A 115,343-nucleotide genomic window follows, 5' to 3' on the forward strand; every position below is an offset into this window, starting at 1 on the left:
ATTTCGGAATGGTGATGGTGTATGATTCGTTGTCCTCGTCAACCTCCGTCGTGAATACGCTGAGTAACTCGTCTGGAATATGCATAGAATTACTTCTCTGTTCACACTCACACGAACAGAATATTGAGTCCACCGATACTGGCGTCACTTGTTCCCACTACTTTCACGCTCGTCGAGTTATTCCGTACCCGCATCCATTATCTCCGGTATCGGTTCGACACGGAATACGTAGTCTGCATAGACGCCATCGAGATTTGCTGGGCTCTCCTCGCGCGTGTGTTCTCGGCAAAGAAACACCTCTGCCTCCACGGCACCGTGACCTGTTTCCTCTTGATATCGTTCGAGAACGACGAATGATGCTGTTTCGTTGCAACCGCGACGATGACACTCACGAGTTGGGTTCGGATATCGGTCTCCTTCGGCAGGGGTTTCGTCCCGGTCGTCACGTCGTGGCTCGGATTCCTCGCTTCGCTCACGCGCCTGTTGCATTTCCCACTCCCGTTGGCGATTGTCGGCGTTTCGCGCTTGCTTGTTTCGCCCCTTTTTCGTGTCTGCCATACTGGACTAGAGGGGACAGATAGGCATATCGCTGTGGTTGTTATTTACTAACATTTCACGACAGATATAGCTCAGATAAACAGCGGATGTTATCCAGTTGCTGCGTCGGAACGCACGGGTCACTGGTGGTGGAAATCGATACCGTCGTATATGCCTTCTACCGGTGCCAAAAGCGTGATTAATTGCACCTTCGAGAAAATCATTCAGGTCTATCCGCGTAGTAATACAGTTTTACTATTATCACGGGTGGCGTACCAGTGTTCGGTGATTCTCCGTTCAACTCCTTAACTTCGGATTAGCATTCGGGTTAGCGCTCACCGTTCTCGCATGGGTTGGCCTCCTCCTCGTTGTCCTCCACGGACGATATGTTGTCGGACGAATCGCCGCGGGAACGTATCGGAACGATCCTCGCTCCAATTCCGAAACGACGGAGGAGGCTCCTCGTGAGCGATAGCGATCCTCCATTCGGCGAAGTAGATATCTCGTCGGAGGGCGCTGATTTCGCTCGAGAACTATCGCTCTTCGATATCATGGTCATCGGCATCGGTGCGATGATTGGAGGGAGCATCTTCGTTCTCACGGGGCTAGCGGCGGGCGAATCCGGCCCTGCACTGGTTTTGGCGTTCGCCCTCAACGGATTCATAACCATCTTTACCGGGATGGTGTACGCCGAGCTCGGGAGTGCGTTTCCGGAACCTGGTGGTGGCTATCTCTGGGTCAGAGAAGCGCTCGGTCGTTCGCAGGCGTTTATTTCCGGGTGGATGAGTTGGTTTGCCCATGCCGTGGCCGGGTCGCTATACATCCTTAGCTTCGGGTCGTTCGTCACACTGATTCTCACGGAGTACTTCGCTGTCCCAACCTTCGGTCTCTCGCCAGTGGATTTACAAAAACTGTTCGCCGTCGTTGCCGCCGCCGTCTTCACATACGTCAACTATCGTGGTGCGAAGGAGACGAGTCGAGCCGAGAACGTCGTCACGATACTTCAGTTGTTCATCCTCGCAGTGCTCATCGTTACGGGGCTCTGGACGATAGCTGGACAATCGAATACGGCCGTTCGGTTCGAACCGTTCTTCCCCAACGGATTCGGCGGCGTGTTTCTCGCGATGGGTTTGACGTTCATCGCGTTCGAAGGATACGAAATCATCGTCCAGTCCGGGCGTGAAGTCGTCAACCCTCGCGAAAATATCCCGAAGGCGGTTTTTTATTCGATGTTCGTCGTCGTCACGATTTACATTCTCGTCGGCGTCGTGCTCCTCGGTGCCGTCAATCTAAGTCCAGCACTGCTCGAAACAGCCCGGCAGACGGACAGTATCGGCGGGAGTACGGTGACAGACCTCCCCGCGAATCCGGCACTGTGGCAGGTGTTGGGCCATCTCGGCGAGTTTGGACTCGCACAAGCCGCGGGACAGCTCCTTCCGTACGGAACCCTCGTCGTCCTATTGACCGGAATTCTCTCGGCGTTGGCCGCGCTCAACGCAACCACGTTTTCGAGTTCGCGGGTCGGCTATGCGCTCGGCAACGACCGCGTCTTTCCGGACCCATTCAGTCGCATCCATCCGGATCACCAGACGCCCCATATTTCGGTTCTCCTCAGTGGAACCCTCATCGCCGTAATGGCCGTTTCGTTGCCCCTTTCACAGGTCGCCGCAGCGACCGATCTCATGTTCCTCCTTTTATTTCTGCAGGTGAACTATTCGATGATTCGCCTCAGGCGAGAACACGGCGATAGCCTCGAATATGGGTATATCTCGCCGTTTTTCCCGTACGTTCCTATCGTTGGCATCCTGACGAAACTGTTTCTCGCGGTTTACTTTTTCAACTATAGCCCGCTCGCATGGTACATCGCATTGGGCTGGATTTTCACCGGGTTCGGTGTATTCTTCGTTTACTCTCGGGGGCGCATTCGTCGGACCGAAATTCGCCGTGAAACGAGAATCGTTTCCGAAGAACGTCGTCCGACTGAGCGGCCATACCAAATCCTCGTGCCGATCGCGAACCCCTCGAGTGCAAAACCGTTGATCGAACTCGCGAGTGCTATCGCTCGCCGAAATGACGGAGAGGTTCTCCTGACGAACATCGTAACGATTCCCGTCCAGACGCCGTTGGAGGATGGTCTCCGATTCGTCGAAAACGAGCCACAGATGCTTGAGGACGCGATGCAGTACGCGCCGGAGGATGTACCGATACATCGAACAGTGACTCTCGGGCGTGGAGTGGGCCGAAGTATTACGAACATCGCCTACCAGCGCGACAGCGACCTCGTTCTCCTCGGTTGGCGTGGTCGTCGAAGACGGTCGTCGGAGTTCGTTCTCGGTTCGACGATAGACTCCGTGGTAGAGAACCCACCATGCGACATCGCGGTTGCAAAACTTGCACCCACGACGAAACCACGGCGAATCCTCGTCCCGGTCACACGAAGTACGCATGCACAGTTTGCTATCGACACTGCTCTTTCACTCGCTCAATTTTGGGATGCGAGTATACGGCTCATCCACGTTTCAGAGCCGAATGGGAACGATTTCGAGGAAGAACTGGCGAATCGACAGGAGGCGGTAACGGCCGAGGGAGTCACTGTTTCCACGGTTTCTGTCTCTGGGACTGACGTCGCTGCATCGATTCTGGCCGACGCTGCCGAAACGGACGTGGATACGGTCGTTATGGGGGCCGCGAGGGAGGGGATACTGAGACGGGTTCTCTTCGGCGACATCCCGGAGCGAGTCGGTGAGACGTTCGGCGGTCGTGTCGTGATGGTAAAAAAGCATTCGCCGGTTCGATCGCTTTTTCGCGGATGGATACAGAAATGGCTAGGCAGGCGGTATCCTGACGAGTAACACGTCATAGATTCCATACACCTGTCCCTCCGTTCGAAAGTCCGCCAGTCAGGTCGACAGTAAACACCGACCGAACCGAGCGGAACGGATCGCTGTTCGTAACCGGAAAACGTGTAAACAGAGTAATGCGAACGCACGTCCTACATTCATATGGGATGGCCTTCGAGCATTGAAGGTACGCCACAGAAACCGGCGAACGACAATATTTCATTTTCTCCCGGTTCATGCTTGTTGACAGACGCGTACCGACTGCAGAGGGTATCCCGGGGGAACAATGACCGAATCAAACACCAACAGGAAAACAGTCACTCGAACGATCGGTGGGATAGAGGCGTTAGTCAACACGGAAGTCGGTGAGATATTCCTTGATATGCCTGCGACGAGTCCGCGCTACATCCGCGTACGAGAGGGAGAACACATCCAAGAAGGGGATGTTCGAACGAAATCGGACCGGGAAATGGCGTCAGCGGGACTTTCGAGGTGGCGTGTCGATTCGATCTTACCGAGGAAAGTGATCGGTACCGCGCTGAAAACCGACGAAACGGAAGAGTGGGACAGAGAATGGATCGAACAGCGTCTCGGAACCGGCGAATTTAGCGTCGATCTAACGGGCTTCGAGCGAGTAAACGTAAGCGTGATGGACAAGTTGGACCAGTTTGTCGACCGGGATGAATCCATATCACGCGTTGTCGTAACGGCCTACGGAAACAACGGTGAGAGGTTTACACAGGTCTACCGGGGAAATATCTCCGACGACTGGAGTTCACTCATGCTCGTTCGAGAGGACAAAGCAATCGATCGGTTCGACGATCGATTGCGTGCGGAGTTCGACACCGCTATTCAGAAGGCATTCGAAGTAGAATCCCAATATCGTTAGCGATAGAGGCAGTACGAGCGACGACTACTCAAGCGGTGTTCGCCTTACTGGTACCGTTCGAGCGTCTCCAACGCGTGTTCTATCGAAACTCGTCTCCCGAGTTCGTAAACGACCAGTGAGGCGGTGGCGATAGCGATTCCGGTGAATACCAACGCGAATCGACGAGTTCGTGGTGGGACATGTGGGGCTGGATTGGCATCATTATTTGTCTCTACGGGCATCTGATTAGGAATACCGGCAGAAAGGTTCGTTCCGAATGTGATCGACTGGAGTGATTGATCGAGTCGGGATGAAGACTCAATGATAGCCGTAGTGCTCTCAGTGAAGAACTGATCGGGTCAATTTCGAAACCGTACTCGTCAGCTGGGGATTAGCTCTGCTGTTCGATGTCCCCCCGCATCGACTCCGGGTGGAAGCGACATCGGTATTGGCTCATCTCCCGTGTGGCAGTGAACGTGACTGAGAGATTCACACCCCGTTCGCTGGCACTCTCGGTTTGTTCGAGAACGTTCTCGTCGTTATCGAGAATTTCTAGCTGATGTTGTGCCCCATCACGGTTGATCCACGCTACTTTGTATCTCGTACCGGGTTGTAGCTCTAACGTTGGGTTTTGTTCGTTCTCGATCGAACTGGGAAGACGGCCTTCCCACCCGGGCACCTCTGCCCCGAGAAGTATCGTCCGTTGATTTGTTTGTGCTCCTGTCCGCCCATTTCCGTTTCCATCTTGCCCGGCCACGAGACCGCACATCCCAAGCGCGACGCTTGCACCTCCAAGCTTACCTAAGAACGTGCGTCGTCCGCTTCGTTCGTACTGCCGACCGTTCGAGTCGTAGTCATTCATGGTTTTCCCAAAACAAAGTCACCGGTCCATCGATTAACACACGACGATCGTTCAGCATCATTTCGCTATGAAACGCTGAGTTCGATGACCATAATCGATCGTAATCACAGGGGATACAGGGATCGAATACAAGCGATAGGTAGTTTCATCGCTCGTGACAGGTGACAACGGATGCGAGAATGAGACTTGGAACGGAGGCACTGATGAACGTGCCTCCGTAAACTATTGAAATTGTAGCAGTATCGGAGGATACTGCAGTGTACCCATCAAAACCATCATACGAAGTGGGCTAACGTACCATTTAGTCAGGTTGTGGAAGTCAGTCGTCGGATGAACGGTGAGCACAGGACCGGCAGCGAACAGTCTCACGCGGCTTGTACTGCTTCCGAGAAGATATCGCTCGACACCACGCCGACCGCGGGTTCCCATCACGAGTTCGTCGATACGATCGTCTGTAGAGTACTTGAAGATTCCCTGTGATGGGTGTCCATCCGTGATCGTTACGTCCATTGTTGCTTTCGATTCCGCACCCTTCAGCGGCAGCGATCACCGCCCACTCATTTATACACACAATCTGTTTGCATTGTACACAAAAACTTAAACGATATCGGATCGTCAATCCGTCTATCGTTATCATGCCACAATCGGTCTTCGATCAAAACGAATACGAACGGCGGATAGAACGGACGAAAGAACGGATGCGTGATGCGGAACTGGATGCACTCATCGTCTCCGACCCGGCAAACATGAACTATCTCACCGGCTACGATGGGTGGTCGTTCTATGTGCATCAAGCCGTCATCGTCACCCTGGAGCGCGACGAACCGGTCTGGGTCGGGCGGGAGATGGATGCGAACGGCGCACGGGCAACGACAACGCTCTCCGAGGAAAACATCCGCTCGTACAGCGACGACCACGTCCATTCGCCGTACGACCTCCATCCGATGGACTTCGTCGCCGAAGTAGTGGGGGAAATCGGCGCTGAGGACGCTCGAATCGGCGTGGAGATGGACGCATACTATTTCACCGCGAAGTCGTTTCTGCGACTCCAGAAAAACCTCCCCGACGCGGAGTTGGACGACGCAACGCTCCTCGTCAACTGGGTTCGCATTATCAAATCCGATCAGGAGCTAACGTATATGCGACAGGCAGCACGCGTCTCGGAGAACGCGATGCAGGCTGGACTCGATGCTGTCGGAGCAGGCGTCCCCGAATACGAAGTGGCGGCGGAGATATACGATTGCCTCACAAGGGGAACTGACGAGTTCGGGGGCGATTATCCTTCCATCGTTCCGTTGATGCCCTCCGGCGACCACACCGGAACGCCACACCTCACGTGGACCGACCGCCCCTTCGAGCGTGGTGATCCCGTCATCATCGAACTCTCCGGTTGTCGGAATCGATATCACTCACCACTGGCGCGAACGACTTTCGTGGGTGACCCACCTGAGGAGGTAATACACACTGCGGAGGTGGTCGTCGAAGGATTGGAAGCGGCGCTCGACCACGTCGAACCCGGCGTTACTGCCGAGTCGGTCGAACGAGCGTGGCGTGACGTTATCGAAAAATACGACATCGAGAAAAAAGATCGGATCGGCTACTCCATGGGTCTCGGTTATCCACCGGACTGGGGCGAGCATACCGCCAGTCTTCGCCCCGGTGACGAAACGGTGCTCGAAGAGAACATGACGTTCCACATGATTCCGGGCCTCTGGTTCGACGACTTTGGCGTCGAACTCAGCGAGACGTTCCACGTCACCTCGAACGGTGCCGAAGTATTGGCTGAGTTCCCCCGAGAACTTTTCACCACCTGAGTCGTCGAAATCAGCATCGACTTTCTCTGTGTCATTCCGGTGTGAGTACCTGATTTTCCAGCGGGCATGATCCGCGGGACGAGGTTCGCGGTCGGGTACATCCAGCGCTGCCCCTCGAACCGAATTCGACCGCAGTGCGGAGACAAGGGCGCGATATCTGCGGATCCCGACCTCCTCGTCGAAATAGCGGAGAATACACGGGTGTCGTGGCTGTGTATCGTGGTAGTAATAAAGTTGATGTCGTTTCCGTGACGGTCAGTCGTCGTCCTGACCGGTTATCTTCGAACGCCCCGTGGGTTCCTCGTTTTTCTTGGGAGACCCGAACAGTTGCGTGCGATCCTGCAGGAGGACGCTTCCGTATTCGTCCTGGAACGTCCTGATGAGGCCGATAACCGCCACTGAACAGACGATAAGGAACGGACCCCCCGTCGTAATCGCGGCGGCCTGGAGCGCGTCGGCACCGCCGATAACCATCAGGATGGACGCAACCGCACCCTGCAGTACTGCCCAGAAGATGCGGTTAATGGACGAAGGGTGTTCTTCGCCGCCAGTCGTCATCATCGATACCGCGAGGGTCGAAGAATCAGCCGAAGTCACAAAAAACGTTGTGACGAGGATGAGGAATCCCAAGAGGAACAACTGTCCGAACGGGAGTGCACCGTAAAGGATGTACCCAGAGACGGCAGATCCGAGGTCTGGATTGCTGATCGGGCCGAGAGCGTTCACGACACCGGTGTGTTGCATCCAGACGCCGGTACCGCCGAGAATGACGAACCATGGGATGGTCGCTATCGCGGTCGCACCGATGCCGGTGAAGGCGACCTCTCGAACCGAGCGACCTCGGGAGATTCGGGCGATGAACAGGCCTGCGAACGGCGACCACGCCAGCGGCCACGCCCAATAGAACACTGTCCAATTGTTCGTCCATTTATCCGCGTTTCGTTGGACCACCTGGGTAAACAGGCTCATCTCGAAGAAATCGCCGATGAAACCGCCGATGGCCTGCGTTCCCATTTCAAGAATAAAGAACGTTGGGCCGATGATGAGCGTGCCGACCATCAACACGAAAAAGAGTACCATATTGAAATTCGACAACCGTCGGATTCCCCGGTCTACGCCGAACAGCAGTGACGTGGTGAAAATGACAGTCATCCCGGTGATAATGGCGATAGTACCGGCATCACCCAGTTGGATGCCCCATTTGTACTGGAGTCCCGTGAGGAACTGGGTCCCGATGAATCCCAGCGAGGTTGCGACGCCACCGAGCGTGGCGAACACGGCAAGGATATCGATGAGAGTACCCCAAAACCCATCCACGTTGTCAGCACCGAGGAACGGAGTCAGTACGGCAGACACTCGAAGCGGTGCGTCGTAGTTGTAAACGAAGTACCCGATTCCCAGCCCCATCACGGTGAAACACGACCACTGGGTGAGACTCCAGTGGAACAACGAGTACTGCACTGCGACGGGCATTGCCGCTGCGGACTGGTCAGGAACGTTGTACAGGGGCGGCACGCTCGCATAGTGTGTGAGTGCCTCGGCAGGCCCCCAGAAGACGATCCCTGCTGCGAGTCCGGCGGAGTACATCATCGCGAAGTAGGCGAAGTAACTGTACTCGGGCTGTTCATCGCCCAGTTTGAGCTTTCCCCACGGTCCGAAGATGAGGTATCCAAGAAAGAGAACGAAGCCGAGCATGCCGATGAGGAACGCCCAACTGAAATGAGCGAGCATGAAGTCCTGTATCGAGTAGACGATATTCGCTGCTGTATTAGGATCGTACGCGAAAATCGCTACGAACAGGAGTGTAATTCCTGCACCGAACCCGAAAATCGTCGGTTCGATTTCGTCGAAAAATTTCGTGAATGCATCCGTTTCGTCGGATTGACTCATCGACTCCACCCCCCCTTACAAGAGTTCGACAACGGATCGTCAGTCGGTGCGACAGTCAAATACCGACCCTCCCACGATCGAAATACAGTTCGCTTGGAGTGTATGCTTGGAAGACGGTTCACTAGCCCATACTGGCCGTGCGGTTCGTAGTTCATGGGTAATCCGTGTCTTTAATTACCGTGTTTTACGCTGACACACGACATATATCGTGAATGACTTTGATAAGTATTACGGGTATTGTTGCCACTGGTTACAGTATGTGTTTACAATTTATTACGGGAACGTTATTCGTGTACGGCTGCAGTAGAGGCTTTTTCTGTTACTTCATCTAGTTGTATTAGATAAATAATAAATTAGTCAAAAATCCCCACTCTCAGCACAGATCACCTTCCGAGTTCGCCGCAGTCATGACCGTTCTTCAATCTCTCCTCGTCATATCCGCCTCGTCTTGCGATATGTTTTGAACGAGGTAAGGACGGCTCGCTCCGCAACGCTTAATTCCACTCTTACACAAAATCTGTGTATGACTGACGGTTCTGACGAACCCGAGTCTCTCGACAGCCTCGCCTACTCGGCAGAGCGGGACCGAGGTATCCTCACACCGAGCGACAGGGAGTTCCTGATCGGGCGGAAATCCGACTACACGGATCATTCGAAAAAACAGAAACGAAATCGGATTCGTCGTCGGCTCCGCAACGCATTGCTCGATTTTACGCTTCTGTTCGAACATCTGGAAGACCGGGACCGAGAAACGGTCTTCAACCCCGACGATGACGCAAGAGACGACTACACGCGGGGGATCACCGATATGCTCGCGTTCCTCCATCTCGGAACGATGGGGTATTACACGCCATTCAAGGATATGCTTGCCCAAGGGGTCAACAAAGCCGAACAAGAGCTAGCGGGGTCCGACTATCGGATGGTGACCGTCGATTTTAACGTTGATCCAGTCGGGCAAATCGATGTAGACGAGGTCATCGACAAACTCGAAGTCGGTGATTTCGAAGAGATCACCGACGAGGAACTCCGCGCGTTCGTCCGTCTTCTCGCCGAATCCGAAGACTTCACCGCGACATCCATGCGTTCTGGGATGAAAGAACAAATGAGCGAATTTATGGCGAAAGTCAACGCCGCGACAAAGCAGCGAAATCACCGTGTCGAGGAACTGAACGACTGATTTTGTTGTCATATGACTTCATATCAATTACCCCCAATACATCGAATATTTATTTGATGGGTGTATAATAACAAAAACAGATGATTGGGAATCGGCGGGCATTCCTCTCTACTATGGGGATTATAGGAATTGGAGGGTGCGTCGGAAGTTTGAGCGGTTCCATCCCATCTGATGAAACTGATTCGGCCGACACTCGAACCACGTCCGATGGTGACGACCCTAGCAATCGTAAGCACCACAAGACGACGATTGGGTTCGCCGGAGACGCGATGGTCGGACGGGGACTCAACCATATTTACGGCGAGAAGGATGTCGAGCCAGCAACCATCTGGGGCGACTTCCAGCCCCGTCTTCAGTCCCTCGACGGCGTCTTTTGCAACCTCGAGTGTAGCTTGTCAAACCGTGGCGATCGGTTCCCCGACCGAGTGTACTACTTCCAGGGCGACCCCGAGTGGGCAGTCCCCGCACTTACCGCTGGGAATGTTCAATTCACAGCGCTGTCGAACAACCACTCGATGGATTTCGGAGCGGTAGCCCTTACTGATACGATAGACGTGCTCAGCGAGGCCGGTATCGAAAACGCAGGGACTGGTAAGACTCCGGCGGCAGCATGGGAACCAGCCACGTTTTCTGTTGGTGGTCTTGATGTCGCCGTTGTTTCGTTCTCAGATGAGTACGAATTCTACGCTGCGACCGACGACCGGCCTGGAATCGCCTGGGCTGAGACCGACCCAGAAAATCCAGAAACCCAACGCTTGGTCGGGAACGCAATCGAGCGCGCTCAATCAGGAAACCCGGATTTGCTCATTGTATCGGTCCATTGGGGGAAAAATTGGATCGAACGCCCCAGCGACCAACTTGTTTCGTTTGGCCACTGGCTCGTCGATCAGGGTGTAGACCTCGTTCACGGCCACAGCGCACATGTTGTCCAGGCGGTCGAACAGTATAGTGACGGCGTTATCCTCCACGACACTGGCAACCTCGTCGACGATTTCGGAATCAAAGACGACCTGGGCAACGACAAGAGCTATCTCTTCGAAGTTACGCTCACAGACGGTGAGTTCGACAAGATACGGCTTGTTCCGTTCCACATCGATGACGGTGTCCGTCCCGCCAACAAGAGCGAGGCAGCTTGGCTCCGGAAGACGATGCGGGATCGCTCCGAACCGTTCGAGACGACGTACGAACGGGATGGAGACGGACTCGTGGTTCGGCTATGAGGTGAGTACACCGCTGCAGGAGTCTTTTCTACTGCCGCTTCCAGAACGGTTGAGTCGCCTGACTTAGTACGGGGATGTAGTGAGGAAACGCCTGTTCGGAACACTTTGTGGATTGGTCTTCCTGATGAATTTTGGACGGACCATCTTTGCACCCCTATTCGAACCATTAATGGTTGCCTTCGGGACCGACCGCGCGACTATCGGCGTGTTGATCTCGCTGGTGTGGCTCGGAACAGCGATTCCACGTATTCCGATGGGATACGTTCTCACCCGAATCCCTCGACACCAAGCCGTGTTGGCGACGGGCGTCGTACTTGCCGGTGCATCGGGACTCATCGCGCTCGCGAATTCGTTTCCAACGCTCCAAATCGGAACGTTTCTGCTCGGTATCGCTAGCGGCGCCTATTTCGTTGCTGCTGTTCCGCTGATTGCGGAGTTGTACCCCGATTCGGTCGGACGTACCGTCGGCATTCACGGTGCGGCCGCGCAACTCGCCGCGGTTCTCGCGCCGACCATCGTAGTCGGCATTCTACTGGTCGCCTCGTGGCGTACCGTCTTCCTCGTTCTTGGGGTGTCTGCCATCATGTTCAGCATCGTGATGGCAAGAGTCGTTCGAGGATCTCGTATCGCGGACGAGGCCGTCCCCGACCGCGCGTTTCTCCCTGCCGTCCGTTCACACTGGCGAATCATCGCGACCGGACTGCTGATGGTCGGCGTTGCCGGATTCATGTGGCAAGGGCTGTTCAATTTCTATGTGGTCTATCTACAATCGTCGAAGGGGCTATCGACGACGACGGCAAACCTGCTTCTTACAGTCGTGTTCGCGGCCGGATTACCTGCATTTTGGTACGGCGGACGCCTTGCCGATCGTCTGCCAGTTGTCCCGTATATCTTGGCGATACTGACGGGGTTCGTCGGGTCGGTCGTTGCGCTTACCTATGCAGGCAATCTGGCTACGGTCTTTCTTCTCTCCATCTCCATCGGATACTTCATTCATAGCCTCTTCCCTGCACTGGATACCTACTTCCTCAATTCGCTCCCCGACGAGAACCGCGGCGTCGTTTATGCGGCGTTCACCGGTCTTTCACTGCTTGTCGAAGCAAACGGCACCGCCGCCGTCGGGCTACTCACCGATGCCGGATATGCATTCAACGCCGTCTTTCTCGCACTCGCATCGCTCGTCGGCTGTGTTATTCTCGTCCTCGCAGGACTCTATGTGACGGATCGACTTCCTGGTAACTAAAGCGGAACGGTAGACACTCGATTCACACTGTAATCTATAGCTCTCTAGCAACACGCTCGCCTTCGTGGATCGCTTCTTTGATCGTTCGTGCGGCGACCGCATCGCCGACGACGTGAACCTCCGGGACGACTCCAGAGAGTTCGTTCTCAAGTACGTCTTCAGATCGATGGAATCCAGCAAGAACGATACTCTCGAGATCCGGGATTTCAGCTGGCTTCCCGCGTTTCTTTAGCATCACGGTTGGCCAGTTAACACGGTCAACAGTCGTAAACGTATGTATCTCGACCGGAGTATCCATACTGAAAAGGTCGCGATGCAGCTTTGCCTTCGTCGGGCCAGTCAGGTCACCACCTGGGTCTCCACCGGGCTGTGCAAAGTGTACCGTCCGCCCTTCTTCAGCGAGGAATTTCGCAGTCCCGATACCTTTCCAGTGGTGTTCGCCATCGTCGATGACCAGCACGTGGTTGCCGGGGTCTACATACGAAGGCCCGTTCTCGGACCGAAGTGCTTCGGAAAGCACCTGCGTGCTCGTCAGCACCCGTGCATCCTCCCAGCCGGGGATGTCTTCCTCACGAATTCCGATCCCATGATACCCTCGTGGAAACGTCGGCTGCGAGGACCCAGTCGCAACTATCACCGCGTCCGGCGATTCACGTTCGACGTACTCCGCCGTTACCTCGACACCCGTTCGGACGGTCACATCCTCTCGGTCGAGTGCTTCGCGAAGCCAAAGCACGGGTTTCTCGAACTCTGCCTTGTTCGGAATTTCCTTGGCGAATCGCACTTGTCCACCGAGCGTCCCGTCCCGTTCACAGAGAGTAACTCGGTGTCCGATACGAGCCGCTACTTCGGCGGCCTTCATTCCAGCCGGGCCGCCACCAACAACGAGTACGTCCTTCGATTCGGTAGTTTTCGTGAGGCTTCCGACGCCGAGGTCGGCTTCGAATCCGGTCGCCGGGTTCAGCACACATCGGCAGGACGCACCCTCGTAGATGCGCTGAATACAGCCTTGGTTGCATCCCATGCACTCGATAAGTTCGTCGAGTCTCCCCTCCTGAGCTTTTCGAGCGACGTATGGGTCAGCGATGTGCCCCCGCGTCATAGAAACGATATCTGCAGCACCTTCCTGGAGGATCCGATCCGCGTGACGTGGGTCGGTGATCCGTCCCGTCGTGGCAACGGTCATCGTCGGGTTTTCCTCGTGAACGACAGTCCGGATGCGCTTGGCGAGTGGTGCAAGCAGGGCATGATCGCGCTGCATGTCGGGAACGATGTAATCCTGTTTCTGGTACGTTCCTGCCTTTACGACGAGATAATCGACTTGTTCCGTCGCTGCGAGCCGACGTGCCACCTCTTCGTAGCCCTCGATACCCATACCGTGTGGCGCGTCGTCGGTCGCGTTTACCTGAAGACCGACGACGAAGTCCTCACCGACCTCGTCGCGTACTGCATCGAGCGTCTCGTAGACAATACGCAGTCGATTTTCCACGGAACCACCGTACTCGTCCGTTCGTTCGTTCGAGTACGGAGAGAGGAATTGTGAGAGCAGGTATCCCCCATACCCCGAGTGAATCTCGACACCGTCGAATCCCCCTCGTTGGATTACGTTAGCGGTCGTCGCGTAGCTTTCGACCAGTTCACCGATTTCCGCCTGGTCCATTTGACGTGGCATCTCGCGGTTCACCGGGCCAGGAATATCCGAGGATGATAACACGGGCTGCTCGCTGAGGAGGCTCGTCATCTGCCGGCCATAGTGGAGGTTCTGGCAGATTATCCGTGCACCAGTTTCGTGGACGGCATCAGTTAGGCGCCGGAGTTGGGGAACGATGTCATCGTCCCAGCCACGAATCGCACTGCTGGACATCGAACTCGGATGATTCGCGAGATACGCCATGACGATGAGTCCGATACCGCCCTCACCGCGTTCGACGTAGTAATCGATGAGGGAGTCCGTGATTTCGGATCCTCGGGCATAGTTCGTCGTGTGCCCGGTCATCATCAGGCGATTGCGTAGCTCTACGGTGCCGATGCTCGTCGGTTCGAACAACCGTTCGTACCGGTAGTTGTTCGGGTCGTCGTCACGGAGTATTGCGGCGTCTGTTGGGTCGTTTGTCATTGAAATCGTCTGTTTGATTGATCACTGGTCTATCCGTTCTTCTCCACCATCCGCGGCAACGCTCGATGGGAGGCTGCCACCTTTGAGCCGTCCAGTATCGAGGACGGCCTTCACCTCGGGCTTCAGCTGCTCGTACGTGGCTGTCGATGTGACCAACGAGACGAGGATGAACACCGCGATACCGGCGAGTTGGGCGACTTGACCGCCGAGAAATCCCAACGGGATGGCCCAACCGAAGTACTGACCTCCATAGGCGAGTACCAACGTCAGAAAGAGACCAACGCAGCCTCCCCAAAGGATTCCCTCGGTGGTCGCTCCCTTCCAGTTGTATGCGAGGGCGACACCGGGAAAGATGACTGTCGCGAAGATGGCCCATCCAGCAGCACCGAGAACGAAGATGAGGCCGGGGAATGTTGCAGCGATTACACCGGCGATGACGAGAATCGCTGCAGTTGCGATCCGCCCATAGAGCACCTCTTGACCGTCGGTCATCCGGGTATTTCTGTACTCTTTCATGAAATCGTGTGTGACGGACGACGCTCCGACGTTGAGAAACGCGTTGCTCGTCGACATGATCGCCGCAACGATGGCCGTGAGCACGAATGCCGTCACGACATTCGGGGCGAAGTTGATCAGTGCGAGTGGAAGCACCAGATCCGGATTGTCGAAGTTCTGGATATCACCACGTGCGACGGCAGCACGGACATACGGACCGGCCCACCAGAACAGCGTCGTCATGAGGTACGCTGCGCCCGAAATGAGTGCGCCCCACTTCAATAGCGAAACGCGGCGAATCATGTAGAACTTCGTGATCGCTTGGGGCTGGCCAGCATGGGTGAGGTTGATGATGAGAATGGAGAGCAAAAGACCGATCGGAGCCAGGCCGTTCCCACCGAGGGTCGTGAACTCGAAGTATTGGGGGAAATCACCCTGAACAGTGCTAATCATCGCTCCGATACCACCGGGGTTGGAAGTGACGATGAAAAAGAACGTCAACACTCCGGATAGCGCCATGATCACTCCCTGAATTGCGTCGGACCAGATTGCTGCCAAGACACCGCCGATGACCGTGTAAATGCCAACGACAAGGAGGCCGATGATGAGACCTGTTATGAAATCGACGGGGAAGATGATGGACATGATAATTCCCAGCGCAGCGTACTGTGCCGCGAGATATCCCATCGACCCGAGGAAGACGGCAGCGATCCCGAGTAATCGAACGCGTTCGTCCTCAAACCGGTGATACATCGCATCGGGGACGGTGATAGCATCGACCGTCGTTCCGAGCACGCGCATTTTCCGCCCCACGAGCCAGTACGAGAGGACGAACGAGAAAATGATGACTGTCGTCGCCCACATCATAAACTCGGTGCCGAGAGCATACACTGTACCGGAAAGCCCGACGATTCCCCAACCACTCTGAGTCGATGCAAAGATGGAAAGGGCAATGACGAAGATGCCAGCACTGCGTCCTGCGACGTAGTAATCCTCTTCGTTGTTCATGTGCTTACTCGCTACAAAGCCAATACCGAGCATGAGAAGAGAAAAGAGGACGAAAAAGACCATTGCAGTGGATGATTGGTACTCGACACCAAGGCTTTCACCCCACGACTGAAGCACGATCCATCTCATATGTTAGTCCTCCGAGGGAGTAGTGTCGCGTTCGCGCTGGCGTTGCTGCAGGCTTTTTGCTTCGATACCAGTCACGTCTTCGATGTTCCTTCCGAGCGTTACTGCACCGACTAAAAAGAGACAGACTCCGAGAACGAAAAATTCGAGAACGGGTGACGGGAATCCCATGAGCCAAAGTGTCGGTATCACGGTATCGTCCTCCTTCCATTCATCAGTCGGTCACTCCCGACTTGCCATCGTAGTGATTTGGTATGTGGTCCCATATCACTACAATGATCATCATGGTTTGTCTTAAAGTTTAGTTGCACCTCAACAGATCCCAGTAGTATACGCGTGAAACCGGGTTTGTCAGCATATGATGTCGTACTATCGAAGACTGCGGCGTGCTGAGCCTTTCACCTCCGTCCGAGCTACTCACTCCTTTCGCTTCAACCACGACGAGTTAAACCGTGATACCGCACCCATGACCCTTGTTCGGAGTGAATCCTCGTCTTCGTCGGAGGGTCGCACCACTGATTCGTGGCGCGTCGAGTTCACGGACTTCTCACCGAAATTAGGTCGGAGGAACGATATCACGGACGCCACGCCGAACGTGAACCCTAACATCGCCGCGATAAACGCTGACACCAGCAGGGACTCACTAGTTTGCCATATGTCGAGTTGGATGAATGTTACGAATGCCCCCGAAATCAACAGAACAACTCCGACGCCCTTCAACATAAAATCAAGGTTCGAATTATAGGAAGAGACGTAGAGTGCATAGATCAGGCCTGCACCTGCAACGAATTCGATGGCGAACATCATAAGAAGGAGTATGACGGGTTCAAGCATCGGTATTACCGACGTGACTGACCCCTGCAGCATATTCCAGGTGCCATCCACGATCAGTACCACGACCCGTAGTTCCGTAGCGATCGCCACATCGAGAAACCGGAACAGAGCATCGATGATCGCCGATTCGATGTCGAGAACGTGATTGGATAACGCCCGAAAGAGTTGGTTTTCGGTGAACTCCGCGAGAAACGTGAACAGGAGAACAGGGGCGAGCATGATGGTCGTGGCGGCGGCGAAACCGGTGAGCACTTTCGTCCGATATCGTTGTACCAGCTTGTAGACGATCCAAGCCGTAAACAACAACGGCAGGAGCGTTACTGGATGATCGACGACGATTTGGAGGGTTGCATTCGACATATCTCTCGGACGGTTCGTATCGGTGGTTGCAATCGAAGAGGGATAGTGTTTTTTCACGATTCGGGTACGATTCTACATCGAGATTAGCCGTTTGGAGCCGCACCAGTGACCTCGTACAGGGCCTCGGCTGAGCATCCTTGTCCATATGGGTGGGTACTCGGAACGAGCATGGTGGCACCACAGGTGACGGCCGCCGCCGCGCTCGTCAAGAGCGCGAACCCGGCTGCTGGCCCAAATGGGATTCGTACGATACTCGAACGGACCGCTCGCGACGTCGGGGACAAAGCGTACTACGGCTCCGGCTATTTGGACACGAACAACGCTGTCAGATACTGAACAGGGGCAGTATTCTACCTCACTGGACGAGATACGGGCTATCGAGTGGCGGTCCAGTCAGCTCTTCTAGGGTTATTGGTCCGCTTAGGACGCGTCCAACGCGCAGTAGATAGTACTGCGAATCGAAGGCGGGTCGTTGGTTTCCGGTCCACGACATGACCACCCGGCCGGTGAGCGTGAACCCCTGTTGTAGTTGGACGTTCGATATTCGTAACGCCCGACGTGCGTTCGAGACGGACAGGCTCTGCGTGATGGATTGTCCGTTGAGCGTCAACTGGTCGATCGTCAGGGTTCCATTCTGTGCACCGACCGCGTAGATAAGGAGGTCGGTAAGGGAGATGGACACGGTCGGCGAGTGAGTGAGATTGACGTTCCCCGGCTCGACGGTGTAATTGGTTCGATTCGGACCGGGGTCATACGAGAACGTGAACGAATAGGCCTGCCCGTTCACCCAATCACTGTTCGAACGGGAGGCTGGTATCGTCGCGGTATCACCAATCCAGTGTTCCCTCGTTCCGGAACCGATTGGTCCACCGGCCCCTTGTCTTCCAATCCGTCCTTGTGCCCCGAACTGCTCGTTCATCACGATCGTCAAATATTGCGTGTCGGACAGCGATGTGACTTCGAACTCGGTAGCTTGCCCGACACCTGCCTGCAGCGCCACCGTTGTCGGATCGACATCCCGCCAACCCCTCGCACCCGTCTCAGAACCGAGTGCAAGGTTCATCGTAAATACCAAGCGGTCACCCAGCGCGGCCGAAGAACCGCTTGGATAGCGATATTGAACGACGAGATCGAGGGAATCGCTTCCACCGATCGACGACGGAAGCGATATTGTCTTCGTTCCCTGACCGACGGCGGTGAGATACGGTGTATACGCGGTCGTGCTTCCATAAAAATAGCCAATGACGGTGCCGTTGTTCTCGAGGAAGACGCGTATTTGGAGTTCGTCGTCTAGTTCGCCCCCATCCGCGGTACTCGTGTTCGTTTCCCCGGTCCCGGTTTGTCCCTCCTCGCTCGTTTGTGTAGCGAGTGAGAGGCTCAACGAGCGCCCCTCCGTGCTTCCGGCGTTCGTCAGCGTGATCCGCCGTTCGTCAGCACCGCCGGGGGCGAGAACGAAATCGCCCGTCGTAGGGATGCGATACTGGTCCGTATTGAGAAGCTTCATGTCCAACGACCCGGCTTCGACCACTCCCTGTTCGGGCTCGGAATCACGAAACGCGGCCCACGAACCGATGGACCATTGGCTGCTAACGCCGACCGTCGAGAGTGCAGCTAACATATGGCGTCGTGAAACGTCCCTCATCTCTTCGCTTCTTTGCATCTATTTTGACCCTTTATACATATACTTAGTTTATAATCAGTGAAATTATATTGAATATTGGAAGAACGTCGATGAACGGGGAGAAATCACGGTCATGGCGGCTATTCATGAGGCTGACCGGAAAGAAAGCAACGAAACGGGGATAGGCACCGAGATACTGCAGAAAGGGGCCATTACTAATGAGCTGTCCGAATAAATTAACTGACCAAGTCGGTTTGGTGATCCGTTCCGAAAACCGATGGACCGGTTCTTGACCAAAGTGAAGGAGGGACCATCCGCCGAGGAGGCGGTCTTCATCTCGCTAATGTGTTCATCGGGGGCGATTTTGACCGATCCGATAGCAGTTTATTATTTCATGATATAAATATATAATATTATTCAGAGTAAGTTTTAATAACATAGTGGTGGAAATGTATATTGGAATGAATTTGAATCTGAGTGGCCGACAAATGAAGGTGATACTCGCTGCGACGATCGTCGTCGGAGGTGTCATCGCGGGAATCGGAACATGGGCATTCTGGCAGGACACGGATACAAGCACGGACAACACCGTCGAAGCAGGGACGATGGATCTCGCGATAAACGGTAGCGCGAACGGAACGACGGACGATTTCAACCTCGTCAATGCACAACCGAGCGACACGGTTGCACAGAGCTACAGCCTTCAAAATATTGGAACGACCGAAGCCGAGGAGCTAACGGTTTCGTTCGCGGTCGCCGAGAACGACCTTCGCTCCGAACCGGCCGACTCGGGACTTGCCAACGAGCTGAATGCAAACGAAACGGCGAGTCTGATTCGCGTCCAATCACTCACCTACACGAACCCTGACGGAACGTCGGTCGATCTGGTCGCCGCTGCGTCGGACACAAACGGAAACGGCTACGTGGACCTCGAGGACATCCAGGCCGGTTCGAACCCGATCGAAGGATTACAACCACCTGCCGCAAATGCGAGCGACACTGCGACCCTCTCGATGACCCTAGAGGTCGCAAACGATGACGCTGCGTACTTTACCCGGAACGGAAACACGGCGGGGAACCTCACCGGCCTCGATGAGGACATCATGGCCGACGGCGTCGATATCGCCGTCACGTTCACCCTCAACCAAGACGCCAGCCAGTAATCCCGCTTCGACCTCCCAAATTTTTATTTTACTAGTTCAACAATAGAAATATATATGACAGCCCACGTTCGTCACCGTTTGCCCTGGCTACTGTTCGGACTACTCCTGCTGCCGATAGTCGTTCAGATCGTCTTCGTTGTCCTCCCCGGTATGGGGAGCTTCGCCATTCTGAGCGGCAGTATGCAACCTACCATCCAACAGGGAGACATCGTGTATACGTACGACAGCGGTCGGTACACGGAAGGGGACATCGTTACGTTTGCGCAGGGCAACGAGTTGATAACCCACCGAATCGTCGAGAAAACGCCTACGGGGTATCGAACGAAGGGTGACGCACGGATGAATCGAGATTCGTTCGTTGTCGAACGGCATCAGATCCGTGGTGAACTACTGGTGTCGGTTCCCCTCTATGGATATCTCATTCACCCTTCATTCGAACGAAGTTGGGCGCTCTATTCGATTTTCGTCGGCGTCCTCATCGTCGGAATCGCCGGGCAACGACTACTCGCCATCGACTGATTCGCCGCTCGCCCGAAACATCTCCTGTGATAGTGCTATGCGGTCGAACGGTCCCCAAATCGGTGCAATCTATACCTCCAGATGACGTGGGGAGTTACCCACGGACCGTGCACACTACCGATGGTCCGGATGAATGAGTCGTCGTATCGAACCACGTGACCGCGGCGAGGAGGTGATTCACGTGGGAGGTATTAATAAGTCGATATGGGGAGAGCGACTACTCAACACATGACCTTCACGCCCATTCGAACTACTCGGATGGGAAGTTCCTTTCTCCGATGGTTCGGGCGGCCGAACGAACCGGGTTGGACGGTATCGGTTTCACCGACCACTGTAACGTATCGTCGCGTGCTCATGCGAAGGACACACGTGCTATCCTCGGATTCAATCTCGACCGGCCGTACGAGCGGCAGCGACGTGCTAACCGGTAGCCGACGACAACGGTTCATTTTCGCGATTCCGACCCACGACGGACCATCAGTATGGCGCTGTCCGAATACACCCAAAAACCGTCCACAATGACGCTCACAAGGGGTGTATACCGCGCGAACCCCTCATCCTACGGAGCGAAGACTCGAGGACGGCCACGTGTCTGAGTCGTCAGCTACCGAGCGGTCAAACCAGCGTTTCGGTCCCGCTTATTGGCCGTGATTTCCGTCTTCTTCACCGGTCTATGCGGTAACTTGGTCGGCGAGACTGTCGATATCCTCCAGATCGTCCGGTACCAAGACCAACCGAAGTCGAGGACGACCAACATCGATCGGTACCTTCTCGGTCTCAATCAAACCACGATCCTCGAGCCGCGTCTTCGTTCGAGAGAACGTGGCTTTGCTCGCGACACCGGTATCCTCACCCCATTTGCTGATATCATAGAGGAGCACTTCGTTGTTCGCCCCAACCAATAAGGAGATCGCGACCTCGTCGAGTTCGTCGTCCTCTCCCGGAATCCTGTCGACCGATTCGAAAACCATCATGAAGTCCTCCTCGACCTCGTTCCCGAGTTCCTCGCGGAGCGTCTCCTGTACCCGTGTGAGTGGTGGCGTTCGCAAGTTGAACTCCTCACCGCTCTCCCAGTCGTCGTCGAACGTCGATCGAACGTTTTCGACCAAGTCGTCGTCTGTCGAGCGAAGGCCCGTCAGTTTGTCGTCCAGTGTTATGACCGAGATGATCTGATCGTCACTGATGAGGAGGGAGCTTCGTGCGATATCGGTAGTCGTCCGAAGTTCCAGTCGCCCCCGGTCTACCAGATCCGAAATCCGACTTGCGAGGATGAAATCATCGACGGACGATTTTAGCACATCGGGGGTCGCGAGTACGCGAAGGGTGGGTAGTTCGTTATCGAACGCCGCCGCGGACGTCATTACCGTCCGAAAGACGTCCGGTGCTGGATTCACGAAGAGCACCGAGTCCGCGTCTTCGAAAAGTGAATTGATCGTATCGCCGAATTCTTCGTCGAGAGCATTCGTTTCTGCCGACATACAATCGTAGACGGGAAACCATTTCTTTGTTCTACTTGCATTACTAATCGGTGTGTGGGCCCGAAAATAACGGATTGAACCCCTTAACTTGGAACTCGTCTACTGAGAAGGTAACTGTATTGATGCCTTTCGGTATTGAATTTGTGCGGTTATTTCTACGACCAGAATTGAGTGGTTACCGGGCCGATCGTGCCAATACCATCCTTCCCTTTGGTGATGGACGAAACGTATCCCGACCCAAATGTGGAATTCAGGACGGACATAACGGTAGTCGGAGAAGGAGTAGCAGTCGCATACCGCTATAATGCCGGACGTACGTGTCGAATATACACCGGATAGGGCGGATGAGTACGCAACCGGGATGACGTGGGTGTCGTCTGCTGGAATTTCCCTTTTTCCTCCGGAAATTCCACGGTAGAATAGGAATTCTTGTTTCTCTCCGTCTGCGAAATTCTGTCAAATTGTTGTATTCTTACTGCCACTTTAAATGAATCACTTGCATCTGAAACCAACGTCCGTAACTCGGTACCGACTGAGATTTCAATCAGATGTCCGACGATACTGCTTCACTCGAAAATGAATACGAGACGAAGTGCCCGATGTGTAAGCAACCGGTCCATGCCCGACACAACATCTGTCCACACTGTGAGCATCTCCTCGAATAGCGGGGTGAAACGAATCAGAGCCGACCGATATGAGTCACTTCACGCCACAAGCCGAAAAATCACACAGTAGGGCTCTCCGCCCGAATCGTAGACACCGCATTCTCCTTCCTCGCTCGTTTCGCTCAGTGTTTGTCGAGAGAGTTCAACGTTCATATGAATTCAGGTCCTCGACGACTGCTGATTAGAAGATATTTGCTGGTTGCAACTCGCCATTATACATCTCCACAAGGAGCGTAGAGGTACCGTTCCACACTTGTGGTCGTATCCAGTTGACAATGGTAACCTTTCCTCGAAGATTGGTTCTCCATCACGATCCACGACTGTGATACTATCAGCGCAAAATCGAATGACGGGCACCTGCTGATCGTACGCTCGAAGAAGTTGACTGTGATACCGTCGTAGAGCTGGTTTTTCACTTCGATAGTTCGCCTTCGAGCTCCTCGTCGGATTTTTTCGTCATTGCTTCGACCTGCCGGAGTAATTCATCGTTCGTCATCGTGGATCACACTTGCCTGTTCGTCATGAGATTCCAGCAACCCCATTAGACAGTCGTATCGTCGAATGGATGAGCAAGAGTCTACTCCGTCGGATAGAAGGTGGTTTAAACTAGTCCGGATGTTTTCCCCGTTTCCTCTGAGGGGAGTCATCGGTCGCAGACGCAGGTGAGCGAAGAACGCCACGACGTACATCGATGGCTATACTTTTCGGTGTCTCCGGCCGACCGTGATTGTGAATGACAATCACTTATACACCTTAATCGATGTCAACTCGTAATAGCGCATTAATGAATATTATCATTATAAATCATAACATTTATTTATCCATCTCCGGTTGTCTCGGATGCAATGACCCGAAAACTCGTACATGCAGCACGCGGACCGCAGCGCTATCGAACTACCAACCGACCATCACCGCCCCGGATACGACTCATATGACAAACCGACGCCGATACGACCCGATCGAAGAGGAAGCGCCCATCGTTCCGATAGTCACCCACCCATCCGACCGTCGGCCGAACGAACAGGACTCACGCGACAGTAGCCGCGAAGCCGTTTCGCTTCGGACGCGACTCGGCCGTATCGAAATCACACTCTTCACCCGCCGAAGTACTCAACAATGATTCCGAACCAGGACGTCACGACGACAGACATCGAGAACCGCGCCGCGAAAGAGTTTCGGGATAAGCTCGAAACGCAGGATTACGTGTTCGCACCCGGCCTGTACCATGCACTGGACGCCCGTCTCGCCGAGATGGCTGGCCTCGATGCCGCCTACATGAGTGGTTACTCGACGGTGCTCGGCCAGTTCGGGTTCCCTGATCTCGAGATGGTGACGATGACCGAAATGGTCGAAAACGCGAAACGTATCGTCGAAGCCACCAACCTACCAGTCGTCGCGGACTGTGATACAGGATACGGCGGAATCCACAACGTGCGGCGTGCCGTTCGTGAATACGAGAAGAGCGGCGTCGCCGCCATTCACATCGAGGATCAGACGACGCCGAAGCGTTGTGGCCATATAGCCGGTAAACAGATCGTGTCGCGCGAGAAGGCTCGCGCGCGATTCGAAGCTGCGGTCGATGCCAAACAGTCCGAGGACACCGTCATTATCGCCCGTACCGACGCGTACGGGTCGTCCAATGGGGACTGGGAGGAGCACTTAGAACGGGGGCGTATCTACGCTGATGCGGGTGTCGATATCGTCTGGCCTGAGATGCCCGACCCGAGTCGGGAGGACGCTATCGAGTACGCAGAGACGATCCATGAGACGCATCCCGACCTGAAACTCGCGTTCAACTACTCCTCGTCGTTCGCCTGGTCCGAGGAGGAAGACCCGCTCACGTTCCAGGAACTGGGCGACCTCGGTTACAAGTACATATTCATCACGCTGTTCGCCCTGCACTCCGGCGCTCACAGCGTCTACGAGGACTTCGAGAAATTGGCTCAGAGCGACGAAGAAGGGCAGTTCGACCTTGAGGAGCGGTACCTCGAGCACCCGACCGAGTCACACCACGAACTCTCCTTCGTGAGCCGATATCAGGACATCGAGACGCAGTTCGACCCGGAAGCCCGAGAACGCATCGCCGAGTCCGAGGGCTACTCGGAAGACGAGGCCAACCCCATCACGTCCGAACAGGGGGACGATTGAGATGAGCACGCAGCGGGAGCACGACCGTTCATTCGTGCGAACGTTTTTCACATCACCGACGGCAGTGAAAGGGGAAAACGATTCCGCCAAAATGATCCGGAGTGCAGCCCAGTTACGCGGAATGCGAGCTCCGGACGTTTGGGTACCGGACAACGAGGATGCGACGGCCCCGTCGATGCGCGACGAAGGAGCGGAGAACATCGTCGAAGTGGTCGCCGAACACGGAGCGGCATTCCCCGGTGAGATTCATCCTCGAATCGTCTGGCACCGGGACTCCCCTGGCACTCGATATCGTGGATTCCAACACATCCTGGAAATCTCGGACCCCGAGAAGGGGGCCATCGAGCACATCGACGGATTCGTCGTTCCGGAAGTCGGCGGCATCGACGATTGGAAGAAGGCCGACGAGTTCATCACCATCGTCGAAAACGAGCATGGTCTCGAGGAAGGAAGTATCGCCATGTCGGTGATCATCGAGAGTGCGGCCGCGGAGCTGGCGATGGGTGACCTCCGTGAGGAGATGGGGAAACCCGACAACAACCTCGAACGCCTGTTCCTGCTTGTCGATGGTGAGGTCGATTACACCAAGGATATGCGCGCGATCACACCTACGGGCGGGTTGCCGCCGTGGGAGGAACTACGTCACAACACCTCTCGCGGTGCGAGCGCCGCTGGCCTCATCGCAATCGATGGCCCGTACGACGATATTCGGGATACGGAGGGATACAACGAACGCATGACTGACAACCGAGCCAAAGGAATGATTGGCATTTGGTCGTTGACCCCGGGTCAGGTCGTCGAGGCGAACACTGCACCGCTCCCACCAGTGACCGGTAGTTGGCTCATCAATGCTGCCGGGGAAGACGTCGAACTCGACTCGGAGGGCAGCACCCAGTTCTACGAGGGCGACCGAATCGAACTGGAATCGACCGACAATGGATACGTCCTCCATATCGGTAGCGACAAGCGCGAACTCGACGAAGACGAACTTCGCGAGGAACTGCTGAACATGACGGAGTACGTCCCGAGCATGGACGACATCGTCGATTCGATGGAGGAGTTCGAAGCGGCCAAGGAGTCGGGCAAAGGCGCAATCTCGATGACGCAGACGGCGACTATCGTTATCGACAGTCTCGAGATCGAAATCGAGAAGGATAGGATGTGGGACGAAGCCACCTACCAAGCGGCGATGACGCCGATCAGCCTGTTCCAGGACGTGTACGAGAATCGTCCGGACCAGCACGACGATTTGGCCGAGCTGTACGGCGAGGAAGTCGTCGAACGTGCGATGAAGGTCGGAGAATGACGTAGGGACGCATCGGCGACTGAGTGCGTCGCCAAGCCGCGATGTCCACTCGACCGAATCGTCACCGTATGGCTCGACCACTGCTCATGAACGGACGTCCTCGACGATATCATATTAACGCATGAGGGGGCGTCGGTCGAGCCCTTCTCGTCGGCGTGACGGCTGTCTTTCTTTCGCACATGGGGGCTAACCATGAGAGTACTTTGAGAGATATTTCTACGGAGGGATCGAAGCGCAGATGATGCCGTGATGGAAATGATTAATAGTGATAGTAACGTTGCTGAGATCGAACTCCATGTACAAGATCGAGTGCGATAATTGCGGGCGAATCGGTTTCCATCCGTCACGAGTCGGTGCTGAATCACGTGCGGAATCGCACATCAACGAAACGAGGCACGCGTGTACGGTCGAAGCGATGTAGCGTACAGAGGACAGTTCGTTACGTTTCCGTGGTAATCCGACACGCCGCTTATTTCGACGGTGTTGACGTTTCCTGGCTTGTACCCCGTACAAGCGTCGCCTCAGTCCATGATCGGTATCGCTCCGCTTCAGAAGTCGCCAAGCGACGTTTGATTACGTTTGAGTGATCGGGCGTCGTACCCGAGTTCAGCTGTGAGATACGATGCGAACTCGTCCGTCGATCCATGCGTGGTATAAACCTTCCCCGGATCGACCGCGGTAACGAGGTCAACGAGTTCGGTGAAGTCACAGTGATCGGACAGAACGAATGTCTCGTCGTACTCTCCTCGGTATTTGAAGCCCGAATCGGTCGCCCATCCCGAAAACCCCGCTTTGACAGCGTTCCGGTTCTCGACGAGATGGTCTACGAACGAGAGCTTCGTGGTTTGTGTCGGTAGCACAAGGGTGTCGTCCGCTCCGAGTTCGACATCGTTCCCGTAGAGTCGTGCCCCAAAACTCGTTCCAAGCGAATCCTCGATGGGTGCGTTTATCCTTTCGATCGCCTCGGTGACGAACAATCGGTCTCGATTTGATTTCCCAACGAGATGCTGGAGCTCCTGTGCACGCCCGAGCGTGTATCCGAACAACAGAGCGGGACGAGTCGTGTCGTTCAGCCAGTCGATTATCGACCGTTCGAGAACATCCTGGGGTGGGAACCTGTATTCGGGTTCTCCGTACGTCGTTTCGACGATGAGCACGTCGATATCGGCGTCGAGACTCGATGGATCGAACCCGGAGAGATAGAACCGGCTACGCGTCGAAATATCGCCGGTATAGAGGTATGTCACATCGTTCCCATAAACAAGCGTCGCCCGAGAACCCGGGATATGTCCGGCGGGAACTTGTGTGATTCGAGGGGATGACGTACGCGGGACCGTTCCTTTGTCGGGGCGACGGAGTTCGGCTAACTGTGCCGTGAGTTCCGAGCATATCACCTCGTCCGGAAGCGACTGATAGAGGTGGTCTCCGTGGGCGTGGCTGAGAACGTTGATATCGCCGTCGGGGGATCGAGCGTCAGCGACGACAGTTTCGCCGCTTGATAGTTCTATTTCGATCCCGTCTCGAAGTCGAACCGACCCAGGAAGCTTCACGGTACTGCAGTGGTGCCGATAGCAGGTCAACCCTCCGGCACGATTTCGTTCCGTGTCTCAGATACCCTCCCGATATCGTCAATATGGAGGTTTCTGTCCATCACCGTGAAAATCACGACGGCGAGGAGTGTCGTCACCGGACCCGATTCAGCGCTGGTCGTCAAATAGCGAGTGAACCCGTTCGAGGGAATCGGCTTCCTCGGGGCTTAAGTCGTCCCGGAATCGAACGAACCTCGGGAAACGGAGGGCCATGTTCGAGTCGTAGGTCGGCGACCGCTGAATCTCTTCGTACTCGACTTCGATGACAACCTCCGGTACCAACTCGACTGCACGACCGTCGGTGGCCGTGATATTGGGTTCGAGCCGCTCCGTGAGTTCTGCCAGCTCTGCATCTGTATACCCGGTAGCCAACCGTCCGACTTCCCGAAACGACTCCGTGTCTTCGTCCCGACAGGCGAGAAACAACCGCCCGAGTTCGTTACTCCGGCGACCCTCGCTGTATTTGGCCCGTGTGACGACGAGGTCCAGAGGCTCCATCGTCGGTTTGAGTTTCATCATGTGGCCGACACGTGAACCGGGTTGATATGGTACTGCAAGGTTCTTTAGCATGAGTCCCTCGTGTCCAGCGTCCAATGCTTCCCGATAGAACGACCGAATGCCGTTTTCGTCGAGATTGCTGCGGCCTTCCGCACGTTCGAGCGTCCATTTTTTCGGTGCGATTCGTTGTTCGAGTTCTCGAAGTCGATATCGAAGCGGTTCTTCGAGCAACGATTCTCCCTCCAAGAAAAGGAGGTCGAAGAGGTAGACGACGACCGGAATCTCTCGCGAGATTTGCTCAATGTCGTTTTTTCGTTTGATACGTTGAGAGAGCTGCTGAAAAGGGACCAAATCATGTGTTTTCGGCTCGTAGGCGACGATTTCGCCTTCGACGAGCCCGTGATCGATATCGACGTGCTCGGAGACGGCCGAAACGACGTCGGGAAACTGAGTAGTTACATCTTCAAGACGGCGGGTGAACACCCCTACGTCGTCGCCTCGAACGTGTATCTGGACGCGCATTCCGTCATATTTGTACTCCGCGTACACGTCGTTCGGATCGGATGCCACGTCCGCGAGTCCGTCTGCTATCGTCTCTGCCTTCGTTGCGAGCATCACTCGAATCGGGCGGAACAGTTCGATATCGATATCCGAAAGCCCGGCCAGTCCCGAATCCCGAGCCGTATCGGCGACGATCCGGTAATCGTTCGTTAGTTGGTAGGCACGCTCGACGGCATCGCGTCCGGTATCCGTGTCATTGAGAAATGCGTCGACAATAGCATCTCGGATCGTTCCATCCCCGACGCCGATACGCATTGCCCCGACAACTGTCCGGACGAGGTACCGTGCTTCGTCAGGACTGGCGTTCGAGACGAGTCGTGCGACGGTATCGACCTTCCGCTGTCGGCTTCCCGTTCCCTCGTACGCGGCAATTTCCCGCAGGTCGTCGTGGACCGTCCGAACGTCGAGGGTCGTCGAAAAGAGCGTCCGTTGTCGCTGGTTTTCGACCGCGATGGCGGCAGCATCGCCGAGGTCACCGGATTCTCGCCACCAGTCTTCAATTTCGGTTTCGGAGACGCCTGTCGCCTTCGATATCGCTTCTCGCGTGAGTTGTGACGACATCCCTAGCTCGTCGGGGCGCCACTCGGCAAACACGTGGCCACGAACCAACTTCACAAGGATTGCTAGCAAATCATCGTCAGCATCGGCAAAAAGGCGGGCGATGATCCCCGTCTTTTCGAGCGTTGACGACGTCTCCTCGATATGTTGGTACGTGTCCACGAGCAGCGCGTAGTCCATCCGTCTATCGTACGTCTCAAAGCTGAATAAGACTGATGCCTCCGTCGTTGTGTCCCTCAATGGGGCATATTATCGTCGAGTAGACTTACATCCTCAACTACTGACGAAACAGAGCTCAATCAACCAGACTCCACTGTACGTTGCAGTCGTCGTTCTTCACCAGGGAGACTTGACACCGAAAAGCGGGTTGCAGCGCGTCGATCTCTACGAGTACGGAGGAAACTGAACAGTCCTGGTTCGTTGTGTGAGCAAATGAGCGGTGGGTGGTGTGGAGAGCTACGATTCGGGTACCCACACCGCTGCTGCTGTTAACGACGACACAGTCCCTCTCGGGACGTAAAATACTACTCGAAACAACGTTCTAAATCTATTGATCTGACAGCTGGAACTGTCTCGCTGCTGTAAGCGAAATCCCCTGAATACGTATAGAGGTACGAGCAAAGGATGGAACCGGTCGTCCTTCGGTTGCGTCCGCAACTGGGCGACTACCGCCGACCGTTCTTCCACGAACCGCCCCGGTCACGCTGACCGGTCGGTGCACCATCCGGGAGGTCGTGTCCTGGTGGATGAATAATATACGCGATTCCGCCCGTTCCTGACGTGCGCTGCCAGACGTTTTCGAACGCGTCTCGCGGATAGACGAGTCGAACGTCCTCGTTCGTCGGTGCGACCGGATCGTTCGCGACGACATCCCCGTTTTCAGTGAAGCCAACGATCACCATGAGATGCCCATTTGTTCCATACCCTGCACCAGGCAGTTCTTCCTCCTCGAACGACTGCGAGGTAATTACGGGAATACCGGCTTTGATATACTGCTCTAACTCGTTCAGGGAGTGGAGCCGAGTCACATAGCCTTCGAGTCCAAACCGTCCGGCATATGCGATGTTGAACGGCCAATTTCCGGCACCGTCGTATCCGTAGTCGAAGGTACCACGGGCGGCAAAATCGACCTGTGGGTCCTGATACGCAGGATCGACCCAACTCATCTGCTCTTCGGTCGGCCCGCGTCCCCAATAGGAGATGACCATGGCAGTGGACGTGGGGCTACACCAAGCCTCGCCGCCGCCGTCCCACTGTGGGTATTCCCCGAGATGGATCGATTGTGAATATTCGGGTACATCGAGCGTAATTCCCGCCGCACCACCGAGAGGGCTCGCACTAACTTGGTCCTGGTCGGGCAGACGGGACGTCATCGCACTTAACGAGCGCAATACTGGTGCGTGGTCCCTCTCAGGTAGTCGATACAACGTCGTCCGAAGTTGATATGAGCGCAGTGCAGTGCCGTCTGCGGCTTTGAACGTATCGACGGCAATTCTGCCGTATTCGTCTCCCTGGTTGAACACGGACGTTCGGTGGATGTCTTCGTCAGTCGTCGCCCAGCGCCCCATAACATACCAGCCAGTACGCTCGCCGCTGGTGGTCGTGCCCCGCATCTCCACTTCCATCCACGTCCCTTGTGGAATGTCCGCAGTCCACGACGCAATCAACTGTTTTGCCCCGAAATTCACCGAACGTGTTGGTGATGTCCAGCGGCTGTATTCCCATCTTTTGGTACCATGACCGTATGGATCAGTATACTCCCGATGTCCGATTGGATATGCGATCGTAAGGGATCTAGCCCGGTCTGCAGGACGCGTACCCTCAAATCGACCCATGCCAAAATCGCGCGGCGAAGTCCACCGATCGACGTGGATAAACTCCTCTTTTTCAGCCTCATTGCTAGCACTAGCGACAGGTATGCTACCGATGGTTCCGGCGACACCCAGTGTCTTCAGTACGCCTCGTCGGGAAACCAGCCGAGTAGCTTCGTTGTGACAATCTTTACCGTACTCCATAGGCAACTATCAATCCTATTTCTATTATAATTAACTATATTTTGAATATATTAGACACTTAGCATAGAGAACGATAGGGGGTGGCATGCATCGTCAACGTTTCCGAGGCTGGCTCTGTTCGCCGAGGAATCCCGGCTCTGGAAGTCTGCGTGTGGCGGCAAAAAACGCTGAATTCACATACTACATCCACAGCACCAACACGATACGATAGGGTGATAAACTCTTTACTGGATTATAAGGCATCGCAGACGACGTCTGTGTAGCGGCGAACGTCTAACAGATCGGTTCGATAGGCCAGATCTACATGACCGACCGCGACATTCACTCCTATCGGGATACATGGCACGCGAACGAAGACTAGTTCGTCGATTGGTGGCTTGAGGCCGCCGGTCGCGGCGTCGTCTTCGGAACATCCAGGGTGAGCGGTTCTCCACCACTGATTCGTACACGGATGAATAGATTGACCACGCACTCAAAGCCGCTGAAGGGGCCTTCGAGCGGAGAATCATCCGTATGAAGAGTGAACACCATTTCGGATTTTGCAACTTTCATGGATCTGTTATCCCCGTGAATGATCGTTCATATTCTCGATAACTGATTGCCAACATCATTTAGCACTCAGCGGTCGTAGGATGGCCAGGGGGAATAACAATGCAACAGACACGACGGAGCGTTCTCAAAGCCCTCGGGCTTGGCGGGGGTTCAGTTCTCAGCGGCGTCGCTGTCGCCCAAACAGGGAATACAGCCCGCGTCCGGGGTATCTATGCGATTCCGGGAGGGCCGAACGTGGACGTCTTCGTCGATGAGACGCAGGTCATCGAAAACATCGCGTATAAACAGGTAAGCCCATACTTCGACTTTGCTGCGGGGCGACACACTGTTCGAGTGGTGCCAGTCGGGCAAGATCAAGATTCGGGCGGATTTCAACGACGAACTGCTCTCAAACCGAATACGGACTATACCGTTGCAGTTGCCGGGACTCTACAGAACCCAACAGCTGAGGTTTTCACTGATGACAATACGACTCCATCAAACGACCGGGTTCGGCTTCGCGTCGTGCATCTTTCACCGGATGCCCCACCAGTAAACATCACGACTGGCGAACAGTCGCTCGTCAGGGATCTTACGTTCGGTGAAGCTAGTGAGTATCGGAGCGTTCAGGCGGGATCATATCAATTCACAGTAACTCCCACCGGACAGTCGAATCCCGTCGGAACGTTTTCGGTCTCGCTCACCGGCGGAACAGTCGTGACGGTATTCGCCGTGGGTTTACTCCAGTCCACCAACCAAACGGAAGCATTCGATCTCGTCAGCACCGTCGATGCCCGCCGCTGACGCTTTAAGTGAATCATCCGAAGCTACGATTCGCCGAATCCATCGGGCAACAAGAGACAAGAGCAAACAGCGCTTCAGGAATCCCATGAGTGAGGAAAGCGAATCGGTTAAACTCAAACGAGTTTCTGAAGCGAAAACGGAGTCCGCGACGTTCATCGAAGGACTGCCAGGCAACGGCTTAGTTGCTGCAATTACAGTCGATCAAATGGTCCGACAGCTGAATCTCACTCACTTCGGGTCGCTTCAATCAGACCAATTCCCTCGAGTGACATCGTTCAAAGACGGTCGCATTCACGATCCTATTCGACTACATAGTGGTTCCGAGCCACCAGTGATCACACTACAAAGTGACATGATTCTGCCACCGTCAAACTTTCTCGAACTCGGGAACTGCTTGCAAACGGAGTTGGCCACTGAAGTGGACCGTGGGCTCTTCATCGTTGGAGCACCAGCAGAATCAGAGGACGAAATCGGGCAAATACAGGGAATGGCGTCGACAGATGGTCTTCAAGCGGAACTGCGTGGTGCGAATATCCCGCTTGCTGATGGGTCGGGGCTTGTTGGTGGAGTGACCGGAGCGCTCGCAAAAGGATTTTACGAGGGAGGGATCCCAACAGCGGTTCTCATTGTGAAAACGAATCCCTTTTTCCCAGATCCGACGGCTGCACAATCCCTGATTGAAAACGCTATCGAGCCGATGGTTGACTTCGATATCGAAACGACCGAACTGGAACAGCAGGCAGACGCTATCGAGGATGAGCTAGAGCAAATCGCAGATCATTATCAACAGATCGTACAGGAGCAACAGGATACAGCACAGTCACCGATGCCAAACATGTACCAGTAGCGTGGCTGATGAAGCGTTGCGACCAGCTATCTCAAATCAGCGAACAGCTATGCCAGTTGCCCTCGTCAAACTCCATACGATGTCCCCCTCTTCCCCCAACCATGTCGATGATACACCGCCAGGGTGGACGACCGAAGCGAAAAGCGATGACATTCATTCGTGGGTCGGTCCCGCAGAGCGGCTTCTCTGTTCCCGCGAAGGAAACGATACGTGGGTGACGTACTCGCAGCCACGCAGCGAACTTGGAGCACCGACACAAGTGCAATTAACGGACGGGCCCGTGGAACTCGATCAAGCACTCTCGGTGGCGTTCGAGTATATGGAACGAAACAGTGACACGGAGTAGTGCGATGCTATTCCCGTCGCTTCAGTCATTCTGAGAGCGCACGTTCGATACCACTCCGAATCCGGGTCGCGTCCGGTAGATAGTCATCTTCGCGAGCGAACAGCGGATACGGTACATCGTAGCCAGTAACTCGCTGAACGGGTGCTTCAAGGTAATAGAGGGCTTGTTCGTTGATACGAGCGACGATTTCAGCAGCCATTCCTGCGGTCTGAGGGGCCTCATGGACGACAACACAGCGACCGGTCTTCCGGACGGAGTTCAGAACCGCCGCAGTGTCGAACGGGACGATACTCCGTGGGTCGATTATCTCCATACTCGCGTCAATCTCATCGGCAACATCGACCACTTGATGACGCATTGCCCCCCACGCCACGACAGTTACGTCAGTGCCCTCCCTGACTATATCTGCTTCACCAAGTGGAACAATATACTCGCCTTCAGGAACATCCCTTCGAATTGCTCGGTACAGGCGGGTCGGTTCGAAGAAAACAACCGGGTCGGAGTCACGGAGGGATGCTGTGAGTAACCCTTTCGCATCGGCGGGAGTCGAGGGTACAACGATCTTCAGGCCGGGTATTTGTGCATAGCCTGCCTCGAAGCTCTCGGAGTGATGTTCGAGTGCTCGGATGCCGCCACCATACGGCGCACGGATCGTCATCGGACAGTTATATTCCCCACGGGTTCGACTGCGGAGTCGGGAGACGTGCTGTTGGATTTGATGAAACGCCTGCGCCATGAATCCTGAGAACTCGATTTCCGGAACGGGCGTAAATCCGTACGCACCGAGACCGACACCGAGTCCAATGATGCCTGCTTCGGCAACAGGAGTGTCGTATACACGATTCGGATACTCGTCGATCAACCCGTCCGTTGCACGGAACACACCACCATCGACACCGACGTCCTCCCCATAAACCACGATGGAATCGTCTCGTGCCATCTCGTCGAAGAGCGTGGTTCGGATGGCTTCCACCAGTCGTTGTTTAGTGGTCATCGGCTTCACCTCGAAATGCAGCACGCTGTCGTTCGAGTTCGGGTGTCAGTGTCGCAAAAGTGTACTCGAACATGTCTTCTGGGTCGATCGTTTCGAGTCCTTCATTCGCCTGCTCTATCTCCCCGGCGAGGTCGGTTTCGATAGTTTCCTCAATTTCGACAATGCGGTCGTCGTCCAGTATCTCACGCTCGCGGAGGTACGTCTCGAATCGGGCAATCGGGTCCCGTGTTGCCCACTCTTCTTCTTCCGTCTCTTTTCGGTAGACAGACGGGTCGTCGGCGGTGGTGTGAACGGATCGCCGGTAGGTTATCGCTTCGATGAAGACGGGGTTTCCATCACGAGCGCTCTTTAGTGCGTCTTGAACGACGGAGTATGTTCCAAGGACATCGTTTCCGTCCACTTGTACGCCCTCGATACCGGCCGCAATCGCCTTTTGCGCCAATGTTTGGGCCCGCGTTTGGTTCGCTCGAGGCACGGAGATTGCGTACTGGTTGTTCTGGCACAGAAAGACGGTATGCGACCGAAATACGCCGCCGAGATTGCACGCTTCGTAGACATCGCCTTCGGACGTTGCTCCGTCACCGAAGTAAGCGAGTGTCGCGGCATCCTCTCCCGCTATTTCCTGTGCCCACCCGAGTCCCGCTGCATGCAGTGCCTGTGAGCCGACAGGAACAGACGGGGCCATTGTATGGTTCGCTCGCGGAACCGCTGCACCCTCTTCCATCCCCATCGCATACCAGAGCAACATGTGTGGTGGTGTGTCCCGTGTGAGATATGCAGGCTGCTCCCGAAACGATGGCACCATCCAATCCGCTTCGGTTAGTGCTGCCGCGCTTCCAACCTGTGCGGCCTCTTGTCCGATCGCTGGAGCATAGGTGCCAAGTTCACCCCTACGTTGTAATGCGATAGCGCGCTCGTCGAGACGCCGAGAGAATTTCATTGCACGGTACATCTCGAGGAGGCGTTCCGTTGGGATATCGGGCTCGAGGTCAGCGTCCACTACGCCATCCGGGGCTACTACCTGGACGTAATCGATCGTGAATTCGATGGCTTGCTCACGAGGCATAGGAATTGAACTGTATGCTAGCCAACTACTTAGATGGGAGTTTGATGACGATACTAGTGTTGCTAGTGGTTTTTCTGGATGGTATTTGGCTTGGGTCACTTGTTGCTGATTCACCGATTGACCCTACAGAACCGAAGGAGCTGGTGACATCGCTCTTGTCCAAGGTGATACAGTCGTGACGGTTGGGGGGACAGGCATAGCGAACGTGCCGGTTCCGGGAAATGGTAGAGTAACGGTGTACCGCAAACCGACTTCGATCCTTCTTCCGACGAATGGAGATATATCGCACCCACCCACTCGAATCGGTGGTGTCACCGTCCAAGTACGTAATCGATAGACAAATAATAGGTAATAGATATGGCTAAATGATCGTAGCCAGTGCCGATACAGTCATATATAGAATTAATAAATCAATACAATTTATTGTACTAATTCAAATAGAAAAGCATTTATCAGGGCGAAGATACGATCTTTATAACGGATAACATACAGAGAATAAAAATGCCAGTTAGCCACGAATTGATCCCCGTTAGCACTCTTGTAGCCCGCCCTACCCCGCTTTTCGAACTTGTGAACACTATCGGAACACAGGTCTTCGAATACAAATGGTCCTTTCCAGTTATTGGATTGATTGTTGGGACGGTGTTACTCGCGCGGAATAGAACGGAAGACATCGGTTTGATGTCGATTTTCTCTCCTACACTAGACGAGAACGGAGGGAAAGAGGATTCTACACTGGAACAAGAGGACCTTCAACAAGACTATGATGACCGACAACAGATTTCTGAACTCATCACCGATGACGTCCGAATCCTCCAACTTCTCGTCGCAAATGACAAAAAATGGGTCAGGGAGAGATCATCGACGCGACCGGTTGGTCGAAGTCAAAAGTGAGCCGTGTACTTTCGATGATGGAAGAAGAAGGGTTGATCGAAAAGACCCAAATCGGACGGAAGAACACCGTCACCATCGGAGGAAGGGAGCTTCAACAGACGATACAAACGGATAGTCAGCTCATCGAAAACCGGATTCGATAGGCAACATTCACCAGCATATCGAGCTTGACGTCCGACTCGTCCGAAAGACCGCTATGTTCATCAGCCCCCATATAATATCAACAATAATTATATATTAAAACACAATTATTCATATTTCTATAAAAAACTAAAAGAAGTAAAAGCGTGAAAATTGCTCGATGTCATTGCGCAGACAACGCCAATATTATAGATATCTTCCGGACGGTTCATTTACGTATATAATCCCCGGGATATTCGCCGTCATCGGATTTTGGTTGTACTGGGCTATCGTACGAGGGATCGTATTTGCGTTCGGGTATCTGTTTGCAATCGGTCTTATGGCATCTCTACTCCTGTTACTTCGAGAGTAGGCCGAATGACCTTCAGCATCTCCGTCCGAAGATAGAACGCTAAAGCTGCCTGCTACATCGGACAAACGGCCGTCTCGGAATGATGTCGAACTCCTGCGTGTGCCTTCGTTGCGTTCGGCGATCGTTTTCACCCGTCGCTGCCCACCCGATTTTTCTCGCCTCGGTACGTGGGATTGCCCATGCCAACCGACCTGCTGTTACCACACGTTACAAATCTCGACCATACTGATCTCGGTATCCGCGCTGAGGTACTCGGCTACGATGGCCTTTGGCTCGGGGAACTGTGGGGCACGAGTTCCGTCGTTCAGCTCACGGATATTGCAGTACACACCGACTCCATCGAACTTGGTACTGCAATCGTCAATGTCTTCTCACGGACTCCCGCCGTATTGGCGATGACAGCTGCTACGCTCAATCAAGTCTCCGATGGCAGATTCCGACTTGGCGTCGGGACATCGACGAAGAAGGCTATCGAGGATCTCCACGGTATGGACTGGGACGACCCCAATCCAGTTCGACGGGCTCACGAGACTATCGAGCTTATTTCGGCATTCCTCAGCGATGAGAGCCCCGTCAATTACGATGGGGATATCTTCACTGTCCACGATTTTCCTTCGTTGGACACCGATGTTCCCATCTACCATGCTGCGCTTGGAAAGGCAAATAGGCGTGTCGTCGCCCGGCTCTGTGATGGCTGGATTCCCCACAACATCCCATTCCCGAAACTCGAGGAAAACTTCGCGTACATCGTTGATCAAGCGGAACGCAACACCACTATTGATGTCGCACCCTACGTCCCTGCGGCTGTTAGCGACGATGTCGAAACAGCCAAAGATGCGATCCGAGGCCATATTGCCTACTACGTCGGCAACGGTCGGGGGTACGAACGAGCGGTAGCCCAGCAGTTTCCGCATATTGCTCCAGCAGTCGCCACGGCGTGGCGGGATGGTGACCGTAGGACGGCCGCTGAGACCGTCACCGACGAAATGGTCGAAGCGCTTGGGGTTGCGGGCACACCGGAAGAAGCCCGCAAACAGTTCCAGGCTATCGCCGACATCGACTGTGTCACCCGGCCGATGGTGACTATTCCGAGCACCGCTGATGAGGAGATGACCAAGCGAACCATCGAAGAGCTAGCGCCGTCCAGCTACTGAGTATCACGTTCGTAGTCGTTCAAACCACTGACGGACGAGTCGTGATTTCGCAAACTCTATGTCCGTCATCTTACGTGATAGTGGTAGAAATTCGACTCACGGTACGCTGCCGTCGGGCGTTCGACTCGTATCTCATACTGGGTCGAAATCATTCGTCATCCACAGGTTGGTTATACTGCAGTCGAATGGTTTCGACCTTTTTGACTGCAAACAGATTACCGGTCTCTCGTTCAGCAGCGAGAATCCCCTTCAGATGAAACCAGGGACGAAACGTACCCTTTATGTATTCGATGGAGGCTACACCGTCTTGGATTTCAAAGGCCACAACGATATCGTCGATCGAGTAGCGGACTAGGAAGACGTCGGTGGCCACTTCTTCGATACCTATTTTGACCGGCTTTAGACTAGGATCCATGGCTTAGATAAGATAATAAAAAGCATTTATTTTACGACTTTGAAATTGTATTCCGATATTTATTTCTCTCCGTTACTGTGAAATGAACCATCTTCCCTTTATCAGATTCCTCAACACGGTATGGCACATACTTGCGTCATGACACCAACGGTTGGCTAGTTCCACTTCCCGCAAACACTCGTGTGCTCTTTGTGATTTACTTTTTCATCATTCTTTTGAACTATATAGAATACGACGCCTGGTTGGCCAACGTACCTGCTTCATGTAATGAACGGCGAGAACACAGAGCCATTGTCCGAGAAACAACAACAGTAGGAGGTCGAGCGGCACTCCGAATTGAGTTATCAAGTGGACTGTTGCCATGCTCGACAGTATAATACCGATTACGAACCATGCAAACGTCTTTATTATTTTACCGGAGATGAATTCAGCGATGCGATCCGTTCTTGAACGGACGAGTGAGTCCTCCCACTCCTCCTGGTTGGATTGTTGTATCAACATCCCCTACTTGGCATTTGGTAGCATGCCATATGAAACCTGCTAAAGTATCAACGATCAAGGCTCGGCTTATAGTTCTCGAACACTTATATTGTCCGCTTAGAAGCGATTCAGACTGTACCATACTGATAATTTCATCCGTTCTGTTTCCGTATATGCCTAAACATCACGATATCAGTGTTGAGGGCAGTATCCAGCACGAAAAAAACGGACAGTTCTGTCGGTAGCCATCGGGAAAACGCGTGGATTGGACACACTGAATAGTTTTACCGAATAGTATTATTCTCTAGTATTATTATTGTTATTTGGTGCGTAGAGGGTGTATCAGTCACCCATGGCTTGTCCACTCATTCATCGGATCGTCTAACGACGGCGAGCCATGCTTCGACGCTATCGTCGTTCGAAGGGGAGATCCCCTCCTGGTCGGCGTTGACTTCGAACTGAGTCGGTTCGATCGTCTCTACCATCCATCCGTCGGCAAACGCCGCTCGGAGTTCGTGTTCGCTGATTCGCCGTGGTCCCCAGTCCCCCGGCTCTCGGTCGCTGAAACAGAGGACGACGACATGCCCGTTTGGCGCCACAGCGGTGCTCAACGATGCGACGTAGCTACGTCGGTCCTCGTCATCGAAAACGTGAAACAAGCCACAGTCGAGGGCAGTACCGAACTGCTCGTTGAGGTCGTCGAGCGACAACGCGTCTTGGACCTCGAAACGCACGTGTTCCGCCCCATCGTGCGCTTTCGACTTCGCCCGTGCTTTTTCGATTGCTCGGGAGGACGCATCAACTCCGAGCACTGAGTATCCCCGGTCGGCGAGGTAGAGCGCGTTCTCACCCGTTCCGCAACCGATGTCGAGAAACGGCCCCTCGAACGACTGTGATTCGAATACCGAGCGAACTGCTGACTGCGGCCGACCGATATCCCACGGTGGCGTGCCGGTGTATGCCTCGTCGAATCCATCCTCGGGAGAACTCATGGAAAAACCCATGGGACGGCACAACTATAGTCTTCTAGGCCGGTAATTCTCCTCACTGGCTACGATTGCGATTGGTCTCCATCTTGAACGGTCGGCAGAGCGCGAGAATCGGAAAAATTGGAAATCGCCCACTTCCGTTTATTATGTCGGACGGAATAGTGGCATTTACCAGCATGATACACGATGCTCGCGTCTTACAACCCCAATTCATCCCCGACGAAGTCGAGCATCGCAACCCGGAAGTCAACGCACTTTCGAACACGCTCAAACCCATCATGGACGGCCAGACCGGAGAAACATCGCTCTTACTGGGACCATCCGGCGTGGGAAAGACGTGTATCGCGAACTACACCGTCGAACGTCTCCGCGAGAACGTTCTTGACATCAACACTCAGTACGTCAACTGCTGGCAGGACCACACGCGCTTTCAGGTGCTCTACCGAATCCTCGAAGGTATCGGAAAAACGGTTGATATTCATCGTCGGTCGACGCCGAAGGACGAACTCCTTGACCGACTTCAGGGGTACAACGGCCCGCAATTCGTCGTCATCCTCGACGAGGCTGATCAACTCGAAGACAAGAGCGTTCTCTATGACCTTTATCGGATGCGCAACATCTCGATGATCCTCATCGCAAATCGCGAAGAAGAGCTGTTCAGCCAGCTCGATGGGCGCTTGACCAGTCGATTGCAGACATGTGTTCGCATTCCATTCGAGAAGTATCACCTCGACGAACTCGTCGCTATTCTCGACGCTCGCACTCGATGGGGACTTTCGGAAAACGCAATCGGAAACGAACAGTTGGAGCTGATTGCCGATGCTGCCGCCGGGGATGCGCGGATCGCGATCGGTATTCTCAGAAACGCGGCACGTCGTGCCGACCAATCGGGTAGTGAAACGATTACGACGGATATCGTCCACGAAGCTGTTCCGGATGGTCACCAGGAGGTGCGCCAGAAAACGCTCGATCAACTTAACGCACATCAGCGCGCCCTCTACGATATTTTGGAAGAACAAGGTGAACTCAATCCCGGCGAACTGTACGAGTTGTACCGGGAGCAGGTCGACGAGCCAAAGACGAATCGAACCGTCAGAAATCATCTCTCGAAAATGGAACATTATCGACTCGTTGTCGCGGAGGGGAAGAACCGAGCACGTACCTACCGGCTCCGCTAATTTCTGCTTTCGGAAACTCCGGAAACGACCCGGTCTTGCCTATGTGCCTGTCGGGGGATATGTTTACTCGTGATGATGGATCAGCAGACACCAACACTCCCGACACTCGACGATGGCGTCACCATCCTCAACACGGACAAACGAGCGACCGGCGCACTTCACTCGCTCGTCCTCGACCATCTCCTACTGGAAGATGGTTCCGCCATCTGGATTGATGCTCACGGGCACGGAACAACACAACCACTGATGCGAATCGCACCATCAATGCACCTTCTGGAGCGTATTCGTATCGCTCGGGCATTCACACCGTGGCAGCACCAAAGCCTCCTGTGTGCCCTCCCTGCGGAGATAACGGACGAAACGACGCTCGTTGTACTCCCGTCTTTCGACTGGTTCTACCGATCGGACGATCTCTCGGACAAAGATGGCGAACGGATGCTATCAGCAGGTGTTGATTTTCTCACTGAAATCGCGGATACGCTTGACGCGCCGATTCTAGTGACACAACAACAAACTGACTCACTAACTGCCCCAATTCGAGAAATCACAACCGAGGTCGTTCGCTGTGAACAAACGAAGTTCGGACCACGATTTGCAGGCGACGACTATGAGACGTTGGTCTACCCGCTTGGTGATGGCACGGTACAGACAACATTTGCGTTCTGGAAACGTGTGCTGACGACACGCCATCCGGCCATTACTGGTGTCGATACTCGAACGGAGGTGAGCGTCAATGGGGCGTACTAACGCGACGTTTCGTGACCTGCTTCGGGCGATAGAAGACCGATGGAGCGACTACCGGCGTGGACTCCGTCGGGCAGACCAAGCAGTCTTCGACCGCCTGTTCGAGTATGCACGCGCGCACGCCGACGCTGGTGGGCTTCAAAACCACCAATACGTGGAGATTCCCGCGCTCATTTCGATGATCCTCGAACAACAGAAACAGATTGACGATCTCGAAGATCGCCTCGATCATCTCGAACAGGATTTGAACGACGCGGAGTAAGTCGATGATCTTCAAGATCGACTATTTCGATTATGGTGTGCATCTGTGGTCGCAGACCGACTCGGGTGTCGAGTACCGGATTGGCAAATCCTACACCCCGACCGTTTACATCTCGGCACACGGAAACGGGTCGCTTGCGGATGCCCACGGTGCACTAAGCCGCTGAAGCGTCCTTTCACCTCTCGGCTGGCGACGTGCACGTATCGAACAGTATCTCGGACTACGATGATTTCTCGCTTCAGTCGTTCGCATAGCGACCGAGCCTCTTCGTTTCCTCTTGATTATTCGTATCTGGCGATAGCGTAGCTGTGACGACCGTGTCAGGAAAATTCATTTCATGTGGTTCTACCTGAGGTAGTTAGCTGGAAATCGAGCGTCGATACATACGTTCTACAATGATTGTAAAAATTCGCTATTTTTGTATGATTTCACTATAATTTTGAAGTCAACATAGTATCCCCGAAGGCCCTGCAGGACTTTTCAATATTTCCCTCATGGTTGCTGAACACGAAACGAGCTATTTGGCGCAGTCGCCCCTGACGTGTCACCTATCGGTTTCGGTGATGAGTGGCTTTACTAAGGATATCCGGTTCCGATGTCTGGGTGTGCCGGCGGAAGAACGCTGGACTCACGTACTGCATCCACAGCATCAACAGGATGCCGAGAAGCAGCGACGCAATGGCGATTACCAACGGTGCCCCGATGCCAAAGAGTGACCCCGTGTAGGCCTCCGCGGGATTCGAGAGGGTGATGACTTGTTGAATGAGAGCCCACGTGAGGATGAGTCCCCCCACAACCGGGGTGACTCCGACTAGTACGAAGTTTTTGACGCTCTTCGTGAGTTCGTTACGGTAGTAAATCGCACAAGCGAACCCCGTCAAACCGTAGTAGAACGCTATCATGAGCCCGAGGGCCGAGAGGGAGTCAAAGAGGATGTTTTGGCTGATGAGCGTGAGACCGACATACCACACAATGGAGAGCACACCCATCCATATCGTCGAGACATGGGGCGTGAGAAATCGGGGATGAACCTTCCCAAAGCCGTCGGGAATAGCCTCGTAGCGGGCCATCGAAAGCGTCGTTCGCGCCGTCGGGAGAATAGTGGTTTGCGTCGAGGCGGCTGCGGACGTGAGGACCGAAAGGATGAGGATTTTGTCGAACGGCGACCCTAAAACCTGCGTTCCCAGCGAACTCAGCACGTCTTCCTGATTGGCAATGAGGAACGGAACGCCGCCGTAGGCTTGAGCCGCGATAGCGACGACAACGTAGATGGCGAGCAACACGACCGTGCTAACCAGTGCGGCCACTCCCGGCGTTCGGTCGCTGTTCTCGCTCTCTTCGTTGACCGTGACGGTGGTGTCCCAGCCCCAGTAAATGAAAATAGCGAGGATCAATCCTGAGTTCAGCGCGCTCCAATCCTGGATAGCGAACGGATTGATCCACGATAACGACGGCGTGATTGCACCAGAGCCACCAAAACCGGTATACACCTCGAAAAGTGCGACGACTGCGAACACGGCAAGCGTGACGATCTCCATACCTAGCAGGAGGAACTGCGTCCGCGCTGAGAGTTCGATTCCGATGACGCAGATGGTGGTGAGAACTGCGATCCAGATAACTCCGACGAGCGTCACTGCGAATACCGAATTCGCCGCACTCTGCCACCCGAGAAGCAGGAAGGTATAGAGTCCTGCGATCTGTGCCAGATTCGCCATCACGATAACGTCGGCGACAACGATGGCCCACCCACCGAGCCAACCGAGTCGCGGTCCCATCGCTTTCGTAACCCACGTAAACGTCGTCCCACAGTCAGGGTCAGCTTTGTTCATGTAGTAGTAGGACGCCGCGATAAATAACATCGGAAGAAACGCAAGCCAGAGAATCGCGGGCGACTGCACGCCGACGACCGCGGCGACGAAACCCAGTGTCGCTGCAAGACTGTACCCCGGTGCAGTCGATGCAACTCCGATTACTACGTTGGAAAGGAACCCCAATGCTCCTCCCTTGAGACCCTTGCTTCCGATTTCCGGTGTCCGAAGCCCGGTCTGTTCGATGGAAACATCACCTCGTTCGTTCATGCGTCTTCCTCCACTTGCTCACCGCGCCACCATCGACCAGTAAGACAGTTGCCCACCCACCGTAGGTTCAGTGTCCGTCGCCTCGAACCGTTTTCATTGCTCGAAAAGTACAGCTCCCACAACTGATCGTTTCCCCCATGTAAAATCATACTTCTCAGCTGTTACCATACGTCACGGTGGAATATGCCGATTTCGGGGGTCAAATCATCGACACATGCAGCCGTCAGCTGTCTCCGAAACGTTACTTTTCATCCGTTCGACGCTCCCATGCCTCACGCTATCCGCATCTCATCGATTCGAATACCTGCTCCTCCAACAAATTCATGCATGTCGCCGGATCGAACGCTTTTTCGGGTGGTTTCACGCCCGTCACCAGTGCATCTCCCTTTACGACGATTGCCGCGGCGACACGTATCGAGACTTTCGAGCAAGGCGAGTTCGTCGAGGTGGTTACGCAACGTTGCCGTCCATTTGTAAATTATCGCCGCGCGATCCTGCGGCGTGGTGGTTCGCCATTCCCGTTCAAAGGCTGCACGTGCGGACGTCACTGCTCCGTCAATATCAGGTTCTTTACATCGCGCGATAGAGGTTATCGGTTCTTTGAGTGCCGGGTCGGATGTTTCGAAACGTTCGCCGCTCTGTGCCGAAACGGATTGGCCATCTAACTTCGCATCGATGGTCAGTCCGTCTGTGGCTTGTTCAATTGCCTGCACGTGATTTTGTTCGAGTGTTCCCGTAAATGTCGTGTCTGCCATTCGTATCCCCGTTCTGTCGTCGCTCGGTTACCCTCCCATTCGGTGAGCAGGCATTCGGCGAATCGGTCAAAGGGTGTTTCCAACGCGATTCGACACCCCTCTGATTACCGAACTGCCATCGCGTATTTCGTTTGGTTCGGTAGTGTGTATGCTTGACATGGGGGAAGAACTTACTTTCTAACTTGTTTTCTGGCAGTCTTGTTCCAGCCATCATCACTTACTCATCAGAAATCTGTCTCTCAGCTGCGCCTCGCCGATTGTTAGTATTACGCATGGACCACATCGGTATCACTGCGTTCGTAATGTCGACTACGGTTGGTTGTTGCGATTCCCTCACCGACAGAAGTCTTATTGCCGGAATCGGTCTAGGTAGTACAATGAGCATCGGTAACAAGACACACGAAAATCCCCACGAAACGCTGTTTCGCGAGCGGACACAGAACAGTCGGGAATTTAACAAGCACGCTGCCTCCATTACACCCTTGGGGGTCGAATCGAATGTCCGTTCGTTCGCTCCGTATCCGTTTTACGTCGAACGAGCCAACGGGTCGTATGTCTATGATATCGATGGCAACGAGTATCTCGATTTGCTGCTCGCACTTGGACCGATCATCCTCGGTCACGGTCACCCCGAAATTCGGGCGGCAGTCAAAGAACAAGTCGATACCGCCGACGTAACGGCAACGCCACAGCCCATCTCCATCGTGTTCATGGAGAAAGTCGCAGAGATGACGCCGAGCATCGAAACCGTCCGGCTTGCCAACAGCGGTACTGAGGCGACAATGCATGCGATTCGCGTCGCCCGCTCATACACAGGAAAAAACATCATCGCCAAGCCGGAGGGTGGATACGCCGGTGCGCATGACTACGCCCTCCAGAGTGTATTCGCGAGTGAAGAAGCACTCGGCCCAGCAAACCATCCCAACACAGTATCATACGGAACGGGTATTCCGGACGCCGTGAGCGACACCGTCGTCGCATTCCCGTTCAATGATGAGGAAGCAACCGAGGAGATCCTTCGTGAGCAGGCCGACGATCTTGCGGCAGTACTACTCGAACCCGTGATGTTCTCCTGTGGCTGTCTGATGCCACAACAGGGATATCACGAGTTTCTACGTGAGTTGACCGACGAACTGGGAGTCGTTCTTATTTGGGACGAAGTGATGACCGGATTCCGTCTCGGACCAGGGAGTGCACAGGGTCGGTTCGGTGTAATTCCGGACATGACTACCTTCGCCAAAGTTGCGGGCGGCGGTTATCAGATGGCTGGCTTTGGTGGCCGCCGCGAAATTATGGACGAAATCATTCCACCAGAAAGCGACGAAGAACGAACATGGGACTCCTCGGTGTTCCACGGCGGGACGTACAACGGACATCCGGTATCCGCTGCAGCAGGTCTCAAAGCCCTCGAAATCCTTGAATCAGGCAATGTATATACTCATATCGAACGACTCGGCGATCGACTCTTCACCGGTTTACAGGAGGTTGCAGACGATGTTGGCGTGGCAGCCAACGTCCAGCACATCGGCTCGATGGGACAGATCTACATGACCGACCACGACATCCGCTACTACCGTGATACCTGGCATTCGAACGAAACACAGTTCGCGGACTGGTGGCTCGAAGCCGCCGGTCGTGGGGTCGTTTTCGGCACCCCGAGCCAAGGTGAACGGTTCTTTACGACGGACTCGCATACCGATGAGGAGATCGACCACGCACTCGAAGTCGCCGAAGAAGCGCTTCGAGCAGTCGATCATCCATACGAGGACTAACCAGAATCCTCCGTCCTCAGTAGGTTAGTTGTCCACTTCGATCTCGACTAACTCCTGACCTGCTGTGACTTCCGCCTCGTTCTCGACGAAAAATTCGGTGATGGTACCCGGCCGTTCGACCGTAACATCGTGAAAGTTCTTCATCACTCCGACGAGACCGACGACGTCACCGGTCTCGACAGTGTCTCCTACGTCCGCGAACAGGTCTTCACCGGGGTCCGGCCGACGATAGAAAACGCCGGGCATCGGGGATTTGATAGTTGTTTTTTCAGTCATGATCTGTTTTCCGTTGGAGCGTCAGTATCGATACTCCGGAATCGCTTGTATATGCTTCGTCCGTTCGGGAGGTTGCGTCGATTCATTTTCAGACAATCTACTCATTGATCGAGGAACGTATCGCTTCCAGCCGTTCGGTGAGGTGTCTACGGGCGTCGAGCGCCTCGTCGACTGTCACTGACTCGAAGGAGAACGACTGATGGGTTTGATGCTGTGCGAGGCGATTTCGGTCCGGACTGATGACCGTACCGATCGTCGCATATCCGCCGCCCGTCACCGCATCGCGCATCAAGACAATGGGCTGTTCCGGGACCTGAATCGACCCGACGGGATATCCGAGATCAACGACGTTTGACGGATCCGTCCCCGCGCCGAATGGCTGTTCTCGCTCGATGAACTCGAGGTCGATCCCATCGAGACGGTAGCCGACGCGGTCGGCCTCGGGGGTCACGGTCCATTCTGTTTCCAGGAACTCCGCCTTGCTCTCGTCGGTGAGACGGTAGTCACACAGTCCCATTACCACGCGAATCGGCCCCATATCGCCGTACGTCGGTCGGTGTTCGTCCGATACCTGGCTGTCAATGTGCGCCGAGTGATCGCCGTCGTCCTCGACCGAGAGCGAGTCTCCCTCTTGGAGTTGTCTCCCATCGTATCCACCGATTCCGATAAGTGTGTACGTCGATCGGCTATCCATCGTGAGCGGTACGTCTATTCCCCCGGCGATGGCGAGATAGCTCCGAGCACCCTCGGTCGCGAAATCGAACGAAAGGATGTCGCCTGCGTCTACTCGATGGGATGTCCAGTTGGATATCGGTTCGTCGTCGATGGTCGCGTTCATGTCCGCCCCGGCGATCGCCACAACAGCGTCCTCCTCGAATTTGAGGTCCGGTCCCTGATACGTGATTTCTAACGTCGCGCGGTCTTCATCGTTGCCCACGAGATAGTTCGCGACCTTGTGAGAGAACTGGTCCATTGCACCCGACGGCGGCATCCCGATATGATAGTGGCCGTATCGTCCGAGATCTTGTACCGTCGTCGAAATTCCGGGTTCTAACACTTTGATCATTCGTCCAGCACCTCCATGAGCTTCCGGTTGTACGATTCCGGATCTTCGAAGAACTCCTCCGGTGAGAACGTTATCTCTTCGTACTGATACTGGAACGTTCCGTCCTCGATATCCGCACGGATATCGTCATATTCGCCGCGGTCGATCTTCCTGAAGTTCATGATATCTCCGGGCTGTGGGAAAACCATCGAATCCTCGAAATCGGGGAGGTTCTGTTCCACGTCGAGCACTTCGACCGGCGTTCGGCCGAACAGTTGGTATCCTCCCGCCCCTTGTACCGGATAGATCGCGGTAAACGCTCCACCGTAGCCGACGGCCCGACTCGGCGTATCGGTCCTTGGTTGGACGTATTTCGGCACTTCGATCTGCTCGTCCCGTGGAACCATCTGGAACGTCCACGGGAGTCCGGGAACGAATCCGATCATCGTCACCATATGCGGTGCACCCGCGTGAGCGTCGATGAATGCGTCTACGTTCTCGAAGTCGTTAATCCGTGCTGAGTACTCCAAATCCGTCGAATTAGGATCTTGGTGGTTATCACGAAAGCGCATCAGCGTTTCGTGTGTCCAGGGGTCGTCGTAGAGGACGGGAAAGTCGATAATGCGTGTGTCCCATTCGTATTCTGAGAGGTGAATCTCCCGGTCGAGTTCTTTCAACTCGTTGATGAGCGTGTCGGGTTCTATCTCCTCCGGACTGAAATGGATGAGGTACGATGCGTTCGCCGGGCAGACTTCGATCAGCCCCGGCAAATCCATGTCCTGAATTCGTTGGGTGATCGCCATCGCCTTGAAATTGGCATCGAAACTCATCTCCTGGTCTAACTCGACGAAGACGTAATCATCGCCACCGTGTTCGTATCGTGGCGACGGCAACTCCGTCCGTTGAATCCGTTTGGCAGGCATGCTACGACAGAACACACCACATATTCCGACCTATACTTATCGACGAGTCGCGAGTCGTCCATGATTTCGTGGGGCAATCCACATCTTCAGCGTGGTAACACCCTGCTTGGCTTCGACCGGAAAGGAGGTGGACCGAACGAAACGCGGTCAACACGAAGCGGAGGTATGCACTTCGGTATTATATGCCATGAACACCATTCGATTACATACGATGTTTGACCGTGTACTGGTCGCAAATCGGGGCGAAATCGCCGTTCGCATCATCCAGGCCTGCGACGAACTTGGCGTTGAATCAGTGGCAGTCTACAGCGATGCGGACGAACACGCTCGGCATGTTCGGCTCGCCGATGAGGCGCGCCACATCGGGCCGTCGGTCGCTCGCGAGAGTTATCTGAATCAGGAGCCCCTCCTCGACGCTGCGCGGGACGCGGCCGTCGATGCGGTCCATCCGGGATATGGGTTCCTCGCCGAGAGTACGTCGTTCGCCGCGGCGGTCGAAGCCAGCGACTTCGCCTGGGTCGGCCCGCCGAGTGACGTGATGAAACGATTCGGCGAAAAGACAGAGGCTCGGAAGATATTGCAACGAGCGGGCGTTCCCATCGTCCCTGGCACCACGGAACCGGTCTCCGATACCGACGAGATACGACAATTCGCCGACGAACACGGTTATCCGATAGCGATAAAAGCCGACGGCGGCGGTGGCGGTCGTGGGTTACGGGTCGTCAGCGAAGCCGAAGAGATCGAATCGCAGTTCACGAACGCCCAGCGGGAGGGGGAAGCGTACTTCGGCAACTCAAACGTGTACGTAGAGCGTTTTCTGGAACAACCGCGCCACATCGAAGTACAAATTCTGTGTGACGAACATGGTACTGTTCGTGACCTCGGGGAACGTGATTGCAGCATCCAACGTCGGCAGCAGAAACTCATCGAAGAAACGCCGAGTCCGGCACTGACCGAAGCTGAACGGGAGGAGATTCGACGCGCTGCGCGCCTCGGTGCTGAGGAGGCAGACTACGTGAACGCCGGGACAGTGGAGTTCCTCTACGAGGACGGAGAGTTCTACTTCCTGGAGGTGAACGCACGAATCCAAGTCGAGCACCCGATTTCGGAGATCGTCACCGGTCTTGACCTCGTCCAGTGGCAGCTCAAAATAGCCGCGGGGGAACCGATTACCTTCGACCAAAGCGATGTTCAAATGCACGGCACCGCGATGGAGTTCCGAATCAACGCCGAGGACCCGACCGACGATTTCGCTCCGATGCCGGGGACCATCGAGCGCTACTGTCCCCCTCGCGGAATCGGTACTCGGGTGGACGACGGCATCGACCAGGGCGACAAAATCAGTCCGTACTACGATTCCCTCATCGCCAAATTCATCGTTTCCGCGGAGGACCGAACCAAACTGCTCCGACGAGGAAAGCGAGTGCTTCGGGAAGCGGAAATTGACGGCGTCCCCTCGACAATCCCGTTCCATCTGGCGATGCTGGACGACGATAGCTTTCGCAGTGGTGATTACTCGACGAAGTACGTGGATACCGAGTTCGAAATGCCCTCTGAAACCGAAAAGTAGCGCGACGGGACGGTAATCGGGTAGTCGAATCGTCGAATTGCGCTACGCGATTTCGTCCAATTGCGCTACGCGATTTCGTCCAATGGTGCGAGTCGAATGTCGTGCTCGTCTACCTGCTCGTGAATGGTTTCGAGCAGTTCGACGGCGTTCGGGCCATCCCCGTGGATACAGATGCTCCGTGCCGGAACGTCGATCACGTCCCCGTTTTCGGCTTCTACTTCACCGTCGAGTGCGATATCGATGAACCGCTGTGCGACGAGATCCGTCGCTTTCGGTTCCATCTGTTGCTCGACGATGAGGCTTCTATCCGGTCGGTACGTCAAATCAACGTACCCCTCGAAGACGGCGCGAAGGTCGTCGAACTCCTGAGTAACCTCGTAAATGTTCATATCCGTCGCGAGATAGATGAGGTCGTCGTCAACGTCGAGAATCCCCTCCATCACCGCCCGAGCGTGGTCAGCGCTCTCCGAAAGCATCGAGTACATTGCACCATGCGGTTTGACGTGTCGAACCGTCATTCCGTATCGGTCGGCAAACGCTTGGAGTGCTCCCAACTGATAGGTGACGTAGTCACGAACCTCCTCGGGACTCGCGTCTATCTTCCGTCGCCCGAACCCCATTTTATCAGGCAGCCCGGGGTGAACACCGATTCCAACGCCGTGCTCGGCGGCCAGCGAAACCGTATCGTCCATCACGTGGGGGTCTCCAGCGTGATACCCTCCTGCAATGTTGGCCGAGGTAATGTACGGCATCACTTCGGCGTCTCGTCCCATTTTCCAGTTCCCGAAGCTCTCCCCCATGTCGCAGTTGATGTCGATTGTTACCATGGTGAATACAGTGGTTCGAGAAAGAGAAATAGCTTCGGCTAGCCGTGGATGTCGATCGGAACGAAGGCGGTTTGCAGGCAACGTATTTGCCCGTGTCTCCCCACCGTATGAGTATGGGTAGCAGTCCACCGATTCAGGATCTCCATTTTGCCGATGCGCCCGACGTCGATCGCGTCCCGGGACCGCGCTCGCAGGAACTCCTCGAAAAACAACGACAAATCGACAGCAGTGCTGTCGCATATCCGAAAAGCGTCCCGATCGCGATCGATGCAGCGAAAGGGGCAACGATACGGGACGTGGATGGAAACACGTATCTCGATTTTTTCGCCGGTATCGGCGTTCTGAACGTTGGACACTCGAATCCGTACGTCCTCGAAGCAGTACAGGAGCAGACCGAGCGGGTAATCCACACGATAGATTTCCCAACTGAGGCGAGACTCGACCTTATAGAAGCGCTGAACGAAATCGCACCCGGGGCGCTTCCGGACCACAATCGGGTCGTGTTCGGCGGGCCGACCGGAAGCGACGCTATCGAAGCAACGCTCAAGATAGCGAAGTATAACACGGGAAACACGGGCCTCATCGCCTTCCGTGGCGCGTACCACGGTGCGACGTCCGGTGCGCTCAGTCTCGGCGGGGGGCGAAAGTACAAGCGGCCGTATGAACCATTGCTTCCGGACGTGTCTCACGTTCCATATCCGTATTCGTTCCGACAGGGAATTTCAGATGACGAAGCACGTGAACGGGTGTTATCGGACGTTCGTGAACTCATCGAGGACCCCTACAGCGGTATCGCCGACCCTGCCGGGATTTGGGTAGAGCCGATTCAGGGAGAAGGGGGCGTCGTGACGCCCCCGAAAGGATTCCTTCGCGGGTTGAAAGAAATTACGACGGAGAACGATATTCCACTCATCGTCGACGAAATTCAGACTGGATTTGGACGAACTGGCCAGTGGTTTGCGAGCGATTGGGAAGACGTGACTCCCGACATCATGCCGATGGCGAAGGCTATCGGCGGTATCGGTCTCCCGCTTTCCGCGACCATGTACCATGAGGACCTCGACACGTGGGAGGCTGGCGGACACGTCGGAACCTACCGCGGCAACGTACCAGCGATGCGGGCGGGAGTCCGAGCAATCGAGTACATCCGTGACCATGATCTGCTTGCTCACGCCCGCGAAATGGGGACGTCCATCCGGAAGCGATTCCACGATATCGCGGATGAAACGCCCAGTATCGGGGACGTTCGCGGGAGAGGACTATTCGTCGGAGTCGAATTCATCGACGGAAACGGGATGCCAAACGAACCCATCGTGAAATCGATACAGCAACATTGCTACGAACGAGGCGTCTTGGTCTGGACTGCTGGACGGGATGGAAACGTTCTCCGGATAATCCCACCGCTCGTCATCACGGAAGAACAGGTCGAAACCGGGATGGACATCGTTATGGACGCCATCGAAACGCACGCGTAGCAGGACGTCCGGTCCGTTCTTATTAAAAGAGAACTGAATCCAGTCGGAAAGGGGTTCTTCGTAAGCGACGTAAGATACAGTATGGGGGAAGGGTCACACACGGCAACACGGGAAACACTCGCACGGTTGCCATCGGGTACGAAAATAGAGACGATGGTTCACACCTACACCGGTTCGACGGACGGGGCGACCGTTTATTTACAAGCCGCACAACACGGTCGGGAAGTGAACGGGGCGGAAGTCCTTCGCCGACTTCACAATCAAATCGCCGATACCGACATCACCGGACGTGTGATCGCAGTTCCCGTCGCAAACCCGCTAACGTTCGACCATGTGTCGTATGTCACGCCCGAACAACTGGATCCGGTTCATCCGAACATGAACCGGGTTTGGCCGGGTGATAAAAACGGAAGCATTCACGAGCGGATGGCCGCGCGGTTGTGGGAGTACGCCCATCAAGCGGATGCGATCATCGACCTCCACACGGGAAGTCCGGACATGTTTCCCCACGTGGTCGCACTGGAAGGGCACGCAGACTCCATCACGCTCGGCCGTGTCTTCGGTACGCGACTCCTATTGACGGAGCAAGCACACGCCGCAGCGGGTGAAGAGTGGCATCGGCGTAGTTTCGGCGGAAAACTTCGGGTAGCGGCGGTCGAAGAAGGGATTCCAAGCATTACCCCGGAGTTAGCCTACAGCAAGCAGATCATCGAAGACGCCGTCGAAATCGGTGTCACGGGCATTTTGAACGTGCTCCGCCACCTCGATATACTGGAAGGAACGCCGGTCGATACGGGACCACAAACGGTTGCTCGCAATCACTTGGGTCGAATCGTTGCATCCGAGTCCGGTCTCTTTCACTCGGACCCGAACATAACGGTCGGCTCGTTCGTCGAAAGCGGAACGTTGCTCGGAACGTTGTACGATCCGACAACGTACGAACCGCTCCAAACGATTCGAGCGGATCGGGATGGCCTCCTGTACGCACTCACACAGGAAGCAACGATAATAACCGGAGAAGCGCTCGCCAACATCGCGGAGCCGTACGAATCATATGAGTAAGATCGTTGTGACAATGATAGTCATACTGACTGAAATTACTGCTTAGTAATTCTGCCCAGTATTACCCGATTCAATTCGACCAGCCGACCTCGAGCGGAGGATACTACAGTGCAGGACCATGAGGAGCCACCATCGTTTCCCCTCAGGTACCCGTTGCGATGCGAGCCCCTTCGACAGCTACAACAGCGGTGCCTCCGAACTATCCATATTCGATGCCCTCCAACGGATCCGATCAGCGTGAGACCGCTCAGTTGCTTGGAATCGCCGTCGTCGGCTGTCTCTCCACCCTCACACTTATCGATATCGCAGTTGCAAGCAATGCGGCAGTGGGGCTTTCGGACGCTTCTAGCGAGACGCTCGTGGTTCCACAATGGCTGTATTTAGCGACGGGCGGCGCAGTAATCGGCGCTTCGGCCCTCCTTGCCAGTGTCGTCACCGACAGAAATTTCATCCGTTCAGTTCACGAGTGGCGGAAACCGTTCTCGATGGAGTTGCCGCTCCGGCAGGGAGCCATCTATCTCGCTCGATTTATCGGCGTTGCCGGACTCGCTATCGTCATCTATCGAGGGTTCGTCGGTCCGCAGGTTCCGACCGCGAACGCCGCCGTTATTCTCGTCTTCGCGGGCGTCCGCGCAGGGTTGACGATGGTCGTTTACCTGGTCGGGAACGTTTGGCCTGCCCTGAACCCATGGCGGACGATAGCCGAGGTGCTCCCAAACCTTGGTCGACCGTATCCCACCCGCCTCGGACGCTGGCCCGCGGTGGCCGGATTGCTTGCGCTCGTGTGGCTCGAAACCGTCACCCCTGTCAACAAGGAGCCGGCTCTGCTTGCGACTGCGATCTGTGCGTATTCAGTACTAACACTCATCGGCGCGCTCATCTACACACCGGAGTCGTGGTTTTCGAACGCCGACCCGTTGTCGGTCACGTTTCGATTTTACGGGGCCGTTGGACCGTTTCGGTGGATCGACGGCGGTATCACCCTTCGACCGCACGGGTTCGACCTTCCGAAATCGGGGTTAGTGTCCAGGGCAGCCGATATCGCGTTCATCGTCGCGCTGATTTGGGAACTCACGTTCAGTGGGTTCGTCACGACGACAACCGGCGTCGAATTCGTCAAGGCGGCCGTCGGGACGGGGGTCCCACCACTCGTCGTATACGGTCTGCTGTTCGTCGGTGGATACGCCCTCTTCCTCGGCGCGTTCTGGCTAGCGGCGCGGTTCGCCCGAAAAACCGGCGAAACCTACCTCACGCCGCGGACGCTCGCCGTTCGTTTCGCACCACCGTTGCTCGCGATCGCCGCGGGATACCACCTCGCGCACTACTTTGGGTTCTTCGTCTCCCTGCTTCCATCGTTCGTTACGTCGGTCGTCACGCCATTCTCGCCGCCGGCGAACCCGCTCGTATTGACTCTTCCGGGGTGGTTCGGCGGACTCACTATCGCGTTCATTTTGGTGGGACACATACTCGCCGTCTGGCTCGCGCATGCAGAAGCGTATGCGGCGTTCCCGAGCCGATTGCAGGCGATTCGAAGCCAGTATCCGTTCGTTCTCGTGATGATTGCATACACCATCATCAGTTTATGGCTCATCTCGCTACAGACAGCCACCCCAGCATTCGTGTCGTAATCGAAGCGATCGCAAGATCGTGACCGTCAGATGGTGAACTCCATCGGTGGCATCCGCATGAACGCCGTCTCGTAGCCATCGTGTCGAGCGAGTTGTGGTGGCGAATCGACTGTGAGCCGAAGGGTATCGCCCGACCGTACATCCTCGACCGCAGTTCCGTAGTGATTATCGAGTTTTGGATCGAGAGCGGGAGCGAGCGACCCCTTCGAAACCGTCGTTCCGTTTCGAACGAGTTCCATGGAGAGAGACATCCGCGGGAGCACGATCCGATTGTACGGCGTACGCGGTGACACTGCGAGATATGACTGCTCTTCGTCGGTAAACCGATTCGATTCTTTGACAACGGTGATAACGAAATCGGCGTCGCCGGACGATTTCGTTCCGACGACCATACCGGGCAGCGAGCGTGGATCCGGTGCCCGACCCGCAGGTATCTTTTTCATCATCGGTTCGATCGCGTCGCGGCTTCCCCGTTTCTCACCCACCTCCCGATACTTGACGTCGTAAATCTGTTCGGTATCGAATTCAAAGTCGATAGCCACAGATGCGCCATTCGGCAATCGAGATGCAAGCTCCCCCGTTCTGTCCGCGCCGATCGAACCGACCTCGACCTCTGCAGTGTACGAACCGTTACCGTCGAGCGTAATGTTATCTCCGTAGTGAAAACCCATGGTCTGCGAAAGCATCGGCCACGGTGCTCGGTCATCGACCGTTGTGTCGCCTTTCGTAATTGTCACTTGCATGTCGGCTGGAATGACGGCGTTCGTCTTCGCATCCCAGAGCGATATCATGAGGTGGAGGGAATCATCCGACTGGACGACGACTTTGTTACTCGATTGGCCGGTAACGTTCCAGAATCGATGCGGGTACGAGTACATCATCGCAAAGTGAAGGTCCCCGTCGTTTCCCATCCCATACATCTCCATCCCTTCGATGTAGGCGGGGTAGTAGACGGCATTCGGGCGGTTTTCGACGATCGGTGGGTCGCGCCATGCGGATTCCGTTCGGAATCCAAGCGATTCGAGACAACCAGTCGAAATAACTCCCCCTGTGAGCGCCGTGCCGGACTGGAGGAACGTTCGTCGATGCATCGATTGAGGGTTGTGCAGGCATTTGAATGAGGATATTGGTTCACTAATCGAATCGGCTGCACACGAAGGAACGGTCCGATACCTCATCGCGATTACTACGTCCGCTGCCTTGTCACTAGTATCATCACAGAGACGCTGACTTCGTAAAAAATGACGAACGAAAAGTGAGCCGTCTGTAGTAGCTTACCGTTCGTCCTCGACTCCGCCTTCGATATCGTTATTCCTCATAGTGAGGTTTTCTGTGGATTCGAGGATTTGTAGACCCGGTTTTCCGCTCCGTGAACGGGCAGTGATACCTTCGATTAGCGTCCCGTTGCCACCCTCCACGACTGCGTGACTCTCGGAGACATACGTACCGCCCTGAATCGTGCACCCCGCAGCAGTGTTGGTCAGCGCATGGCGCCCCGAGTCACCACCGTGGTCGACGGTCAGGCCGGCGAAAAGGCTGTCATCTCGGTCGTTGTAGATTGCACTGTACGTTCCGTTCGCCGCAGCTTCACCCGTGATGCTGGTGTCCAGAAGCTTGACTCGGCCGCCGCCTTCTTTGATCTTCACTGCCGAACCGCCGCCCGTCTCATGTGTAATATCACATCGCTGGAGGACAGTCGTACCTGTCCCTGAGCGGACGGTCACGGCAGGGGTTGTCCCATCGGTTCGAACCGTGACGGTGCTATCCTCGAGGCGACTCTGGCTGGCACTGTCATCAATCCAAACGGGGGGACTGTCGGAAACATTCGATTGGATATCAACGTTCGTTGCAACAACTTTTTCACCGTTTTCGAACCGAAGTCCCTGCTGCGAACGGCCGAATCCGTCCTGTTGGTCGACGACAATGGTGGTGTCCTCGATGTAACTGTCAATGCCACCGATCCGAACGTTTGCGCCGAGGCTGTTTTGATATCGACCGCCTTCGATGTGAACAGATCCGGCACCGTTTGATGCGTACAGACCGTGGTCTGGGAACGACCCGAGGACGCAGTCCCGGAACGTAATCGTTCCTTCGTTAGTATTACATAGGATTCCGGTCGGTCCCCATTCCAGTTTGTCACCCGGCGCATTCTCCGTGGCGGCTGCGCCGTCAGGTGCCGAGAATCGCTCGACGAGACCGGTGCCCTCTGCGGAAGTGATAACGAACCGGCCGGGACCCCACGCGCCGGTGTCGTGGCGTCCGACAACCTCGATGTCGCGAACGATCATCCCATCGTCCGCGGCCGCATCGATAACCCGTACACCGGTGTTGTCACGACTCATATCGACCGTGAAGTTCTCAACGCGAAGATCCGTAACGGGGTCGTAATCAACACCGAGTCTGAACAATTTGTAGTTCCAATCGCCGCTATCGTCGAACTCGTCGAATGGTGCAGGAATGAGCGTCGCGTCATTCCCTACCATTCCGAAGTTGTTACAGCCGGTAACGCGAATCCGTTTGTCGATGTAATAATCGCCGCTCGGGAATTTCAGCAGCGTATCGCTTCCCGCTAATTCCTCGATAATTGGTGTGATCGATTCATTGCCGGTCGGGTCCGCACCTTCGTCGGTGACATCGATTACCGTTTCGTACTTGTCTTCGAGGTCCGACGGCGCAGCAACGCTCTTGCCGACCATTGCTGTAGAGCCCGCGGCAATGCCGGCGAGCTTGAGGTATGAACGACGATTCGTTTTGGTTTCGATTTGTCGATCTGGAGCCATCAAAATAACCCCCTCAGCGAACAATTTTAGTACTTATGGCCATGATATTCGTTTTTCAACTAGTTCCGTCTCGAAATTGATTGCACAATGGTTCAACGATGACAGATTCAGGGGACGATTAGTTTTTACCACATACAAATGCGACAAGTTCGATGTGTATCTGCATCGTGAGAGGAGGATAGAGGTAGATTATCAGTGGTGGACACTTGTCAGTGGGGGGTGAGTCCGACACCGTCGGCCAATAATTCGTGCGAGCGCAACGCATCATCGTGGTCGCCGACAACATGTTGAATCATAACTTCGTCGACGTTTACGCGGTCAGCAAGTTGCTCTAATATCTCGATGAGTGTTTCCGGACTCCCAGAAACGGCCCGTGGCCACTCGCCGGAATCGAGTGTGGCTGGTGTTGGCTCGGGAACACCGCCAAGTTCGTCAATAGCCTCCTCAACGGATGGCGTCGTACCGACGACACCGCGCCGCATCCGCTTGTAGGACGCCTCAGCTACCGCTCGGAGTCGTGCCGCCGCTTCGTCGGTTTCAGCACAAACCGCATTCACTGCGACCATTCCTGCTGGCTTGTCGCTACTACCGGCCAGATGGGACGGTTGGAAGTGCTCGCGGTATTCTTCGAATGAGTGGACGGCGAACTGCGGTCGAATGAACGCCGCAAAGCAGTAGGGCAACCCGAGTGTGCCCGCGATAGCCGCACTCGACGGACTTGACCCGAGTACCCACGGAACAGGTGTATCCGCACCTGAGCGGGGAATCTCCAGGTTACTGTAGGCGTGCTCGTCAGGATAGTCGTCATAAAGATGATTAACGACGGCTTCGATCTTTTCGGCATGGTCTTCGTCGGGATTTTGGACGTGTCGTTCCGTTCCGAGGGCTCGGTCGGCGGCCGGAGAGCCGTTTGCCCGACCGAGTCCCGCGTCGATGCGCCCGGGCGCGAGCGCGTCCAGCGCGCCGAACTCTTCTGCAACCTTGAACGGGCTGTAGTGGTTAAGGAGCACCGCTCCCGAACCGAGTCGAATTGAGTCGGTTTCGGCGGCGAGATGTCCGAGGAGAACCTCGGGGGTTGTTCCGGCGAGTGTGTTCGCCATCCCGTGGTGTTCCGCCACCCAGAATCGCGAGTAGCCGAGCCGTTCGGCCTGTCGCGCCGTTTCGACAGTATTCGCGTAGGCTTCGGTCGCGGTTCCACCGTTGGGAACCGGCGAGAGATCGACAATGGAGAGATTCACAACCCCTCTCGGGGATTCCGAAAAATAACGGTTTGGCTAGCGGGCGGTTCTTGCTGCGAATTTGACTCTCCTTGTTCGGACGACCTCGAAGGAACAGATATGTGATCTACGACTCCGTGAGCAACGGAGAAAACGTTCAGTCGGAGGAACGTGCTTGTGAGTGAAGGATATACTGACTGGAAATGTTGTCCAGTATTATTGCTTAGTGTTTCTGACTAGTATTACTGATCTGGCTCAGTCGAATCGAGGATATCACCGTAGGATGGGACGACGTGATGGGTTGCATGCTTTGATTAAGAGTTAGAACTCATCGTTCACCGATAATCGACTGAAGTACTCGAAAATCGGGTCGAGATGGATGCCATCATGTATCGGCCGGGGTTCACGAATCATATCTCGGTCATTCGCCCTGACTGGTCGATTCGACCGCGCGTGACCGGACTGCCAATACGAGACCGGATGTCAATACGATCGCTATCGCAACATGATACACGATGTCCGGAACGGTGCGAGGACCGATCCCAACGGCAATCGTAAAGATTCCGACGAACGTCCCCAATAGTGCAAATGCTTGAACAGCAACAGCGAACGAAAACATCGACCGTGGTTGAATCCACGTAATCGCTAATCCGAGAAGCAAGACGATACCGATTGTTCCCTCGGCTATCATCGCCTCATGATGTTCAAATCCCTGAGTGAGTAGTCCCGCGTGGACAAGGGCAGCGAGGAAGAAAGACGTAGCTTCCACCGCGAGCAATACCCGTACCGTTCGCTGGTTTTCCGTCAGATCGGTTTCAGACGGCGCCATGGTGGTTTGTATGAGTCTCGTGACGGTGAGCATGTGCCCGAACATGTTCTTCCGCTGAGCCTCCACCGATCACGAACGGGGGAACGAGGTCGGTTTGTGTGTTGATGTATTTGCGGCGATACGGCTAACGTCGTCCACCGACAGTACAGTATATGCCCAAAGCACGAGTTCGATTCAGACCACCGGGTGGTTCCCTCGAAGGTCCCTTTCGGTTATCGAGCGAGCACCCCAACGACGAATTCCGGCTCCTGAGTGCGTATCCAACCGACAAAGGATTACTCGTCGTATTGGAAGCAACCATGGCTGAACCGACGATTGTTCTTGACCTGTTCGAGGATGCGCCAGAAACGAGGGTACCTTCCTACGACGTCCTCCACGTGGACGAGCATACGGTATTGCTGCAGTTCCAGCTTCCCTTCGTCCCTGCGCCCTTTCGAGCGTTCTTTGCTTCGGGAACTCTGCCACAACTCCCATACAGTATCGAAGACGGTTGGATCGTCTGTGAATTTACCACCTCCCACGAACGGTTGTCCCGATTCGGTGAGATGTTGGCAGAGGCTGGGTTCGCATTCGAGGTCGAACGTGTTATCCAGTCCGTAACTCCGACCGAACTCTTGACCGACCGCCAGCGGGAGTTTATGAGCGAAGCGCTCGAACAAGGCTACTACGACACGCCACGGCAGTGTTCGCTCACCGATCTCGCCTCCGCACTGAGCGTCAGCAAATCCACGACGAGCGTCGTTCTCCATCGTGCTGAAGAAACGATCGTCAAAGAATTCTTTGCCGTGCCAATCGACGAACCCGAATCCGAACATCGCCAGCGGAGCGGCTCCGACAAGGGGACGTAGAATGGACCAAGGGGCTCGCCTGGAGAGACGGAACATGTTCGAACGAATCTTGAGGAGACATCGGCCCGTCTACACAGTTGATGACATTGAAGTCATGTCCGATCAGATCGAAACACCGAGGAACAGACTGTGCTCGAACGCAAGCGAACGCTGACTACGATGGATCCGCACAGCGCGGACCACCTCGATTCGTCGTCTTCGGCTTCGGCGTCGCCCTTGGGCTGCTCACTGCTCGTCGGTTCCGGCCAAAGCCCGAAAAACGATAACTTCTCCCAAAATCGTTACCGACCGATATCGTACGGTTCGGATGCTTTTTGTGATCGATTTCGGTAATTGATACTTTCTGACCGATCGGGGTTCGACCGTCGGAAGCCAGAATCGAGATTGGGCCTCCCCTTGGACATCAGGGCTTGCAAACGGCTCGTACGCGGTGAATTCCAGTGATTCGTGTTCAGCCGTCCCCTTTCGTTTCATCCACCGCGAACCGAATCTTGACGGTCACGCCCCACATACTGCCACCCATGGCCGGAGCAATCATCACCGGATCGTCGCGAGGAATCGGCCGTGCTGTCGCACGGCGATTCGCGGACGATGGCTACGACGTCATCATCAATTATCGCAACAACGCCGAAATGGCCACATCGGTGGCGGAGACGATCGATCGGGAGACTAGTCGCGAAGCACGCGTCGTCAAAGCGGATGTCAGTGATCCGGGAGACGCCGAAGCCCTCATCACAACGAGCGTCGAGGAACTCGGGAGTATCGACCATCTCGTTAACAATGCGGGCATCGACCAACACGTTTACACGGAACAGCTACCTCCGACAGACTTCGATCGAATACTGGACGTAAATGTTAACGGTGCGTTCAATGTGACGAAGGCCGCGCTGTCATATCTCCGTGAATCCGCGGTTCCGGAAGGACCATCGATAACGAACATCTCTTCGATACTAGCGTACACCGGCGCACCGATAGAGTGTCATTACGCCGCCTCGAAAGCCGGCCTTCTCGGATTGACGAAGAGCCACGCGAGGGACTTTGCTCCCACGATTCGCGTCAACGCGGTCGCTCCTGGCCATATTGAAACGGACATGACTGCCGACCGAACCCCTGCTGAAGCGAACCGGGAGCGCCAACAGATTCCACTCGGCAGGTTTGGTCAGCCGGAAGACATCGCCGACGCTGTGGCGTATCTCCGTGATGCCGGGTTTGTCACCGGGGAGACGCTGAACGTCAACGGCGGCGAGCTTATGCGATGAAGTGATCGACGGTCTCAGTCGTCCATATCTAATGATCGCTCACGGCACGTCGCACATCGCTCGGTCAAATCCTCGATATTGTCGGATTCGTCTATCTCACCGAGGTCAAGCGTATCTTCGTACTCCAACGGTGAGGCGTGATTATATCCCCGTCGTTGTAACTCGTCCACGAGCTCATCGTGGCGTTCGGCTATCCGTGAGGTGTCGATTTGTCCCTTCGCCGCGTGTCCGCGGACTGCATTCGTGTGTTCAGCATGAATATGGCCCACAAGCTGGTGGAGCTCTTTGTGTTCCCCGAGGAGATGCTGACGACAGAGTATTCCCGGTGGAACACACCACATCCGAGTCATATCCGAAATAGGGTCCTCGAACTAAAAGTCTCATTGCTTCGTGAAGCGGTCGGTGGGTCGATACGGGGGACGACGATTCAAATTCACGCCAGAAGGGATTTATCATCGGTAATTATTGTCTCCCACGTTTGGTACAGCACTATCGATGAACTCGCGGATGATATTCGAACGATCTTAAATTTATTAATATTATTAGGAAATATGTTATGTAGATCGGCAACTGAGTACGAATCGCATGAATGATAAGCCAACACATGACAAGTTCGAACGAGTACTGTCACGGCGCGACCTCTTCGTTTTGGCGGTCGGAGCGATGGTCGGCTGGGGCTGGATTATCCAATCCGGTTACTGGATAAACGAGGGCGGGGTCGATGGATCGATACTCGCATTCGTCCTCGGTGGACTGATGGTTTCCGTCGTCGGGCTCATCTACGGCGAGCTCGCCTCTGCGATGCCATACGTCGGTGGTGAACACGTCTATAGCCTTCGAGCACTCGGACCGTTCGGGTCGTTCGTCTGTACCTGGGCACTCGTGTTGGGGTACGTTGGCGTCGTCGTCTTCGAAGTCGTCGCACTTCCGTCGGCACTTGCGTATATCGTGCCCGGCTTCAACGCGATTCAACTCTGGACGGTCGCCGGCGAACCGGTCTACGCGACGTGGATACTCGTCGGTGGCGTTGGTGCCATCGTCATGACGCTGCTGAATTACCGCGGCGTTCGACCCGCGGCACAGTTTCAGACGCTTCTCGCGGTCATCATCGGGCTGGCGGGTATCACACTGACAATCGGTGCGGTCACGAACGGGTCGTCGCCGTCCGCGCCGCCACTCGGTGGTGTCGGGATTGCCGGTGTGTTCACCGTCGCCATCATGACGCCGTTCATGTTCGTCGGGTTCGACGTGATTCCACAAGCCGCCGGTGAGGCTGACGTCGAGCCACGTACACTTGGAATCATCATCCCGATTGCAGTCGGAGTCGCAGCACTGTTTTATATCGCAGTCATCTGGGCGTCCGGCCAGTCAATGTCCGGTTCACAGCTCGTCGAGAGTTCGCTTCCCGCTGCCGCCGCGATGGAAAGTCTATTCGATAGCCTACTGATCGGTCGCATCATGGCGTTAGCTGGTATTGCAGGGATTCTCACAAGCTGGAACTCGTTCCTGCTCGGTGCCAGCCGCGCAGTATATGCGCTCGCCGAATCCGGGATGTTACCTGAATCGCTGAGCGAGATCCATCCCAAGCACAATACCCCCAAGAACGCTCTTCTCCTTATCGGTGGGCTGTCGGTGTTTTCACCGTTGTTTGGAGAACAGATGCTCGTTTGGATTGTCAATGCCAGTGGGCTCGGACTCGTTCTCGCGTGGGTCCTCGTCGTCGTCTCGTTTTTCGTTCTACGGCGACGCGAACCCGATATGGATCGGCCGTTCAAGCTCCCGTATGGCCGTGTCTTTGGCACACTCGCGCTCATACTGACGGTGTTTTTCGTCGGACTCTACCTTCCGGGAGCACCGTCGGCGCTTTCGTGGCCGTTCGAATGGGGAATCATCCTCTTTTGGACACTCCTCGGCGCATGTATGTACGTCATTTCAGGGGATACCACTTCCCACGTGAAACCCAGTGTAGAAGGGCACGATAGGTGATTTCTACTCGTTACGACCGGAATTTACGGAGAGACCTCAACACAGTTCCAGGTTTATGTCCGATAATCCTGTGAATCCAATCGTACTCGACGAGTTCGGTCGAGTTGCGGAGTAACAAATATCACGGTCGATTCCAAACTCCATCTACTGATGGATATTAGCAAAAAATACGACGAAGATCTTCGAAATTTCACCGAACGGTTGTTGACATTCGAAACAACCAGTGGGAACGAAAAAGAGGCACAGGAGTGGCTCTCGGACCGATTAACGGATCTCGGATTCGATGTCTACACGTGGACGGCAAATGCGGACGAGTTGGCCAAAAGCACGACGTTTCCGAGCGCGGACGAGATAGATGTTGACGAACGCCCGAGCGTTGCAGGTGTACTCGAATTCGGAGATCCCGACGCAGGTCCGACTATCATCTTGAACGGCCACATCGATGTCGTCCCTGTCGAGGAATCATCGTGGGAGACGGATCCGTTCGAGCCCACTTGGGATGGGGATTCGCTTACAGCCCGTGGGGCAGTGGACATGAAAAGCAATCTCGCAGCATGTATTTTCGCCGCAAAATACGCACACGAGATGGAAAACAATCTCGATGGTCGCGTCGTCGTCGAGAGTGTCGTCGGCGAGGAAGAAGGGGGTATTGGCGCTGTCGCAGCGGCGCTCTCGAACCCATATCCGTTTGATCGAGACGCCGCAATCATCACGGAGCCGACGGAATTGGACGTTGTGACGGCCGTAGAAGGAAGTGTGATGATGAACCTCGAAATCGAAGGGCGGTCCGCTCATGCAGCCACTCGCTGGGAGGGTGAGTCGGTACTCCCTCATTTTGAGCAAATACGAACGGCGTTTCGCGAACTCGAAGCGGATCGCAACGAACGCGTCACTCACCCACTGTACGAGTCATTCCCAATCTCGTGGCCGGTGAATTTCGGGGCCGTCGATGCGGGGTCGTGGGCATCGAGTGTCCCCGCTCACCTATCGAGCGAGATTCGAATCGGAGTCGCACCCGGTGAGACAAACGATGCAGTCGAATCGGAGTTCCGGGACAAACTCGACGCGGTCACGGCCAAGAGCGATTGGCTTTCGCAGCATCCACCGACGTTCGAGCGCAGAGCGATACAGTTCGAACCCGCAGAAATCAGCGTGGATGAGCCAATTATCACTGCGCTACAAACAGCGATGAGAAACCAGGGGCTGAGCGATATAGAACCGCGCGGGGCGACGTATGGGGCCGATTCACGTCATTATATTGCCGCCGGCATCCCGACCGTCCTTTTCGGAGCGGGATCTATCAAACAAGCCCATTTTCCGAACGAAACCGTAGAATGGCCGGACGTTTTAACGGCGACAGAAGTGCTCACGGACGCTGTCGCTGAGTATCTGTATCTATCAACGGGTGTGATAGAATCGTGAGCAAACACGCCACCCGGCGGTGAAGCCACCGCGCCATAGCTTCTCGATTCGTTTTCCGTATCCACTGGTGACGAGAGTGATTCGCATCGGTAACGGAGTCGCTTTGCAAAGAATGGGGGCTCACCGCCGAGTGAGTAGCTCAACTCGAGTGAGCGAAACGGCGATGAGAACGAGTGTGACGGCCAGCAAGAGAAACACGACGCTGATGACGTTTACTTCGGGTGTCACATTATAACGGATCTGATTCCAGATGTAAATCGGCAGCGTCGTCGTGGACGAGTCTCTGACGAAGTAGGTGTAAACGAACTCGTTGAACGAGAGCGTAAACGCAAGCAACCCACCCGCGATAATGCCAGGGAGGACACTCGGGAGAGTTACTTGTCGGAACGTTTCGAGTTCGTTCGCTCCGAGGTCTTTCGACGCTTCCTCTAATTGGCGGTCGAAGGTCAGGAACGTCGGAAGGATGACCAGCGTCGCGAACGGAATCGTTCTGATAACGTGCGCGATGACGACGGACCAGTATCCTTGCTGGAAGTCGATCGCACCGAAGAACAACACCATCGCGATTCCAGTGACGACGAGTGGAACGACGATCGGGAGCGTCGCAAGCAACTGGAGAACGTCCTTTCCGGGGAAAACGAACCGGTCGATGGCATACGCAATCAACGTCGAGAGAACGACGCTGATGAGCGATGCGACAATGCTTATCTTCAGCGTCGTGACGATGGCGTTCATCGCCGTCTGATTATTCAAGAAAGTGACGTACCACTGGACGGTGAGTTCCTTCGGAGGGAACGCCAAAACGCCACCCTTTGCGAAGGACATGAACACGAGAACGCCGATAGGGAGCCAGAGGAACAGAAAGACGATGATCATCGCGAGGCGTCCTAGGTGTGAGCCGTATTGGTGGACGATCCGTTCGACGGGCCGAAGGACGCGATTCAGCTGGTTCATTGCGCGTCATCCCCCCGTGCGAAAAGGTTGCCACCGGCACGTGCGCCGAGGACGAGTAAGGCGACGACCAGAACCGTGACGATCATCCCGATTGCCGCGCCGAACGGCCAGTTGAACGCCGATTTGAACTGCTCTTCGATCACCATTCCGATCATTACGTTGCTGGTGCCGCCGAGCAAACGCGGAGTGATGAACGAGCCAAACGTTGGAATGAAAACGAGGAGAATACCGGTGATAACCCCATTCGCGGTCGTCGGAAGCGTCACCGTAAAAAACGCCTTGAGTGGCCCAGCTCCGAGGTCTTTCGCCGCATCGATAAGTGCGGGGTCCATGTTCGTCAGCGACGCATAAAACGGCAAGACGGCGAGTGGGAGCCAGACGTACGCGAATCCGATCAACACGGCCTCCTGACTGTACAGTAACCCGATCGGCTGATCGATGATGTTCGTCAGCAGGAGAACCGAGTCCAATACGCCACCGTTTTGGAGGATATTGATCCACGCGTACATTCGAATGATGTAACTCGTCCAGAACGGAAGAATCACGAGTAAGAGCAGAACCGTCGTATACCGCGTAAATCGAACGATACTGTACGCGAGCGTGTATCCGATGACCGTAACGAGTGCCGTCACCTCGGCCGAGATAACCAGGCTTCGCCACACGACGGTCAGGTAGGTGTCCGACGTCAGGAATTGAGTGTAGTTCTGGAGCGTCAGGGGACCGTCGATCTGTCCCTGCCGAAATGAAATGATAAGCATCGACAGCAGCGGCAGTGCGAAAAACAACGTGAGAACGGTGAGTGGTGGGCCAATGATGAGTCCTTTATGGAGTCGCGGACGCTCTCGAAGACCCTGCAGAAGGCTCTGTATAGAAGATTTCGCCTCCGATGGCTCTTCCGAGCGGGTAGCACCGGCCATCACACAGCCTCCTGTAGCGGTGATTGCTCGGCCGGAAAGACGTGCATGTCGTCGGCATTCCAACCGACGATAACGTCGTCATCAACCGCGAACTTCCGGCCGCGGACGTTCGCGGTCAGCCGCCCCAACGGGGTTTCGATTACGTAGATGACGTCGCTACCTTGGTAACTTCGCTCCCGAACCGTCCCCCTCGTTTCGAAAAGGTGACCGTCGGTATCGGAGTCTGAGACCGACACTTTGTGCGGCCGGACACAGACGCGGACCTCTTCACCGGACGAAACGGGCATCGTTCCGTCGTGGGCGAACGAGACGGGTTTTGACTCAACTTCGATCGTAAGTTCGGTTTCCGTTGCCCCCGTCACGACGGCCGGTACCTGATTGACATCGCCGATGAAATCCGCGACGAAGGCCGAATTTGGCGATTCGTACAGATTTTCGGCCGATCCTATCTGTTCGATTTCGCCATCGTTTAGCACGACGAGTCGGTCCGAGACGGACAGTGCCACCTCCTGATCATGCGTCACGTAGAGGAAGGTCGTTCCCGTCTCGGACTGGATCCGCTGGAGTTCCGTCTGCATGTGTTGTCGGAGTTTCCGGTCGAGCGACGAGAGGGGTTCATCGAACAACACCAATTCCGGTTCATTGACGAGCGCTCGAGCGAGAGCGACGCGTTGTTGTTCGCCGCCGCTCAGTTCATCAGGGGAGCGAGAGCCGTATCCGTCCAGATGAACCATCCGAAGCATCTTTTTCGTCCGCTCCGCACGTTCGGCTTTCTTCACTCCGGCCTGCTTGAGTCCGTATTCGATGTTTTCTGCGACGGTCAGATGAGGAAAGAGGGCGAGGTTCTGAAACACCATATTGATGTCCCGTTCGAACGGTGGCACGCCGACGAGTTCGGTCTCACTGAGCCGAATTGACCCGTCGGTCGGCGTTTCGAACCCAGCAATCATCCGCAGTATGGTTGATTTTCCCGACCCGCTCGGACCGAGGATCGATACGAATTCACCGTCCGAAACGTCAAACGAAACGTCCTGGACTGCGGTGACGTCACCGAACTCCTTGGTCAGATTGTCAACTGTAAGTAATGGCATTGTCATCAGGCCGATTTCACTGCCGTCCAGATTTCGCTGTACTTATCTCGCACGTTCTGGCTCAGTTGCTTCTGGAACACGAGGTTCCAACTGTCCGGCCAATTCGTGAACTCGCGCTGCTCTTTGGATAATTCGCTATCGATGTTCACGGCGGGCATGTAGCCCATCTCGGTAAACAGCTTCGCTGCATGTTTTTTCTGGGATGCCCAATTGGTGAATTGGAGACTCGTCATCGGGTTGGGTGCCCCTTTCGGTATTACGAACAGGTCGCTAGTGAACAATGCACCCTCCTTCGGCGCGGTGTAATTTACCGGTGCGTTTTCGTGGAATTTTGCGGAGTACGTGCGCCCCATGGTAAGTGGACCGGCGACAACGTCCTCGTTGACGAACATACTCATTCCCTGTTGATAATCACCCCAGTAGGTTTTCAGAAGCGGCTTTTGCTGCTTGAGCACTTCTTCGATTTCCTTGAAATCGTCGGGGTCAATTGGATTTTGACCCGTGTAGAGTGCGGCGATTTGGCAGGAGACGGTGCTGTTGTCCCACATCGTGATTTTACCCTTGTTCGACTCATCCCATAGAACGTCCCACGATGTCGGGGCTTTGTTGAAGTGATTCGTGTTGTACGTCAGGGGATAGAGGACGATACTTTCCGGAACGCCGTACGTTTTCCCGCCTTTTTGGTATGTTCCGACGTCTTTCACTCGCTTGGTGATGTTCTTCCAGGACGGCATCTTATCGACCGGCAGTGGATAGAGCAAATCGTTTTCGATGGAGCGTTCGACCCAATTCGCCGTCGCCGAGATGTTATCTATTTCGGAGTTTCCACCCTGGAGTTGTGAGTACCACTGTTCCGGACTGGAGAAACCACTGTTCGTGACGTTGACGTCGAACTCTTTGCTGAAGGCATTTTTCGCGTAGGTTGCCCAGTCGTCATACCAGTTCCACATGACGAGTTTGTCCCCTATCTCCTGTGGCGGCCAGGATTCGAGGTCCATGGGTGATTTTTCCGAGCCACCGTTTCCGCCCCCAAGGCAGCCTGCAAGCGTGGATAAACTTGCCGCAGATCCAGCACCAGCCGCCTTTATAAACGTTCGCCTCCCCATCTTGGGATTAGTTATCATATACACATCGTCAGAGAGTATCCACTTATACTGTCCGGTAAGGGTAAATACGCCAATCATTTTTGTAACACATACAGAAAGGACTTGGAAAATTCGTCAGACGTGCTCGGACCCTACCGCTAGTTCACCACCACCTATGTTCTGCGAGTTGATTCAACGCTTGCGTCAACGTTTCCTCGTTCCGTGAGAAGGTAAACCGAATCCAATCTGCTGACCCATCGGTATAGAAGCTACTTCCCGGGACGGTCGCTACACCCGCTCGTCGGACGAGCTTTTTTGCGAATGCGATATCGTCCTCATCGGTATCGTATCGCACCATCATATAATACGCACCGTCCGGTTTCACGGGATTCAATCCGACATCGCGAAGACCATCGTACAGCAGTTCTCGGCGCTCACGATACGAGTCTCTGAGTCCGGAGTAGTACTCCGGGGGAAGCGAGTACGCCTCGACGCCAGCGACTTGAAACGGCGTCGGGGCACAGATGCTCGTGTAATCGTGGATCTTCCGCAGTTCCCGGGACAGCGGCTCCGGCGCGAGTGCGATACCAACTCGCCAACCCGTAACGCTATACGTTTTCGAAAGTCCGGTACAGATTATCGTCCGGTCGGCGAGATTGCCTACCTCAACCGGACTTACGTACTCATCGTCAAAGACGATGTGCTCGTATATCTCGTCAGTGACGACGATCAGATTCTCGTCCGCTGCGACGTCGGCGATGATTTCTAATTCGGCTCGACTGAAGACCTTTCCAGTCGGGTTTTGCGGCGTGTTCAAAATGAGAAGGGATGCATCTCGGGCAGCAGTCTGTAGTTCGTCTACGTCGAGCGTCAAGTCCTCCGTTATGTCGAGTGGGACACCCTCTGCACCCGCAAAATTGATCGCGGGAATGTAGCTTTCGTACGTTGGTTCAAAATAAAGCACCTTGTCCCCCTTCCCACAGAAAGCCAACAATGCCGACATTACCGCTTCACTGGTACCACATGTGACCGTCACTTCCGTTTCCGAATCGTATTCGACACCCTTCCATTCACGATATTTTTCGCTGATTTGTTGACGAAGCTTCGGAAGCCCCCATGTAATTGTGTACTGACTGTTCGCCGTGATCGCTTCCCGAGCCGCTTCCTTGACTGCATTCGGCGTCTCGTCCTCGTCTGGAATACCCTGTGAGAGGTTGATCGCACCCGCCGCGAGTGCTTCCCTTGTCATCTCCCGAATTACCGATTCGTTTACGCTCTCCGTTCGACTTCCCCGTAACTGCAGCAGTTGCTTGTCGGTGTCCGCCATACAGTACTCTTTGAGAGGAAGTATATCAAATTATTATCTAGAAAGTATAAATATAGAATCTGTATAACTTTTCAATATAATATGAGCAAGCGGACGTGAAATTTCGCTACTCGACAGCGGCCGACGAATCGAGCGTGCGAACCCACTGCTCGATTTTTTCTCGGGCGGGTGGTGCCGAGAGGTAACTGACCGGGACGAAGCACAGGATGCCGGTGATCAGACCAAATATAATGGGTAAATCCGAGGAGAAGCCGTAAACATAGATCGTCCCGACGACCACGATCGCGCTCACACAGATCGAAGAGAGTGCACCCTGCCACGTCGCTCGCTTCCAGAAAAACGCGCCGAAGATCGGGACGAAGATACAACCGGTGAGCAGATCATACGCGAGGGTAAGAGCGAGGATGACATTCCCGATTTCGATCGCTGCATACGTCATGAACGCGCCCAAGATGACGATAACCAGTCGGGAGACGTTCGAATACGTCTCGTCCGATGCATCGGAATCGATGAATCGCTTGTAAACGTCTCGGGTGAACAAAGTGCTCGATGCGAGAAGTGCGGAGTCTGCTGTGGACATCATCGCCGAAACGAATCCGGCGAGGATGATTCCCGAGAATCCAACCGGAACTATTTCGAGGATAAGTTGTGGGAGGGCAAGCTCCGAATCGGGTAACGACGGGAGAAGAACCAGCGCGATCATCCCGAGAATCGCGGTGACAATACCGTAAACGATCGCATACACCCCCGCTGCAATACTCCCCTTTCGAGCCGTATCTGCGTTTTCCGCCGTGAACACACGCTGCCAGATATCTTGGCCGATCATGATGCCGAGGACGTACAGTAGAAAATAACTAGCGATAGCGTCCAAGCCGATCGACGTAACATCGAAGTACGAGGGGTCGAGTTCTGCCATGAGCCCTGAGACGCCACCAACCGAGTTGAGACCGAGCGGAAGGGCGATACAGAAGATGCCGACAGTCATGATACACCATTGCACGAAATCGGTCATCGTCACCGTGAGCATTCCACCGAGTGAGGTGTAGACGACGATGATGATACCTGCGAGCAGAATCATCGTGCCCTGGTCAACGTCGAAGAGAACGCTCAGAACTTTTCCAACGGCGATCGTCTGTGTGATCGCGATGGTGAGTGCGTAAACGCCAGCGATTACGGCACCGATCGTCCCGGAATACTTGTCGAACCGTCGTTCAAGCACCTCTCCGAGCGAGTACGCTTTCAGGTTAGCGAGGTTCGTTGAAACGAGAAATCCGAGGGCAATCGTTCCGATACCAAGTGAGATAACCAACCAAGCACCCGAAATACCGTGTTTGTACCCCAGGCCACCGCCACCGACAGTGGACGCACCACCGAGAATGACGGCGGACATAACCGGGACATACATCCAAAGTGGGATGTTTCGACCGGCTACGAGATAATCGTCGAGCGATTCGGATTTCTGATATCCCCAGTAGCCGATGCCAATCATCCCCAGCATGTAGAGAACGAGTAATCCAGTGTCAATGAGTGACACAACCATGGCATGATGTTGCCACCCCCGATACAAATAGGTTGCTATAACCACCCCTTCCTGTTAGCTCAATGCGTACGTTTATCGGTCAGTAATTCGCTGTGTGAGTATGTCCGACCGTCTCGATAATCGAGAGTACGACCTGCTCCGACTGATCGAAGTGCATGGTCCCATCGGAAGTATCCGTCTCGTGGAGCAACTCCAACGACGGGGCTACTCGATCAAGGGACGAACCGTCCGACTCCTCCTCTCTGAATTGGACGCGGATGGGTACACCGAAAAGATACCGGGGAAAGGTCGCTGTCTGACGAAGAAAGGCCGATCGGAATTACGATTCGGGCACGTCGGTGGTCGACTCGAACAGGTCCGAGAGCGGATTGCGGTCCTGACTGGCCAAGTCACGTACAATCCGTTCGAGGATAGCGGTGAAATCGTCAGCTCCGCCATCGATATTCCCTCTTCGATGGTCGAAAACGCGCTAAACACATTGAACGCGTTAGCAGACCTACCGGTCGCCCCCATCCCGGTAGCGATCGAAAATCCACCATCCAGCGCCCAGAGCGATGATATCACTCGGCTTTTCTTCCCATCGAGTATCACTCTCGATGGGGTATTACTTTCACAGGGAATCACCACCCAGTTACAGGTCGCGGGAATCGTGGAATACCATCCGAACCCGGATTCAGCGCCCGAGCAGTTCGCACATGAAGGGACACTCTCGACCGAACACGGAGGTGCCATTCTCCGTTACACCGATGCTATCAGTGGGGAGGGATCGACAGTGGATGTCGCGGATTTACTCATTGAGGCCGGGAGATCGTCTATCCGTCCGCTCCTCGATGGGGATGACGCTGGTTTAGTGGTTGTAGATAACCGTGAACTACCCCTGATACGGTATGAGGAGGCGCTCGACATCGCTGCTGCGGTCCGGGCTCAACTTGGAGGTGTTATCGATTTCCGAAAGCCCCGGGAAGAAGGGCCGTTTCCGCGCGGACAGCCCGGATGGGATTTCGCCTCCGTAACGTTTGGAGCGGTCGGCGAGCTCGCCATTTCCCTCCTTGCCGAAGAGGGGTATAGTGATTTCTGGATATCGCTCCATGGATTGAAAAGGCGGTCCGCCTTCGAACCAGTTGCATCTGCCCTTGCTGCCGAAAACTACTGACGCTACTCGGCGAACAAACGTTCGAGGAGTGTGACGGCGAGATATGCTCCGAGTGTCTGGGTTGATTCCGTCGGGTCATACTTCGGTGAAACCTCCATTAAGTCGGCCGCGCCGATATCGTCGTGGGTTCCCAGAATTTCCATTATCTGCAACGCTTGGTGCGCGCTCAATCCGTCCGGTTCTGGAGTTCCAGTCCCTGGTGCAACGCCCGGATCAACACCGTCGATATCAAACGTCACGTAGACGGCATCCGTATCCGTTGCTGCGGCTTCGACGGCGTCCACGACCACATCGGCGATACCGCGGTCGTGAACGTCGCGCATCGTGTAGAGATTAAGTCCCGACTCATCGGCGAATTCGAAAAATCCTGGGCTCTCGTATCCTCGAATACCGATCTGGCTGATTTTGTCAAAATCGCTGTACTGTGACTCGGCGATGAGTCGTGTGCTCGATCCGTGGTAGTGTTTTCCGAACGTCGCACTCTCGACGGATGTATCAGTGTGAGCATCGATCTGAACCAATCCGACGGAGTCCGCGTCCGCTCCTTCGGCAAAGCCACAAAACGCCGGATACGTACAGTAGTGATCCCCGCCCAGCGTGAGCGGGAATGCTTGCTCGGCGACCGTTCCGACGTGTGACCGAATACTTTCTGCGGTTCGTTCGCGGTTCATCGGGAACAACGGGACATCGCCACAGTCGGCGACACGAAAATCGGAAAAGTCGACCTGAGCACCCGTATTCATGTTCGTCAGCCCGCCTTTGTAGTTCGACAGATAGGCCCACCAGGCACTCGCACGCCGTATCGCTTCAGGACCATACCGAGCCCCCGGGCGATTCGTGAGTGCACCGTCGTACGGCACACCGAGAACACCGACGTCGAAATCTTCGAGGTCATCGACGTCACGTTGGTCACCTTTGAGAAACGCATTCGCGCCAGCATACGCCATCTCGACGTTTGCACCCTCGTGCAATGCACGAAACTCCGAAGCCGACATCCGTTCGGAGTCGTTCATTGGCGGTTACCTGCTTTGGTCTCAATGGTTCGATTCGTGAATTCGAATATCAGATGCATGCGTGGCAATGTGTTGCCATCCATTTATTATACAAATTTTGGTAAGAAATGTGATATGTTGAGTGCGGACATCTCATGCCAATACCGACAGTCAAGAACCATGGAGCGCGAGTTGACACCGTTAGACGATGCCATCGCTGGTACGGATGTGTTTGCCAATGCGACGCTGTGACGCCCCGACTGAAACGAGGTTACAAAACGGATCGTATTCTCGAGGAGATTTCCATCAGAAGCGACTGGCTGTCGAAGACTGATACGGTTAGGGATTGAAAAGCAAAAGCTGACGCTGTTGGTTGCCGTTTTAGCGGGGATAGGGGGCCGAGCCATAACCTTCTAGTCACCAGTCTCGGCCAATTTAGTATCATTCTATACCCAACTAAATTCTTTGGTTTCATATTAAGGTAGTTATTAAACTGAAGGACTGTCTATCAATCGAACCGCGTGCGGAACTGGTCTTTCTATCGGTTACTCCCGACGGGACATTATCGACAGCCACTGAATTTCGTTCGCTCCGCTCGTGGCTGTGTCCAAGAGTGAGGGCCGAGGACAATCACCGGCTTTTTGCAGTCGACCACGACAACTATACCCATGCGAATCGCACGACTTCTCACTTCGAACGGCCCCGTTGCCGGTAGCTACAAGGATGGAACTCTATACGCCGACGACGGCGTCTACGAGGTCGGTGTCGATGGACGCCTGCTCCCACCCTGCGAACCAAGTGCCCTCTACTGCGTCGGGCGCAACTACGCGACGACGCTCGAACAAATGGAGTACGAGCAGCCGGAGGAACCGGATTTCTTCATCAAACCGACAGCGAGCCTCATCGCGCACGACCAGCCGATTCCATACCCCACGTGGACTGATGAACTCACCTATGCAGGGGAACTGGTTGCCGTTATCGACGAACGGTGCCGAAATCTCACACCCGATGAAGCGCCGGACGTGGTTCGCGGGTACACTATTATGAATGATGTGGACGCCCTCGACCAAGTTGGCCGTACCGCACGGAAAGCCTTCGACGGTTCCGCCCCGCTCGGCCCATGGATCGAGACGGACGTTGAACCCACCAATTTAACCATGGAAACGTACGTTGGCGGAGAGAAGCGACAAGAATCGAACACCGAGCTGATGCTGTTCAACCCATACGAAGTAATCTCTCATCTTTCCAAACGGTTCACCCTTCGACCGGGCGACTGTATCGCGTTCGGCAGCCCGAAAAATCCAGGACTCGTCGAGTCGGGTGAGACAGTCGAAATCACATACGATGGCGTCGGAACGTTGATAAATACGGTCAGCGACGCGTCGTTTCCATAAGGGCTCGTCGTATCTCGTTCGCGCTGAAAACAGTGGCGTCTTGCTTGTTTGCCGGTGATGCCATCGGTCCTTTTAATTTCGCAACAGGGTCGAAGCTGGCAATCATGGAAGTAACACGGGACTGCCGCTCGCATGGCGCTTTTCCACGCCGGAGGCTGGGAGGACTCTTTTTCGGTCACTCCACGGACAGGGAGATTTGATCCACATCGACGCGGACAAATCGATGTACACCGAACGCTCGCCAGATCCAGAACACGATCCAAGAGGGTTCATACCCAATCACCCTCTAGTACCAGTCGAGTTTCGCAATGAGCGAAAAATGGTGTACCTAAAATGGGAGCAGCGGATTCGGCTCGGATCAAGGCTGGACGATACGTCACTCGTCTAATGGCGTTATCGGTCTTCGAACACGGTTGCTATCGATTCGTCGAGGGTAGTTACTGCCTGTTCGAGTTCAGCTTCGTTCGCGATGAGCGGTGGCGAGATGATGATCTGGAATCCCGGACGGCCACCGCCGAACAACACGCCTCGATCCCGTGATTCGCGAATCACGTCCGAAACTGGATTCTCACCGTCATCCACGCGCGGATCGTGGAAGGCCTCACCCGTCGATGGGTCCGCGAATTCGACTCCCCAGAGGAAGCCTCGGCCACGAACGTCGGTCACGACTTCGTGATTCGTCGCCAACTCCTGTAGCCCCGATCGAAGAGTCGCTTCCAGTTCGGAAACGTTCTCGATGACACCGTCAGAATATTCGTCGATCGCGGCGGACCCTGCCGCACAGCCAACGGGATGTCCACCGAAGGTTTGTCCGATGTCGAATCCGTTCGACCTGACAAACGAGGCTAATTCGGGAGTGACGATAACCCCGGCCAATGGGGCGTATGCGCTCGTGACCCCCTTTGCAAACGTGATCATGTCGGGGTCCACGTCTTCGGTCTGAATGCCGAACCAATCCCCACATCGACCGAAGCCGGTAATGACTTCATCAGCGATGAGCAGAATATCGTATTCGTCGCAGAGATCCCTGACGCGGTCGAAATATCCCGGTGGGGCGGGGAACGCACCGCTCGTTCCGGCGACCGGCTCCATCAGTATCGCCGCGATAGAATCCGGATCTTCATTTCGAATCACGAATTCGAGGTGGTCGGCCGCTTTTCGGGCTAGTTCTTCCGGGTCATCAGTATCGAACGCTTTCGGAATTGGTGGGAGGAACTTCGCCGCCCCCGAAGTCGCCGCATGACGTTCGATCGTTGCTCGTGTCTCGGGGTCTCCAGTTAGGGCACCTGCTCCGTACGTACCACCGTGATAGGAACGCCATCGGGTGAGAACCGTCGGGGCATCTTGATGTTCACGAGCGAGCTGAACGGCAATCTCGTTGGCCTCGCTTCCGGAAATGGAAAAGAAGGTATGCGAGAGGTTGGATGGCGCGATTTGAGCGAGTTGGTTCGCGAGCGTATCCCGGGACGGGGTACGTTTTGCGGACGAAACGTACGGGATGTTGCGCGCTTGTTCGTCCATCGCCTCGATCACCGCTTCGTTGCTGTGACCGAGATTCGTGCAGTACAGCTGTGAACAGAAGTCGAGATATTCGTTTCCATCGGTATCCCAAACCGAGATACCGTCACCTTCAGCTATATTTACAGGGTTCGTATCCGGATTGTACCAGTGGTGGATCGATGCGTCCGCCTCTCCGACGGGGTGTTGTCGGGACATATGCTATGATTTTTCTCCAATATTATAAACGCTCGTTTGAACAATATCCAAAATTGTCGGTGAAACTAGTTTCTAGTACCTGTAAAACATGTGTCTGATATACCGCTCCATTCATCTGATCGGGCGGAATTGATCCGGGTGTGAACGAACTCAAAAGATTCTCAGCTCTCAGCTTTTCGTTTCCTGATTCAAATCCGTCCGTGTAATAGTCGGGATTGTAAATAGTTTGGGATTATTTCGAATTTATCGTTTGTTCGCCGCATTCCACACATATATACACCCCTTCCAACTACAGTACACCGAATTAACCGTGATACCATATGTCATCAAGTTCTGACACGAGTCGCTGGGGCCCAATTCAAACGAACGGTCGATGGAAAATCCACGCGAAAACACATTTGACTGTCCTTGCAATCGTGGTTATTGCGGAATCGATCGGGACGATTTCGTTTCCACTCGGACCCGGAAAGCTCGTCCTTCTGCCGATGCTGTTTGCAGTTGGCTTCGGTCTCCTCGTCAGCTACAGCGTTCTTGGAAAGCACATACCCCCGCTGCAGCAGTTCGTCTCGAAAGACGTTAGCCGCCTGAGTTCGCCGCTGCTCATCATCTCCCTGATGCCACTTGGCGTCAAATACGGAACACTGGTCGGCCCATCGTTTCAGCAACTCATCGATGCTGGGTTCGCGTTCGTCTTCCAGGAGTTAGGGAACCTGGGGACGATTTTTCTCGCACTTCCACTTGCGCTCCTCTTGGGATTGAAGCGGGAAGCGATTGGAAGTGCCGTCAGTATCGCACGAGAGCCCACACTTGGCGTTATCACCGATAAGTACGGAATCGAATCACCGGAGGGACGCGGGGTCCTTGGAACGTACCTCACTGGAACAGTTTTAGGGACCGTCTTTTTCGGACTCCTCGGAGGATATGCAACAGTCACTGGACTTCACCCGCTCGCACTTTCGATGGCGTGTGGGATGGGGAGTGCAAGTATGATGACGGCCTGCTCGGCATCACTCGCAAAAGCAGTCCCGGCAAGCGTTGCCACTGACGAGAAAATCCTCTCGTTCGCAGCAACGAGTAACCTTCTCACGGGCATTACCGGCCTCTATATCGTTCTGTTTGTCGGCCTGCCACTCATCAACAAACTCTATGCGTATCTTGCACCCCTTCTCGGGAGGGAGCAATGACGACGCTCTCCGAGCGTGAGTTCGGATTCGATTCGCTCAAGATGCTGCTCGTCGTCGGAATCCTCACTCTCGTCGGCAACACCATCGGATATGGGATTTCACCGATGGCAGCTGCCCCTGGTATGCTACTCATCGTTGCAATCGGTCTCGTGTCGCTCTTCCTCGGGCGACATCTTTCACTCGAACTGCCGTCGTTTGCATACGCGATGGTAATCGCGTTCTTGCTCTCGCTCCCCTATTCACCAGTGCAAGAAACAGTACTTTCGTTGACCGAACCCGTATCGTTTCTCGCGACAACGACGCCAATTCTCGCATATGCTGGCCTATCGATCGCTCTGCAAGTAACACGAATGAAAGAAGTGAGTTGGAAACTCGTAATCGTCGCTGTCGTCGTCTTCTTTGGAACGTTCTTCGGATCGGCAATCATCTCCCAGATCATGCTCTCCGCTCAAGGTGTTATCTAATCTCACCGATTTCCATATCTGACTGCGTATGAACCTTTTGTGTGTTCCGAAGCGAACTTCTGGACGGCATAATCACGATCGCAGGATAAAAAACCAAAATACGAACCAAATCGAATCCCTGGAAATAACGGTTACCGAACGGCACACTCGGGGAACAGAGTTGTATCGAATGGTTATTTTTTCGTATCTGCCGACGCCGGTTCGTCCACGTCAACCGCGACCGGTTGTCGGACGAGGTTTCCCCACTCGGTCCATGATCCATCGTAGTTCGTAACATCCCAACCAAGGAGCTCATGCAGCGCGAACCACGTAATAGAGGAGCGCTCACCGATTCGGCAGTACGATATTATCTCGCTGTCGCCGTTGATATCCCGTTCGGCGTACACCGACTGCAAGTCATCACCTTCCTTGAAGCGCCCCTCGTCGTCGAGGTTTTCTTTCCATGTAATATTTGTCGCACCGGGAATATGTCCAGCCCGACGTGCCGTTTCTTCGCTCCCCTCGGGAGCGATCTTTTCACCACGATACTCCGCTTCAGAGCGAACATCGACCATCGGTATTTCGGGATCATCACCGACCTCGGCCCGGCCCTCGGCCGAAGACTCACCTTCGATAGCGGCGACTTCCTTAACGCGGTCGAGATATGCTCTGAGATCCTCGTTGGGGCCTCCCGATTCGTACTCTCGCGAGGTGAAGTTGGGAACCGCGTCAGTCGTCGGATACTCGTTGTCAAACCAGTATGGACGACCACCATCGAGAAGGCGAACATCTTCGTGTCCGTAGTATTTGAACTGCCAGTACGCGTAGGCAGCCCACTGGTTGGACTCGTCGCCGTAGAGGACGACCGTCGTATCTCTCGTGATTCCTGCATCCTGTACGATCTCCTCGAACTCCGCTCGTTTCAGAATATCGCGCTCGATGGAATCCTGCAGATGAGTTCCCCAGCGAAATCCGACGGCTCCAGGGATGTGCGCTTCCGCATAGGATTTTTCATATTCGATATCAGCTTCGACGAGTCGATAGTCGGGATCGTCCGACTGGAACGCGTCGAGGTGGTCGTGTAGCCAATCCGGTGAAACCAGAACGTCATCATGGCCGCTGTACTGCTCTTCGATCTCGGGGTCGGAGTGGCTGATATCGCTCATGGAATCTACGTTTTCTCCACCGGCGGCCTAACAATTGGGGCTGCATATGTCGGGTGCCCACAACGGTCGATTTTCACTCCAATCCGATGGGCGACGAATCGTTCGTCCGTGTACGCTCGTCGGTAGTTTAGCTTTTACTCCGGTCGGCGTAGGGCTTTATCGATAGCGAATCGAGTGACGACCGCAGTCATTTCTAGCAGGCGGTGTAAATCCTGTGCCGCTTTCGATTCATCCGCCCACGCTGCGTGCTCATTCTCCCTTCGAATACCGAATTTGTCTCCGATGGCAAACATGCCGTCCAAAGATCGCGTTGAACGAAAAAGAGCGTAACTCGACGATACGGACCCGAACGATGACAACGGAGAAAGTGGAACGAAATTCACAATGTCGGTAGATGAATTGTAAGACAATCAATGAAATGCGGACGGACTGGATCGGATACTACAATCAAATTTTGTGCTTACGATACGCATTTTATACTCCCGACCATTGGTGTAGATGCACTCACGCAGCACTCCACAGAGACACGATCTGACGCCATCACGTAAACATCAATCGCATGACCGGCTGCCTGTGAGTCGCATTCCGCGGTCACCATCTTTCGTACAAACTATTTCACTAGACGGCGTCTTCGAAAACCTCAGGAGAACGGAGCCGAGTCGGCTCACGAACAGTACTACTATTCACTGCTCACACGACCATATTTATGTACTAATCTATTTAGGAAATCCAGTCGTGAGTAGTGTATGCGAGCTCAGCACGCCCTCTGTGCGCTTGTTCTTGCAGCTCTCGTCGTATTTGCGGGGTGTACGAGCAGCGGGCCACTCGGAGCGCAAACTGACTCGACAACCGCTACCGCACCGACGAGTCCGTTGGAGGTTCACTTTATCAACGTCGGACAATCGTCCAGTACGCTCGTCGTCTCTCCAACCGGAGAAACGATGCTCATCGATACTGGCGATTGGCGCAACGACGGTGAGTACGTCCTCCAGTATCTCCGTCGGCACGATATCGAACGGATCGATCATCTCGTCACCTCACATTCGGACGCCGATCATATCGGTGGCAATGCAGCGGTAATCGAATACTACGAAACACAGGCGAGTGGCATCGGAGCTGTGTACGATCCCGGTATTGCGTCTAGTTCTGGGACATACCAGCGATACCTGAACGCCGTCGAACGCTACAACGTACCATTGTATCAAATTCAAGCGGGCGACCCCCTTCGATTCGATGGTGCCGCTGTGACGGTTCTCGGGCCACCGAATCCCTTTATTGCAAACAGGGAGAGAAACGAGAACAGTATCATCCTCAAAGTCGTATATGGGAAGACAAGCTTTCTCCTGCCCGGAGATGCGGGTCAACAAGAAGAGCAGTATTTAGTCGACCAGTATGGATCGAGGCTAAATTCAACGGTACTCTTCACCGCTCATCACGGTAGTCGATCAAGCACTAACGACGCGTTTCTCGACTTGGTGACACCACAGATCGCGGTGATTTCGAGCGCCTACGACTCGCAGTACGGCCATCCACACGAAGAGACCCTGACCCGACTCGCCGCTCGTGGTGTTCCGACCTACTGGACTGCTGTTCACGGAAATATCGTGCTTTCCAGCACGGGTGAACGGATAACGGTCAAAACGCAAGCAAAGGCGCCAACCGATCCCCAGTCCCTTCGAACTGCACCGCCTATCGATCCCGGCACAACCGAGGTCATAACGACGCGGACGACCATCGACACCGGAAGCACAGGTGATTCTTCCGACGACACTCCGACCACGACGGCAACGCCAGCAGCGACAACGTCGCGACCAGCTAGCACCATCCAACTCGCTGAAGTACACGCCGACGCTGCCGGCAGTGACGCCGAAAATCTCAACGATGAGTACATCGTCCTCGAAAATACGGGAACAACGCCGCACGACCTCTCCGGATGGAAGATCCGTGATACAGCGAATCACAGCTATACAGTTCCTCGGGGGACCATCCTCGAACCCAGTCAGCGAATTACTCTCCACTCAGGCAGCGATGAGAATACCAACACCGACTACTACTGGAACTCGGAGCAACCGATCTGGAACAACGGTGGCGATACTGTGATTATCGTGGATACCGAGGGGACGACTGTAGTTCGGGAGACCTACGAATGACCGATGAAAGTGCTGAACCCACGCGAACACTCACTGCCGTGCTCGATCGTTTCGAAGATGAGCAGGCAGTCTTACTGCTCGAATCCGACGGAGTGACGGTCGATGAACACGTCATTCATCACGATGACCTCCCCGAATCCGGACGCCATCAAGACGCGATTTTCACTGTCACTCTCGATGAGGAAACGATAGTGGAAATAGTGTACGAGCCGACCGAAACGGAGGAGCGAGCGGAAGCCGCCCAACGACAGTTCGACCGCCTCGCGCGTCGCCCACCGGAAGACGATGAAGCCCCTGAGTAGGGCACCAAAACCGTTCTTCTACTCCGGAGTTTCGATCCGTAAAGTTAAAAAAGAACCCGCAATCCGTTTCTGATCTTTAGACAGACCGGGCGTGTCTTAGCAGTAGATCGATTCCGCGGTTTCGATGAGCGATGCTTTCGAGAGCGGGCCACTCACCGAATAGGAATACTCATCATCCGACCACTGAACGGTTTTCTGCTCGCCAATAGTCGTGTAGGTCCCAGAATTACCAGCGATCGAAACATCCTGGCCACCCGCGATAGTGCGCGATGTAGGTGATTGAGAGACGATCATCGATTCGGACCCGTTCGAGTACATTAGTGAAACCGATGCATTGCCGTTCGAGGTCGTCACCGAGACCTCCTTGAGCGAATAATCACCCGGAATTGACGTTGGCTCTCGAATCGTGAAGTCCACCGACTTCTGCGCCGTTTCGATCGATGAGTACGTCGTGGTCTCCGGTAGACCAACATCGATTACTTTCGCGTCCGCCGGCGGCGTGAAGGTGAATCGATCATCCGGAATCGACGCATTGTACGTCAAGTTCGAGTACGTCATCGTGGTCGTAGCTGTGTCGTTGCCGATGGCGGTCGTCACCTGTGTTTTCACGGGGAACCAGTTGTCTTGGTCGAGCCAAACCGTCTGATTCCTCATCATTTGCTGCAGGGATTCGTTTTTCGGCTGAAGTCTCACTTTGTACGTTTCTTGCCCGGAGACCGTTGCTTCGCCTTGATATTCCGCGGTAAACTCATCGGAAAGCTGCTGGAAAACCTTCGTCAGGTTTTGGATCTGCTCCGCATTTTCGCCCGTGAGACGCAGATGACGGGCCGTGTTTGTCGTTTCGTTGTACATCCAGAAGCTCGAGCCGTTAGAGACCATGACGTCGCCCGCTGCAGGTCCATCAGTATATTCATACCGGACGTGATCCGGTGGCCGTTGCCAGGTCTTCGCTTCCATTGTCTGGGTTTCACCCGGTCGTTCCATCCGAATCGTCATCGTTCCGGTAACGCTATCGACAGTAGTATTGTTTCCGAGAGCGTGTTGTTCGATCGTCGATTCAGCGGGTTTGGTGGCGTCTTGTGCGAGGGCTGAGTCTCCAACGCTTGCGTAACCGCTTACGGAAGCGGCGACGACAAGTGTAAGGATGACCAGCATCAGGGGGGTTGTTTTTCGTGCAACCATGCAACTAAAACCATTCATTAAGATATTATGAAATCTTTTATCCAGAAATGAAAATTGATAATAGGTACCAAGGCTTACGAAAGTACGCCAGGATGTATAATCAAAATTATAAATTTGGCTTGAATCCATCTACTGCTGTACTCGAGTGAGACGGCGATTCTCTCGCTGCGACGGCGGTGCTATTAGGCAGAACTGATTGCGATCTTGGATTCGTACAGAAACGGAGTAATACTGTTTCGAGGACACTATGGCACATGTTCGAACAGGAAAGGAGGATGTGGCGGGGTACGGTTGAAGTGGGTCTAGAGTGATGGCGCCAGACCTACACGGGGAGGTTGATTCAGGGGTGTCAGAGGCGACCGCGCCACATTTGTGTCTTCGTGGACTTCGGTAAATGCTTTGTGGTGGTGTGAGAAATCAATACAATCAGGAAAACGATAGTAGCCGGTATCGTCGATGACCCTCAAAGAGGAACTGGATAACATCGAATTTGTGCGCGATATTTGTCTATCTGAATAGAAGCCAAATTCACCGTTATTCCCTGAATTTGATCTAGTATATGGTCAAAATATAAAACTAGGGATAATATTTAAAACATAGCGAATATTGATTGTACTATGGAACTCTGGACCGATATAGAATCGGAGTATCGTGAGCGAACACCGACAAGCAAAGACGATTACGAGGAAATCTATCGGCACGTACCGGCCGGTGTCGCGAGTACGTACCGTGCGTGGGATCCGTACCCGTTCATTGTCGAGCGAGCAGCGGGTGTGACCCTGCACGATGTAGATGGGAATTCGTACTTGGACTTCGACATGAACAACGGTGCGGGAATGGTCGGCCACGCACACCCCAAAGTAACCGAAGCGATAACCGAGCAACTGCACGATGGGACCCTATTCACTCATCCACACAACTTACTCGCCAAGGCCGCTAAAGAATTGAAAAAACGATGGGAACCAGTCGATCTTGTCCGGTTTACGAACAGCGGTACCGAGAGTACGATGCACGCGATCCGCACTGCACGTGCCTACTCCGGACGCGACAAATTGCTAAAAATCGAAGGCTCGTATCATGGCGTCCACGACTACGTCCTGATCAGTAAATCCACACCCGAAGGAAAACTGGGTCATCCCGAACGTCCTGCTAAGGTGATCGAAAGCGAAGGAGTGCCCAAGAAAACTGCGGAGACGGTCGAAGTCGCACCGTGGAATGACTTGGATGCCGTCGAAGCCATTTTGAAAGATCACGTCAACGAGATCGGGGCACTCATCGTCGAACCGATCGTGATGAACGTTGGAATGACTCAGCCGTACGGTGACTTCCTCCAGGGATTGCGAGACCTCTGTGATGAGCACAATATCGTCTATATCTTCGATGAAGTCAAAACCGGGGTAAAGATTGCTCCAGGTGGGGCGGCTGAGTACTATGGAATCGAGCCGGACCTCGTAACGATGGCTAAAAGTATCGGTGGTAACTTCCCAGTCGGTGCCTTCGGTGGCCGCGAAGAGGTCATGCGTGAGATCGAAAATGGTGCCGCCCACTTCGGGACCTATAACGGAAGTCCACTCGTTTTGTGCGCGATGGTGACCGTCTTGCAGGAGATACTTACCGATGATGCCTACGAACACGTCAACGACCTCGGCGAATCGCTTGCCGAGGGGTACCAAGATATAATGGAGGATACGGGGATCACGGGACACGTCGAGAACGTCAACTCCCAGGGCACCGTTTCCTTCTCCGAAGAGACGATCACCGATTACCGAGACTACGTCGCGAATGTCGACGTCGGATTCCACGAAAACTACTGGTTCGCGATGCTAAATCAGGGTGTTCTCCCGCATCCACACGATGCATCCCAGCAGTGGACGATCAGCGTTCAACACAGTCAAGCGGACATCGACGAGCATCTCGAGGCGTTCAAAGCCGTCGCCCCTCGGTTGGCCAACGAACAGGAGACGTGAATTGCATCCGCCCCTCGTACTATTCGATCGTTTTATTTCTCATTCCGTTCGTACAGTGCTGGCCGAGACAAACAATGGGTGAATATCATGGCTGTGGGGTGCCTTCTGGAAAGGAGGAGACTCGTCCTCAAAAGAGGAGTATCCCCGGATGGCTATAGCGTTTCGACGTACTGCTCTCGTTCCCAATCAGTGACGACATCTCGAAAGGCAGCCAATTCTTGACGCTTCGTCGCAGTGTATGCTCGAACGAAATCCTCTCCGAGAGCCCCGACTAACGTGTCATCGTTTTCGAGTCCCTGGAGTGCGAGTTCGGGTGCGTGTGGGAGTCGTGACCGTCGCCCTGCTGGATCGCCTTCGACCGGAGACGTTGGTTCTAACTGCCGCTTGATGCCATCGATACCTGCGGCCAGTGTCGCAGCGATGAGGAGATATGGATTAGCGTCTGCACTGGCGATGCGGTTTTCGATTCGTGTAACACCTGGTGGAACACGGAGGGCGGTCATGCGGTTATCATAACCCCAGGACGCCGTATACGGAGCGAACGACCCGGATTCATATCGTTTGAAACCGTTGATTGTCGGAGTTCCAATCGCCGCCAATCCGTCAGCATGCTCCAATAGGCCGCCGACAAAGTAACGACCTCGGTCTGAAAGTCTACCGCCGTCAGAGTCGTCGGCAAATGCGTTTTCGCCGTTTTCGAAGGCACCGACGTGGAGATGATATCCGCTTCCAGCCCGATCACCGAAGGGTTTTGCCATGAACGTGGCACGGCTACTATCCTCGCGCGCCGCTCGTTTGACGAGTCGTTTGAAATCGAACGTCGTATCGGCTTGTGAGAGTGCCGTCCCGTAGTCAAAAAGCACTTCCAACTGCCCAGCACCGTGTTCGTGTTGAATGGAGTGTATGTCGATACCGTATTCGGGTGCCCATTCCGTAACGTGCTGGTAAAACGACGACACTTCTTCAGTTGCCCACGTCACACATTCGTGCTTGTGATCGGTCGTAGGTTCATACCGAGTCCCGTCTGTGTTCTCAGCCGTCTCCAGAAGATAAAACTCCAGTTCGCTGCCAACGGTGAATTCGAGATCCATCGAATCGGCTTGTTCGGCGATTACTTGACGAAGTAACCGACGAGGCTCGGCAGCAATCGGTTCACCGTTCAATTTGAATGAACACAGTACTCGTGCCGCATTCGGAAACCATGGGAGGCGTCGGAACGTCTCCGGGTCAGGGTGTATCGTCGCGTCGCCGTAATCGATTTCGGCACCGAGTCCGGAATTGGTGGGAATGTCACTTCGTGGCGTTTGAACGAGCAACAGCGCATTCATCGCAAACCCATCACGCCACGAATCAAGAAAGTAGTCGGCACGCAGCTGTTTCGAGCGGGATATTCCATTTATATCAGCAAACTCGAGGAAGATATGATCAATGCCACCGTCTTGCACCACTGATTCCATCTTCGCCCCTGATGATTGATCGTCTCCGTTGGTGTCCATGTTTAACAAACCAAGAACGACTAGCTATTTGAAGCTTGCCCGGTTTCGAACTAAAACCTATAATCGGAGGATTTTATGAACCCCAGACAGAGAAGTCCGCCAACGTAAGACAGAATACAAGTGTGGCTGATGAACAATCTCAACCGTTCATACAATTCCGAGCATTCGTCATCGTGATACATAAGAGCAGTTTTTGTAGTTTCAGTGGGATCGACTCCGGAGGCCTCCGTGATTCGAAATTCCCACCCACTTTCTCGAATTAAAACGGTGAGCAACGACAAGTATGCGGAACAGAATCACGTTTTGCCGATCACATAACCGCGAGCCGATTTCGATCGAACGAATCCGAGCAGATGTTTCTCATCCACAGTAGTGAAAACCAGACATCTATTGACAGGAATATAAAAATCATAGACAGCATCCTACTCTTGTGGTGATCTGTGGATTGAATCTAGACGTAGAAGGCCTTATTAGGACAAAGTATGATAATTGGAACAATGATATTAGTCTTGGACGACGAAGTACAACCAGAATATCGCTATCTCGCACCGGAGATAGAGCGCCTTCTCCCCGATGCTGAATACGAAATCTACGTCGAGGACCCGTTCGAACCCGATCTCGATGAGTACGAAGGCATCGTCATTAGTGGTTCGACAGCCAGTGTGTACGACGATGCAGAAGCCGACTGGGTCGACCCACAAGTAGAACTGGTCCGTCGCTGTCTGAGAGAGGAGGTTCCGTTGCTTGGAATCTGTTTCGGACACCAGTTGATCAATCGTGCGTTGGGCGGACGCGTCACATCCGACCGTCGTCGAGCCACGTTCGTCGAGATGAATCAGGTCGCAACGGATCCGATTCTAGAGGGAGTAGCGGATCACGTCCCGGTGTTACATGCCGACATCGTCGCCGAACGAGGCGACGGAATGATTGCGACCGCCCGAACTGAGTACAGCGAGAATTTCTGCACACGTCACGAATCCGCGCCGATTTGGTCCGTTCAGTTCCATCCCGAATTCACCGAACGAGTCGTTGATCGTCCTGACGACTGGTCGTCGGGCGAACACACGTTTGAAGACATCACTGCGACGGAGGTACTGTCCAATTTCGCAACGATTTGTGATGCCGTCTGATGGGTGACGAACCCGGTCAATTCGATCCTACTGCTTGTACGTCCTCTGGAAGTGCTTGTACCGGTACCGTTCCATCGTCGTTCCACCCACGGAGATGGTAATACTCACTCACTGCGTCTTCAAAAGCCGCCACAACATCAACAGGAGATCGTACCCATTCCCAACTCGTCGCAGAGATCGTTTGCACGCATTACCTCCACGATGTCGTCGATGTCCTGGTTCGATCCGAATGCCATCACCGTTTCGAATTCGGGGCCTTCGGACTCCACGTTCGCGTTGTCGTCCCCCGGCACTCCAACCGTGGATATATGATGAACGAATCGCTTCGATAACCTCCGCTTCGGCTGTCCGCTTTCCGACGTCGATGGTGAGGAGCGACCCGTCTGGAGACAACATATCTACCATATACCGTCCATTGTTCAAAATTCCAATAATTAATAAACACAATTCAAGATATTTTATGATATTAGAACAGAGTTCTCCGACACATGTGGGCACTGGCAATCTTATATTAAATACCCCACCAAATATGGTACACTCGTCCGCTACGAATCGATAGTGGAGTTCATTCTTGATTATCGGCGACTAATGAGCTCACGAGTTCATCATATGTGTAGTCATCGAAGGGATTCGTCCCTTTCTTGATCGTCGTGATCACGAACTTCGAGCTCGTTCGTTCGACTTCTTCTACTTCCTCGAATTTGCTTATCAATTTTTCAACCATTTCTCGAGATGTTAGATGCGAGATGAGTACGAAATCGGTATCACCGAGGGTAAAGTACACCTCGTTAACTCCCGAAATAGCTGCCAATTTATCGCCGACTATCTGATGATATTCCGGACTATAGTCGGCCCACACCTCGGTGATAAGCGTGAGTTTGAAGCCGGAATTTTCGAGATCGAACTCAAATACATCGTTGAGTATCCCCCGTTCCTGGAGTTTCTCCAGCCGATAATGGACGGTCGATTTAGGAATGCCAGTTTCATTGCTGATCTTGTCCGGACTTCCCGACTTGAGTGTTCCTATCGCTTTTAGGATTTGAATATCCTTTTCATCCATAAACATAGTCCATAATCTGTGTTTAAAGGTATTCTGTATCGAAAAAATTTCTCACGAATCAGGCGACAACCGGCCAATCGTTCGTGAATCGGTCCGCGATTCGAGTCACTGCCGCCCGCGCGGACTGAAGGTCCTCATCGAGCCAAGCAAACGGATCTTCGATCCCCGTCTCCACACCGAGCGAGCCTTCGAGAACGCCCAAGGTAGCATAGGCGAGATGGCTGACTTGATAGCCACCTTCTTGGACGATCGCGAATCGACCGTCACTATACTTCTCTGCCATCCTCCGAGCACGCCGACCGAACGACTCAAATCCCCTCTTGGTCACTACGTTTCGACCGAGTGGATCGACGACACCCGGGTCCTGACCGGCGCTGATCAACAGCACGTCGGGATCATACGCCTCGAAAACCGGTTCGACGATCCGATCGAATGCCGCTTCGTAGCCGGAATTGCCGGTACCGGGCGGTAGCGGTATATTGAGATTATATCCCTGTCCCGTGCCGACCCCATATTCATCGACATCGCCAGTCTGTGGATGTGCATTCGGATCCCACGACCAGTGGTCGTTGTGAAGGCTCACGAAGAGCACGTCATCCCGGTCATAAAAGCACTCCTGCGTGCCGTTTCCATGATGTACGTCCCAATCGAGAATGCCGACCCGTTCGATGTCCTCGGTTTGTAGGAGATGTTCAGCGGCGACAGCGATGTTATTGAAAAAACAGAATCCATCCGCCTGGGTCGGTTGAGCATGATGACCACTCGGCCGAACGAGTGCATACGGAACGCTGTCGTCACAGTCGATAGCCGTTTCAGCTGCCTGTATCGCTGCTCCCGCAGCATGTCGTGCTGCCGAGTAAGATGCCTCGTTTGCCCCTGTCTCCGCAGTAAGCCGACCACCGCCCGCCTCACAGAACCGTTCGAATTCAGTTATATATTCGGACGAGTGAACACGATTGAGTTGCGCTTTGGTAGCCGGTGCAACCGACTGCCAGTTCGCCCGATCGTCGAGTACGTGTTCGATTATCGAACGAATGTTTCGAACGCGCTCCTCCCGGTCCGGGTGGGGCTCTTTCGCTGCCAAGCGGCCACTCCACTTGGTTTCGAACTCTCCGGCGGGGGGCGTGTGAGCAGTGAAGCTGTCGTCCCAAAACACATGAAGGTCAGTCATTTCTCAATCGTCCTCTCCGAAGGAAAGTGGATCGTAGCGGTCGAGCACACGGCTTCGGCTCTCGATGTCTATATCCTCACCATCATATTGGTGAATCTCCGCGAACAGTTCGTCGATGTAGTCCACTCTCGGGCCGAAATATGCAGCGATCACGTACACACCGACGTTCACCGGCAAACCGATAATCGCGCCGGTGAAACCGCCGATTTCTGCGATAGGACCACCCATACTCGGTGCCAAAACGAAGTTCATCGAATAGGTTACAATGAGGCCGAGAACGATTCCAGCTATCGCACCGTATTTATTACCTTTCTTCCAGAACAATCCAAAGATGACCGGTGGAAGAAGGTGAACGATACCCTCGTACGTCCAAATAGCTATTTTCGCCAGCAATGGGAGATCGAGCGTCGCCAAAAAGTAAGCGATCGCGACCCAAACAACGATCACGACACGGGAAATGTTGACCGCCTTACTCATCGACATCTCTGGTTTGAATTCCTTGACGATGTTCCAAGAGGTCACGACACCCATTGTCGCCAACTGCGAGTCGATACTCGACATCCCCGCTGCGAGGACGATGATACCGACTCCCGCTAGTAAAACTGGGCCACCCGCCATCCGAGCCATCACGAAAAAGGCGCTCTCACCAGCATTGGAAGCCTGTGGTATAAGACTCGCACCCATTCCAAGGAGCAGTAAGAAGAACACGGCGAGGGCCGCAAGGATCGGCGCACCGACTGCGAGTTTTTTCACCTCTTTAACGTCCTTGGCAAGGAAGATCCGATTGAAGACTTCTAGCCACGCGTAGCCACCGATCGTCCCAGTGAGAATGATTGAGGTCCAATAGCCGTCACTAGCATGGACGGTCATGTTTTCCGGATGTTGCTGGGCAACCTGATTCAACAGCGGGCCGAATCCACCGAATAGGCTGTGTGCGATCCAAAAGAGGGCGACGAATAGGAGAACAGTCGAAACGATGCCCTGAACGAAGTCAGTAACGACGACACTCCGCATTCCCGCGAAGACGATATACCCGAGAACGACGAGCGTGATGAGTGCCATTCCGATATTGAATGGAATCGTTCCATTCGTCGCCTCAGACATGAGAAATCCGAAGGTTTTGATGCTAAGTACCTGCCAGGGCGCACCGATAATGATACCTGTAACAGCGACGAGTACCGCAAGTCCAGGTGAATTAAAACGTAGGCGTATGAAATCCGGCATATTATAGAGATCGTGAAGCTTACCCCATTTCCAGATTCGCGGGGCAATGGCATAGTACACGACGAGGGCGGTCACCGTGTAAAACATCACATAGAATGCGATCGCCCCTCCGGAACCAGCCCAGGCGAACCAACTGGTGTAATAACTCGCTACGATCCAGGTTGCTAAGACGGTGAACAGCATCGTCCACCAAGAGTACGACCGGCCAGCAACTGCATACTCTTCCATCGTTCGCTCGCGTAGACGTCCATACACCAACACGAATACACCGAGTAAACCGAGGTAGGCAAAGATGAGAATGGCGGGAAGAATATCATTTAGGGCCATTACACCACCTCACCTCGTGTGCTCTCAACCCAATAGAGGACTGCCAAGCCGATCGCCATCATCACGCTCACGAAGAGTAACCAAAAGAGTACAAATGGTAGATCGAAAATGTAGGGCTCCGCACGATTAACGACATCAAAGAAGGGCGGAAAAACGGAAAGAAATAACGCGACAAAATAGAGGGTCGCAGCTCCAACGACGGTTCGACGGTCGATACCTCGTATATATCTGGAAACTGTGTTTGCTATTCCCATGCTCTGTTATAACCAGTAACATACTGACTAATAAATATTCGTTATCTAATCGGATACTTTTTAATAAGATATTGATATCCTGAATAGAGTTTGATAATCTGTTCTTATTTGGGTCACGAACCAATCTTATGCGGTAACAATATGTGGTAATAATGATTCAGCTGAATTTTATATCGGACCGGGGGTGCTACGAACCTCTCTAACATGCAATCGTTGCCGGTCGGCCGCGTATCCGGTGTGAATTCACGGTCACCAAAACAGAACGGACGTGTCGTCGTAGCTACCTTTTTGTTTGAAACATGAATCACTCCTTTCGAAAACCGGTCCGATAGCGCTTCCGTTTTCGCGGAGGAGGTTACCGAAGGATATCTACTTCATATCCAATTAATTAAAATAATAATATGTTTCCACAGTATTTTTATATGGTATGGAAAGAAGGAATTTTCTCAAGTCACTCGGAATAGCTGCAACCGCTGGATCGATTTCACAAACGGTGGCACGCGCACACGAACGACAGACAGCGAGGTACCGTGACCCGAACGCGTATCTCACGAACGAACAGTTGGCTCGCCGATTACGGCTCCTCGACAGGGAAAGCGACCTCGTGGCCCTGCGACGGATAGGACGGTCCGCCGGCCTGAACACTCCGCTCTGGGAGGTACACATGGGCTCCGGCGATACGAACGTTCACCTCATTACACAGATCCATGGCGATGAGCCGGCAGGAACCGAAGCGATTTTGCGGGTACTTCGTCAATTGAGCGTTTCGTCCTCCGAAACGGCGGAGCGAATACAGAACAATATCTCCCTGACTGTCGTCCCACGAGTGAACCCAGATGGAGCGATGTTCAGTCGAGACCAAGACGACGATGGGGATCAAGAACGGGTGACGAGACGGACGAATACACAACCGTGGTGTCGGGATGATTCACGCCACGAGCCGTACTATCACTACAGGCCGTCGGATTCGCCGACCGGGTACGACATGAATCGTGATTTCAACATCCGTCCTGATTTCGACGCGAATTCGGACGCCCGCGCCTCGTGGTGGGAGCAAACCGATGGAGAGTGGCAGCTAAATCTTCCCTACAAGGGGCGGACGCTCGCCGCCAGTGGGCTTAGGTTGTCACCTGAGGTGCGGGCCGTGACTGAGTCGTTCCTGCGGGCGAATCCGGATTTCGCCATCACACATCATCATCAAGGAATTCCGACAGTTCCGGACACAGAGCCACCCGAACCGTCAGTGATGAGCGTCATGGCACCATTTGGCACGTCGTTCAAGAAACAGGCCCCGTATCACGACCCATCGAAGCCGGTTTCGGAGTACGTCAATCCGTTCTTGGACGAATCGACGAGTGTTCGCTCGCTTCGCTTGAATCGACTCGTCGCAACACGTCTCGCGGATACGACCGGTCCATGGGACGTTTTCGACACCGTCACTCGATACGGATACGCCACGCTTTGGGGGTCGTATTTGGATGCACTTTGTCCGCAAACGAACGCTGCAGGAATGCTATACGAAATCTCCGGTCAATCCAGTTCAGTCGGCTCTCGCGCCTACGGGTTGAAAGTCGAAGCATCGCGGGTCGGATTCCTCGAGTCGTTCGCCGCTATCGCGTCCGACCCAACCCTCAGTTCGGTCGATGCGACCGAATATTTCGATATCCCACTCAAAGGGAAGTCGATCGACGGCGCAAGGGGTGGCCGAGCGAAACTTCGTCATCAGCCCGAATCGAGGTCCCAAAGCAAACCAAACGCACCCTCTAGATCTCCACAAGCTCGTGGCGTGTGGCTCGACTGACGGTTACAGGTCTCGCGAGACAGCTCACGAACCACTGGGAAGCGGTTTTTTGTCCTAACGGAACAGCGGTCGATTGTCAGATCTGCGGGAAGTTAAATACACCGAGGGGGCATCGAAACCGATTTTGAAGAAGAAACCAACGACGGTGGCCAAAATCATTAATAACAATTATAGTAAAAAGAAATTAGATGACATTGGAAGAAAACGGCGGAGAGCGTAACGACACAGTACTAAATCGGCGAAACTTCATCGGAGGAGTGACATCGCTCCTCGCTGCTGGTGCGTACACACGGTCTGTTCCAGACGCGGTTACCGCGCATCTTACGGAAGGGAACGATTCAGATACACAGCAAATCGCATCTCCGAACGGACGAGTGAAAGTGATGATAGACGTCGCTGACGGCACACCGAACTACAGTCTTGAATTCGATGGCACGACTGTTATCTCCGATTCCAGACTCGGATTCGAGTTCCAGAATCAACCGGCCTTCGGCGTCACGTCGGATGAGAGCACAAGTTCAGCGATCACGGTGACGGGGACCGAGAGCGGAACCGAAACCGAACGCTGGGACCCGATTTGGGATCAGTACGAGTCCGTCACGGCAAAGTATACGTACCTACGTATTGGACTCGCCGAAACGAGCGCGCCGAAGCGCGCGGCGAACTTGGAGTTCCGCGTATTCGACGACGGACTTGGATTCCGGTTCGTGTTCGACGACCACTTCGCCAGCAATAGCGAGAATATGGTCGTCACGTCGGAGAACACCCAGTTCAACTTCGGTGGGGATTACGACGCGTGGTGGATAACGAACGAACTCGTCAACCCCCGGTTCGAACAGGAGTACCAACGGACCAAGCTCAGCGAAATCGAAGCCGGTACCAGAACCATCCGACCGAACGACAATACCATTCGGAACGGCGCACACACGCCGCTCACCGTGAAAGCCGGAGAGGACACGTATCTGAGCGTTCACGAGGCGGACCTCACGGATTACGCCACGATGACGCTTGCACCTCGGTCTGATGGCGACGGGACGGAGTTCGCGGCGGAACTCGCGCCGCTTCCCGATGGAACCAAGGTTTCGACCCAGACGCCGGCAGTGACTCCGTGGCGAACCATCCAAGTCGGAACGAGTCCTGGTGACCTTGTCGAATCGTCGCTGATTCCACTTCTCAACGACGAGTTAGACGACTCAGTCCTCCCGACGACCGAAGGAAAACCGGATACAAGTTGGATCGTCCCGCGAAAATACATTGGTATCTGGTGGACGATGATTGCCGGGAACGCCAAGTGGGAGTATCAGTCCGATGCCGAACTCGAAAAAGCAGGCACAAATCCGGCGGCGTACATCCACGGTGCCCGCACTGAGCGCATGAAACGCTACATGAAGTTCGCCAGCGAGAACAGTATCGAGAGCGTTCTCGTAGAGGGATGGAATCAGGGCTGGGACAGCTATCCCGGGTCCGGTGTTGCGATGGACTTCGACCAGTCGTATCCGGACTTCAGCCTCTCAACAGCCACCGATTACGGTCAGTCGCTCTCACCCAGCGTCGAGATGACCGCCCACAACGAGACCGGAGGAAACCTCGTCAACTACGAAGAACAGATCCTGAACGACGATATCTTCGAGTACTACGAAGACCACGACATTCGAAGCATCAAGAACGGCTACGTCAACGACGCCGGTTTGGGTAACCAAGGTGACGGCGGTACTGCCACGATCAACCACCACTGTCAAATCGCGATCAACCATCACGAACTGGTCGCGCGCAAGGCGGCGGGTAACCGGCAATTATTGGAACGCCACGAAGCGGACAAACCGACCGGCAAGCGACGAACCTATCCAAACCTCGCATCGACTGAGACAATAAAGGCACAGGAGTACGATGGTTTCGGCGCGCTCGGGTCGGACGTTGGCCGTGACCATCACGTCACGCTACCATTCACTCGGATGCTCGCTGGGCCGGCGAGCTATCAACCCGGTATTTTCGATATCACGTTCAACGACGACACCGGCGGCCAGATCCAGACGACACGGGCCAAACAGCTCGCGATGTACCCGACTTACAACGCCGGGCTACAGATGCTTGCCGACCGCATCGAAGCGTACATCAACCCGGAACTGGCAGTCGGTGAACTCCTCCAAGCGGCTGCGGGCGACATCGATGGATTCGTCACCGCCGACAATTGGCGGAACGCATTCGGCACCAATTACGTTGCCGTCGACCCGAATCGAGCGCCGTCCGGTTCCGCAGTTTCGTGGACCGTCACTGACGTTCCAACCGACGACACATACGATCTGCACCTTCGCTACGCCAGCGCGCCTGAGGAGAACGCGGGTCGTGTAGTCGATGCTGGTGAAGCACAAGCCACGCTCCGAGTGAACGATACGACGGAGACTATTACACCGTCGTTCACGGAATACTGGGACGACTGGAACGTGTTCACGACACAAGTCGAGTTAAATGAGGGAACGAACACTGTCGCAATCGAACTACACTACGACGATACCGGGGAGACATTCACTGGAGACGTCGGCGGGTTCAATCTCAATACAGTCGCCGTCACCGAGCACTGCGCGGCGGTCCCGATACCGGCCGAATATGTTGGATATTCACCCGAGAACGAGAATTTCGAGACCGAGACTGAGTTCGAGTTCTTGAAAGCAGTTCCCGCCGGTGGATGGGACGATACGAACGTTCTCGACGCCAAAATCGGAAACTACACCGTTACTGCCCGTCGAAAGGGCAGCGAGTGGTTCGTCGGCGCAATGACCGGCGAAGACGGACAGGCCGTCGATGTATCGCTCGATTTCCTCAGTCCCGCCTCCAAGAACGCGGATGGTCGTAACTCAGCACCAAACGGCCCCAAATACGTCGCCGAGATTTACTCCGATGGGAGCGATGCTCGCTACGACGTGAATCCGACGGATGTTCGGTTCGACGAACTTCTCGTTACGCCACGAACGACGCTCCGAACCTCGATGGCCGCAAGTGGTGGGCAGGCAATTCGACTGCGTCCTGCTACCGGCGATGAAATGACCGACCTCCCCGCCTACAAACAACCTAAACAGGAATATTCGTCGTTCGAAACACCGGATGCTGTCGTCTCCGGGCAATCGATGAGCGTGACGATTACCGGAACGAACTCCGGTTCGGTTGTCGGCGGGGAAACCCTCCGTGTCTTCGTCGATGGCGAGGAGGTCTCCAACGTGTTCGTCCGCTTGTCGCCCGGCGAAAGTGAAAGTACCGCGCGATTCGAGCTTCCCCATCTCTCAGCGGGCAACCACGAAGTTCGAGTTGGACGCTCGATAGACGACGCCCTTCCTGCACAGACGGTACAGATATTGCCGTCGATGCAACTCTCCTCGGAGTGGCTGTTCCGGAAAGGTGACGACGTGTCTTGGGCTCGTCGTGACTACGACGACGATAAGTGGGAGCATGTCGAGCTACCCGCAAAATGGGAGGCCCACTCCGGATATACGGAAGCCGAGGTGTTCGGATGGTACCGGAAGACCATCACTATCCCAGCGTCTTGGGAGGAGTACGACGCGGATATCCTCCTGCCGGTTGGCAAAATCGACGACGTCGACCAGACGTTCTTCAACGGGGTACAAATCGGTCAACTCGGGACCTTTCCCGAGAACGGCTTCGAGACCGCATGGCAAGAAACGAGAGAGTATACGGTGCCATCCGAGAACGTCAATTACGGCGGAGAAAACGTCATCGCAATCAGGGTCTACGACGATATCGGTGGGGGCGGCCTGTATGCGGGTCCGCTCGGACCGGTTCGTCCTGACTACGACGGTCAGTAAGCAATCCGTCCGCCGCCGTCCAGTACAATAGACCGTTTCCACTTCGAACATCCTCTGTCATTCTATCTATATTATAATTTAATTTGATATGTATGGAATAGAACTTTTTGGCCCACATTTTTGTGGTGGATGCATCCTACAGTAAACGTATGACCGATTCCCAAGAAGAACTTCGAAAGCAGCTGAGTGAGATGCAGGCAGTTCATGGCATCGATACCGACACGCGAAACGTAATCGGGATACTCAGTGAGACGATTACGACGCTCGGCAAGGAAATTGATGACTTGCAACAGCGTGTGGCCGAGTTGGAGAAGCGTGTCGATGAGACCGATGGTCCGAAAAATGACGATGAACAACAAAAGCACGCGTGGTATTCAGAGCGCTAAGTCAGCGCCGTGGATATGGGTTGTTTCGGATCGGTGTTTTCCCAAAAAAGACGGGAATCACCGTTCTCACCACAGATACCCCGTTGTGTGCCGTGTTATTCTTCCGATTTGAGTGCCGGAGTCGTATTCGGGACAACACGAGGATCCGCTATTTGTTCGTAGGCATACGCTAGGTTCAACACTGTTGCTTCATCGTATGGTTTTCCGATGAGTTCGGCGCCAACGGGAAGCCCCTCATCGGTTAGCCCCGTAGGTACCGACATCGCGCAGCATCCAGCCTGTGACGCGATGACAGTATTCGTCGGAAATGTGAGCGTATCGAGCACGCCGGAGCGCACTTCGTCCGCTTTCGGTGGGACTACCTGCACGTCCGGACACAGGACTGCGTCGAGTCGGTGTTCGGCGAACACGTTGAGGAGAATTCGTTGGAAGGTATCCTGAAGAACGATCTTTCGCCAATACGATGGATCGTCTTCTGGATCCATAGGGCCATCCGCAATACCTTCAAGAAGATCGAGGAGTTCGTGGTACTTTTCCTGTTCATAGATTTCATCGACTGATTCGACTGGCGTATCCGCTCGGTCGGAGAGGAACTCGTTGATATCTCGTTTCGATTGAACGAGATACAAGGAGGTTTCTTCGACGTATTCATCGATATCAGCGATCCGAACTGGATCTACGATATCTGCTCCGGCATCACTCATCAGTTCGATTGTATCTTCAACGAGTCGGTTGACCGATTCGGAATCCGACTCGTTGCCAAATTTGTCACGGAGAATCCCGATTCGAGCATCTCGAAGACCATCTTTCGAGAGTTGCTCGACGTACGTTCCATCGACGTGTGTCAGTTCGTTCGTTACGGTGTACGGGTCGGTCGAATCGTATCCGACGAGCACATCGAGCAGTATCGCGGTATCTTTTACCGTTCTGGTCATCGGCCCAGCCGTGTCCTGTGAGATAACGAGCGGTGACAAACCCGTTCGACTGATGAGTCCCGGTGTGACTCGGAGTCCAAAGAGATTCGTAAACGACGCTGGCAAGCGGATCGAACCTCCTGTGTCTTCCCCGATACCGACTGAAGCGAAATTAGCGGCGACCGCAGCGCCGGTTCCGCTGCTCGACCCACCCGGGTCACGGTCGAGCGCATATGGATTTTTGGTTCGTCCAAGTACCGACGAGAACGCGAACCAAGAGGTCGCCCAATCAGGGAGGTTTGTTTTTGCAAGGATGATCGCACCTGCGTCTTCGAGTCGATCGATGATCGTCGCGTTTTGATCGGGAACGTAGTTCTCGAACGCGATAGAGCCGAAGGTCGTGGTAATACCCTTCGTCTCGATTTGGTCCTTTACGACAACTGGAATACCGTGAAGTGGACCAACGAAGGTCCCTGATTCCTGGAATTCCTGATCGAGTGTCTTCGCCCGCTCTCGGGCAGAAGGATTGACGGTGATTATCGACCGAATTTTCGGTCCATTTCCATCGTAAGCCTCGATGCGTTCGAGATAGCTATCGACTAGTTCGCGACTATCGAGATCGCTCACTTCGTAGGCTTGATGAATGTCGTCGATAGTCGCTTCCAGAAGTTCAAATTGTGATGCTGACATCGGTACGTCCCCCATGGAAGATTTCACCGCACATACGATAACCCTACCGTGGGTGGTGTATTGCTAAGCGTACACACCGTACGTCGGTAATGATCGTCTCGATTGGACGGTCTTTGCCCGATTGCTGTCCCCTCAGTTGATTCCGATTGCGATAGTGGTCCTGAACCAAGTCGTCAGAAAATCGGAGATGGTGTGAGTCGTTATCTTCGTTCGAGTTCAAATACAAAGCATGGGCCACGTTACCGATCTCTTCATCGCAGCGGCCGGGTCCGAACCGATGCAGTCGGTCATGGAGGTACAAGCCGTCGCCAACAAGGGACTCCAGCATGACCGCTATTTCAACGGAACTGGCTACTACTCGCCGTACGATGTCTGTCAGGTGACGGTGATCGCTGGAGAGGCAATCGACGAGATCAATCAGAAATTTGAGCTCGATTTGACGGCCGGTGAGCACCGACGAAATATTGTCACGGAAGGAATCGATGTACACGACCTCCTGAAACATCGATTTAGAATCGGCGGTGTGGTATTAGAAGGCACACGACCACGTCCACCCTGTGCCCACGTCGAGCAGATCAACGAACAGGACGGCGTTGCCAGAGCACTCAAAAAGGGTCGCGGGGGTATCTGTGCAGATGTCATCGAATCCGGGCGAATCAGTGTCGGGGATTCTATCACCAATATCGAGCCACTTGATACGACTGGCAGTATTATCGATCGATTACGTTCGAAAACTCAATGATATACTCACTATCAAGCAAGAAATAGAGATTCCTGAATATGGAATTTTGCCGAGGTTGAACGGATCAGGTCTAAAGGCAACATCATTTCGCTAGTCGATTTTTCAGCGTTCTTGCCATTGATGATATCCACCACTATCGATTGGTTTTCACAACCGAAACGAAAGCCGAACTGGAGTGTACCACCGGATGTATCTGAAGGTAATGATATATAGCTAACCACTCGTATTAACTGTATGCGTCTTGTCCAGGTGCTAATCCCAAGAGGGGATCGAGCAGACGTCCTAACAGCGCTCGATGAAGAAGGAATCGATTATGCCGTCTTTGAGGAGACCGGTCGTGGTGATTTCGAGGCGCTCGTCTCCTTCCCTGTTCCTGATTCCGGTGTTGAACCGGTGCTCGATAGCCTCTATGCGGCAGGCATCAAGGAAAATTCCTATACAATCGTCATGCCGACGGAGACGGTCGTTTCCGAACGGATCAAGTCACTCACAGATCGGTATCAGGGACACCGTATCTCACGTGACGAGCTTCGAGCACGTGCCGAGGACCTCGCACCTGCAGCCTCGACATTCTTCACCTTCCTCGTGGTGAGCACCCTTATCGCGACAACTGGGTTACTACTCGATTCAGCAGCAACCATTATCGGTGCGATGGTTATCGCACCACTCATGGGACCTGCTATATCGGCCAGTGTTGGGGCTGTTCTCGCAGATTCAGACATGACATCACGAGGAGTACGGCTGCAGGTAGCCGGTCTGATTGCCGCAATCGTGACGGCTGCCATCCTCGGATTAGTGTTGAAAGAGACGGTCTTTTTACCACCGGTCGATATTCGAACGATTCCACAGGTTCTCGAACGAACCTCACCGAATTTCCTCTCACTCTTTCTAGCACTCGGATCGGGTGTCGCCGGTGCCGTGAGCATTATTCGGGGTGCTGGATCGTCGCTCGTTGGCGTCGCAATTGCAGTGGCACTCATCCCACCCGCTGCTACCGCTGGACTCGGTGTCGCGTGGGGACATCCCGGCGTCATTCTCACTGCCGGCGTCCTGGTGTTGGTGAACCTGCTCGCCATCAACCTCTCGGCACTCATTTTATTATGGCTTGCAGGGTACCGCCCCGAGAAAGGAGAGCATGCAGACCAGGCTCGTCAGGCAGTCCGTGTCCGGATCGCGACCGTCGTGTTCGGCCTCGTTCTGCTGTCGGTCGTTCTCGGAGCTGTCACTTGGGCATCATTCGAAGTTGGTACTGTAGAAACCGGTGCAAGCGCGGAGGTTGAGGAGATGTTCGACGACGGCCAGTTCGGAAGATTGGAGTTTGAAGAGGCCACCGTCGACTACGATATCGATGACGTTCTCCTCGATAACCCCGCCGAAGTAACTGTTATCGTGACTCATGGGCCGAACGACTCGTTGCCACCCGACCTCGCACAGCGAATCGATAAGCGACTATCCAAAACGACCGGTGCAAAGGTCGCCGTGCACGTCGAGTTCATACGAGGACAGCACTCAACCTAAATCAAAATGAATCGACAGCCTGCACTGTTCGGGAGTTCGAAGCGACCGGATTCGAAACCGGGTTGGGTATCATAGCGACACCCTATCGAAACGGCAGACACGACTGGCGATTCGAAGATTCGAACCGAGGTTACTCGAGGTCGAAGCGATCGAGGCTCATCACTTTGTGCCACACACCGACGAAGTCGTGGACGAATTGCTCCTCGGCGTCGTCGGAGGCGTAGACGTCCGCAATGGCTCGGAGACGGGAATTCGAACCGAAGACGAGATCCACGCGGGTTCCCGCCCACTCGACGTCGCCCGTTTCACGGTCGCGCAACTCGTAGATGTCTTGGGCATCCGAGGACGTTTCCCACTCCATGATATCATCGGATTCCGAAGACGCTTCCCACTCATAGTCCATGTCGAGCAGGTTCACGAAGAAATCATTGGTCAACGACTCAGGTTGATCAGTGAAGACACCGAGGTCAGTTCCATTGTAGTTCGCGTCCAGCGCGCGCATGCCGCCGACTAGAACCGTCATCTCAGTAGCCGTCAGATTCAGGAGCTCGGCCTTGTCAACCAGCAACTCCTCCGCCGGACGGTCGTCCTCATCGCTGAGGTAGTTACGGAACCCGTCTGCTTCCGGTTCGAGCGCCTCAAAGGACTCGACGTCGGTTTGCTCCTGCGAGGCGTCGGTACGGCCTGGTTCGAATGGAACATCCACGTCGTACCCGGCATCCCTCGCAGCCTGCTCGACGGCTGCACAACCGCCCAGAACGATCAGGTCGGCGAGCGAGACTCTTGTCCCGTCGGAACGCGAGCCGTTGAAGTCCTCCTGAATATCTTCCAGAATCCCCAGAACCGTCTCTAGCTGTTCCGGCTCGTTCACTTCCCAGCTCCTCTGCGGTTCGAGACGGATGCGGCCCCCGTTCGCTCCACCACGCTTGTCGCTGTCGCGGTACGTCGATGCTGACGCCCAAGCAGTCTTGACCAGTTGGGAGGTGGACAGTTCCGAAGCGAGGATCGTCTCCTTGAGCTCAGCGATCTCTTCGTCCCCGATCAGTTCGTGGTCGACATCAGGAATAGGATCCTGCCACAGCATCTCCTCGTCCGGAACCTCCGGGCCGAGGAATCGAGACGGTGGGCCCATGTCACGGTGGATCAGCTTGTACCACGCCTTCGCGAATGCCTCCTGGAACTCGTCCGGGTTCTCTTGGAAGCGCTCGATGACCTCTCGAAAGTCCGGGTCCCGCTTCAGGGCGACGTCCGTCGTCAACATCATGGGAGTGCGCTTTTTCGACGAATCGTGAGCGTCCGGCACGGTGTTTTGTAGCGTTTCGTCCGTTGGGGCCCACTGCCACGCACCGCCGGGGCCCTTCTCCGGTTCCCACTCGTAATCGAGCAGGTTGTCGAGGTAGCCCATGTCCCACTGCGTCGGCGCGCCGGTCCATGGACCCTCTATGCCACTGGTGATCGCGTCGGTCCCTTTGCCGGTACCGTGGCTGCTCTTCCAGCCGAGGCCCTGCTCCTCTATCGGGGCCGCCTCGGGCTCCGGACCGAGGTTGTCACCGGAATCGGCACCGTGGACTTTCCCGAACGTGTGTCCACCGGCAATGAGCGCGACCGTTTCCTCGTCGTTCATCGCCATCCGCCCGAACGCCTCGCGAATGTTCTCCGCCGACCCCTCGGTGTCTGGCTCACCGTCCGGTCCTTCCGGATTCACGTAGATGAGACCCATCACGGTCGCGCCGAGCGGCTCATCGAGTTCTCCGTCGTCATCGAAGCGCTCGGATGCCTCCATCTCGTTTTCGGGCCCCCAGTAGACGGCCTCGTCGGGCTCGTAGGCATCCTCGCGTCCACCGGCGAAGCCGAACGTCTCGAATCCCATCGACTCGAGAGCAACATTACCGGTCAACACCAGGAGGTCTGCCCACGAGAGTTTGCGACCGTATTTCTGCTTGACCGGCCAGAGCAGTCGACGTGCTTTGTCGAGGTTTGCGTTGTCGGGCCAACTGTTGAGGGGCGCAAAGCGTTGGGTGCCGCCGGATGCGCCGCCGCGGCCATCGGTGGTACGGTAGGTACCGGCGCTGTGCCACGCCATCCGAATAAAGAGTGGCCCGTAGTGGCCGTAGTCGGCCGGCCACCACTCCTGCGACGTCGTCATTACTTCTTCGATGTCGGACTTCACGGCTTCGAGGTCGAGCTTCTCGAATTGCTCTGCGTAGTCGAACTCCTCGCCCATCGGACCGACTTGGCGAGCGTTCTGATCGAGAATCTCCAAGTTCAACTGATTTGGCCACCAGTCTTGGTTAGATCCATTCATCATCAGACGATTGCTACTTTTGCCTATTAAGATTTCCCAATTCGGTAAGGACGTATTCGGTTCAGGCCAAGAAAATTTTCAGGAGCTATAATTTTTGTCAGTGGTGTGTGCAAGAGAGCGTTGGTCCGTTCGAGAAAGACTGGTGATATCGAAGGGAAATCAACCACGGCGAATATGAAATCAGAGACGATCAGCAAACCTACGATTGTATATCGGCACGGATTGGTTCTGTAGATCAAGAGCCTATATCCGATTTCATGTGTGACGAGCGGTAGTGGATCTCGATACCTCACATTTCGGCCGTCCTCATCGCGGCGACGATAAGACCGTTGTAATGAATAAGGAACCGCGAACGCGATCTCCCACTGCACCACAACGATAATCGAATATTGCAATAATCACTGTCACCGGGTGTAATCCCTACTACGACGTGATCTCGTGTGGTGATACTTGTCGTGAAGCATTTATACCGAGGCGATAGAAAGCGACAGGAGGCAAAAACAATTCTTCGTGTCGAATTCAAAACGTCCCCAACGGGAGTGATGGAGAAGTTCGATACCCACCTGAATGACGTTCGGAGTATCGAACTCGACAATGCCTTTTATGTCGAAGATGGCACCTGGATCGAATCACTCACCGTTTCGTCAACCTCGGATTTCGATCTGGACGACCTCATTACCAAAATCTCCGGCGTTCAACTGTACTATACACGTGATATCCCGACTGGACCGAGTGGAGATACGGTAAGACGACTTACGATCCTCGCCAACGAGTCGTATCCGTTTATTCTCGGATTGATCCTCCGCCGAGAAGCGATTCCAAATCGGATCGTCCTCCAAGATGGAACGTTTGATGTGGTCGTTACTGTCCGGACGTGGGAACATTTCCGATCGCTTGCCGACGAGCTACAGGATGCACTCGGTGGATTCGACCTCAAAAGCATGAACGAGATCGACAATCCGGGTGAGCCACTCGACAGTGGTCGATTGACCGAAGTCCTCATCACGAAGCTTGCGGATAAACAGCTCTCTGTTCTCGAAACAGCGTACAATATGGGATATTTCGAGGTGCCTCGAGAAGTCTCGGCACAAAACCTCGCTGATGAGTTGGATATCTCTCAGTCGACGCTTAGCGAACGGTTGCGGACTGCAGAACGTAACCTCTTGGAACTAATATACGGGCCTCGTGAGTGACACGTGTTGGGAATTTCTCAATCGACAGTACAATAAATACCATTTGAGGTATCGCGTCATCCAAGCTCCCTTCTCATTATATAAATAGCGATGATCATCGATCCACTTCGGGAATATTTTGAATATAATTATCCCTAATGATGGTTTGTAGCATGGTATCACAGGACGATGAGAAACCACGAAAGCGTATGGATGCACGAAAAATCAGTCGTCGCAACTACTTAGCAACGGCTGTCGCTGGCACCGCTGGGCTAACGACCCTCGCTGGATGCAGCAATAGCGGGAAAAACTCCAACGGAGACAGCAAAGCGCAAGACAGAAAACCAAAGGTTCCGGAAGGGGTGTCGAAAACGGTCGAGACGAAGTACTGGCACGATTGGTCGAATATCGACGCAAAGAAACCACCACTCCAGTACACCGCAAAGGCAGGGGCTGCACTCGACCCAATTCCTGTCGAATACTCCAGCGAGGACGACCCATGGATGCGAGAACACGCACTCATGTTCAAGCGGGGTGCCGAGGATATCGGTGTCTCGGTCGAACTCAACGATCGGCCGCTAAACCAACTCTACGCACAGAGCTGGAATACTCCTGGACTTCAGGCAGTCATCTCCATGAGTACGCACGGACCGGACCCCCAGCGCGGACTCGACCCGAACCCACTCCTGATGCGTCGGCACAAGGATAATCCATCGAACTACGACAACTACTACCATCCAAAACTGAACGAAATCCTCAGTAAGCAAAGAGAGATAACCGGCGATACGAAAAAACGCCAGCAGCTCGTTTCCGAGGCACAGCGTATTTTCGCCGAAGATGTCGGTGCTATCATCGGTATTTTCCCTGATGTCATCACCGCCGTCAACCGGAAGAAGTGGAAGGGATACGTGAAGACGCCCGGCAACGGACCGACCGGCGATTCTTTCCAGTGGACCGAAGTCAATCTGCAACCCCAGACGAACGAGAAAACGTACGTCAAGGGCGTCACTACATCGATGAACTCGCTCAACCTTCCGTGGGCGGCCGGGGGCGCTGAAGAAAAGCGCCTCAAATTCATCTACGATGGATTGTTCGATGCAACACCAGACCTCGGCGTCGTCCCTGCTCTTGCGACGAACGCGAAATACACAGACGATACGACGGTCGAAATCGACCTTCGAAAAGGCGTCAAATGGCACGACGGCAAACCGTTCACGGCGGAGGATGTCAAATTCACCGTCGATCTGTACAAGAAACATTCGTCGACGAGTCAGGTGTCGTTCTACGAGCCGATCGAGAGCGTCGAAGTTCTCAGCAGGCACAAGGTACAGTTTTCCCTCAAGTATCCGGATGCCGCCTTCATGACTCAGCGCGTCGTCCGAAGTGTCATAATTCCAAAACACAAATGGGAATCGGTCAACAATCCGGCACAGCACAATCCACAACAGCCCGTCGGAACGGGACCATTCACATTCAAAAGTTGGGACCAAGGATCTCGCTTCGAAGTCGAGAGAAACGATGGCCATTGGATGTTCACGGACGGCTGGCGGAAGAAGCACCTCGGTGAGCAAGCTACGACCGGTCCGGGTATCGAGGGTGTCATCTGGGTCAACGTCGGGAACGTCGATTCGATGCTCGGCGCGCTCCAGCAGGGCAAAATTCACGCCATCGGCGGTACGCTCTCGAACAGTCAAGCGGATCGCGCGGCCGGCGCGGGCAGTATCGAGAAAGTCGTGAGTGAGAACTTCGCACCGCTCGATGCGAAGCTGATGTTCTCCTGTCCGCTCATTCGGGACAAGGAATTCCGCATCGCGTTCGCGAAGGCGGTCGATAAGAAAGGCTTCGTCAAAGACGTGCTCCAAGGTCGGGCAACGATTCCGACCGGCGAAAACCCGATTTCACCGCTCACGCAGTGGAACACTGATGAGACGAAGGATTACGCATACGACGTGGACGGGGCACGAACCATCCTGAAGAAGGCTGGCTACACGTGGGATTCGAATGATAATCTTCAGTTCCCCAACGGGGACGCGTGGAAAGCATTCGTCGAACGTGTTCAAAACGGAAACACACACAAACGCCGGACGGAGCTTGACCAGACCGACTTCTCGTGATTTTTCGGAGATTATATCAAAATGACACCAAAGAAACCATTGGACGGCTTGACGGTCATCGACGCGGCGAGTCTCTACGCCGGGCCACTGTCAGGAATGATACTCGGTGATTTCGGTGCCGAGGTTATCAAAATCGAACATCCCGAGTCAGGGGACGCACTCCGTGAATTCGGTGATTCCACCGACGAACTCTCGTGGAAATGGGTGAACCGCAATAAGAAGAGTGTCCCACTCGACCTCCATACCGACGACGGACAGGACATCTTTACCGACCTTATCTCCGATGCAGACGTCCTCATCGAAAACTTCCGCCCCGGAACGCTCGAACGTTGGAACATCGGATGGGAGACACTTTCGGACATCAACGAGGACCTCGTGATGGTTCGCGTTACCGGGTTCGGGCAGACAGGTCCATATCGGAATCGTCCCGGATTCGGCACGTTGGTGGAAGCGATGAGCGGCTATGCCTATTCGACCGGTCAGGAAACTGGCCCACCGACACTCCCGCCGACCGCGATGGCGGACTCGGTGTGTGCATTTCATTCAGCGTACGCGGTTTTGATGGCCATCTACTGGCGTGACGTTCACGGCGGCACCGGTCAGTACATCGACTCGGCAATCCTCGAGACGATGTTCGGTGTTCTTGGCGATCAAGTCATTGAGCACGAATGGAAGGGCGTCGACCACAAACGGTCAGGGAACCGAAGCAGTCGTACTGCCCCTCGAAACACGTACCGGACGAAGGACGGACGATGGGTGGCCATTTCGGGAAGTTCGCCAAGCATCGCTGAACGGATCTTACGCATCGTGGGGGGCGAGGAGTTAGCCACCGACGAACGGTTCCAAACGATGGAGGGTCGCCTCGAACACGTCGAAGAACTCGATTCGATTATCGGCGCCTGGATGAGCGAGCATACACGTGCGGAAGTCATCGACATCTTCGAAGAATACGAAGCCGCGATCGGCCCGGTCAACAATATGGCAGACATTTTTGATGATGAGCATTTCGACGACCGGGATGCCATCATCTATGTCGAAGACGACAACCGGGATGAAGAAATCGCGATGCGGGGCGTCTTCCCGAAACTGTCGGCGACACCGGGTTCGGTCGACCACCCCGGTCCAGAGCTGGGATCACATGCACTCGAAGTAATCACAAACCTCACCGATAGAACGCCCAAAGAGGTTCACCGACTCGCCTCTCGAGGGGTTACGAATATCGGAGGTGAACAGGATGGCTGAACATCTCCGACGCTCGTTTCTCTACACGCCCGCGGATGACCTCGAAATGATGGAGAAGGCAGTAGGACTCGATACTGCCGACGCTGTGATCTTCGACCTCGAAGACGCAATCCCGGACGCTGCCGTCGCTGACGCCCGCGAGAACATCGCATCAGCTCTTCATGGGCGCTCGGTCGATCGAACGGAAGTCTGCGTTCGAATCAACGGGCTGCAAACACCACACTGGGAGTCCGATCTCCGGGCGGCAACCGCTGCTGGCGTCGACACCGTTATTCTACCGATGGTCGAGCGACCCGCACAGCTCGATCAGGCAATCGAGGTCGCCGACGCTGCCGACGGTGAGATCCCGGAGTTCATCGTCACGATCGAGACGCCAAAGGGGCTATTCGCGGTTGACGAAATCGCCATCCATGGTGGTTCGTCATCCCACGTCACCGGCTTGTCGTACGGGTTCGGTGATTATACACGAGCGATCGGAGCAACCGGAAAACCGGCGCGAATACACGACTTTCTCAGTGAACTCATCGTTAGTGCGGCGGCGGTCGGCGGTCTCGACCCGATTGCGACCGTTTATCAGGATTTCACCGACACTGCGGGGCTTCGTGACCAAGCAACCGAATGTCGGGAGATCGGCTACATCGGACAGAAGGCGATTCATCCGGCTCAAATCGAGGTGATCAATGAGATGTACACACCAACCCCAGAGGAGGTCGAGAAAGCGAAACGCTTCGTCGATACCTTCGACAGTGCGGACCGCGACTCGCTCGTCGTCGACGGTGTCTTTCTCGACACGGCGATCGTTGACCAGTACAGAACCGTTCTCAGCAGACACGAGGAGGTGGCAGAATGAGCGATTTCCGGAGGTTCCTCGTGAAACGATTCGCGATCGCCGCAGCGCTAACGCTAATTGCGGTTTCGATCATTTTCGTCGTCCTGCGCATGCTACCCGGTAGTCCCTTTGAGGCACTCATCACTGCCGGGAATCTCAGCGAGGAGCAGGTCAACGAGATCATGGGAATATATGGATTGAACAAACCGCTGTGGCAACAGTATCTCAGCTACCTCAAGAGTATTCTGACGTTCCAGTTCGGCTACTCCATCCTTCGGAGTCGTCCTGTCTGGGAGGTACTCGAGCCAAAGCTCGTCAACACGCTCGTCCTGCTCGTTCCGGCGCTCGTTACGACGGCAATCTTGAGCTCCCTGCTTGGGATGTACGTCGGGTGGAATCGCGGCGGAAAACTGGAGAAGGCCAGTATTATCGTGACGACATTCCTCCGATCGACGCCGGTGTTCATCACGGCCATTATCTTCGTGATACTCTTCTCGTACACCTTCGGGCTCGTCCCGGCGTTCGGGATGCGGGAAGTGACTGCATCACCGACGGGATATCTCGATACGTATCTATCAACTGACTTCCTACACCACTATATCCTCCCGTTCTCGGTCGCCGTACTGTACTACAGCGGTGATTTCTTGCTACTCGCCCGTAACGGAGTGGTCGAAAAGAAGGGTTCCGAGTTCCTCAAACTCCACCGGGCGAAAGGACTCTCCGAGTTCGAACAGCTAGCCCGGGCCGGTCGGAACTCGATGCTCCCCATTTTGACGTACTTCGCGCTTCGACTTGGGATGATCTTCCAGGGACTCATCCTCCTGGAAGTCGTCTTCGCCTGGCCTGGCATCGGTCGTGCACTCGTCCTCGCGATTCAACAGCAGGACTACCCGCTCGTACAAGCAGCCGTGTTCATCATGGCACTTGCGGTGATCATCGCAAATCTGCTCGCAGACGTTCTGTATGCGTACTTTGATCCGACTGTCTCCACGAGTGGCGGTGGTGCCGCATGAGCACTGACACGACGAATGGTGCCGTTATCTTCGAGCGAATCGACACGTGGCGAACGATCCTGAAAGACCAGTTCGACTTTATCCGACGGGACAATCTCGCGCTCGTCGGAGTTATCATCGTCGCCACGTTCGTCTTTCTGGGTCTTTTCGGGCCGATGCTTGCCCCCCACAACCCCATTGAACACGATATGAAGACGGAAGAGGGAAGCATTATGCGACTCTCATCGCCGAACGCGAAGGCACCGCTTGGGACGACGGCGTACGGAAAGGACATCCTTAGTCAGTTCCTCGCCGGCGCTCGCCCGACGTTGATCGTCGGCCTGTTCGGTGGACTGGGAACGGGAGCTATCGGATTTCTCGTCGGCCTCGTCAGTGGCTACTATGGTGGTGGGGTTGACGAAGTGCTGATGCGACTGACTGACCTGACGTTTTCGCTGCCGTTCATGCCGATGGCCCTGCTGCTGTTAACGTTCGTTACACCGAACATCTGGCTCATCACGCTCATAATCGCGGGCTTCCTCTGGAAAATGCCGGCTCGCGTTGTCCGGTCGGAGGTACTCTCGGTGCGAGAGCGAACCTTCGTGAAGTCCGCACGAGCTAGCGGTGCCAGCAACTTGCGGACGATGTTCTTCCACGTTGCGCCGAACGTCCTGCCGATCGGCTTTCTTTACACGGCGTACGGAGTCGCATGGTCGATCGCTGCCCAAGCGAGCCTCGCGTTCCTTGGATTCGGCGATCCCACAATGACGAGCTGGGGGCGAATGCTTCGGATGGTGTTTGACTCAGGTAACATCCGCATCGCGTGGTGGTGGGTGTTCCCGCCAGCGTTGGGCATTGCCGCTATTACGACCTCGGTGTTCCTCATCGGTCGCGCCTATGAGGAAGTCATCAATCCAGAAATCGAAATCGAATCATGACACTACTCGACGTTCAAGACCTCAAAGTCACGTACAGCACGCAAGACGATACTGTTCACGCAGTCAACGGTATCTCGTTCAATATCGACGAAGGCGTCAACTATGGTCTCGCTGGTGAGTCCGGGTCTGGCAAATCAACCGCAGCGGAAGCTATCCTCGGTCTCCTCCCCGACAACGGTCAGGTAGACGCTGGGGAAATTCGATTCAAAGGACGCGACTTGACGACCCTCTCACCACGTGAACGCAGGGATGTCCTTTGGGAAGAGATCGCATATATTCCCCAGAGTGCGATGGACGCCCTCGATCCAGTGATGACGACCGGCGCCCAAATCCAGCAGGCGATACTGAAACATCGGAACGTCTCAAAATCGAAGGCCCGTGACCGCGTTCGAGAACTCTTCGACCTCGTCGGTCTCGACTCGAACCGCATCGACGACTATCCACACGAGTTCTCCGGCGGGATGCGTCAACGTGTGACGATAGCGATGGCACTCGCTCTCGAACCGGACCTCATCATCGCCGACGAACCGACGACCGGTCTGGACGTCATCGTCCAGGACAAGATCATCGACAAAATCCTCGAGATACAAGATAGAATCGATAGCTCGTTGTTACTCATCACACACGAGATCGGGGTAATCGCGGAAACGTGCGATGACCTGTCGATCCTGTACGGTGGCAAGGTGATGGAGCAGGGTAGCGTCGATAACGTCCTCATCAATCCGACGAATCCCTATACGATGGGGCTTAAAAACTCGTTCCCGGAGATCGACGAAACCGACGATCCAGTTTCCATCCCAGGGTCACCACCGAATCTTAACCGAGAACCGTCGGCGTGCGTGTTCAGGGATCGCTGTCCATTCGCGACGGACGAATGTTTCGAATCACATCCGGAATCCGTCGATTTGCCCAATCGGAACCATCGCTCGGCATGTCATCGTGTCCAAGAAGCAGCCAAAATGCGGCGAGATGCGACGATGCCGGAAACGTGGGGAATCAACGACGAGGACGCCACCGACGCCGAGGTCGGGAAAACGATTCTTGAGACGCATGGTCTCGAGCGGTGGTACTCACAGAGTCAGTCGTTCGTGAGTAAATTCCGAGGTGAAGACCCGAACTACGTGCGCGCTGTCGACGGTGTTTCCTTGTCGGTTCGGCGCTCGGAAGTTCTCGGTATCGCCGGTGAAAGTGGATGTGGAAAATCGACGCTGGGCGAAACCATCGCGTTACTCGAAGAACCGACCGGTGGTGAGATCGTTTTCGATGGTGAGTCACACGACTATTACCAGGACGGAAATATGAAGGAATTTCGGCGAAAGGTACAGATCATCTTCCAAGATCCGTTTGACTCGCTCAATCCGCGACAGACCGTCCGACAACTCGTCGGAGAGCCGTTGACGATTCACGACTACCGGACTGATGAGCGTGAGGTCGCTATCATCGAAACGCTCGAAAAGGTCGGTTTGACTCCCCCGAAGAAGTTCCTTGATCAGTATCCACACGAGTTATCGGGAGGGCAACGACAGCGTGTCGCCATCGCCCGGGCACTCGTCCTTGATCCGGATTTCCTCATCTGCGACGAACCCGCGTCGATGCTCGATGTGTCTCTGAAGGTGAACCTTCTCAATCTTCTGCGTGGACTCGCCGATACGGAAAATCTCGGCATCATCTACATCTCACACGACCTCGCGAGTCTCTTGCAGGTTTCGAACCGATTGGCGATCATGTACCTTGGCCGCGTCATCGAAACGGGTGATGTCGATCGCATCGCTAGCCAACCACGGCATCCCTACACCTACTCGCTCCTGTCGGCGACGCCGGAGAAGGATCCCTCGATCGACCGCGATAGAATCCATCTCGAAGGCGAACCACCGGACCCGGTGAACCTTCCGTCGGGCTGTACTTTTGCGCCACGTTGCCCGAAAGCGAAAGAGGAGTGCCGACAGGGCGAACCAAAGCTTCCTGAAGCGGCCGGAAATGGGCACAAGGCGGCCTGTTACTTCCCGAAGGGAGAGGACGAAACCATCACTCCCGAGCACCAGGCACCTGAACAGGGAGAATCGAGTAGCGACTGACTATCGCACCTCTTGTACAAAACCTCCTCACGCACTCGCAGTGGTGATTTCGAGTGAGGGAAACACGCATCGATGACACTGGAGGGGCAAACGGTCAAAACGTAGATAAGGTAGGAAGGCGATTA

General features: G+C 54.6%; 99 protein-coding genes and 2 pseudogenes (1 of these 101 only partly in view). 53 read left to right on the forward strand and 48 right to left on the reverse strand.

Translation table 11 applies throughout. From position 1 onward, the window contains the following. Together OOF89_RS18790 and OOF89_RS18795 are read right to left on the reverse strand one after the other, a co-directional pair. Positions 1-85: the start of a TRAM domain-containing protein gene (locus tag OOF89_RS18790; RefSeq protein ID WP_266080932.1), read on the reverse strand. The gene continues 368 nt to the left of window position 1, outside the view; only the first 85 of its 453 coding nucleotides appear in the window; the start codon lies at positions 83-85; the stop codon falls past the left edge of the window. 92 nt (positions 86-177) lie between these two features. After that, positions 178-558 carry a hypothetical protein gene (locus OOF89_RS18795; protein ID WP_266080934.1) on the reverse strand — a complete coding sequence of 127 codons (381 nt, stop codon included), beginning with the start codon at positions 556-558 and terminating at the stop codon, positions 178-180. Between the two features lie 443 nt (positions 559-1,001). Between OOF89_RS18795 and OOF89_RS18800 the strand changes: the two genes are divergently transcribed. Together OOF89_RS18800 and OOF89_RS18805 are read left to right on the forward strand one after the other, a co-directional pair. Continuing rightward, positions 1,002-3,389, forward strand: a complete 2,388-nt coding sequence (locus OOF89_RS18800) for an amino acid permease (protein WP_266080936.1) — start codon at positions 1,002-1,004, stop codon at positions 3,387-3,389. A gap of 274 nt (positions 3,390-3,663) precedes the next feature. After that, entirely contained in the window at positions 3,664-4,266 is a 603-nt protein-coding gene (locus tag OOF89_RS18805) for a hypothetical protein (RefSeq protein ID WP_266080938.1), read from the forward strand. Positions 4,267-4,310: 44 nt separating this feature from the next. Here OOF89_RS18805 and OOF89_RS18810 read toward each other — a convergent pair whose 3' ends face one another. The 3 genes from OOF89_RS18810 to OOF89_RS18820 all read right to left on the reverse strand — a co-directional run bounded on the left by OOF89_RS18810 (position 4,311) and on the right by OOF89_RS18820 (position 5,617). Continuing rightward, positions 4,311-4,487, reverse strand: coding sequence for a hypothetical protein (locus tag OOF89_RS18810; RefSeq protein WP_266080940.1), 177 nt, complete (start codon positions 4,485-4,487; stop codon positions 4,311-4,313). Positions 4,488-4,636: 149 nt separating this feature from the next. Next, positions 4,637-5,107 (reverse strand): cupredoxin domain-containing protein, encoded by a 471-nt coding sequence (locus OOF89_RS18815; RefSeq protein WP_266080942.1) that lies wholly within the window; start codon positions 5,105-5,107, stop codon positions 4,637-4,639. 222 nt (positions 5,108-5,329) lie between these two features. Beyond that, a complete protein-coding gene (locus tag OOF89_RS18820; protein ID WP_266080944.1) occupies positions 5,330-5,617 on the reverse strand; it encodes a universal stress protein in 288 nt (95 codons plus the stop codon). Positions 5,618-5,742: 125 nt separating this feature from the next. Here OOF89_RS18820 and OOF89_RS18825 point away from each other — a divergent pair, with 125 nt between their 5' ends. After that, positions 5,743-6,921, forward strand: a complete 1,179-nt coding sequence (locus OOF89_RS18825) for a M24 family metallopeptidase (RefSeq protein WP_266080946.1) — start codon at positions 5,743-5,745, stop codon at positions 6,919-6,921. A gap of 255 nt (positions 6,922-7,176) precedes the next feature. On the opposite strand, the gene OOF89_RS18830 is transcribed toward OOF89_RS18825, so the two are convergent. Then, positions 7,177-8,811: a BCCT family transporter gene (locus tag OOF89_RS18830; protein ID WP_266080947.1), complete on the reverse strand. Its 1,635-nt coding sequence runs from the start codon at positions 8,809-8,811 to the stop codon at positions 7,177-7,179. Between the two features lie 523 nt (positions 8,812-9,334). Here OOF89_RS18830 and OOF89_RS18835 point away from each other — a divergent pair. The 3 genes from OOF89_RS18835 (at position 9,335) to OOF89_RS18845 (ending at position 12,451) form a co-directional block, all read left to right on the forward strand. Beyond that, a complete protein-coding gene (locus OOF89_RS18835; RefSeq protein WP_266080948.1) occupies positions 9,335-9,988 on the forward strand; it encodes a hypothetical protein in 654 nt (217 codons plus the stop codon). Between the two features lie 149 nt (positions 9,989-10,137). Further along, a complete protein-coding gene (locus OOF89_RS18840; RefSeq protein ID WP_266080950.1) occupies positions 10,138-11,208 on the forward strand; it encodes a CapA family protein in 1,071 nt (356 codons plus the stop codon). 79 nt (positions 11,209-11,287) lie between these two features. Beyond that, entirely contained in the window at positions 11,288-12,451 is a 1,164-nt protein-coding gene (locus OOF89_RS18845; RefSeq protein WP_266080963.1) for an MFS transporter, read from the forward strand. A gap of 34 nt (positions 12,452-12,485) precedes the next feature. Here OOF89_RS18845 and OOF89_RS18850 read toward each other — a convergent pair whose 3' ends face one another. The 4 genes from OOF89_RS18850 to OOF89_RS18865 all read right to left on the reverse strand — a co-directional run bounded on the left by OOF89_RS18850 (position 12,486) and on the right by OOF89_RS18865 (position 17,390). Further along, a complete protein-coding gene (locus tag OOF89_RS18850) occupies positions 12,486-14,567 on the reverse strand; it encodes an oxidoreductase (protein ID WP_266080965.1) in 2,082 nt (693 codons plus the stop codon). 21 nt (positions 14,568-14,588) lie between these two features. Then, on the reverse strand, positions 14,589-16,199 hold the full coding sequence (locus tag OOF89_RS18855) for a sodium:solute symporter family transporter (RefSeq protein ID WP_266080967.1): 1,611 nt from the start codon (positions 16,197-16,199) through the stop codon (positions 14,589-14,591). Between the two features lie 3 nt (positions 16,200-16,202). After that, positions 16,203-16,388 carry a hypothetical protein gene (locus OOF89_RS18860; protein WP_266080969.1) on the reverse strand — a complete coding sequence of 62 codons (186 nt, stop codon included), beginning with the start codon at positions 16,386-16,388 and terminating at the stop codon, positions 16,203-16,205. 225 nt (positions 16,389-16,613) lie between these two features. After that, positions 16,614-17,390 carry a hypothetical protein gene (locus OOF89_RS18865; protein ID WP_266080971.1) on the reverse strand — a complete coding sequence of 259 codons (777 nt, stop codon included), beginning with the start codon at positions 17,388-17,390 and terminating at the stop codon, positions 16,614-16,616. A 105-nt stretch (positions 17,391-17,495) separates the two neighbouring features. Here OOF89_RS18865 and OOF89_RS18870 point away from each other — a divergent pair, with 105 nt between their 5' ends. After that, positions 17,496-17,726, forward strand: coding sequence for a S8 family serine peptidase (locus OOF89_RS18870; protein WP_266080973.1), 231 nt, complete (start codon positions 17,496-17,498; stop codon positions 17,724-17,726). 19 nt (positions 17,727-17,745) lie between these two features. Here the strand turns inward: OOF89_RS18870 and OOF89_RS18875 are convergent, their stop codons facing one another. Then, complete coding sequence (locus OOF89_RS18875) at positions 17,746-19,032, reverse strand: choice-of-anchor W domain-containing protein (protein WP_266080975.1); 1,287 nt, start codon at positions 19,030-19,032, stop codon at positions 17,746-17,748. Between the two features lie 467 nt (positions 19,033-19,499). Here OOF89_RS18875 and OOF89_RS18880 point away from each other — a divergent pair, with 467 nt between their 5' ends. The 3 genes and pseudogenes from OOF89_RS18880 to OOF89_RS18890 all read left to right on the forward strand — a co-directional run. Further along, on the forward strand, positions 19,500-20,174 hold the full coding sequence (locus OOF89_RS18880; RefSeq protein ID WP_266080977.1) for a TasA family protein: 675 nt from the start codon (positions 19,500-19,502) through the stop codon (positions 20,172-20,174). A 54-nt stretch (positions 20,175-20,228) separates the two neighbouring features. Beyond that, on the forward strand, positions 20,229-20,693 hold the full coding sequence (locus OOF89_RS18885) for a signal peptidase I (RefSeq protein WP_266080979.1): 465 nt from the start codon (positions 20,229-20,231) through the stop codon (positions 20,691-20,693). 278 nt (positions 20,694-20,971) lie between these two features. Then, positions 20,972-21,115, forward strand: a pseudogene (locus OOF89_RS18890) (histidinol-phosphatase); the annotation flags it as partial. 249 nt (positions 21,116-21,364) lie between these two features. Here the strand turns inward: OOF89_RS18890 and tbsP are convergent. Then, positions 21,365-22,171, reverse strand: coding sequence for a transcriptional regulator TbsP (tbsP, locus tag OOF89_RS18895; protein WP_266080980.1), 807 nt, complete (start codon positions 22,169-22,171; stop codon positions 21,365-21,367). Positions 22,172-22,719: 548 nt separating this feature from the next. On the opposite strand from tbsP, the gene OOF89_RS24650 reads away from it, so the two are divergent. From OOF89_RS24650 to aceB, 4 genes are all read left to right on the forward strand, one after another. Continuing rightward, positions 22,720-22,836: a zinc ribbon domain-containing protein gene (locus tag OOF89_RS24650; protein WP_407661642.1), complete on the forward strand. Its 117-nt coding sequence runs from the start codon at positions 22,720-22,722 to the stop codon at positions 22,834-22,836. A 931-nt stretch (positions 22,837-23,767) separates the two neighbouring features. Then, positions 23,768-23,956, forward strand: a complete 189-nt coding sequence (locus OOF89_RS18900; RefSeq protein WP_266080981.1) for a hypothetical protein — start codon at positions 23,768-23,770, stop codon at positions 23,954-23,956. Beyond that, entirely contained in the window at positions 23,953-24,984 is a 1,032-nt protein-coding gene (aceA, locus tag OOF89_RS18905; RefSeq protein ID WP_266080982.1) for an isocitrate lyase, read from the forward strand. The genes OOF89_RS18900 and aceA overlap by 4 nt, the downstream gene beginning before the upstream one ends. 1 nt (position 24,985) lies before the next feature. Next, positions 24,986-26,290 carry a malate synthase AceB gene (gene aceB / locus OOF89_RS18910; RefSeq protein WP_266080983.1) on the forward strand — a complete coding sequence of 435 codons (1,305 nt, stop codon included), beginning with the start codon at positions 24,986-24,988 and terminating at the stop codon, positions 26,288-26,290. A 548-nt stretch (positions 26,291-26,838) separates the two neighbouring features. Here aceB and OOF89_RS18915 read toward each other — a convergent pair. The 3 genes from OOF89_RS18915 to OOF89_RS18925 all read right to left on the reverse strand — a co-directional run bounded on the left by OOF89_RS18915 (position 26,839) and on the right by OOF89_RS18925 (position 31,184). Next, a complete protein-coding gene (locus OOF89_RS18915) occupies positions 26,839-27,840 on the reverse strand; it encodes an MBL fold metallo-hydrolase RNA specificity domain-containing protein (RefSeq protein ID WP_266080985.1) in 1,002 nt (333 codons plus the stop codon). Positions 27,841-27,987: 147 nt separating this feature from the next. Then, positions 27,988-29,676, reverse strand: coding sequence for an ATP-dependent DNA ligase (locus tag OOF89_RS18920; RefSeq protein ID WP_266080987.1), 1,689 nt, complete (start codon positions 29,674-29,676; stop codon positions 27,988-27,990). Positions 29,677-30,161: 485 nt separating this feature from the next. After that, positions 30,162-31,184: a peptidase C39 family protein gene (locus OOF89_RS18925; protein ID WP_266080989.1), complete on the reverse strand. Its 1,023-nt coding sequence runs from the start codon at positions 31,182-31,184 to the stop codon at positions 30,162-30,164. Between the two features lie 978 nt (positions 31,185-32,162). On the opposite strand from OOF89_RS18925, the gene OOF89_RS18930 reads away from it, so the two are divergent. From OOF89_RS18930 to OOF89_RS18940, 3 genes are all read left to right on the forward strand, one after another. Next, the gene (locus tag OOF89_RS18930) at positions 32,163-32,846 is read left to right on the forward strand and encodes a DUF4397 domain-containing protein (protein WP_266080991.1); all 684 of its coding nucleotides are present in this window, start codon (positions 32,163-32,165) and stop codon (positions 32,844-32,846) included. An 85-nt stretch (positions 32,847-32,931) separates the two neighbouring features. After that, positions 32,932-33,693: a proteasome assembly chaperone family protein gene (locus OOF89_RS18935; protein WP_266080992.1), complete on the forward strand. Its 762-nt coding sequence runs from the start codon at positions 32,932-32,934 to the stop codon at positions 33,691-33,693. A gap of 49 nt (positions 33,694-33,742) precedes the next feature. Next, positions 33,743-34,039 carry a hypothetical protein gene (locus OOF89_RS18940; protein WP_266080994.1) on the forward strand — a complete coding sequence of 99 codons (297 nt, stop codon included), beginning with the start codon at positions 33,743-33,745 and terminating at the stop codon, positions 34,037-34,039. A gap of 25 nt (positions 34,040-34,064) precedes the next feature. Here OOF89_RS18940 and OOF89_RS18945 read toward each other — a convergent pair whose 3' ends face one another. Further along, positions 34,065-35,033 carry an alpha-ketoacid dehydrogenase subunit beta gene (locus OOF89_RS18945; RefSeq protein WP_266080996.1) on the reverse strand — a complete coding sequence of 323 codons (969 nt, stop codon included), beginning with the start codon at positions 35,031-35,033 and terminating at the stop codon, positions 34,065-34,067. Further along, the gene (gene pdhA / locus OOF89_RS18950) at positions 35,023-36,099 is read right to left on the reverse strand and encodes a pyruvate dehydrogenase (acetyl-transferring) E1 component subunit alpha (RefSeq protein WP_266080998.1); all 1,077 of its coding nucleotides are present in this window, start codon (positions 36,097-36,099) and stop codon (positions 35,023-35,025) included. Before pdhA ends, OOF89_RS18945 begins: the two co-directional genes overlap by 11 nt. An 842-nt stretch (positions 36,100-36,941) precedes the next feature. Here pdhA and OOF89_RS18955 point away from each other — a divergent pair. Together OOF89_RS18955 and OOF89_RS18960 are read left to right on the forward strand one after the other, a co-directional pair. Next, a complete protein-coding gene (locus OOF89_RS18955; RefSeq protein WP_266081000.1) occupies positions 36,942-37,136 on the forward strand; it encodes a helix-turn-helix transcriptional regulator in 195 nt (64 codons plus the stop codon). Between the two features lie 529 nt (positions 37,137-37,665). Next, positions 37,666-38,640, forward strand: coding sequence for an LLM class flavin-dependent oxidoreductase (locus tag OOF89_RS18960; protein WP_266081002.1), 975 nt, complete (start codon positions 37,666-37,668; stop codon positions 38,638-38,640). Between the two features lie 148 nt (positions 38,641-38,788). On the opposite strand, the gene OOF89_RS18965 is transcribed toward OOF89_RS18960, so the two are convergent. Together OOF89_RS18965 and OOF89_RS18970 are read right to left on the reverse strand one after the other, a co-directional pair. Beyond that, positions 38,789-39,055: a hypothetical protein gene (locus tag OOF89_RS18965; protein ID WP_266081004.1), complete on the reverse strand. Its 267-nt coding sequence runs from the start codon at positions 39,053-39,055 to the stop codon at positions 38,789-38,791. Between the two features lie 845 nt (positions 39,056-39,900). Next, a complete protein-coding gene (locus tag OOF89_RS18970; protein ID WP_266081005.1) occupies positions 39,901-40,527 on the reverse strand; it encodes a class I SAM-dependent methyltransferase in 627 nt (208 codons plus the stop codon). Positions 40,528-40,700: 173 nt separating this feature from the next. Here OOF89_RS18970 and OOF89_RS18975 point away from each other — a divergent pair, with 173 nt between their 5' ends. The 4 genes from OOF89_RS18975 to OOF89_RS18990 all read left to right on the forward strand — a co-directional run bounded on the left by OOF89_RS18975 (position 40,701) and on the right by OOF89_RS18990 (position 42,874). Beyond that, complete coding sequence (locus OOF89_RS18975) at positions 40,701-41,702, forward strand: Cdc6/Cdc18 family protein (RefSeq protein ID WP_266081007.1); 1,002 nt, start codon at positions 40,701-40,703, stop codon at positions 41,700-41,702. A 72-nt stretch (positions 41,703-41,774) separates the two neighbouring features. Continuing rightward, positions 41,775-42,449 (forward strand): P-loop NTPase family protein, encoded by a 675-nt coding sequence (locus tag OOF89_RS18980; RefSeq protein ID WP_266081009.1) that lies wholly within the window; start codon positions 41,775-41,777, stop codon positions 42,447-42,449. Continuing rightward, positions 42,436-42,708, forward strand: a complete 273-nt coding sequence (locus OOF89_RS18985; RefSeq protein ID WP_266081011.1) for a hypothetical protein — start codon at positions 42,436-42,438, stop codon at positions 42,706-42,708. The genes OOF89_RS18980 and OOF89_RS18985 overlap by 14 nt, the downstream gene beginning before the upstream one ends. A gap of 4 nt (positions 42,709-42,712) precedes the next feature. Beyond that, positions 42,713-42,874 (forward strand): hypothetical protein, encoded by a 162-nt coding sequence (locus tag OOF89_RS18990; protein ID WP_266081013.1) that lies wholly within the window; start codon positions 42,713-42,715, stop codon positions 42,872-42,874. Positions 42,875-43,256: 382 nt separating this feature from the next. Here the strand turns inward: OOF89_RS18990 and OOF89_RS18995 are convergent, their stop codons facing one another. Both OOF89_RS18995 and OOF89_RS19000 read right to left on the reverse strand, forming a co-directional pair. Then, positions 43,257-44,786: an APC family permease gene (locus tag OOF89_RS18995; protein ID WP_266081015.1), complete on the reverse strand. Its 1,530-nt coding sequence runs from the start codon at positions 44,784-44,786 to the stop codon at positions 43,257-43,259. A gap of 272 nt (positions 44,787-45,058) precedes the next feature. Continuing rightward, positions 45,059-45,541, reverse strand: coding sequence for an aldehyde dehydrogenase family protein (locus OOF89_RS19000; RefSeq protein ID WP_266081017.1), 483 nt, complete (start codon positions 45,539-45,541; stop codon positions 45,059-45,061). 377 nt (positions 45,542-45,918) lie between these two features. Between OOF89_RS19000 and OOF89_RS19005 the strand changes: the two genes are divergently transcribed. Beyond that, a complete protein-coding gene (locus OOF89_RS19005) occupies positions 45,919-47,313 on the forward strand; it encodes an aspartate aminotransferase family protein (RefSeq protein ID WP_266081019.1) in 1,395 nt (464 codons plus the stop codon). 24 nt (positions 47,314-47,337) lie between these two features. Here OOF89_RS19005 and OOF89_RS19010 read toward each other — a convergent pair whose 3' ends face one another. The 3 genes from OOF89_RS19010 to OOF89_RS19020 form a co-directional block, all read right to left on the reverse strand. Further along, positions 47,338-47,589, reverse strand: a complete 252-nt coding sequence (locus tag OOF89_RS19010; RefSeq protein ID WP_266081021.1) for an acetyl-CoA carboxylase — start codon at positions 47,587-47,589, stop codon at positions 47,338-47,340. A 97-nt stretch (positions 47,590-47,686) separates the two neighbouring features. Continuing rightward, a complete protein-coding gene (locus tag OOF89_RS19015) occupies positions 47,687-48,655 on the reverse strand; it encodes a 5-oxoprolinase subunit C family protein (protein WP_266081023.1) in 969 nt (322 codons plus the stop codon). Further along, complete coding sequence (locus tag OOF89_RS19020; RefSeq protein ID WP_266081025.1) at positions 48,652-49,557, reverse strand: 5-oxoprolinase subunit B family protein; 906 nt, start codon at positions 49,555-49,557, stop codon at positions 48,652-48,654. Before OOF89_RS19020 ends, OOF89_RS19015 begins: the two co-directional genes overlap by 4 nt. 211 nt (positions 49,558-49,768) lie before the next feature. Between OOF89_RS19020 and OOF89_RS19025 the strand changes: the two genes are divergently transcribed. Next, positions 49,769-51,127 carry an acetyl-CoA carboxylase biotin carboxylase subunit gene (locus OOF89_RS19025; RefSeq protein ID WP_266081027.1) on the forward strand — a complete coding sequence of 453 codons (1,359 nt, stop codon included), beginning with the start codon at positions 49,769-49,771 and terminating at the stop codon, positions 51,125-51,127. Between the two features lie 65 nt (positions 51,128-51,192). Here the strand turns inward: OOF89_RS19025 and OOF89_RS19030 are convergent, their stop codons facing one another. Beyond that, positions 51,193-51,954, reverse strand: coding sequence for a LamB/YcsF family protein (locus OOF89_RS19030; RefSeq protein ID WP_266081029.1), 762 nt, complete (start codon positions 51,952-51,954; stop codon positions 51,193-51,195). Between the two features lie 113 nt (positions 51,955-52,067). On the opposite strand from OOF89_RS19030, the gene OOF89_RS19035 reads away from it, so the two are divergent. The 3 genes from OOF89_RS19035 to OOF89_RS19045 all read left to right on the forward strand — a co-directional run bounded on the left by OOF89_RS19035 (position 52,068) and on the right by OOF89_RS19045 (position 56,119). Continuing rightward, on the forward strand, positions 52,068-53,429 hold the full coding sequence (locus OOF89_RS19035; RefSeq protein ID WP_266081031.1) for an aspartate aminotransferase family protein: 1,362 nt from the start codon (positions 52,068-52,070) through the stop codon (positions 53,427-53,429). 81 nt (positions 53,430-53,510) lie between these two features. Beyond that, complete coding sequence (locus tag OOF89_RS19040; protein WP_266081033.1) at positions 53,511-54,491, forward strand: succinylglutamate desuccinylase/aspartoacylase family protein; 981 nt, start codon at positions 53,511-53,513, stop codon at positions 54,489-54,491. Positions 54,492-54,703: 212 nt separating this feature from the next. Beyond that, positions 54,704-56,119, forward strand: coding sequence for an ABC transporter permease family protein (locus tag OOF89_RS19045; protein WP_266081035.1), 1,416 nt, complete (start codon positions 54,704-54,706; stop codon positions 56,117-56,119). A 26-nt stretch (positions 56,120-56,145) separates the two neighbouring features. Here OOF89_RS19045 and OOF89_RS19050 read toward each other — a convergent pair whose 3' ends face one another. The 4 genes from OOF89_RS19050 to OOF89_RS19065 all read right to left on the reverse strand — a co-directional run bounded on the left by OOF89_RS19050 (position 56,146) and on the right by OOF89_RS19065 (position 60,945). Continuing rightward, the gene (locus OOF89_RS19050) at positions 56,146-57,210 is read right to left on the reverse strand and encodes an iron transporter (RefSeq protein ID WP_266081037.1); all 1,065 of its coding nucleotides are present in this window, start codon (positions 57,208-57,210) and stop codon (positions 56,146-56,148) included. A 183-nt stretch (positions 57,211-57,393) separates the two neighbouring features. Then, positions 57,394-58,899: a hypothetical protein gene (locus OOF89_RS19055; RefSeq protein ID WP_266081039.1), complete on the reverse strand. Its 1,506-nt coding sequence runs from the start codon at positions 58,897-58,899 to the stop codon at positions 57,394-57,396. A 209-nt stretch (positions 58,900-59,108) separates the two neighbouring features. Continuing rightward, complete coding sequence (locus OOF89_RS19060) at positions 59,109-60,137, reverse strand: LLM class flavin-dependent oxidoreductase (RefSeq protein WP_266081041.1); 1,029 nt, start codon at positions 60,135-60,137, stop codon at positions 59,109-59,111. 400 nt (positions 60,138-60,537) lie between these two features. Beyond that, a complete protein-coding gene (locus OOF89_RS19065; RefSeq protein WP_266081043.1) occupies positions 60,538-60,945 on the reverse strand; it encodes a hypothetical protein in 408 nt (135 codons plus the stop codon). A gap of 152 nt (positions 60,946-61,097) precedes the next feature. Here OOF89_RS19065 and OOF89_RS19070 point away from each other — a divergent pair, with 152 nt between their 5' ends. The 3 genes from OOF89_RS19070 (at position 61,098) to OOF89_RS19080 (ending at position 63,052) form a co-directional block, all read left to right on the forward strand. Further along, the gene (locus tag OOF89_RS19070; RefSeq protein ID WP_266081045.1) at positions 61,098-61,793 is read left to right on the forward strand and encodes a helix-turn-helix domain-containing protein; all 696 of its coding nucleotides are present in this window, start codon (positions 61,098-61,100) and stop codon (positions 61,791-61,793) included. Positions 61,794-61,873: 80 nt separating this feature from the next. Beyond that, positions 61,874-62,059 carry a hypothetical protein gene (locus OOF89_RS19075; RefSeq protein ID WP_266081047.1) on the forward strand — a complete coding sequence of 62 codons (186 nt, stop codon included), beginning with the start codon at positions 61,874-61,876 and terminating at the stop codon, positions 62,057-62,059. A gap of 255 nt (positions 62,060-62,314) precedes the next feature. Next, positions 62,315-63,052, forward strand: coding sequence for an SDR family NAD(P)-dependent oxidoreductase (locus OOF89_RS19080; protein ID WP_266081049.1), 738 nt, complete (start codon positions 62,315-62,317; stop codon positions 63,050-63,052). Positions 63,053-63,066: 14 nt separating this feature from the next. On the opposite strand, the gene OOF89_RS19085 is transcribed toward OOF89_RS19080, so the two are convergent. Then, complete coding sequence (locus OOF89_RS19085; protein ID WP_266081051.1) at positions 63,067-63,402, reverse strand: pyrimidine dimer DNA glycosylase/endonuclease V; 336 nt, start codon at positions 63,400-63,402, stop codon at positions 63,067-63,069. Between the two features lie 235 nt (positions 63,403-63,637). Between OOF89_RS19085 and OOF89_RS19090 the strand changes: the two genes are divergently transcribed. Next, positions 63,638-65,038 carry an APC family permease gene (locus OOF89_RS19090; protein ID WP_266081054.1) on the forward strand — a complete coding sequence of 467 codons (1,401 nt, stop codon included), beginning with the start codon at positions 63,638-63,640 and terminating at the stop codon, positions 65,036-65,038. Between the two features lie 150 nt (positions 65,039-65,188). Then, entirely contained in the window at positions 65,189-66,460 is a 1,272-nt protein-coding gene (locus OOF89_RS19095; RefSeq protein WP_266081056.1) for an ArgE/DapE family deacylase, read from the forward strand. Positions 66,461-66,580: 120 nt separating this feature from the next. Here OOF89_RS19095 and OOF89_RS19100 read toward each other — a convergent pair whose 3' ends face one another. The 6 genes from OOF89_RS19100 to OOF89_RS19125 form a co-directional block, all read right to left on the reverse strand. After that, positions 66,581-67,414, reverse strand: coding sequence for an ABC transporter permease (locus OOF89_RS19100; RefSeq protein ID WP_266081058.1), 834 nt, complete (start codon positions 67,412-67,414; stop codon positions 66,581-66,583). Further along, on the reverse strand, positions 67,411-68,331 hold the full coding sequence (locus tag OOF89_RS19105; protein WP_266081060.1) for an ABC transporter permease: 921 nt from the start codon (positions 68,329-68,331) through the stop codon (positions 67,411-67,413). The genes OOF89_RS19100 and OOF89_RS19105 overlap by 4 nt, the downstream gene beginning before the upstream one ends. Continuing rightward, positions 68,331-69,422, reverse strand: coding sequence for an ABC transporter ATP-binding protein (locus OOF89_RS19110; protein WP_266081821.1), 1,092 nt, complete (start codon positions 69,420-69,422; stop codon positions 68,331-68,333). The genes OOF89_RS19105 and OOF89_RS19110 overlap by 1 nt, the downstream gene beginning before the upstream one ends. A gap of 5 nt (positions 69,423-69,427) precedes the next feature. Further along, the gene (locus OOF89_RS19115) at positions 69,428-70,420 is read right to left on the reverse strand and encodes an ABC transporter substrate-binding protein (RefSeq protein ID WP_266081062.1); all 993 of its coding nucleotides are present in this window, start codon (positions 70,418-70,420) and stop codon (positions 69,428-69,430) included. A gap of 250 nt (positions 70,421-70,670) precedes the next feature. Next, complete coding sequence (locus tag OOF89_RS19120) at positions 70,671-71,756, reverse strand: pyridoxal phosphate-dependent aminotransferase (protein ID WP_266081823.1); 1,086 nt, start codon at positions 71,754-71,756, stop codon at positions 70,671-70,673. 184 nt (positions 71,757-71,940) lie between these two features. Continuing rightward, entirely contained in the window at positions 71,941-73,374 is a 1,434-nt protein-coding gene (locus tag OOF89_RS19125) for a sodium:solute symporter (RefSeq protein ID WP_266081064.1), read from the reverse strand. 100 nt (positions 73,375-73,474) lie between these two features. Between OOF89_RS19125 and OOF89_RS19130 the strand changes: the two genes are divergently transcribed. Next, a complete protein-coding gene (locus OOF89_RS19130; RefSeq protein WP_266081066.1) occupies positions 73,475-74,527 on the forward strand; it encodes an NrpR regulatory domain-containing protein in 1,053 nt (350 codons plus the stop codon). Between the two features lie 2 nt (positions 74,528-74,529). On the opposite strand, the gene OOF89_RS19135 is transcribed toward OOF89_RS19130, so the two are convergent. Further along, on the reverse strand, positions 74,530-75,540 hold the full coding sequence (locus OOF89_RS19135) for an agmatinase family protein (protein WP_266081068.1): 1,011 nt from the start codon (positions 75,538-75,540) through the stop codon (positions 74,530-74,532). 647 nt (positions 75,541-76,187) lie between these two features. Between OOF89_RS19135 and OOF89_RS19140 the strand changes: the two genes are divergently transcribed. Further along, positions 76,188-76,913: a fumarylacetoacetate hydrolase family protein gene (locus OOF89_RS19140; protein ID WP_266081070.1), complete on the forward strand. Its 726-nt coding sequence runs from the start codon at positions 76,188-76,190 to the stop codon at positions 76,911-76,913. Between the two features lie 393 nt (positions 76,914-77,306). Here OOF89_RS19140 and OOF89_RS19145 read toward each other — a convergent pair whose 3' ends face one another. Next, entirely contained in the window at positions 77,307-78,629 is a 1,323-nt protein-coding gene (locus tag OOF89_RS19145; protein WP_266081072.1) for an aminotransferase family protein, read from the reverse strand. 320 nt (positions 78,630-78,949) lie between these two features. Here OOF89_RS19145 and OOF89_RS19150 point away from each other — a divergent pair, with 320 nt between their 5' ends. Both OOF89_RS19150 and OOF89_RS19155 read left to right on the forward strand, forming a co-directional pair. Further along, positions 78,950-79,813 carry a DUF3100 domain-containing protein gene (locus OOF89_RS19150; protein ID WP_266081074.1) on the forward strand — a complete coding sequence of 288 codons (864 nt, stop codon included), beginning with the start codon at positions 78,950-78,952 and terminating at the stop codon, positions 79,811-79,813. Continuing rightward, on the forward strand, positions 79,810-80,277 hold the full coding sequence (locus tag OOF89_RS19155; protein WP_266081076.1) for a hypothetical protein: 468 nt from the start codon (positions 79,810-79,812) through the stop codon (positions 80,275-80,277). Before OOF89_RS19150 ends, OOF89_RS19155 begins: the two co-directional genes overlap by 4 nt. Before the next feature lie 173 nt (positions 80,278-80,450). Here OOF89_RS19155 and OOF89_RS19160 read toward each other — a convergent pair whose 3' ends face one another. Together OOF89_RS19160 and OOF89_RS19165 are read right to left on the reverse strand one after the other, a co-directional pair. Next, entirely contained in the window at positions 80,451-81,422 is a 972-nt protein-coding gene (locus OOF89_RS19160) for a sulfurtransferase (RefSeq protein WP_266081078.1), read from the reverse strand. Positions 81,423-81,556: 134 nt separating this feature from the next. Then, a complete protein-coding gene (locus OOF89_RS19165) occupies positions 81,557-81,715 on the reverse strand; it encodes a hypothetical protein (RefSeq protein ID WP_266081080.1) in 159 nt (52 codons plus the stop codon). A 453-nt stretch (positions 81,716-82,168) separates the two neighbouring features. Here OOF89_RS19165 and OOF89_RS19170 point away from each other — a divergent pair, with 453 nt between their 5' ends. Together OOF89_RS19170 and OOF89_RS19175 are read left to right on the forward strand one after the other, a co-directional pair. Further along, positions 82,169-83,572, forward strand: coding sequence for a lamin tail domain-containing protein (locus tag OOF89_RS19170; RefSeq protein ID WP_266081082.1), 1,404 nt, complete (start codon positions 82,169-82,171; stop codon positions 83,570-83,572). Beyond that, positions 83,569-83,874 carry a DUF3006 domain-containing protein gene (locus tag OOF89_RS19175; protein WP_266081084.1) on the forward strand — a complete coding sequence of 102 codons (306 nt, stop codon included), beginning with the start codon at positions 83,569-83,571 and terminating at the stop codon, positions 83,872-83,874. Before OOF89_RS19170 ends, OOF89_RS19175 begins: the two co-directional genes overlap by 4 nt. A gap of 96 nt (positions 83,875-83,970) precedes the next feature. Here the strand turns inward: OOF89_RS19175 and OOF89_RS19180 are convergent, their stop codons facing one another. Then, positions 83,971-85,056: an outer membrane lipoprotein-sorting protein gene (locus OOF89_RS19180; protein WP_266081086.1), complete on the reverse strand. Its 1,086-nt coding sequence runs from the start codon at positions 85,054-85,056 to the stop codon at positions 83,971-83,973. 617 nt (positions 85,057-85,673) lie between these two features. Between OOF89_RS19180 and OOF89_RS19185 the strand changes: the two genes are divergently transcribed. Then, the gene (locus OOF89_RS19185; protein WP_266081088.1) at positions 85,674-87,023 is read left to right on the forward strand and encodes an aspartate aminotransferase family protein; all 1,350 of its coding nucleotides are present in this window, start codon (positions 85,674-85,676) and stop codon (positions 87,021-87,023) included. A gap of 152 nt (positions 87,024-87,175) precedes the next feature. Here OOF89_RS19185 and OOF89_RS19190 read toward each other — a convergent pair whose 3' ends face one another. Next, positions 87,176-88,519 (reverse strand): glutamine synthetase family protein, encoded by a 1,344-nt coding sequence (locus OOF89_RS19190; RefSeq protein WP_266081091.1) that lies wholly within the window; start codon positions 88,517-88,519, stop codon positions 87,176-87,178. 497 nt (positions 88,520-89,016) lie between these two features. Between OOF89_RS19190 and OOF89_RS19195 the strand changes: the two genes are divergently transcribed. Continuing rightward, positions 89,017-89,649, forward strand: a complete 633-nt coding sequence (locus OOF89_RS19195) for a type 1 glutamine amidotransferase (RefSeq protein WP_266081093.1) — start codon at positions 89,017-89,019, stop codon at positions 89,647-89,649. Positions 89,650-89,749: 100 nt separating this feature from the next. On the opposite strand, the pseudogene OOF89_RS19200 reads toward OOF89_RS19195, so the two are convergent. The 4 genes and pseudogenes from OOF89_RS19200 to OOF89_RS19215 all read right to left on the reverse strand — a co-directional run. Beyond that, positions 89,750-89,933: pseudogene (locus OOF89_RS19200) on the reverse strand (aldehyde ferredoxin oxidoreductase C-terminal domain-containing protein); the annotation flags it as partial. 281 nt (positions 89,934-90,214) lie between these two features. After that, the gene (locus tag OOF89_RS19205; protein ID WP_266081096.1) at positions 90,215-90,709 is read right to left on the reverse strand and encodes an Lrp/AsnC family transcriptional regulator; all 495 of its coding nucleotides are present in this window, start codon (positions 90,707-90,709) and stop codon (positions 90,215-90,217) included. A gap of 58 nt (positions 90,710-90,767) precedes the next feature. Next, positions 90,768-91,880: a class II histone deacetylase gene (locus OOF89_RS19210; RefSeq protein WP_266081098.1), complete on the reverse strand. Its 1,113-nt coding sequence runs from the start codon at positions 91,878-91,880 to the stop codon at positions 90,768-90,770. A 3-nt stretch (positions 91,881-91,883) separates the two neighbouring features. Further along, positions 91,884-93,431, reverse strand: a complete 1,548-nt coding sequence (locus OOF89_RS19215) for a sodium:solute symporter family protein (protein WP_266081100.1) — start codon at positions 93,429-93,431, stop codon at positions 91,884-91,886. A 681-nt stretch (positions 93,432-94,112) separates the two neighbouring features. Here OOF89_RS19215 and OOF89_RS19220 point away from each other — a divergent pair. The 3 genes from OOF89_RS19220 to OOF89_RS19230 all read left to right on the forward strand — a co-directional run bounded on the left by OOF89_RS19220 (position 94,113) and on the right by OOF89_RS19230 (position 99,687). Beyond that, the gene (locus OOF89_RS19220; protein WP_266081102.1) at positions 94,113-95,486 is read left to right on the forward strand and encodes a M14 family zinc carboxypeptidase; all 1,374 of its coding nucleotides are present in this window, start codon (positions 94,113-94,115) and stop codon (positions 95,484-95,486) included. Positions 95,487-95,674: 188 nt separating this feature from the next. Further along, on the forward strand, positions 95,675-99,301 hold the full coding sequence (locus OOF89_RS19225) for a glycoside hydrolase family 97 catalytic domain-containing protein (protein WP_266081104.1): 3,627 nt from the start codon (positions 95,675-95,677) through the stop codon (positions 99,299-99,301). Positions 99,302-99,450: 149 nt separating this feature from the next. Further along, the gene (locus tag OOF89_RS19230; protein ID WP_266081106.1) at positions 99,451-99,687 is read left to right on the forward strand and encodes a hypothetical protein; all 237 of its coding nucleotides are present in this window, start codon (positions 99,451-99,453) and stop codon (positions 99,685-99,687) included. A gap of 95 nt (positions 99,688-99,782) precedes the next feature. On the opposite strand, the gene OOF89_RS19235 is transcribed toward OOF89_RS19230, so the two are convergent. Continuing rightward, positions 99,783-101,291, reverse strand: coding sequence for an amidase (locus tag OOF89_RS19235; RefSeq protein WP_266081108.1), 1,509 nt, complete (start codon positions 101,289-101,291; stop codon positions 99,783-99,785). Between the two features lie 229 nt (positions 101,292-101,520). On the opposite strand from OOF89_RS19235, the gene OOF89_RS19240 reads away from it, so the two are divergent. Both OOF89_RS19240 and OOF89_RS19245 read left to right on the forward strand, forming a co-directional pair. Beyond that, on the forward strand, positions 101,521-102,033 hold the full coding sequence (locus OOF89_RS19240; RefSeq protein WP_266081110.1) for an MOSC domain-containing protein: 513 nt from the start codon (positions 101,521-101,523) through the stop codon (positions 102,031-102,033). Between the two features lie 234 nt (positions 102,034-102,267). After that, entirely contained in the window at positions 102,268-103,551 is a 1,284-nt protein-coding gene (locus OOF89_RS19245) for a TIGR00341 family protein (protein WP_266081112.1), read from the forward strand. Between the two features lie 130 nt (positions 103,552-103,681). On the opposite strand, the gene katG is transcribed toward OOF89_RS19245, so the two are convergent. Then, positions 103,682-105,856 carry a catalase/peroxidase HPI gene (gene katG, locus OOF89_RS19250; RefSeq protein WP_266081114.1) on the reverse strand — a complete coding sequence of 725 codons (2,175 nt, stop codon included), beginning with the start codon at positions 105,854-105,856 and terminating at the stop codon, positions 103,682-103,684. 542 nt (positions 105,857-106,398) lie between these two features. Here katG and OOF89_RS19255 point away from each other — a divergent pair. The 7 genes from OOF89_RS19255 to OOF89_RS19285 all read left to right on the forward strand — a co-directional run bounded on the left by OOF89_RS19255 (position 106,399) and on the right by OOF89_RS19285 (position 115,218). Continuing rightward, positions 106,399-107,049: a helix-turn-helix domain-containing protein gene (locus OOF89_RS19255; protein WP_266081116.1), complete on the forward strand. Its 651-nt coding sequence runs from the start codon at positions 106,399-106,401 to the stop codon at positions 107,047-107,049. Between the two features lie 188 nt (positions 107,050-107,237). Further along, entirely contained in the window at positions 107,238-109,142 is a 1,905-nt protein-coding gene (locus tag OOF89_RS19260; protein WP_266081825.1) for an ABC transporter substrate-binding protein, read from the forward strand. Positions 109,143-109,163: 21 nt separating this feature from the next. Continuing rightward, the gene (locus tag OOF89_RS19265) at positions 109,164-110,384 is read left to right on the forward strand and encodes a CaiB/BaiF CoA transferase family protein (protein ID WP_266081118.1); all 1,221 of its coding nucleotides are present in this window, start codon (positions 109,164-109,166) and stop codon (positions 110,382-110,384) included. Then, entirely contained in the window at positions 110,377-111,234 is an 858-nt protein-coding gene (locus tag OOF89_RS19270; RefSeq protein ID WP_266081120.1) for an HpcH/HpaI aldolase/citrate lyase family protein, read from the forward strand. Before OOF89_RS19265 ends, OOF89_RS19270 begins: the two co-directional genes overlap by 8 nt. Beyond that, positions 111,231-112,226, forward strand: coding sequence for an ABC transporter permease (locus OOF89_RS19275; protein WP_266081122.1), 996 nt, complete (start codon positions 111,231-111,233; stop codon positions 112,224-112,226). The genes OOF89_RS19270 and OOF89_RS19275 overlap by 4 nt, the downstream gene beginning before the upstream one ends. Next, positions 112,223-113,143, forward strand: coding sequence for an ABC transporter permease (locus OOF89_RS19280; protein WP_266081124.1), 921 nt, complete (start codon positions 112,223-112,225; stop codon positions 113,141-113,143). Before OOF89_RS19275 ends, OOF89_RS19280 begins: the two co-directional genes overlap by 4 nt. Then, complete coding sequence (locus tag OOF89_RS19285; protein WP_266081126.1) at positions 113,140-115,218, forward strand: dipeptide ABC transporter ATP-binding protein; 2,079 nt, start codon at positions 113,140-113,142, stop codon at positions 115,216-115,218. Before OOF89_RS19280 ends, OOF89_RS19285 begins: the two co-directional genes overlap by 4 nt. Positions 115,219-115,343 lie beyond the last annotated feature (125 nt).

This window comes from Haladaptatus caseinilyticus (assembly GCF_026248685.1).
Lineage (GTDB): Archaea > Halobacteriota > Halobacteria > Halobacteriales > Haladaptataceae > Haladaptatus > Haladaptatus caseinilyticus.

Coding starts and splice junctions, on each gene's coding strand:
- OOF89_RS18975 (WP_266081007.1), top strand. CDS start 40,701: ATGATACACGATGCTCGCGTCTTACAACCCCAATTCATCCCCGACGAA.
- OOF89_RS19185 (WP_266081088.1), top strand. CDS start 85,674: ATGGAACTCTGGACCGATATAGAATCGGAGTATCGTGAGCGAACACCG.
- OOF89_RS18795 (WP_266080934.1), bottom strand. CDS start 558: ATGGCAGACACGAAAAAGGGGCGAAACAAGCAAGCGCGAAACGCCGAC.
- pdhA (WP_266080998.1), bottom strand. CDS start 36,099: ATGCCTCGTGAGCAAGCCATCGAATTCACGATCGATTACGTCCAGGTA.
- katG (WP_266081114.1), bottom strand. CDS start 105,856: ATGAATGGATCTAACCAAGACTGGTGGCCAAATCAGTTGAACTTGGAG.
- OOF89_RS19130 (WP_266081066.1), top strand. CDS start 73,475: ATGTCCGACCGTCTCGATAATCGAGAGTACGACCTGCTCCGACTGATC.
- OOF89_RS19255 (WP_266081116.1), top strand. CDS start 106,399: ATGGAGAAGTTCGATACCCACCTGAATGACGTTCGGAGTATCGAACTC.
- OOF89_RS19005 (WP_266081019.1), top strand. CDS start 45,919: ATGAGCATCGGTAACAAGACACACGAAAATCCCCACGAAACGCTGTTT.
- OOF89_RS19045 (WP_266081035.1), top strand. CDS start 54,704: ATGCCCTCCAACGGATCCGATCAGCGTGAGACCGCTCAGTTGCTTGGA.
- OOF89_RS19195 (WP_266081093.1), top strand. CDS start 89,017: ATGATATTAGTCTTGGACGACGAAGTACAACCAGAATATCGCTATCTC.
- OOF89_RS18855 (WP_266080967.1), bottom strand. CDS start 16,199: ATGAGATGGATCGTGCTTCAGTCGTGGGGTGAAAGCCTTGGTGTCGAG.
- OOF89_RS18960 (WP_266081002.1), top strand. CDS start 37,666: ATGCCAACCGACCTGCTGTTACCACACGTTACAAATCTCGACCATACT.
- OOF89_RS18985 (WP_266081011.1), top strand. CDS start 42,436: ATGGGGCGTACTAACGCGACGTTTCGTGACCTGCTTCGGGCGATAGAA.
- OOF89_RS19160 (WP_266081078.1), bottom strand. CDS start 81,422: ATGAGCGATATCAGCCACTCCGACCCCGAGATCGAAGAGCAGTACAGC.
- OOF89_RS19260 (WP_266081825.1), top strand. CDS start 107,238: ATGGATGCACGAAAAATCAGTCGTCGCAACTACTTAGCAACGGCTGTC.
- OOF89_RS19240 (WP_266081110.1), top strand. CDS start 101,521: ATGGGCCACGTTACCGATCTCTTCATCGCAGCGGCCGGGTCCGAACCG.
- OOF89_RS19070 (WP_266081045.1), top strand. CDS start 61,098: ATGCCCAAAGCACGAGTTCGATTCAGACCACCGGGTGGTTCCCTCGAA.
- OOF89_RS19210 (WP_266081098.1), bottom strand. CDS start 91,880: ATGACTGACCTTCATGTGTTTTGGGACGACAGCTTCACTGCTCACACG.
- OOF89_RS18900 (WP_266080981.1), top strand. CDS start 23,768: ATGACAAACCGACGCCGATACGACCCGATCGAAGAGGAAGCGCCCATC.
- OOF89_RS18965 (WP_266081004.1), bottom strand. CDS start 39,055: ATGGATCCTAGTCTAAAGCCGGTCAAAATAGGTATCGAAGAAGTGGCC.
- OOF89_RS19125 (WP_266081064.1), bottom strand. CDS start 73,374: ATGGTTGTGTCACTCATTGACACTGGATTACTCGTTCTCTACATGCTG.
- OOF89_RS19050 (WP_266081037.1), bottom strand. CDS start 57,210: ATGCATCGACGAACGTTCCTCCAGTCCGGCACGGCGCTCACAGGGGGA.
- OOF89_RS19030 (WP_266081029.1), bottom strand. CDS start 51,954: ATGGTAACAATCGACATCAACTGCGACATGGGGGAGAGCTTCGGGAAC.
- OOF89_RS19175 (WP_266081084.1), top strand. CDS start 83,569: ATGACCGATGAAAGTGCTGAACCCACGCGAACACTCACTGCCGTGCTC.
- OOF89_RS19140 (WP_266081070.1), top strand. CDS start 76,188: ATGCGAATCGCACGACTTCTCACTTCGAACGGCCCCGTTGCCGGTAGC.
- OOF89_RS18835 (WP_266080948.1), top strand. CDS start 9,335: ATGACTGACGGTTCTGACGAACCCGAGTCTCTCGACAGCCTCGCCTAC.
- OOF89_RS19285 (WP_266081126.1), top strand. CDS start 113,140: ATGACACTACTCGACGTTCAAGACCTCAAAGTCACGTACAGCACGCAA.
- OOF89_RS19190 (WP_266081091.1), bottom strand. CDS start 88,519: ATGGACACCAACGGAGACGATCAATCATCAGGGGCGAAGATGGAATCA.
- OOF89_RS19235 (WP_266081108.1), bottom strand. CDS start 101,291: ATGTCAGCATCACAATTTGAACTTCTGGAAGCGACTATCGACGACATT.
- OOF89_RS18990 (WP_266081013.1), top strand. CDS start 42,713: ATGATCTTCAAGATCGACTATTTCGATTATGGTGTGCATCTGTGGTCG.
- OOF89_RS19020 (WP_266081025.1), bottom strand. CDS start 49,557: ATGCCTGCCAAACGGATTCAACGGACGGAGTTGCCGTCGCCACGATAC.
- OOF89_RS18980 (WP_266081009.1), top strand. CDS start 41,775: ATGATGGATCAGCAGACACCAACACTCCCGACACTCGACGATGGCGTC.
- OOF89_RS19120 (WP_266081823.1), bottom strand. CDS start 71,756: ATGACAAGGGAAGCACTCGCGGCGGGTGCGATCAACCTCTCACAGGGT.
- OOF89_RS18810 (WP_266080940.1), bottom strand. CDS start 4,487: ATGCCCGTAGAGACAAATAATGATGCCAATCCAGCCCCACATGTCCCA.
- tbsP (WP_266080980.1), bottom strand. CDS start 22,171: ATGTCGGCAGAAACGAATGCTCTCGACGAAGAATTCGGCGATACGATC.
- OOF89_RS19265 (WP_266081118.1), top strand. CDS start 109,164: ATGACACCAAAGAAACCATTGGACGGCTTGACGGTCATCGACGCGGCG.
- OOF89_RS19135 (WP_266081068.1), bottom strand. CDS start 75,540: ATGAACGACTCCGAACGGATGTCGGCTTCGGAGTTTCGTGCATTGCAC.
- OOF89_RS18940 (WP_266080994.1), top strand. CDS start 33,743: ATGCCAGTTGCCCTCGTCAAACTCCATACGATGTCCCCCTCTTCCCCC.
- OOF89_RS19205 (WP_266081096.1), bottom strand. CDS start 90,709: ATGGATGAAAAGGATATTCAAATCCTAAAAGCGATAGGAACACTCAAG.
- OOF89_RS19110 (WP_266081821.1), bottom strand. CDS start 69,422: ATGCCATTACTTACAGTTGACAATCTGACCAAGGAGTTCGGTGACGTC.
- OOF89_RS19055 (WP_266081039.1), bottom strand. CDS start 58,899: ATGGCTCCAGATCGACAAATCGAAACCAAAACGAATCGTCGTTCATAC.
- OOF89_RS19025 (WP_266081027.1), top strand. CDS start 49,769: ATGTTTGACCGTGTACTGGTCGCAAATCGGGGCGAAATCGCCGTTCGC.
- OOF89_RS18820 (WP_266080944.1), bottom strand. CDS start 5,617: ATGGACGTAACGATCACGGATGGACACCCATCACAGGGAATCTTCAAG.
- OOF89_RS18945 (WP_266080996.1), bottom strand. CDS start 35,033: ATGACCACTAAACAACGACTGGTGGAAGCCATCCGAACCACGCTCTTC.
- OOF89_RS19220 (WP_266081102.1), top strand. CDS start 94,113: ATGGAAAGAAGGAATTTTCTCAAGTCACTCGGAATAGCTGCAACCGCT.
- OOF89_RS19100 (WP_266081058.1), bottom strand. CDS start 67,414: ATGAACCAGCTGAATCGCGTCCTTCGGCCCGTCGAACGGATCGTCCAC.
- OOF89_RS19245 (WP_266081112.1), top strand. CDS start 102,268: ATGCGTCTTGTCCAGGTGCTAATCCCAAGAGGGGATCGAGCAGACGTC.
- OOF89_RS19065 (WP_266081043.1), bottom strand. CDS start 60,945: ATGGCGCCGTCTGAAACCGATCTGACGGAAAACCAGCGAACGGTACGG.
- OOF89_RS18875 (WP_266080975.1), bottom strand. CDS start 19,032: ATGAGGGACGTTTCACGACGCCATATGTTAGCTGCACTCTCGACGGTC.
- OOF89_RS19015 (WP_266081023.1), bottom strand. CDS start 48,655: ATGATCAAAGTGTTAGAACCCGGAATTTCGACGACGGTACAAGATCTC.
- OOF89_RS19215 (WP_266081100.1), bottom strand. CDS start 93,431: ATGGCCCTAAATGATATTCTTCCCGCCATTCTCATCTTTGCCTACCTC.
- OOF89_RS19170 (WP_266081082.1), top strand. CDS start 82,169: ATGCGAGCTCAGCACGCCCTCTGTGCGCTTGTTCTTGCAGCTCTCGTC.
- OOF89_RS19115 (WP_266081062.1), bottom strand. CDS start 70,420: ATGGACCTCGAATCCTGGCCGCCACAGGAGATAGGGGACAAACTCGTC.
- OOF89_RS19165 (WP_266081080.1), bottom strand. CDS start 81,715: ATGTTTGCCATCGGAGACAAATTCGGTATTCGAAGGGAGAATGAGCAC.
- OOF89_RS19280 (WP_266081124.1), top strand. CDS start 112,223: ATGAGCACTGACACGACGAATGGTGCCGTTATCTTCGAGCGAATCGAC.
- OOF89_RS24650 (WP_407661642.1), top strand. CDS start 22,720: ATGTCCGACGATACTGCTTCACTCGAAAATGAATACGAGACGAAGTGC.
- OOF89_RS19270 (WP_266081120.1), top strand. CDS start 110,377: ATGGCTGAACATCTCCGACGCTCGTTTCTCTACACGCCCGCGGATGAC.
- OOF89_RS18930 (WP_266080991.1), top strand. CDS start 32,163: ATGCAACAGACACGACGGAGCGTTCTCAAAGCCCTCGGGCTTGGCGGG.
- OOF89_RS19095 (WP_266081056.1), top strand. CDS start 65,189: ATGGATATTAGCAAAAAATACGACGAAGATCTTCGAAATTTCACCGAA.
- OOF89_RS19145 (WP_266081072.1), bottom strand. CDS start 78,629: ATGTCCCGACAACACCCCGTCGGAGAGGCGGACGCATCGATCCACCAC.
- OOF89_RS19180 (WP_266081086.1), bottom strand. CDS start 85,056: ATGGTTGCACGAAAAACAACCCCCCTGATGCTGGTCATCCTTACACTT.
- OOF89_RS19105 (WP_266081060.1), bottom strand. CDS start 68,331: ATGGCCGGTGCTACCCGCTCGGAAGAGCCATCGGAGGCGAAATCTTCT.
- OOF89_RS19230 (WP_266081106.1), top strand. CDS start 99,451: ATGACCGATTCCCAAGAAGAACTTCGAAAGCAGCTGAGTGAGATGCAG.
- OOF89_RS18850 (WP_266080965.1), bottom strand. CDS start 14,567: ATGACAAACGACCCAACAGACGCCGCAATACTCCGTGACGACGACCCG.
- OOF89_RS18885 (WP_266080979.1), top strand. CDS start 20,229: ATGACAGCCCACGTTCGTCACCGTTTGCCCTGGCTACTGTTCGGACTA.
- OOF89_RS19155 (WP_266081076.1), top strand. CDS start 79,810: ATGACGACGCTCTCCGAGCGTGAGTTCGGATTCGATTCGCTCAAGATG.
- OOF89_RS19085 (WP_266081051.1), bottom strand. CDS start 63,402: ATGACTCGGATGTGGTGTGTTCCACCGGGAATACTCTGTCGTCAGCAT.
- OOF89_RS18880 (WP_266080977.1), top strand. CDS start 19,500: ATGAAGGTGATACTCGCTGCGACGATCGTCGTCGGAGGTGTCATCGCG.
- OOF89_RS18825 (WP_266080946.1), top strand. CDS start 5,743: ATGCCACAATCGGTCTTCGATCAAAACGAATACGAACGGCGGATAGAA.
- aceA (WP_266080982.1), top strand. CDS start 23,953: ATGATTCCGAACCAGGACGTCACGACGACAGACATCGAGAACCGCGCC.
- OOF89_RS18865 (WP_266080971.1), bottom strand. CDS start 17,390: ATGTCGAATGCAACCCTCCAAATCGTCGTCGATCATCCAGTAACGCTC.
- OOF89_RS18935 (WP_266080992.1), top strand. CDS start 32,932: ATGAGTGAGGAAAGCGAATCGGTTAAACTCAAACGAGTTTCTGAAGCG.
- OOF89_RS18955 (WP_266081000.1), top strand. CDS start 36,942: ATGGGTCAGGGAGAGATCATCGACGCGACCGGTTGGTCGAAGTCAAAA.
- OOF89_RS18830 (WP_266080947.1), bottom strand. CDS start 8,811: ATGAGTCAATCCGACGAAACGGATGCATTCACGAAATTTTTCGACGAA.
- OOF89_RS19035 (WP_266081031.1), top strand. CDS start 52,068: ATGGGTAGCAGTCCACCGATTCAGGATCTCCATTTTGCCGATGCGCCC.
- OOF89_RS19080 (WP_266081049.1), top strand. CDS start 62,315: ATGGCCGGAGCAATCATCACCGGATCGTCGCGAGGAATCGGCCGTGCT.
- OOF89_RS18995 (WP_266081015.1), bottom strand. CDS start 44,786: ATGAACGAACGAGGTGATGTTTCCATCGAACAGACCGGGCTTCGGACA.
- aceB (WP_266080983.1), top strand. CDS start 24,986: ATGAGCACGCAGCGGGAGCACGACCGTTCATTCGTGCGAACGTTTTTC.
- OOF89_RS18920 (WP_266080987.1), bottom strand. CDS start 29,676: ATGGACTACGCGCTGCTCGTGGACACGTACCAACATATCGAGGAGACG.
- OOF89_RS19225 (WP_266081104.1), top strand. CDS start 95,675: ATGACATTGGAAGAAAACGGCGGAGAGCGTAACGACACAGTACTAAAT.
- OOF89_RS18970 (WP_266081005.1), bottom strand. CDS start 40,527: ATGAGTTCTCCCGAGGATGGATTCGACGAGGCATACACCGGCACGCCA.
- OOF89_RS18815 (WP_266080942.1), bottom strand. CDS start 5,107: ATGAATGACTACGACTCGAACGGTCGGCAGTACGAACGAAGCGGACGA.
- OOF89_RS19275 (WP_266081122.1), top strand. CDS start 111,231: ATGAGCGATTTCCGGAGGTTCCTCGTGAAACGATTCGCGATCGCCGCA.
- OOF89_RS19090 (WP_266081054.1), top strand. CDS start 63,638: ATGAATGATAAGCCAACACATGACAAGTTCGAACGAGTACTGTCACGG.
- OOF89_RS19075 (WP_266081047.1), top strand. CDS start 61,874: ATGACATTGAAGTCATGTCCGATCAGATCGAAACACCGAGGAACAGAC.
- OOF89_RS19010 (WP_266081021.1), bottom strand. CDS start 47,589: ATGACTGAAAAAACAACTATCAAATCCCCGATGCCCGGCGTTTTCTAT.
- OOF89_RS19150 (WP_266081074.1), top strand. CDS start 78,950: ATGTCATCAAGTTCTGACACGAGTCGCTGGGGCCCAATTCAAACGAAC.
- OOF89_RS18805 (WP_266080938.1), top strand. CDS start 3,664: ATGACCGAATCAAACACCAACAGGAAAACAGTCACTCGAACGATCGGT.
- OOF89_RS19040 (WP_266081033.1), top strand. CDS start 53,511: ATGGGGGAAGGGTCACACACGGCAACACGGGAAACACTCGCACGGTTG.
- OOF89_RS19000 (WP_266081017.1), bottom strand. CDS start 45,541: ATGGCAGACACGACATTTACGGGAACACTCGAACAAAATCACGTGCAG.